The organism is Paracoccus maritimus, assembly GCF_025195095.1.
Lineage (GTDB): Bacteria > Pseudomonadota > Alphaproteobacteria > Rhodobacterales > Rhodobacteraceae > Paracoccus > Paracoccus maritimus.
Map to the genome: position 1 here is coordinate 1 of NZ_JANAVZ010000006.1, position 115343 is coordinate 115343.

Sequence of the window (115343 nt, forward strand, 5' to 3'; positions counted from 1 at the left end):
GCGCGGACCGCGAGCACGATCAGACTTCTCCCACGGCTTGCCGCCGCTTGCCGGACGGTCTGCACCGGGCTTGCCGCCAAAGCTGCGGCGCGGACGGTCCGATTGCTCGCCCTCGGTGCGCGGACCGCGAGGACGGTCCGAGTTTTCCCATGGCCTGTCGGAACGTGCCGGTCGGTCCTTGCTGTTCCAGCGCGGCTTGTCACCGGACCCGGTATCGCCCTGACCGTCGCGCGATCCGTGCTTGGGACCGCTGCGGAAGCTGCGCGGCGCGTCGTCATGATCGCGACGTGGGCGGTCATCGCCGAATCGCCGCGCCGGACGATCCTCTGAGTCACCGGCACCGCGAACGCTGCGCCGCGGGCCATCCGGACGCGGGCCGGGCTTGCCGAAACCCGCGCGGGCACCCTCGGCGCCGCGCGGACGCATCTCGCGCTCTTTCTCGGTGGCGTCGCCGGTCAGCAAGCCGCCCAACTGGTCGCGCAGCACCTTGCGCTTGACCTCACTGACCTGGTTCTTCTCAAGCCCGGTCAGCTTGAACGGGCCATAGCCGATCCGGATCAGCCGGTTCACCTGCAACCCGACATGTGCCATCGCACGACGGATCTCGCGGTTCTTGCCCTCGCGGATGCCCACGGTCAGCCACGCATTCGCGCCTTGCTGACTGTCAAGCTTGATCTCCATCGGTGCGAATTCCTCGCCTTCGATGGTGGCGCCGCGGCGCAATGGCGCGAAGGTCAGATCGCTGGGGGTGCCGTTGACCCGCACGCGATACCGGCGCAGCCACCCGGTCGAGGGCAGTTCCAGCCGGCGCTTCAGATCCCCGTCATTGGTCAGCAGCAAAAGCCCTTCGGAATTCAGGTCCAGCCGCCCGACGGTCATTACCCGTGGCAGGTCGCGCGGCAGCGCATCGAACACGGTCTGGCGACCCTTTTCATCGGCTTCCGAGGTAATCAGCCCGATCGGCTTGTAGTAAAGCCACAGCCGTGTGTCCTGTTTTTCATCCAGCTTCTTGCCGTCCACGGTGATCCGGTCGCCGGGCATCACGTCCAGCGCCGGGCTGTCGATCTTTTGCCCGTTCACGGTCACGCGGCCTTCGACGATCATCCGTTCGGCCTCGCGGCGGCTTGCGACACCGGCGCGGGCGATCACCTTGGCGATCCGGTCGGCATCTGCGGGCTTTTCGGTGTTTTCTGGGGTTTCGGTCATGCGACATTCTCCTTCGCATCGCTGCGGTGGCAAAGGCGGTTTACTACGCCTTCATACCGCACGGGGAAAGGATTCTTTTGACAGCTTGCGCGGCTTTCGCAGCCTTGCGACAACCGGGCATGAATTTCACCTCGCATATGCCGCTGGCGCTGGCAGAGGCGCGCGCCGCCGCCGATCGCGGCGAGGTGCCGGTGGGTGCGGTGCTGGTCGCACCTGGCGGAGAGGTCGTGGCCTCGGCCGGCAATCGGACGCGCGAATACCGCGATCCCACCGCCCATGCCGAGATCCTGGCGATTCGTGCCGCCTGCATCGCGGCCGGGTCGGAACGACTGCCGGGCCATGCGCTGTGGGTCACGCTGGAGCCCTGCCCGATGTGCGCCGCTGCAATCTCGGCGGCGCGAATCGAGGTGCTGTATTACGGGGCATCCGATCCGCGCATGGGCGGCGTGTCGCATGGCGCGCGCGTGTTCGATCATCCCCAATGCCATCATCGCCCGCAGATCTATGAGGGCATCGACGCGGAAGCTGCGCGGCGGCTGCTGCAATCTTTCTTCCAGGATCGCCGGTGACGCAGGTTCCGGTCCTCCGGGATTTCGTTGCGCGCTTGCGGGCAGGAACATCGCACCGGACGTCTTGCACCCCAAGGCTGGCCCGCATATACGGGGGGTGTGCGGGTGTAGCTCAATGGTAGAGCAGCAGCCTTCCAAGCTGAATACGTGGGTTCGATTCCCATCACCCGCTCCAAAACCTCCCTTTCTGACGCACATCCCGCGGCTTCGGCACCAGACCGATCTGCGACCAACGGTCGATGACGGTGCCTCTTGCACCCGTTCTCGCCTCGGTGCATGTCCGGGTCAGGATGACCGAACCAGACGATATCATCGACATGCCGGCCTTGCGCGCACATATCGACGCGCTGGACGCCGAGCTGATCGCCCTGTTCGCACGCCGCCGCGATCTGATCGATCGGGCGGCACAGATCAAGGCCGCCCAGAGCCTGCCCGCACGCATCGACTGGCGCGTGGACGAGGTCGTGCAGAACGCCCGACGCAACGCCGCCGCAGCCGGGCTGGATGAAGACCTGTTCGCGGATATCTGGCGACGCCTGGTCGAAGCGGCCATCGCACAGGAAGACCGCCACCTGAAGGGAGATCGCCAATGACCGCCACCCTAATCGACGGCAAGGCGTTCGCAGCCGGACTGCGCCAGCGCATCGCCGCCGAGGTTGCCGCGATGCGGGATCGCGGGATCACGCCAGGTCTTGCCGTCGTGCTGGTCGGCGAGGATCCGGCCAGTCAGGTCTATGTCCGGTCCAAGGGCAAGCAGACCGTCGAAGTCGGCATGAACTCTTATGAACACAAGCTGCCGGCCGACACCGCAGAAGCGGATCTTCTGGCGCTGATCAAGCGGCTGAACGGCGATCCCGACGTGAACGGGATACTGGTGCAGTTGCCGCTGCCGGGTCATATGGACGAAGCTGCGGTCATCAACGCGATCGACCCCGCCAAGGACGTGGACGGGTTTCACATCCTGAATGTCGGCCTGCTGGCCACCGGGCAGAAATCCATGGTCCCCTGCACCCCGCTTGGGTGCCTGATGATGCTGCGGGACCATCTGGGCAGCCTGTCCGGCAAGCGTGCGGTGGTCGTCGGCAGATCGAACATCGTGGGCAAGCCGATGGCACAGCTTCTGCTGCGCGACAGCGCCACCGTGACGATCGCACATTCCCGGACCCAGGATCTGCCCGCGCTGTGCCGCGAGGCCGATATTCTGGTCGCCGCCGTCGGGCGGCCGCATTTCGTCAAGGGCGATTGGATCAAACCGGGCGCCACGGTCATCGATGTCGGCATCAACCGAACCGAGGACGGTCTGGTCGGCGACGTGGACTTCGCCGCAGCGCGAGAGGTTGCGGGCGCGATCACGCCTGTGCCCGGGGGCGTGGGACCGATGACGATCGCCTGCCTGCTGGCCAACACGCTGACCGCGACGGCCCGTGTGAACGGGCTGCCCGATCCCGAAGGCCTGACCCCCTGACTGGGAGATCTGCGCAAGCCTTCTGAAGGCACTGGGGCTGCTTCTTTGCGAAACTGCCCGGGCGCGGCGACGTCTCACTAGCGGTTGGGATCTTAGCCCTCGAACAGCCCGGCCTGACGCATCGCCACCGGCGCTGCCAGTCCCAGATGGGTCCACGCGCGCGCCGCCAGCTGCCGCCCCCTGGGCGTCCGTGCGATCAGGCCCTGCTGCAACAGATAGGGCTCGATCACCTCTTCGATGGCATCACGGCTTTCCGACAGGGCCGCTGAAAGGGTTTCCACCCCGACCGGGCCGCCGCCATAATGTTCGGCCATCAGGGACAGATAGCGCCGGTCGGCACCGTCAAGGCCCAGATCATCCACGCCCAGCCTCGTCAGTGCCGAATCGGCGATCTGGCGGGTCAAGCGACCATCGCCCTCGACCAGCGCGAAATCGATCACCCGGCGCAGCAGCCTGCCCGCGATCCGGGGGGTGCCACGGGCACGGCGCGCGATTTCGCGCGTGCCGTCCGGGTCGGCCTCGATCCCCATCATGCGTGCGCCCCGCTGCACGATCAGGTCAAGCTCGGGGATCTCGTAGAACTGCAGCCGGGTGGGGATTCCGAAACGATCCCGCAGCGGCGTGGTCAGCAGTCCAAGCCGGGTGGTCGCGCCGACCAGTGTGAAAGGCTGCAATTCGATCCGGACGGTCCGCGCGGCCGGCCCCTCGCCGATCACCAGATCCAGTTCGAAATCCTCCATCGCGGGATAAAGCACCTCTTCGACCGCCGGGTTCATCCGGTGGATCTCGTCGATGAACAGCACATCGCGGGCGTCGAGATTGGTCAGGATCGCAGCCAGATCGCCGGCCCGCGCCAGAACCGGCCCCGAGGTCATGCGGAAATTGACGGCAAGCTCGCGCGCCATGATCTGCGCCAGCGTGGTCTTGCCCAACCCCGGCGGGCCGAAGAACAGCGTATGATCCATCGCCTTGCCGCGCATCTTCGCGCTGTCGATGAAGACCCGCAGATTGGCGCGCGCCTCGGCCTGACCGACGAAATCCGTCAACGCCTGGGGCCGCAGGGCACGGTCCTCGACCTCGCCCTCCATCGGCTCGGGCCGCAGGGTGGGATCTGGCTGCGTCATTCGCGGCCCCATGGTCCGGGTCGTGCGCCCCCCGCCATTCCCTGCAACCGGGCGATCCGCTCTTCGGTCGGCGGATGGGTTGCGAAAAGGCTGTCCATGCGCATGCCGTGCAGGGGATTGATGATGAACAGGGCAGCCGAGGCCGGATTGCGCTCGGCCGGCACGTTCATGCTGCGACCGGCCATCTGAGCGATCCGGTTCAGCGCCGAAGCCAGCGCCAGCGGCTGTCCGCAGATCTCTGCGCCTTCGCGGTCGGCCTCGTATTCGCGCGTGCGCGAGATCGCCATCTGCACCATCATCGCCGCAATCGGCGCAAGCACCATCGCGATGATACCACCCAGCATCCCGCCGCGTCCCTCGCGACCGCCCGTGAACAACAACATGTTGCCCATCATGGCGATCGCGCCTGCCATGGTCGCGGTGATCGTCATGGTCAGCGTGTCGCGATTCTTGATATGGGCCAGCTCATGGGCGATCACGCCCGCAAGTTCGTCGCGGTTCAGGCCGCGCAGCAATCCCTGCGTCACTGCGACGGCGGCGTTCTGCGGATTGCGCCCCGTCGCGAAGGCGTTGGGCTGTTCGGTCGGCAGCAGATACACCCGCGGCATCGGCAGGCCTGCGCGTTCGGCAAGCTCGGCCACAAGTCCATGCAATTCCGCACCCTGATGGGGCGTCAGCTCGGTCGCGCCCTGCTGGCGCAGCACCATCTTGTCGCTGTTCCAGAACGCGAACAGGTTTCCCGCGCCCGCAAACAGGAAGGCAAGGATCATCCCGCCGCGTCCGCCCATCATCCAGCCAAGCGCCATCACAAGCGCGGTCATTGCCGCCATCAACAGAAAGGTTCGCGCGTTCCCAGCCATCACCCTAATCCTTCGGAGCCAGCGATCTTAGTGCCGCGCGGATCAAACCGGCGGTCGCCGCCTCGGGTTCCCGCGCCTGCGCCTCGGCGACGGCAGCGGCGGCTTCCGAGGTTGCATAGCCCAGATTCGCCAATGCAGACAGTGCCTCGGCGGCGGCGCGCGCGGTTGGCGCGGCGGCAGAGGCAGGGCGCGCATCGGCCCCGGCACCCTTGGCCGGCGCCGAAGCGGCGGGCGTGCCGGGTTCGATGCCCGGCTCGTCCGCCCCCCCCGCATCGACGGTCAGATCGCCGCCAAGCGCCATGATCGCAGGGGCCTTGTCCTTCAGTTCCAGCACCACCCGCTGCGCCAGCTTCGGCCCGACACCCTGCGCCTTGCGCACCGCCGACCAGTCACCCAAGGCGATGGCCCGGCCCAGCCCCTCGGCCCCCAGCGTACCCAGAACGGCAAGCGAGACCTTTGCCCCCACCCCTTGAACGCTGGTCAGAAGCCGGTGCCATTCCTTCTCCAGCAGCGTGGAAAACCCGAAAAGCTGCAGCAGATCCTCGCGCACCAGAAGATCGGTATAAAGTGCCACGGCCTGCCCCGCAGGCGGCAGCCCTGCGGCCGTGCGTTCGCTGACATGAACGATATAGCCCACGCCGCGCACATCGATCAGCACGTGATCGCGCGCGCGGTGCAGGATCACCCCTGCGATGCGGCCGATCATGCGACACCTTGCCGCGGGCGGGCCTCTCGCAGGGTCCGGCCCTGCAGATGCCGCGCGTGACAGATGGCGATGGCCAGCGCGTCGGCCGCGTCGGCCCCATCAATGACGACCCCGGGCAGTTGCACGCGCACCATGTGCTGCACCTGTTCCTTCCCGGCATGTCCGACGCCCACGACGGTCTTCTTGACCGCGTTCGGCGCGTATTCTCCCACCTCAAGCCCCGCTTCCGCGGGCGCAAGCAGTGCAATGCCGCGTGCCTGCCCCAGCTTCAGCGTACCCGAGGCATCCTTGTTGACGAATGTCTGTTCCACCGCCGCGGCATCAGGCCGATGTTCCGCGATCACCGCGCAAAGACCGCGAAACAGCTGCGAAAGCCGCGCGGCCAGGTCACGCCCGTCCCCGGCGGCGGTGGAATGGATCACCCCGTTCGCGACGTGGCGCATCCGCGATCCATCGACCGCGATCACGCCCCAACCCATGTTTCTCAGACCTGGATCAATCCCCAGAACCCGCATGACTGCCCCTTCTCTTTTGTTTCAGAGCTAGCACGAAAGGCGAACATCGACTAGGGAAAACACGCTTTGGGGGGCATCTGCTTGACTCCCCCTGCCCGATTGGAAACACAAAGGGAAACAACGAACAAAAAAATTGTGAACAGGATCGAGGACCCATGTCGCCAGCCCTCATCGCCATGTTGCCCTTCATCGGCGCGCTGTTGCCGGGACTGCTGATCCGTTCGGGACGCAGCGTCGCCGCCACGGCCTGCGGAACAACCACATTCGTTGCACTTTTGGGCTTGCTGCTGCATGTGCCCGCGATCATGCGCGGCGAGGTCATCACCGCCCGGTTCGAATGGTTGCCGCTGATCCAGTTGAACGCGAATTTCCGGATCGACGGGCTGTCCCTGCTGTTCGGGATCCTGATCCTCGGGATCGGCCTTCTGATCATCACCTATGCACGGTTCTACCTGTCGCGGCATGACTCGATCGGCAAGTTCTACACCTATCTGATGCTGTTTCAGGGAGCGATGGTCGGTATCGTTCTGTCCGACAACATCCTGCTTCTGCTGGTTTTCTGGGAACTTACATCGCTGTCGTCATTCCTGCTGATCGGCTATTGGCGGCATCTGCCAGCTGGCCGTCAGGGCGCACGGATGGCGCTGACGGTGACCGGGATGGGCGGTCTGGCGATGATCGCGGGCATGCTGATCCTTGGGCAGATCGCAGGCAGCTATGACATCAGCGACATCCTGAACGCCAAAGAAGCGATCCAGGCCAGCCCGCACTATACCACGGCACTGATCCTGATCCTGATCGGCGCCTTCACGAAATCCGCGCAGTTCCCGTTCCACTTCTGGCTGCCGCACGCGATGGCGGCCCCCACGCCGGTCAGCGCCTATCTGCACAGCGCCACCATGGTGAAGGCGGGTCTGTTCCTGATGGCGCGGCTGTGGCCGGTGCTGTCGGGCACAGCGGAATGGTTCTGGATCGTGTCGATCATCGGTCTGATCACGATGACGCTTGGCGCGCTGATCGCGGTCTTCAAGGACGATCTCAAGGCGCTGCTGGCGTTCTCGACGGTCAGTCACCTTGGCCTGATCACGATGCTTCTGGGCTTTGGCACCAAGGATGCGGCGATCGCTGCCGTGTTCCACATCATCAACCACGCGACCTTCAAGGCCGCGCTGTTCATGACCGCCGGGATCATCGACCATGAGACCGGCACAAGGTCGATTGCGCGTCTGGGCGGGCTTCGAAAGCTGATGCCGGTGACATTCCTGATCGGCACCGTTGCCGCCTTGTCGATGGCCGGCATACCGCCCCTGAACGGATTCCTGTCGAAAGAGATGATGCTTTACGAGGCCAGCCATCTGGAGATGGCGCGACAGGTGTTCATGGTTGTCGCCACCATCGCGGCGCTGTTCTCGGTCTGCTATTCGCTGCGCTTCATCGTGCAGGTGTTTCTGGGCAACGAACGCGACGACTATCCCTACCACCCGCATGATCCGGGTTTCGGGATGTGGGCAGGACCGGCGCTGTTGGTGGTGCTGGTCGTCCTGATCGGGCTGTTCCCCAATACCATGGCCGGCTGGCTGGTCGATGCTTCGGCCAGTGCCGTGACCGGCGAAGTTGCGCATGCCCATATCTCGTTGTGGCACGGCGTGAACGCCGCCCTGATCATGTCGCTGATCGCGATTGCCGGCGGAGCGTTCCTGCTGGGTCTGCATCGCCCGCTGCTGGCCGCGTGGGACGCCGCGCCGCGTCCCGAGGCGAAGGCGATCTTCGACTGGTTCGTGCTGCGCTGCGTGTTTGTCGGTCGTGCCATCACCGCCGGGCTGACGAACGGCTCGATGCCCCGCGCACTGGCCTTCTTCACGCTGACCGTTCTGGGGGCTGCCGGTGTCGCATGGTTGACCGGCGAGGCAGGGCCGGTCACGCGACCGATGCTGCCGGTCGAGCCGGTGCCGTTCGTCGGTTGGCTGATGGCCATCGTCGCGACGGGCTGCATGGTCTTCTTCCATCGCATCCGCGTGCTGGCGCTGGTTCTGGTCGGCATCGTCGGGCTTATCACCTCGATCTTCTTTGCCTACTTCTCGGCCCCTGACCTTGCGCTGACGCAGATCTCGGTCGAGGTGGTCACGGTGATCCTGCTTCTGCTGGCGCTGAACTTCCTGCCCAAGCGGACGGCGACCGAAACATCTTCCGTCCATCGCGGCTGGGATGCCTTCATCGCGACGCTGGCGGGACTGGGTTTCGGCGCCCTGACCTATGCCATGCTGCGGCGCGATTTCGCGTTTCCCAGCATTTCCAGCTACATGCTCGAAAACAGCTACAAGCTGGGCGGCGGCGACAACGTCGTGAACGTGATCCTGGTGGACTTCCGCGGCTATGATACGTTCGGCGAGATCACGGTGCTTGGCATCGCCGCGCTGGCGATCTTTGCGCTGACTCAGACCCTGCTGCAGGGCCGTTCGGCCAAGCGGCTGACGAACTGGGTCCACGATCAACGCCGCGCGGGCGACCGCCATCCGCTGATGCTTGTCATCGCGACGCGGGTGATCCTGCCGATCTCGCTGGTGGTGGGTATCTATATCTTCCTGCGCGGTCACAACCAGCCCGGCGGCGGTTTCATCGCGGGTCTTGTCGTCGCGATCGCGCTGCTGATGCAGTACATGGCTTCGGGCTATGCCTGGGCGCAGGACCGTCAGGGACTGCCATATCACGCACTGATCGGGGCCGGTGTCGTGGCCGCCGGCGTCACCGGCATCGGCGCGTGGTTCAACGGCCGGCCGTTCCTGACCTCGGCCTACGGATATTTCAAGCTTCCCTTCCTTGAAGAGTTCGAGCTTGCAACCGCGATGGGCTTCGATCTTGGCGTGTTCCTGTGCGTCGTCGGCGCGGTGATGCTGGCGCTGAACTCTCTGTCGCGGATCGCGCGCAAGACCGGCGAGACCGTGAACAAGAAACCGATGGACATCGATCTGAGCGACGAGCAGCCGAAGGAGGCGAACTGATGGAATTTCTTGTCGCTTCGGCCATCGGCGCGACCACGGCAGCCGGTATCTACCTGATCCTGCGCCTGCGCACCTTCGCCGTCGTGCTGGGCATGACCATGCTGACCTATGCAATCAACGCCTTCCTGTTCACGACGGGGCGGCTGGTCGTGAACATGCCGCCGATCCTGCACGGCCATGGCGAGGTCAACGTCGCCGACTATACCGATCCGCTGCCGCAGGCACTGGTGCTGACCGCGATCGTGATCTCGTTCGGGATGACGGCGGTGGTGGTGATGATGGCTTTGGGCGCATTCATCGAAGGCGGGGATGACCACATCAACATGCCGGAAAACGACCGCATCATGCCACCGCTGAAGACCATCGACGACCCCAAACAGACCGAGGACGAGACCGCATGAACCATCTGCTGATCGCCCCGGTCCTTATTCCCGCCATCCTCGGGCCGCTGATGATCCTGTGGATGCGCCACGACCTGCTGCAACAGCGCGTCTTCGGCGTCATCGGCAGCCTGCTGACCCTGGCCGTGGCCGTCAAGCTAAGCGCGATGGCGGCGGGCGGCGATGTGTATGTGTATCGCCTTGGCAACTGGTCCGCCCCCTTCGGCATCGTCCTGATGCTGGATCGCCTGTCCGCGCTGATGCTGCTGCTGACATCGGTGCTGGCCGTCATCGTCCAGCTTTACGGCATCGGCTCGGGCTGGGACCGCAAGGGCTGGCATTTTCATTCGCTTTGGCTGTTTCAGCTGATGGGGCTGAACGGCGCCTTCCTGACCGGCGACGCCTTCAACCTGTTCGTGTTCTTCGAGGTGCTGCTGATCGCCAGCTACGGTCTGATGATCCATGGCGGCGGCCCGATGCGGCTGCGCGCGGGCGTTCAGTATATCAGCTACAATCTCGCCGGATCGGCGCTGTTTCTTGCCGCGCTGGGGACGCTGTATGCCGTGACCGGCACGCTGAACATGGCGGACATGGCCGAACGCGTGGCCCAGATGCCGACCGAAGATACCGCCCTGCTGCGAACCGGCGCAGTGCTGCTGCTGCTGGTCTTCGCGATCAAGGCCGCGATCGTGCCACTGCATTTCTGGCTGCCTTCGACCTATGCGAACGCGCCCGGCCCGGTCGCCGCGTTGTTCGCCATCATGTCGAAGGTCGGCGTTTATGCGATCATCCGTTTCTTCACGCTGGTCTTCCCGCAGGATTCGGTGATCGAGACCATCGCGACCGACCTGATCCTGCCCGCCGCACTGATCACGCTGACACTGGGACAGATCGGGGTGCTTGGCACCCGAAGCCTGGCGCGTCTGGCGGCGTTCGCGGCCATCGCCTCGATCGGGACGCTGATGATCTCGGTTGCGCGGTTCGACGCGCAGGGGCTGACCGCGGGCCTTTACTACATGATTCATTCGACACTGGCAGGCGCGGCATTGTTTCTGGTCGTCGACCTGATCGCGGCACGACGCGGCGGCGATTTCTGGCTGCGGCTTCGTCCTGCGATCCGCAACACCGGACTGGTGTCGGCGCTTTTCTTCGTCGCCGGCATTGCCGTTGTCGGACTGCCGCCGCTGTCGGGGTTTCTGGGCAAGCTGATGATCCTTGATGCGACGCGGGACGATCCGTGGATGGCCGCGATCTGGGCCACGATCCTGATCACCTCGCTGATCGCGCTTGTGGGCTTCGGTCGTGCCGGATCGATCCTGTTCTGGAAATCGCACGAAATGGACCCTGAACCCGGCAACGACACGGACGAAGGGCAGCGGCCGCAACCCGGACCGATCCCGACCAAGCTGGAAACGGACGAGCCGATTCAGGACGTGGATGATTCCGCCGCGCCATGGCTTTCGTTCACGGCGACAGGGATGCTGCTGGCAGGTACCGTGGCGCTGGCGCTGTTTGCGGGGCCGCTGACGCGATATCTTCAGGACACCGCCGATCAGCTGACCAATCCGCAGCTTTACTATGAGTCGGTTCTGCGCCAGCAGGAGGGTTCGCGATGATCCGCCGTCTGTTTCCCCATCCCTACCTGTCGGCACTGCTGGTGCTGGTGTGGATGCTGCTTGTCAATCGCTTTGCCTGGGGGTCGCTGGTCTTCGCGATCCTGCTCAGCATCGCGATCCCGGCGCTGACCGAACCCTACTGGCCCGACCGCGCGCGGCTGCGCCATCCCGGCAAGATCATCGCCTATGTGCTTCTGGTGATTCGGGATATCGTGGTGGCGAATGTGCAGGTCGCGATGATCGTGCTGTTCAAGCCGAACAGCCGGCTGCAGCCCGCATGGATCACCATTCCCCTTGATCTGCGCTCGCCCGAGGCGATCACGGTGCTGGCCGCGACCATCACGCTGACACCCGGCACGGTCAGTTCCGATTTGTCACAGGACGGTCATGCGCTGTTGGTCCATTGCCTTCACGCACCCGAGCCGGAATCCGTCATCCTTGACATCAAGAACCGCTACGAGGCCCGGCTGCAGGAGATCTTCGAATGATCGGATACGCGCTATATTTTGCCTTCGCCTGTTTCGGGATCGGCCAGTTGTTCTGTCTTTACCGGGTGGTGATCGCGCCCGGTGTCGGCGACCGGGTTCTCGCGCTGGACACGATGTCGATCAACATGATCGCGCTGATCGCATTGTTCGGCATCCTGCATGACACCGCGATGTATTTCGAGATCATGCTGCTGTTCGCGATGGTCGGCTTTGTCTCGACTGTCGCCTACGCGAAGTTCCTGCTGCGCGGCGACGTGATCGAATAGAAAGGACCGGACATGGAATATTTTGCGGAAATCCTGATCACCGCCCTTCTGGTGCTGGGCGGCATCTTCGGTCTTGTCGGCTCTTTCGGGCTTGTGAAACTGCCTGACCAGATGACCCGGCTGCACGCACCGACCAAGGCCGCCACGTTGGGCGTCGGCGGTATCCTGATGGCATCGCTTTGCTGGTTCTTCTTTTTCAGCGACCATTCAAGCTGGCACGAATTGCTGATCACCCTGTTCCTGTTCCTGACGGCACCGGTCACCGGGCTGATGATCGCCAAGACCAACATGCACCTGACATGGCGACCCGAGGAATTGCCCGATCCGGGCGAGGATCGGAACTGGGCGACATTCGGGCAATCCGCGGATCGCAGCCTGATGGATGCGGTTCCCGAGGTGGACAAGGCCGTCCGCGACCATCGCGAGTGACCGCAGCGGCTGCGATGTCGCCAATGCCACGCGGTCGCCCGCGCCCTGTTATTCCTCGATGACGTCCAGAACGCCCGGAACGGCACGCAGCGCCTGCCGCGCCGGGGTGGTCAGAGGGGCATCGTTCGCGACTTCGATCTCGATCAGTTCGTCACCTTCGCGCAGTCGCAGCAATACGGGGCCGCGGCTGCGCGCGGAAACGCTGAACTCGGCCTGAATCCGGCCCAGCACTTCGGCCAGGCGCGGGATCGTATCAGCCCCCTGCATCTCGACCGCAAGCGAGCCTGCCCCGGCATCGGCCACCGCATCTTCAAGCCGTGCAACCGAATTCGCCAGCATCTTGACCTGGTCGCCCGAGGGCTCGACCTTGACCTGCAGCACGACGTTTTCGCCCGGTTCCAGCCGGTCGCGGGATGCGGTCAAAAGGTCCGAGAAGACGGTGACTTCATACAACCCGGTCGGATCGGACAGGCTGACAAAGGCGTATTGCGTGCCCTTGGCGGATTTGCGTTCCATCCGCGCGGCGACGGTTCCAGCGATCGAGGTAACCAACGGCCCGCCGGCGGCCTCGGCGCTGATCTCGGCCAGCGTCTGGACCTTCTTGCGCTTCAGCGCCGGCAGGTAGTCGTCCAGCGGATGCCCGGACAGGTAGAAGCCGACAGCCCGGTGTTCCTCGCCCAGCTTCTCGGCAGGCAACCAGACCTGCGCAAGGGCCGCGCGCGGCGGCGGCAGATCCTCTCCACCGCCGAACAGCGACGACTGGCTGGATGCCGCCTGTTCCTGAACCGCCGCCGACCACGCCACCAGCGCATCAAGCGACTTCAGCACCCGTGCCCGATTGTCGTCCAGCGCGTCGAAGGCCCCTGCCCGCGCAAGCATTTCCAAGGGCCGTTTGCCCACGCGCTTCATGTCCACGCGCCGTGCGAAATCGTGGATATCGCGGAACACCGTCTCGCCCCGCGCTTCTTCGATCAGCCGCATCGCGTCGATTCCGACACCCTTCAAGGCACCCAGCGCATAGTGAATTCGCCCGTCCCTGACGGTGAATTTCGGGGCGGACCGGTTCACGCAAGGCGGGACGATCTCGATGCCCATCCGGTCGCATTCGCGTTTGTAGATCGCCAGCTTGTCGGTCAGGTGAATATCGCAGTTCATCACCGCGGCCATGAATTCGACTGGGTGGTTCGCCTTGAGCCACGCGGTCTGATAGCTGACCACCGCATAGGCCGCCGCGTGCGATTTGTTGAAGCCGTAATTGGCGAACTTCTCCAGCAGGTCGAAAACCTCGCCCGCCTTCTTTTCCGACACGCCGTTCTCGACGCTGCCTTTGATGAATTTCGGGCGCTCCTTCGCCATTTCGGCGGCGATCTTCTTGCCCATCGCGCGGCGCAGAAGGTCGGCGCCGCCAAGGCTGTAGCCAGCCATGACCTGCGCGATCTGCATCACCTGTTCCTGATAGACGATGATGCCCTGCGTCTCGGCCAGAATATGATCGATGCTGGGATGGATCGATTCCAGATCGCGAACGCCGTTCTTGACCTCGCAATAGGTCGGGATGTTCTCCATCGGGCCGGGACGATACAGCGCCACAAGCGCCACGATGTCCTCGATGCAGGTGGGACGCATCCGCCGCAGCGCGTCCATCATGCCAGAACTTTCGACCTGGAACACCGCGACGGTCCGGGCGCTGGCGAACAGATCGTAGCTGGCCTTGTCCTCCAAAGGGATCGCGTTAATCTGGTTCTCGGCGCCCTCGGGCGGATCGTACAGCCTGCGTCCGTCGGCCGCGACATGCAAAGGCCGCCCGCCCCCATTGATCAGATCGACGGCGTTCTGGATGACGGTCAGCGTCTTCAGGCCCAGAAAGTCGAATTTTACCAACCCAGCCTGTTCAACCCATTTCATGTTGAACTGGGTGGCCGGCATATCCGAACCCGGATCGCGATACAGCGGCACCAGTTGATCCAGCGGCCGGTCGCCGATCACCACCCCCGCTGCATGGGTCGATGCGTTGCGATACAGCCCCTCGATCTTTTCGGCGTAATCCAGCAGGCGGGCCACCACCTCTTCCTTCGCGGCCTCGCGCAGGCGGGGTTCTTCGGCACGGGCCTTGGTGACGCTGACCGGCTTCACGCCCTCGACCGGGATCATCTTGGACAGACGGTCCACCTGCCCGAAGGGCAGCTGCAACACGCGGCCCACGTCGCGCACGGCGGCCTTGGACAGCAGCGCACCGAATGTGATGATCTGGCCGACCTTTTCCTTGCCGTACTTGTCCTGAACATAGCGGATCACCTCTTCGCGGCGGTCCATGCAGAAATCGATGTCGAAATCCGGCATCGACACCCGTTCCGGGTTCAGGAAGCGTTCGAACAGCAGGCTGTAGCGCAGCGGATCAAGGTCGGTAATGGTCAGCGCATAGGCGACCAGCGACCCCGCCCCCGAACCGCGCCCCGGGCCGACCGGTATCTTGTGATCCTTGGCCCATTGGATGAAGTCCGCGACGATCAGGAAATAGCCGGGAAACCCCATCTGTTCGATGATGCCCAGTTCGAATTCCAGCCGCTTCTGATATTCCTCGACCGGTACTGCATGCGGGATCACCTTGAGCCGCGCGGCAAGCCCCTCTTTCGCTTGACGGCGCAGTTCCGTGACTTCGTCATCGGCGAATCTGGGCAGGATCGGCTTGTGCTTGCTGACGGCAAAGGCACAGCGCCGCGCGATCTCGACGGTGTTTTCCAGCGCCTCGGGCAGATCGGCGAACAGCACCGCCATTTCCTCGGGCGACTTGAAATAATGCTGCGGGGTCAGGCGGCGGCGGGGTTGTGCCTGATCCACATAGGCCTTTTCCGCAATGCAGATCAGTGCGTCATGCGCCTCGTAAAGGTCGGGTTTGGGGAAATACACGTCATTGGTGGCGACCAGCGGCAACTCGCGCCGATAGGCCAGATCGATCAGCCCGGATTCCGACGCGGCTTCCGCCGCCATCAATTGCCCGTTCTCGCCCGGATGACGCTGCAATTCGACATATAACCGGCTCGGAAACGCTGCGGCCAGCCGGTCGGCAAGCGCCGCCGCCTTTTCGGTCTGCCCCTGCACGATCAACAGTCCCAGCGGGCCGGTCGCGCCGCCTGTCAGACAGATCAGCCCCTCGGAATGCGCACATAATTCGTCCAGCGTGACATGCGGCAAGCTGCCGTCCGTTCGCAGATAGAGGCACGAGGACAACGCCATCAGGTTCAGCCAGCCCGTCTGGCTCTGCGCCAGCAGCACCACCGGGCCGGTTGCCTCGGCGGCCAGTGTCATCTGGCAGCCGATGATCGGCTGGACGCCCTTGTCCATTGCCTTCACGCTGAATTCCAGCGCCGCGAACATCGCATTGGTGTCGGTCAGCGCGACCGCGGGCATTCCCGCATCGGCGGCAAGCGAGGGCAGCTTGCCGACAGGAATCGCACCCTCCAGCAGAGAATGCTCGGAATGGGTGCGCAGGTGAATGAATCGGGGGGATGCCGTCGCCATGGCGCGACGTTATCGCAGCCTGAGGAACCTGCGCAATCGTTCAAAGCCCCTTGTCGGCACTTGCGCGCGGCGTGCAGTCCATCAGCCCATCCGTTCAGATACATAGCTGCCGGGCGAGGCCGGGAAAACCACGGTTTTCGGGCCGTTCAGGAACACCCGGCCATGAATATGGGCGTGGATCGCACGCGACAGGACCTGGCTTTCGACGTCGCGACCAAGGCTGACATAATCGCCGGGCGACTGCGCATGGGTGACGCGCACCGTGTCCTGTTCGATGATCGGCCCTTCGTCCAGATCGGCGGTGACATAATGGCTGGTCGCCCCGATCAGCTTGACGCCCTTTTCATAGGCCTGCTTGTAGGGGTTCGCGCCCTTGAATGACGGCAGGAAGGAATGGTGGATATTGATGATCCGGCCCGACATCTTCTTGCACATCTGGTCCGACAGAACCTGCATATAGCGCGCCAGCACGATCAGTTCAGCCCCGGTTTCCTCGATGATCTCCATCTGCCGCGCCTCGGCCTCGGGCTTGTTCGCGGGGGTGACGCGGATCATGTGGAAGGGAATGTCGTGATTGACGACGACTTTCTGATATTCGTGGTGGTTCGAGATGACGCCGACGATGTCGATGGGCAGCGCGCCGATCTGCCAGCGATACAGCAGGTCGTTCAGACAGTGACCGAAGCGGCTGACCATGATCAGCACCTTCTTCTTCACCGAATCGTCGCCGATCTCGACCTGCATGCCGAACTTCTCGGCGATGGGCGCGAAATCGGTTCGCAACTGCTGCAGGCTCACCCCCCCCTCGGACCGGAAGCTCATGCGCATGAAGAAGCGGCCGGTTTCGATGTCATCAAACTGTGCGCTGTCGGTGATGTTGCAGTCCTTGGCGGCAAGAAAGCCCGAAATCGCCGCGACGATGCCACGGGTCGAGGCGCAGGTAACGCGCAGGGTATAGCTGTTCATGGTCGGGCTCCGTTGCATATTCAGGGCCGCCCGTGATGGACGGCCCGGTCTGGTTCGCATTTCGGACGAATGGCGCGGAACCTCCATCGCGATTCCGACACAGCCGGGCGTTCATGCGACATTGCGCGATCGCCCGACCGAACGATCAGGCGGCCGGAAGGCGGCTTTCGATCATGCCGGCATACCAGCTTGAACCGGCCGGGATCGCGTCGTCGTTGAAATTATAGGCGGGGTGATGAACCATCGCCGTGTCGCCGTTGCCGACAAAGATGTAGGCGCCCTGACGTTCGTTCAGCATATAGCTGAAATCCTCGCCGCCCATCATCGGCTGCATGTCCATGTTCACGTCGCCGGCGATCTGGCGTGCGACCTCGGCCGCCCATTCGGTCGCCTGATCGTCGTTCATCGTCACTGGGTAGCCGCGATCATACTGCACCTCGGCGGTCGCGCCCATCGCGGCAGCGATATTCGTCGCGACGCGGATGATGCCTTCCTCCAACTGATCGCGGACACCGGGATCAAGGCTGCGGGCGGTGCCCTTCAGTTTGACGACATGCGGGATCACATTATGCGCCGTGGAATCGGTCGAGACGACGCAGACCGAGATGACCGCGTTCTGCAGCGGATCGATATTGCGCGACACGATGGATTGCAGCGCCACGATGATCTGCGCGGCGGTCAATGTGGTATCGATGCAGTCGTGCGGCTTGGCGGCGTGACCGCCCTTGCCGGTCACGGTGATGTCGAACTGGTCCGCCGCCGCCATCATCGCGCCGGGCTTGATCGCAAATGTGCCCGTCGGCACGCCGGGCATGTTGTGCATCCCGTAGACCTCGTCGATTTTCCAACGTTCGATCAGGCCATCCTTGACCATTGCATCGCCGCCGCCGCCGCCTTCTTCGGCGGGCTGGAAGATCACGACGGCGGTGCCGTCGAAATTGCGCGTCTCGGCCAGGTATTTCGCGGCCCCCAGCAGCATCGCGGTATGGCCGTCATGACCGCAGGCATGCATCTTGCCCGGCGTCTTCGAGGCGTATTCGACGCCGGTCTGTTCGTTGATTGGCAGCGCATCCATATCGGCGCGCAGGCCGATCACCCGGCCCTTGCTGTCGGTCTTGCCGCGGATGACGCCGACGACGCCGGTGCGGCCGACGCCCTCGGTCACCTCGTCGCAGCCGAATTCGCGCAGCAGATCGGCGACCTTGCCGGCGGTTCGATGGACGTCATACAGAAGTTCGGGATGTTCGTGGAAATCGCGCCGCCAGGCGGTGATTTCGGGCAGCAGTTCGGCAAAGCGGTTCTTGACGGGCATGATCGGTCTCCTTCATCCGACAGGATGAGGGCTTCGTGCAGAGTGTGCAAGTGGGCCGATGCGTTCTGCCCGGCAGCTCACCTGAACCAGGCGGCGGGGCAGACAGATTTGCCTACCCCGCGGGCCACCGCCGGTCGGTTCGATCAGATGTCGAAATTGCTGGGCAGCACGATCATGTCGCGGATGGTGACGTTGCGCGGGCGGGTCAGCATGAACATCAGGGCGTCCGATACTTCTTGCGGTTCGATCAGCGCCCCGGCGTCCTTCATGCGCTGCAACCGCTCGGGCTCCCAATCGGACAGCAGGGCCGAGATCACCGGGCCGGGCGAGACCTGACCGACGCGAATCCCGTGCCCCATCAACTGCCGGCGCATGGTCTGGACAAAGCAGGTCACCGCCCATTTCGACGCGGAATAGACCGGTTCGACATGGATCGGGGCGTGTCCGGCAATCGAGCACGTCACCAGAATATCGCCGGTGCCGCGTTCGATCATGTGGGGCGCCACGGCGTGCACGTTCTTCATCACCGCGTTGACGTTCAGGTTCAGCATTCGGTCGATGGCGGCCGGGTTCGTCTCGACCAGATCGCCGCCGACATAGCTGCCGGCATTGCACACGATGATGTCGATCTGTCCGGTCTTCTCAAGGATCTCGGGGACCATCGCGTTGCAACTGTCGGCATCCAGCAGATCCGTAACCTGCGAAACGGTGTCGCCGCCCAGGCTGGCGGTCAGTTCGGCCAGCGCATCGCTGTTGCGATCGACCATGACAACGCGCGCGCCGGCGCCAAGCAGCGCCTTGGTGGTGGACAGTCCTATGCCCGACGCGGCGCCGGTAACGACGGCTGTCCTGCCGGTGAGATCCTTGGTCATGCGATGTCTCCTTCGTTCGGCGGGCATGTCCCGCACATCCTGTGGTTGTTTTGCGGGCGGCTCAGGGATCAGACGGCCAGAAAGCCGCCGTCCAGCGGAAGCACGGCGCCGGTGATCATCGCGGCGTCGGGTGACAGCAGCAGGGCGATGCTTTTCGCGACATCCTCGGCCTCGGCAAAGCGGCCCAAAGGGTGGCGCGCCATCATCGGATCGCGCTTTCCCGGATCGCTCCATGCTTCGGCGGCAAGTTCGGTCATTGTCACGGTCGGCGCCAGGGCTGTGACCCGGATACCATGCGGGCCCAGCTCCCTGGCCATCACACGGGTCGCGCCCTCCAACCCTGCCTTCGAGGCGGCATAGCAGACGTGATCGGCAAAGCCGCGATGACCTGCGATGCTGGTGACGTTGACGATTGCGCCGCCGCCCCCCGCCGCCACGCGGGCGCGGGCAAATTCCTGCGCGCAGATCAAGGCCGTCCGCAGATTGATCCCCATGACCGTCTCATAGCCCGCATCGGTCATTTCCAGCAGGCTTTCCAGCACGTTCGTGCCGGCGCAGTTAACCAGGAAATCGCAGGTTCCGGCGTCGGCCATCGCCCGGCGCGCGGCGGCGGGGTCGGCCAGATCCGCAACGACGCTGCGGGATCCCGTTTCGGCGGCCAGGCTGTCCAGATCGGCGCCGGTGCGGCTGATCGCCACGACCTGCGCGCCACGTTCGGCCAGCAAGCGTGCGGTGGCCCGCCCGATCCCCTTGCCGGCTCCGGTGATGATGACGGATTTTCCAGTGAATTCCATTGCAAGCCTCACAAGATGGTTCGGTTGGACGCGGCCCGATTTTCGGTGGGACGCCCGGATGTCATGTCAATATGGCCTCGGCGGTTTTCTGGCGGATTTCACGCGCCGTGCGCTGCAGCGTCAGGAACGCCTCAAACCGCGCATCCTGAAGCCGCCTGACCCGTCCCTGGACGGGGACATAGCGATCCTGCACACGCGTCATGACCGGCATCGCGCTGTGAATATCGTCGAAGCTTCCCGCCGCGACCGCGCCCAGGATGGCCGATCCCAGAAGGACAGGTTCCGCGCATTCCGTCGCCTCGACGGGCAGGCCGGTGGCGTCCGCAAGGATCTGGCGGATCAGCGGGTGCTGTCCCGCGCCGCCGCTGATCGCGATGCTGTCCACCGGCGCACCGTTCATGGCCTGTGTCTCGATGATCTGGCGAAGGCCGTAACCAAGGCCGCAGATCCCCGCGACATACAGCGCGATCAGCCCGTCCAAGCCGGTTTCGACATCCTGTCCGGCAATCACCGCCCGCGCCTGCGGATCGGCGAAGGGCGCACGGTTTCCAAGGAATTCCGGGACCACATGAACCTGCCCGGCCAGCATCACCGCGTCCGAGGCGGCCCCTGCCCGGTCAAGCGCGGTGTCGGCCAGCCATGCCGGCAGCGACATAGCCGCAGCCTCGGCGCGGGCCTTCGCCTCGGCATGGGCTGGATGCAAAGTCACAAGATGATCGATGGCAGCGCCGGCGACCGACTGGCCGCCTTCGTTCAGCCATGCGCCGGGCACCATGGCCGAGAAATAGGGCCCCCAGACGCCCGGCACGAAGGCAGGCTTGGTCGTGGTCGTCATGGTGCAGGACGAGGTGCCGAAGACATATCCCAGACAGCGTGTCGGATCGCCGCCGCCGCCCTGCGCGCCGACCGTTCCGATCCCGCCCGCATGCGCGTCGATCAGGCCCGCACCGACCGCGATGCCGGGGTCAAGCGCCATCTGCCGCGCCGCCTCCGGGGTCAGCCCCTTCCCCAGCGCGGTGCCGGGTTCGACGACCTCGGTGCCGATCCGGGCAAAACCGTCCAGTGCAAGATCGCCCAGCCCAATACCGTGGAAATATTCAGGGTCCCAGCGCCCTTCATGCGCCAGATAGGTCCATTTGCAGGTCACCGTGCAGGTCGAACGCGCAAGGCTGCCGGTCGCCTTCCATGTCAGGAAGTCGGTCAGGTCGAAGAAATGCCCCGCAGCATGATAGATGTCGGGCCGGTTTTCCTTCAGCCACAAGAGCTTGGGCGTCTCCATCTCGGGCGAGATGCGGCCGCCCACATACCGCAGCACGTCATGGCCCTGCGCGTTGATCCGTTCGGCCTGCTCGACAGCGCGGTGATCCATCCACACGATGATGTCGCGTTCGGGACGGTCCGGATCACCCACCGGCAGTGCCGTGCCATCGACGCCCCGCACGACCAGCGAACAGGTCGCGTCGAACCCGATGCCGCGCACGCTGTCCGGCCGGATGCCCGCCTGTGACACCGCCTGCCTGGTCGCGGCACAGACAGCGTCCCAAACCTGATCGCCGGATTGTTCTGCGATGACGCCCGCGCGGTGCATGTCGATGTCGCGCCTGGCGGTGGCAAGCAAATTGCCGGTCCGGTCGAAAACCCCGGCGCGGGCCGAGCCGGTGCCGACATCGATGCCAATGAAATGATCGCTCATCCGCTGAACTCCGGTTGCAAGAAATTCGGGGGCGGCAGGGAGGGGGCCGCCCCCACGGCGACTAGCGCCATTCGCGGCCGATATAGATGGCCAGAAGGATGATGAATCCCTTGATCACGTCCTGCAGATACGGGTTGATGCCCATCAGGTTCAGCCCGTTGTTGATGATCCCCAACAGCACCGCGCCGATCAGCGTGCCGATGATCAGGCCGCGTCCGCCCGAAATGGCGGCGCCGCCCAGAACCACCATCGCGATGGCATCCAGTTCGAACGCGACACCTGCACCGGGCTGGCCGCTCATCAGGCGGCCTGTCAGGACGATGGCCGCCATGGCCGAGGTGAAGCCCGAGATCATGAAGACATACAGCTTGACCCGCTTGGTGTTCACGCCCGACAGGTTCGCTGCCGTCTCGTTCCCGCCGATCGCATAGACGTGGCGCCCGAACGAGGTGCGCTGCAACAGCACCCAGGCCGCGGCGTAAAGCAACACCATGATGATGATCGGCACCGGCACCCCCGCGATGCGGCCAACGCCGAACCACGAGACCCATCCCGGCACCCCGCTGATCGGGTAACCGCCGGAATAGACAAGGCCGAATCCGCGCGCGATCAGCATGGTTGCCAGCGTCACGATGATCGCGGGCATCTGTCCCCACGCGACCAGCACGCCGTTGAAGACCCCGAACAGCACGCCGACCACGATCATGGCCAGCAACCCGGCAACGCCCGGCATGCCCATGTTCACCATGACCCCGGCCCCAAGCGTACCGCACAGCGCCATGACCGCGCCGACCGACAGGTCGATCCCGCCGGTCAGGATCACGAAGGTCATGCCGATCGCCAGGATGCCGATGATCGACTGCTGCCGCAGGACATTGACGATGTTGTCCACGCTGAAGAAATTGTCGCTGGCGAATGCCATGACGGTCGAGACGGCGATCAGGCCGACCAGCGGCAGGATCAGGGGCGAGTGCTTGAGCCCGCCAAGGATGGATTGCCACGCCGATGGCGGCGCTTCGGGTGAGGATTCATGCGACATATCTGACTTTCCCCGTGGTAGCGTGGGTCATGATTTCTTCGGAATTGATGGCATCGCCCTGGACGGTCGCGACGATCGCGCCGCTGCGGAACACGCAGACACGATCCGACATGCCGATCACCTCGGGCAGTTCGGACGAGATCATGATGATCGAGTATCCGTCCTCGGTCAGGTTGCGCATCAGCTGATAGATCTCTGCCTTGGCGCCGACGTCGATGCCGCGTGTCGGCTCGTCGAAAATCAGGATCGGCGTGTTGTGGTTCAGCCAACGGGCGATGACGACCTTCTGCTGGTTGCCGCCCGACAGCGTGTCCACGGCGACATTCGGACCCGGAGCCTTGACCTGCACGTCTTTCATCACGCTTCTGGTCGCTTCCAACTCTTTCTTCAGGTCGAGGAAGTACTTCATCGCCCGATACTTGCCGTAATTGTTCACCGACACGTTCTGCATGATCGAGAACGAGGTGATCAGCCCCTGATCCTTGCGGCTTTCGGGCAAAAGACCGATGCCGCGTTCCAGCGCCTCTTTCGGGTTGGCGGGGCGTTTCGGGTCGCCGTTGATCTCGACCTCGACTGCGGCGGCCGGATAGGCGCCCATGATCGACAGCGCGGTCTCGGTCCGTCCGGAACCGACCAGACCGGCGAATCCCAGAATTTCGCCCTGATGCAGTTGGAACGAACTGACGGGACCGTTCTTCCGCAGCTGGATATTTTTCGCGTCAATGACCACGCGCCGGTCGGGCAAAGCCGTGGGCTTGGGCGGGAAATTGTTCTCGATCCTGCGTCCGACCATCATTTCGACCAGCCGGTCGGTGTCGATCGCGCTGACCTCGCACGTGCCGACATATTCGCCATCGCGCAGCACCGTGATCCGGTCACAGATCTCGAAGATCTCGTCCAGATGGTGCGAAATAAACACCATCGCGACGCCCTGCTGCCGCAGATCGGCCATCACCTTGAACAGATGTTCGACCTCGCCGGGCGTCAGCGTCGCGGTCGGTTCATCCAGAACCAGAATGCGCGCATCCAGCGACAGAGCCTTGGCGATCTCGACGAATTGCTGTTCGGCCACGCTGAGATCGGCCACCGGCACGTCAAGCGGCACATCGACGCCCAGCTTGCCCAGAACTTCCCTTGCGCGGGTCCGCATGGCCCTGCGGTTCAGCAGGCCGAAGCTGGTGGTCTTCTCGCGTCCCAGGAAGATGTTCTCGACCGCGGTCAGATAGGGGATGAGGCTGAATTCCTGAAAGACGATCCCGACCCCCGCGGCGATGGCGTCATCGTAATGGGCGAAATCCTGTTCCCTGCCGTCGATGCGGATGGTGCCCTCATCGGCCTTCAGGATGCCGCACAGGATCTTCATCATCGTCGATTTTCCGGCACCGTTCTCGCCCAGAAGGGCGTGCACCTCTCCGGCGCGGACTTCCAGATCGACGCCGTGCAGCACCTTGACCGGCCCGAAGGCCTTTCTGATGCCCCTCATCTCTAGCATGTCACGTCCTCCCATTTCAGCCCGCGCCCGGAATGCCCGGGCGCGGTCGGTCGCAGATTACCAGGAGAAGCCTTCGGCGTTCTCGGCATCGACAACCTTCACGTCGATCGGCACCTCTGCCGGCACGACCTGGGCGCCCCAGTGCTTGGCCAGCGCCATGGCCAGACCGATGCGAACCTGATCGCGCGGGAACTGGGCAGTGGTCTCGATGAACGCCGTGCCCTTGGCGATCGCCTCGACCGCCTCGGGCGCACCATCGACCGAGGTCAGCTTGATGTCCTTGCCCGATCCCTGGATCGCGGCCAGCGCGCCCATCGCGCCGCCGTCATTGACCGAGAAGATGCCAGCAAGGTCCGGATGCGACTGGATCATGTTCTCGACCACGCCAAGCGCAACCGAACGGTCCTGACGGCCGTTCTGGGTATCGACCAGCGTGATGCCTTCGGCTTCTTCCAGCGCGGCCTTGCAGCCTTCGACACGTTCAAGGATCGGCACGACCGGGATGCCGTCGAGTATCGCGACTTCGCCTTCGCCCCCCAGCGCCTCGGCCAGATACTTGCAGGACTGGTACCCCGCGTCTCGGTTCTTGGAGCCCACGAAGCTGTCGACCGGACCGTTGGCGTTGGCGTCCACCGCAACGACGATCGCCCCCGCATCCTTGGCCATCCTGACGGCGGTTTCGATGCCCGCGCTGTCGGTCGGGTTGACCAGCAGGATGTCGATGCCCTGCTGCAGCATGTCCTCGACGTCGGAAATCTGCTTGGCGACGTCGTGCCCCGCATCGGTCACGACCACCTCGGCGCCCAGTTGGGCGGCGGCTTCGTTCAGCGCCTCTTGCATGCTGACGAAATAGGGGTTGTTCATTTCCTGGAACGTCATGCCGATTTTCAGCGGTCCGTCGTCCTGCGCGGCGGCCAATCCGGCCGACGTGGCAAGCGCGATGGTCGCGATGGATGCGGTTTTCAAGAATGTCTTCATGGGTTCCTCCCGTTGATGAAGATGGCACGTCTTTTCCGCACGCTGCCGACATGCTGCCTGCAACGATGGAAAACTGGGAAAGGGTGAATGGTCGTCCTAGCTGGCCATGCGCACCGTGTTGTTGGCCGCGAATGTTGCCCTGAATTCGGACGGCGACATGTTCTTCAGCTTCAGGAAATGCCGGTTGAAGTTCGACAGGTTCGAGAAGCCGACCTCGAAGCAGATGTCCGCCACCTTGGTGTCGGGGTCGGACAGCAGCATGTGACAGGCCAGATCGATCCGAAGCTGGTTGCGATAGCGGACCAGCGTCGTGCCGGTATGGCGCTTGAATGACCGCGAGAAGGCGCTTTGGCTCTGGCCGGTCAATTCGGCAAGCTCGGCCTCGCTCAGCGGTTCGTTCAGGTTATCGCGCAGATGGGCGATGGCGCGGTTCATGTCCGATTCCTCGGCCTTTTCCAGATCCAGGACGAAGCTGAGACTGGCCAGCGTCTGCGCCTGCGGTGCGTTCACCATCAGATCGAGGATCTCGAAGAAAAGCCCAAGGCGTCGCGTGCCGCGCGCGTCGATCAGGCGGCGGATCAGGGGACGTACCGCTTGCGCGGTATCGTCGCCGAAAAGGACCCCACGCCGGCTGCGGTCCAGCAGATGTCTCGCGGCGTCCAGCTCGGGAAAGGTCGCAAGCGCCCCATCGATGAAACTCTCGGGGAACTGGATGACCTGGGTGCGTTGTGGAACGATCTCGCCGGGGCGGATATCGCTGATCCAGTTCTGCGGCAGGTTCGGTCCCGTCATGATCAGTTGGCCGGGCGCGAATTCGCCGACATGGTCACCGATGTAGAACTTGCCCGACGTGGCGACGACCTGATGGATTTCGTATTCGGGATGATAGTGCCAGCGCACCGTCCGGAAGGGATAGCCATGCTTCCACGCGGCGAAGGATTCGCCTTTCCTGATGTGAACCAGCTCCAGATCGGGCTGCATGATCTCCTCCTTCCCGCGCCGGATCCTGTTCTTGTAAGAACGGTCCTCCTCGTGGCGCCGATTCCCGTTCTAGCACTTGCAACGGCTGTGCCTCCACGACACCAGCCGGAAATTTCTGATACTTTTTTGACACGAACCGCCTGTATTTCATCAACGCCCTTCAGCAATTTGCAGATCACGCACTTGCCGCAGCGCAGAATAAAGTTGCAAGGGCGGACCCGAATGGGCGCATTTCGGGCAGGATTTCGGAACTTAGCCGACGAAGAGGCGCGTAGATTGTCAGGATAAGCCGCATGTTCGCCTATACTTTTTCTTCATATCAAGTCACGACCGGATGGCAGCGCAAAACCAAGGGCCCCGGCGTCGGCACGCCGGGGCCAGTCACATAGTTCCATGATACGAGGGTTTGCGGCCTGTCAGGCCTCGGGCATTCTGATCTGGATCTTCACGTCCGTTTCGCGGGCCTCGACGGCCCTATCGAAAGCCGCGACGCTGTCCGAGAAAGGCAGCGTGGCCGATATCAGCGGCTTCAGATCGACCTTCCCAGCCCCGATCAGCGCGATGGCCCGATCATAGATATTGGCATAGCGGAACACAGTCTCGACCCGCAATTCCTTGGCCTGCAGGCCCACGATATCGACCGGGACCGGATCGACCGGCATGCCGACCAGCACGATTGCGCCACCGGGGCGCGCAAGTGCCGGCAGACCAAGGACCGCGGGGGCCGCGCCGGAACATTCGAACACCACATCGGCCCCCCAGCCGTCGGTGGCCTCGGCAATCGCCTCGGCAGCCGGCTGCTGACGAATATTGATGGTCTCGATGCCGTCATATGCTCCGATGATGTCCAGCTTGGGTTGTGCCAGATCGGCCACATAGACCTTGGCGCAGCCCCCCGCCAGCGCCGCCAGCGCCGTCATCATGCCGATCGGACCGGCACCTGTCACAAGCCCGACGTCACCCGGCTGGATGCGGGCCCGCAGCGCGCTTTGCATGCCGATGGCGAAGGGCTCGACCATCGCCCCTTCGGCGAAGGACATGGTGTCCGGCAGCTTGAAGGTGAAGGCCGCCGGATGGATCACATGCGGCGTCAGGCAGCCATGCACCGGCGGCGTCGCCCAGAAGGTCACCGCCGGGTCGACGTTGTAGATCCCGAGGCGCGAGGCCCGCGAGGTCGGATCAGGGATGCCTGGCTCCATGCAGACCCGGTCGCCCACCTTCAGATGCTGCACATCCGCCCCGGTCTGGACAACGGTGCCCGACGCCTCGTGACCCAGGATCATGGGTTCCTTCACGACGAAGGGGCCGATCTTGCCATGCGTGTAGAAATGCACGTCCGAGCCACAGACCCCGACGGTGTGCACGGCAATGCGCACGTCCTGCGGACCCAGTTGATCCGGCAAAGCGATGTCGCGCAGCGCCAACTCCCCCTTGCGTTCAAGAACAAGTGCCTCGGCCATTTCAGTTCCTCCCATTCGCGGCGCGTGGTCCGACGGGGTCGGGCCGCCAAAACTGCACGCAGCATCGTTGACGCCGGAAAGCCTGTCGCGTCGCGCACGAGCTGTAAATCCCCCTCACCCGCGTTCGAGGCGGAATTTCGCGGGAACGGAAAAAATCTATCAGCCCCGGCCACGATCCGCCTGTCGGTCTAGACCGAGAAGACCAACTGGCTTTCGAAGGATGCATCCTCGGCGCCGACACGCCAGTATTTCGGCGTCTGTTCGGGCGGCATGCGCGACGCGATCCGGTCCATAAGCGCCTTGTATCCATAGATCTGCGGCGAAGCCCCCAGGACCTCCAGCATGGTATCTGTAAAACGGCCGTGCCCGAGGCTTTCGGTCGCCAGTTGATTGGACTGGCAGGCAGAAAGCTGCACCACGCAAGCCGCCACCGGATAGTCCAGTTCGCGATTGACGATTGCCGGATCGGGTGCCGCGCCGACGCCCGGCAGACCGCGATAAAAGGCCTCGTTCTTACGAAAAACCCTTGATGCAGCCCCCAGCGTCATCCGCCGCGCGGTGACTGTCGGTCCTGCGTCCAGCGTCGCGGGCGCCCGGACGACGCTGCCCGAATGGCAGCTGTCGAAGACGGCCAGAACGCGCACGCCTTCGCGGAACTGCGACCACAGCGCGAACAACTCGTCATCGACGAACTGCCCGTCGAACAGGCACAGCGTCTCGTCCAGCCGGTCCATGTCTGGACCGCCCATTTCATCACCGTTGAAATCCGGCAGTTGCCCGCCGTGCCCCGCATAGGTGAACATGAAGGTCTCGCCGGGTTGCAGGTCCGTCGCGGCCTTGGCCATCGCCTCTTTCAGGGCATCCCGTGTCGCGGCCGCATCCGTCAGCAAGATCGGCGCAAAGCCCCGGCTTCCCGCCAGTTCGGCCATGGCTTCGGCGTCCGCGATGCAGAATTCCAGCGGCGAAAGCTCGGCCCCGTAATGCGCCGGATCGGCGTTGTTCAGCCCCAGATGCAACGACATCGCGCGCGGGCGATCGGACCGTGAAGCACCGCGGCTTCGTGGGCGCGACAACCTGTCGATCTGCGCCGCGAAGATATCGCCGACACGACGATAGCCGGCATTCTTCGGATGCAGTTCGTCGGACCAGCCCTGCCGTCCCACAACCCCACGCAGATCCAGAAAATGCACATGCGCATGGCTACGCGCCAATCGTGCAAGAGAGATGTTGAATCGATCCATCATTACCTTGGCGATGGACACCTGCAATTGCGGATCGACGATCCCGCGCGTGGCCATGGGCTGTCCCAGCCAGCGGCCCTTGTCGGGAATCGGATAGTCATAGCCGTGGCAGACCACCTGAACCTGCGGGAAACGCTGCGCGACATCGCGAAAGATCATGTCATAAAGCGCCATGGTCCTGCCGATCAACTGGTCGAAACTGCTCAGCAGATATTCGGCCGGTTGCAGCCCTGCATCGAAAGCCCGCAGATGCGTCGCCAGATTCCCGTTCGCAACCAGATCGTTGCCACCTGCGGACAGCAGCAGGATCGAGGCCTGAGAGGATTGCAGCGCCTTTCGATACTCGGCCCTGCGAACCATGTTCTCCAGCGTGTCCCCGCCCGCACTCAGCGACAGGACGGCATATTTCTCCATCAGCACGTCGATCACGTCCCACAGCTTGAAAGGATACTGGAACCAGCTGTCGCCCTCTTCGACGATTACCGGGCCTGTGTAGGTCCCCTTGGACAGAAGGCGATAGAACCGGCTTTGCCTGCCATTCCGTTCCAGCCAGTTCGCACCGTTCAGGATCAGCGCGCTGCGCGAACGGCCCTCGGCGGTGTCGGGGACATGGACCGTATCGGTATTGATCTCGACCACGGGATCGAAGGCCGCGCCCTGATCCTCGGCGACGCGGAAATAGGGTTCCAGATCGCCGGGCGCGGTGGCCGGATCGGCGACCATCTCGGCCAGTTGCTCCAGCGTCAGCCTGCCGTCCGGGCCGCCGGCAGCAGCCTCACGAGGCTTGTCGTTCGAGGGTTTCTTCGCGCGCGCCATGGCGTTGTCCTTTCACTGCTGCGCGCCGGCCTCACCGATCCTTGCAAGATGGCGCAGGATCATCGTGTGACAGGCAAGGTTGATACTGACTTCGTGATATTCATAGCGCCGCCGTCCGGGCACACGCGGGCGGATCGGCCCGATGCGCAATCCCTGCAGCGCGCCGCCGGGACCACATAACTGCGCAATGCCAGATCGCTGGCGCGACATGCCGACAAGCCGGGCATCGCGCGACCGCCCCTGAAAACTGTACAGGACAAGATCCAGCATCGAACCCGCATAGTGGTCTATGGACAGCCGTTCCTCGAAGGGCCGTGTTGGAACCCACAGCGTCGCGCGTCCCGGTTTGCGGACCGACAGCCCACGGATCAGAGGTCCGAACGCCGACTGGAAACGCGGGGCTTCCATCACGGGCGCAATCAAATCGATCGAGGCGACGGCTGCATGGAACCGTTCGGCCAGTTTCTTACGGCGGCGGTTTTCGGCGGCGTTGCCGGTGTCCGAATTCAACGACTCGAGATATTCTGCGATCAGCAGGGCGCCGGCACCTTCGATCACCAGATGCAGCGGCGTGCGGGCTGCGGCGAAACGGTCGAATATTTCGGCCGCCGCGCCATCTGTTCCCTTTGTGACATGGCGACCGGCGGTTCTTGCGGCACGCTCGATTTCGCGCCAGAACGCGCGGCCGATCCCGGCGGTGACCTTTTCGATCTCGGCGTTCAGGCGGTCGCTGTGCGGTCCGACCCGCTGCACCGCAGTCGAGAACAGATGGGTCAGCACCGGTGTCGCGCTTTCGATCAGATCGTTGCACCACAGGACGGCATAGGGATACATGCCGCAGATATCCTCGACGCATTGGCGCCGACGCGCCTCGAAGTCGAAAGCGTCCTTCATTCCCATCAGCGAGCCGCTGACCGACAGCAGCACCGGCTTGCGATCGCGTTTACTACGCTTGCGCAATCGGTCGGTCGTCTGGGCGACATAGTCGCGAGAGGTCGCGTAGCTGCCGCGTTCGACATGCACACCGTCGTCAAGATGGGCGAAATGGCCCAGCAACTGATGGCAGGCGGTGGACCCCGCGCGGATATCGGCGCCACCGAAACTGATGCCCTGGTCGCCCACGGAATACTGGAACGCCTCGGGCGCCGGGACGCCCAGTCGCAGCACCCAGGCATCCATCACGTTGCGCGCCCAGTCCTCGTATTTCCAAAGCGCGATCCCCGGGCGGTCGCGAAACCCGCCCCAATCGGCGCCCCATGAATTCAGCACCAGGAATCCCTCGGAGGTGTAACCGAGGATCACGAAGGCATGCGCGCCAAGGCCGCGGGATGACACCGGAATACGGCCGCGCCGGTCGGCGGATGCGGCGGCGAACCCAGACACTGCGCCGTCGCGCCAACCATCGTGGATCTCGGCCGAGACAAGAATGCCGTCCGCCTCGACGAGGGCGTTGTGATAATCGTTGAGGATCGGCCGAACGCGGTAATACGCCCCCAGTGTCACCCCCCGCGCGGCCTTGTACCTTTCGATTTCGGACGGCAGATCACCGGCGGCGGCCTGCGCGACCGGGTCCGGCCACATCCTGTCCGGGCAGCAGCCGAAATGATAGAATCCCTTGACCGCCGAACGCAGCGACTGAACGCCGGTGTCGGCGCTGGTCTCGCGCCCCTCGATCCGCCGCGCCATCAGATACAGCATCTGCGGCGATACCGGGTCCGCATTCGCAACATTTGCGCGTCGGCGGTGAATGTCGATCAGGTTGGCAAGGGCCTGCCCCACACAGGTGCCCGCATCGCCCTGATTGCGGATCGGATAGGATGGGCAACCGTCGGCGGGACACGCGGCGGCGGCGAACCCGCCCGGATCGGCCTCGGGCGACAGAAGACGCAGAGTCGGGGTATAGATCTGATCGCGCAAATCGGACGGATCGCGGGACAATCCGCTGTGCCAGCCAGCGGTGCGTCCGCCGGCCCCGTGACCGGCGGGCTGCCCTGTCGATCCGATCAGCGCCCCATCATTCATCTGCCCCCCCCCCTGCATCCGGTCACGGCCCGTAAAGGCTCCAGAAAAACAGGCGCAGCTTGTCGCTGCGCCGATAGCCTTCGAAGTTCGCCTTGAATGCCTCGTCCAGCAGCGATGGCTGCGACAGGACAAGTTCGGACAGCACCCGCGAAAAGGTCATCAGCAGCCGCGCCTTGTCGATGCCGACGCTGTCGGCATTGCGCATGAACAAAACATATCGATCATCGCTGTAGGTCGTGGTCGCGGGCTCGGGCTTGCAGTCAGGATCGCCGTAGATCAGCAGGGCGCGGTTCACGATTTCCAGGTCGCCGACATAGTACTGAAGCGGGTTGGAATCGCCCGATGGTGCCGCGCAGAAAGCCTCGACCGCGGCCTTGTGGGTCGGCGAAAGGCGGACCTTCTCGTTGCCGTCCGTGGCCGCACCGGGATTGTACAGATAGCTTAGCAGGTCATCGCGAAAGCTTGGCCATTCACCCGCGTCCAGAATCCGCCGGATCCCGTGATCGATGGCCGTGGTGCTGCCGACGACGTTGATGCGGAAGTTTCCGGATCCGGTGTTCTGGTTTCTTTCCCGCTTTCTTGCGGCATAGCCGACCCCCGAAAGATACAGCGGCAGCGAGGCGGTGTGGTCACGCAGCCGTTCGCGTGTTGCCGTGGCGGGATCGCATAGAAGGTCGATCGAAGGATCGCCGCCGCCGGGTATCTCTCGCAGCATCTGGAAACGGGATCCCGCCGTCACCTCGACCGGCACGACGTTGAAGGCCGGCTGGTCGTTCCGGTCGCGCATCACTTCCAGCACCCGATCACAGATATAGACGATATAGCCTGAATATCCCGCGTCCCCCAGCGGACCGGTGCCCTTGCCGGATGACACAAGCATCTGATCGGGCCGGTATGAAAAAGGCGGCGCATCGGCCCGAACTCCGACATACAGAGTCGGCAATTCCGGCTGCGCAGTGTCGTCGGCGGGTTGCGCGCAGGCGGGCGCCGCGATCAGCGCCAGGATCGCAAGGGCGGCCCTCATCCCTCACCTGCCACGGCGGCCGCCGCCAGATGCTTGCGCTTTTCCGACATCTCAAGAAGACCGGCGTAAGAGATCAGGAAGATCGCCAGCGGCATCAACAGGAACAGCGCCTCGCGCAGATACCAGATGGCCCACGCCCATCCCTCCTGCGCCGAGGTGAAATTCGGAACTGCGATCAGCACACAGATCAATGCCAACACCACCGCGGGCACCAGCGCGGCCAGCGTCACAAGGATGGTGCGGCTGGCAATCAAATTGTCATGCTGATCGGTGGCGATCAGAACACCCAGCGACACACAGGCACCAAGCGGCGCAAAGAACAGCAGATAGCGCCACTTGTCCTGAAGAAAGTCGCGCATCTGATCCATCGTGGCGACATAGCCGAAGGCAAGATCCTGCAGCAGCAGCGCCAGTCCGACGAAGGCCATGCCGACGACGCCGGGCAGCACCACCGTCCCGACAAGACGCGAAACCGGTGGAAATCGCGGGTTCCACGCGGCCCATTTGCCCTGTTCGCGCCGAATGTCGCGGATCAGCAGCGCGAAGAACCCGCTGAAGAAACTCAAGGCGGCGCCGGTGATCGCAAGTCCGATCGACTGCGTGACAATGGACTTCAGGACATCCGGCGGGAATACCCCAAGGCCCAGGACAAAGCGCACGAAAAGCCAGTAGATGAACGATGCCGCAAGGAAGGATCCCATTGCACAGGCCAGCGTCGCCCCTAGCAATGCGTCGGCATTCGCTTCTTCGTTGCTGCGCAGATGACCGTTCAGACGCCCGTAAAGCCGGTCGCGCGGGTTGTTGGGCTGGGCGGGCAGTGCCGTCAGTGACCTGCCGTTCCGAATGAACTGAACCGCGAAGATCGCCTTCATGTTCTCGCACAGATCGACCGCGGCCTGGTAGAATCTGGTCTGTGCCTCGGGGCTGTCCGTCTTCAAACCGTCCAGATCCTCGCACAGTTTCTCGTAGGATTTGACCAGAAGATCGTGCACGTCGGAAAGCGATTCGGTGGTCGCGGTGCTGAAAAAACGGTACCGGCCAGCGCCGATCACCGCCGCATGCAGCACATCGATCTGCTTCAGAAAACCGCGCAGATCCTGTCGGTCCGACGGCGTGTTCCAACCGGCGCCGTCGGGAAAGCGATGGTCGAAGCCCGACAACAACCGGAACCTGTCACGCGCCGGCGCCGCGGAATCCAGGTAATCGGGAAATTCGAACCGGTCCAGATCCTCGACAATTCGGAAAACACCATTCGGGATATTGGCAGCGCGATGCGCGACGCTGCGAATGAATCTTTCCAACGGGGCCAGAACCCCCGATACCATCGCCACCATGATGAGCGTCGCGATATAGAACGGCTTGCCAAAGTTCAGCCCGTTCACGGTCAGCGAATTATCCGGCAGGAAGCTGCTGCCGGTCGGACCCGCATGCTCGCCCGAAAGCGCGACGAACATCTGAAGCAGCTGTTCGGATCCAAGCAGACCAGCATAGATCAGCAGATAGATGCCCACATAGAATGCCGCGCCCCGGACCCGTTCCCCCAGCGTGCACAGCGCGCCGATCTCGACCCCGCGCAGGATCGAGAAGCGATCGAAAGCAACGCTTTTGCCGGGTTTGCGAAACTGTTGAACCGACTCGACCGTCAACACGATCGCTCCGGCCAGACAAGCTGCCAGATATGCGGGGTTCATGGTTTCTGTCTCAGATGCAGGTCTGCACTTCGGGATTGCATGGCCCCGCACCGATCCGCGCCTGAGACGGTTGCGGCGGAACGGTCAGGACGACGAAAACGAAGACCAACGGGATCAGGTAAAACATTTGCATGGCAGCACCTTTTAAAGACCAAATCATATTATAATAGAAAATGGTTTATTTACAGACTTATTGCGCGACGTCGAATCAATATATCGGATGAAAAATATATTGCATCGCAATATCTCGGCGCGTCCGAAACACCTGCCGACTTCGATCGATATCCTGGAATGATGCAACCCGTGCGCGATTCGCGTCGCCGCAGGTCGTCCCGCATGCACGGCGTCGCACAAGGCCCTCCTCGCGCAGCCCTGTATTTATACTTGTAATTTTTACATTACACTTGTATCAGATTGCCCGTGCGGCGCGCCACGTCGATGCCGCCAACAGGAGGAGCGCCCTGACCGGGCGCATGTATCTGGGAGGAATATCCATGAGGAAACTGGCCACCATGCTGGCCGGTGTGGCCATCGCCATGCCCTTGGCCGCCGCCGCGCAAGACGCCGCAGGTACCGCCAAGAAGGACAGCTATCGCTTTCTGATCGTGCCGAAGGTCGTCCATCCGTGGTTCGACAAGGTGAATGATGGCGCCCAGATGGCCGCCGAGGCGCTGCAGGCGCAGACCGGCGCCGATATCGAGATCGTCTATTCCGCGCCGCAGACCGCTGATGTCGTGCAGCAGGTGCAGATCGTGGAAAGCGCGATCTCGACCCGTCCGGACGGCATCGCCATCGACCTTCTGGATCCGTCCGGCAATCGCGGTTCGCTGGAAGCCGCGCAGGGTCAGGACATTCCACTGGTCATCTTCGATTCAGTGCCGCCCGAGGGAATGGACATTCCCTATATCGGGTCGGATTTCTGCGAGCAGGCCAAGATCGCCTCGCGTCGCCTGGTCGAGGTTCTGGGCGGCGAAGGCGAGGTCGCGATCATGATGGGCGTGCCGACGGCACCGAACCATTCGATCCGCGCCGAATGCCACCGCGAGGTGTTTGCCGAACACGAGGGCATCACCGTCGTGGCCGAAGGCATCGACAATGACAGCATCGAGATCGCCCAACAGCAGGCCGCTGCGATCATGCAGGCCAATCCCGACCTGAAGGGCTGGGTCGCATCGGACGCCGCCGGTCCCATCGGCATCGGGCAGGCGATCGTCGAGGCTGGCAAGGAAGATCAGGTCACGCTGGTCGGGTTGGACAACCTGCCCGAGATGCTGGACATGATCCGTTCCGGCGTAGCCGACAGTTCGTCGGCCTCGCAGCCCGAATTGCAGGGCTACTGGTCGGTGATGCTGCTTTGGGCACAGGCCACCGGTGCGCCGGTTCCGGATTACCTGGACACCGGCAATGCGTTCCTGACCAAGGACAACGTGGACGGCTGAACGATCCCGTCGCGGCCGGCGCAGACCCGGCCGCGGCCAACAGCCGTGGGAGGAAACATGGCCTATCTGGAGGCACGCGGCCTTGGCCGGGATTTTCCCGGCGTGACCGCGCTGGACGAGGTCGATCTTTCGGTCGAACTTGGACGGACCCATATTCTGGCCGGCGAGAATGGCGCCGGTAAATCGACGCTGGTCAAGATCCTGACCGGATCCGACCGCGCGACACGTGGCAGCATCGCGATCGACGGGCAGGACCCGCTGGACCATCCCGATCTGTTTCGCAACATCGCCTATGTGCCGCAGGAATTGTCGCTGTTCGCCGATGTCAGCGTGGCCGAAAACCTGTTCATGCCCTTTGACCGCACAGGCCATGGCGGCATCGTCAATCGCCGCCGCATGGAGGCCGAGGCACAGACTTATCTTGACCGTTTCGGAATCGACGCGAAGCCATCCGATCTGGTTCGCCATATCTCGGTCCCTGATCAGCAATTGCTGCAGATTGCGCGGGCTTCCACGAATCACGACATGAAGGTGCTGATCCTTGACGAGCCGACCTCGGCCCTGACCGCACTAGAGGTTCAGCGCGTCTTCAAGGTGATCCGCGGATTTCTGGATCGCGATCACGCCATCGTCTTCATCTCGCACAAGATGGAAGAGGTGTTCGAGATCGGCGACGATTACACGGTTCTGCGCAACGGCAAGAAGGTCGATGCGGGGCGTGTCGCCGAGATCGACGAGCCGGGGCTGATCCGCGCCATGTCAGGCCGCGAGGTGGCGATAGATCAACATTTCCGTCCCGCCTGCCCCGTCACCGACACGATCATGACGGTCGAGAACCTGTCCGGGCACATGTTCGACGATGTCAGCTTCGATCTGAAACGCGGCGAGATCCTTGGATTTGCCGGGCTTGTCGGGGCGGGACGGTCGGAGCTAATGCAAAGCATTTTCGGCTTTCGCAAGGCGACCGCGGGCCGGGTGCAGGTCGAGGGGCGCGACTGGCGCCTGCATGACACCGCATCGTCGGTCGCGGGCGGGATGCTGTATCTGTCCGAGGAACGCAAGCAACACGGGATCTTCCCGCTGCTGTCGCTGCGCGAGAATATCGGGTTGTCGGTGCTGTCTCTGACCTCGGGCGCGGCAGGCATCGATTTCGGCAAAGAGCGCGGCATTGTCCGACAAGTGATCGACGACTACGGAATCAAGGCCTCAGGTCCCCGTCAGCGCATCTCGAACCTTTCTGGCGGCAATCAGCAAAAGGCGATCATCGGCCGGGCCATGGCCACGACGCCGCGCATCCTGATCTTCGACGAGCCGACCAAGGGCATCGACATCCGCACAAAGGCCGAGATCTACCGGATCATGAAGCAATTGGCCGAAGACGGGGTGGGCATCATCCTGATCTCATCGGAAATGACCGAGCTGCGCCGCTGTGCCAGCCGTATCCTGACCATGCATGGTGGGCGCATCACCGGCGATTTCGACGCCGCGTCCACCGATACCGAAACTCTGGTCGGGGCGATCTTCGCCACCGGCACCGGGTCCGAACAGGCCCGCGAAGACGCAGAGGCTTCCCATGCCCACTGATACAACCGCACAGGCGCGCGCACCCTCGGCGCTGTCTATTCTGATCCGCAACCCGCTGGCCGGTGTCTTCGTGGCGCTGACGGTGATCTTTGCGATCTCGGCGCTGATCTCTCCCTACTTCCTGACCGGATACAACATGTCGGTCATTGCCCGCGGACTGGCGTTCGTCGGGCTTGTGACCATCGCGCAGTCATCGCTGATGATCCTGGGCGAACTGGACCTTTCGCTTGGAACCATCGGCGGACTGTGTGGTGTCGTGTCGGGAATGCTGATGGTTCAGGCCGGACTGCCCTGGGGCGTCGCCCTGGTTCTGGCGCTGATGCTGGGAATGGCTCTTGGCTTCGTGAACGGCTTTCTGGTCACCTCGCTGGGGCTGCATTCGCTGGTCCTGACCATCGGCACGGCCGGAATCTATGGCGGCGCCATTCTGGTGCTGACCAAGGGCGTGGCGATCACCGGCATTCCGCAGGGCATCCAGTTCCTGGGCCGTGGCGACGTGCTGGGCCTGCCGGTACCGTTCCTGATCATGCTGGTGGTTCTGGCCATCGCCCTGTTCCTGACCCTGAAGACACCGATGGGCCGCTATATGTATGCCATCGGCAACAACGCGGCGGCGGCGCGGATGCTGGGCATCCGCGTGGACCGGATCCGTTTGCTGGTGTTCACCTTCGCCGGGATGCTGTCGGCGCTGGCGGGGCTGTTGATGGTGGCGCGGCTGGGAACCGCCCAACCCTCGATCGGGCAGACCTGGGTGCTTGCGCCCATCGCTGCCGCCGTGATCGGCGGGGTTGCCACGACCGGTGGCATCGGCTCGCCCCTTGGTGCGATCTTCGGCGCGGGCATCATCGCCATCATCGAGAACATCATCGTGCTGTTCGGCGTCTCTCCCTATTGGCAGGGCGTCGTATCCGGTGCGATCGTCGTTCTGGCGATCTCGTTCGACGCGCTGTCGCGCCGCTATCTTCGCCGTGACGGCGCCTGACCTGACGAAGTGGAATTTCCCATGACCAAGACAAAGAAACTGATCAACGCGCCCGAGGACATCATCCCGCAACTGATCCGCGGCATGGTCGCCGCGCATCCCGACATGCTGACGGTGGAAGGTGGTACCGGCCGTGCCATTGTCGCGGTGGACGGGCCGCGCGACGGCAAGGTCGGCATCGTCATCGGCGGCGGTTCGGGACATGAACCCGCCTTCGCAGGCTATGTCGGACGGGGACTTGCCGATGCGGCGGCGGTCGGCAACATCTTTGCCTCGCCTTCGCCCGAACAGATCCTTGACGCCGCGCGCGCATCCGATGGCGGTGCCGGCGTCCTGTTCCTTTACGGGAACTACACCGGCGACGTGATGAACTTCACCATGGCCGCCGAGGAATTGGAGGCCGCAGGAACCCGCGTCCGTCAGGTGCAGGTCGCCGATGACGTGGCCTCGGCCCCAAGGGATCGCCGCAGCGAACGTCGCGGGATCGCCGGCGATTTCTTCGTCTTCAAGATCGCCGGTGCCGCCGCCGATCTGGGCGAGCCGCTGGCGCGGGTCGAGGCGCTGGCACAGAAGGCCAATGATGCGACCCTGTCAATGGGGGTGGCACTGGGCGCCTGTTCTTTGCCCCAGACCGGCAAGCCGAATTTCGAAATCGGCGATGACGAAATGGAAATCGGCATGGGCCTGCACGGTGAACCCGGCATCCGCCGCGAGAAGCTGGCCCCCGCCGATCAGGTTACCGACGAATTGCTGGATGCGATCCTGACTGAGATGGCTCCGGCCACGGGCGACCGGGTGGCCGTTCTGGTCAATGGGTTGGGATCGACATCGCTTGTCGAACTTTACATCATCTTCGACCGACTGAAGCAGGTGCTGGACCAGCGCGGCGTCGAGATCCACCATTCATGGGTCGGCGAATACGCAACCTCGTTGGAAATGGCGGGCGCTTCGATCACGCTGATGAAGCTGGACGACGAACTGACGCAGCTTCTTGACCATCCCTGCCGGACGCCGGCGCTGACCGTGGGCGCCGTCGAGGGCGCGGCTGCGGGCAGTGCGCGATCCGCACGCAAGACAGCACAGGCCACCGATGCGCCGACCAAGGCGCAGGCCATGACCGACCTCAAGCGTGACGGCGCGATTACCCCGGCGATATTCCGGGCCATGATGCATCGCGCCGGGGATGACATCATCGCGGAACGTGACTGGCTGTCGGAACTGGACGGCGTCATCGGCGACGGCGACCATGGCGTGACCATGGAAATCGGCTGGAAGGCAGTTCAGGGCGCGCTGTCCAACGCCCCCGACAACGAAACCATCGAAGGCAACTGCAAACGTATGGCCAAGGCGTTTCTGGATGCCGTGGGCGCCTCGTCGGGGCCGCTTTATGCGACCGCTTTCTTGCGCGCGGGCGCAGCGGTCAGCGACCGGTTGAACCTTGACCCGCCTGCGTTGGCCGCGTGGCTGGCGGCGGCCCTGCAGGGTGTTCGTGACCGGGGTCGGGCCGAGCCGGGCGACAAGACCATGATCGACGCCTGGGCCCCGGCGGTCGATCGTGCGCAGCAGGCAGCCCTGTCGGGATCCGAGCGTGACGTGATCATGGCCGCCCGCGACGGCGCCGAACAGGGAATGAAAGCCACCGCCGAGCTGGAATCGCGGCGGGGCCGGTCGGCCAAGCTGGGCGCGCGTTCGATCGGGCATATCGATCCGGGCGCGGCCTCGACATGGGTCATCCTGCGGGCAATGGCTGCCGCGCTGGAAGAAGCAAAGACGACGGTCTGATCCTTACCGTGGCCCCGCCATCAGGGCGCGGGCCACGGATTCGTTGGTGACCAGTCTGTTCACATATCCCGCGCGCAGTATGGCGCGGATGATCTGCACCTTCTCGATCCCGCCAGAAACCAGTATCGACATCGGCTTCAGCTTCAGTTTGTCGGGGCTGAGCGCGATGATCGACTCGTTCAGGAAATGATCCACCGGCCGACCATGCGAGTCCAGAAAGCAGCCCAGGAACTCGCCCACAGCGCCACGTCTGACCACATCGTCCAGATGATCCTTGACCACCCTGATCTGGGTCAGCGTCGTGTCTTCGGCCAAAGGTCCGCACGAGGTGATGCCCAGATCGGCGATCTCGGTACGGGCCAGCACATCGGTCAACTCGTCGATCAGCAGCAGCGTTTCCCGGCTTTCGGGCGAGGCGCAATACAGCGGCGCAGTCAGATAGTGGCATTCGACGCCCAGCTTGCGCGCGAAGCTGGTCGCGACCTCGAATGTGTTCGTCCCCGATGACCGTGTGACCCCGCCGGTCAGCCCGACCACCCAACTGTCCGCATGCGGTCGTGCATTCAGCCTGCGGACAGCGAAGCTGAGCGTTCGGCCCGTCGCGATGCCGATGCCCAGATCACGCCCCTCGATCAGCGCGGCGGCCATCGCCCCCGCCGCCTCGCCGATGACCCGCTTCTGTTCCAGATAGTCCGGAACATCGGGCACCACCAGGACGTCGGCCAGGCCATAGCGCGCGGCGACCGCCTCGGCCAAGGCGATGCAATCGCTCAGCGGCAGCGTGACCTCGATCCGCACCGCGCCATCCTCGCGCACCTGGCCGATGATCTTGTTCACCCGCAGGCGGGTCATGTTCATCCGCTCGGCGATCTGCTGCTGGGTCAGTCCGCCGACAAAATAGAACCAGGCCACACGGGCGCGCTCCAACTGTTCCGGCAGGGCTTCGATCGGGTCGTCCATGGTCGCTTCATCTGCATGGCCGGAACGAAGGTCCGGCGGTTCTGATCTAGCGACTACAGGTCGGCGCATGTCCCGTAAAGCACGCCGCGACCGATGTCGGGGTCAGCATACCGGCGGCCTCGCTCAGTCCGCGCTGGACGGGCGGATGATCAATTCCGGCTCGGGCGCGACAAAGGCGCTGTCGCGACCTTCGATCCGGGCAAAGATGGTTTCGACCGCCAGTTCGGCAACACGATCCAGATGCAGGTTGACAGCGGTCAGTTGCGGCTGCGCCAACTGCGCGCGCATCCCGTCATAGCGCGTCGCCAGACGCATGTCCGCGGGCACGTTCATACCCAGTCGGCTCAGCGCGGTCAGCGTGCCGGTCGCCAGCGCATCAACCGTGACCAACAGCCCGTCGAGGCCGGGCGATTGGCGGATCAGTCGCGCGGCCTCGATCTCGGCAAGGGCCTCGCCGCCACTTTCGTCAAGGCGGAGTGTGACAGGCCTCATATCGTGAGTCGCGGCGAAATCGGCATAGGCATCCTCGGTTTCCTCATACGAGGTGCGGCGCTGTGCGCCGGTGATCAGCCCGATACGACGGCTGCCGGCCTGCCACAGATGATCCAGCAGCATGCATGCCGTCCGCCGGGAATGCAGGTCGATCGCGGGGATGTCGGGCCGCCCAGGGACCTTGCCGATTGACACGACGGGCGTGTGACGGGATTCGAAATAGCCAATCAGCGCGTCATCCCGCGCGGGTTCGACGACGATCACGCCGTCGAAACCCAGACCGTCCAAGTTTCCGCCGGGTGCCAGTGGCGGGATCAGGCAAAGTGCCATGTTCCGCCCAAGTGCGGTCATCGCCGCGGATGCGGCAATTTCCATCAGGAAGCCCAGGCGCGACGGGCCCGCTGCAACCGCGAACGGCATCGAGGACGCCAGCCCGATCGTGCCGGTCCGTCCGCTGCGCAGGCGCTGCGCGGCCTGATTGGGCCGATATCCCATCTGTTCGGCAAGGGCGACGATCCTTTCGCGGGTCTCGGGATCGACCTTCCGGCGGCCGCTGAAGGCATGGGATATCGTCGTGGGCGACACCCCCGCCGCCTTCGCAAGATCGATGATCGTAGGTTTGCGCACGCCGCCCCCGCAACTTTTCCGCACCACAGAACCCGCAGTTGCCCGGAAAAGCAACACTTGGGCAAACAAGATCACAAAACGTTTTGCACGAATCGCGAGCCATGCTAATGAGCGTTTATGCAAAACGATTTGCATCAATAAGAATCAGTCTGGATCAGCAACAGGGAACACTTCGCATGTCCTTCACCGAAACCCCGCACTATGACGGCGACCCCGTCGATCAGGTTCTGCCGATGCGCAGTCTGATCCTTTACGGCCTGCAGCATGTGCTGGTCATGGCCGCCTCACCGATCACCGCCGTCTTTCTGGTCGCCCAGACCCTGGGCTTCGACACGGCACTGACCGTCAGCGTCATCAGCGCCACTTTCCTGGTCTGCGGGCTGGGCTCGATCCTGCAAAGTTTCGGGCCGCGCGGCTTTGGCGCGCGCTTGCCGTTCATCATGGTTCCTGGCGGCGCCCCGATCGCGATCTTCCTTGCCATCGCGCTGCAGACCGACGTGCAGACCGCCGTCGGCGCGGTGCTGATGACTTCGGTCTTCTATTTCGTGGCCTTGCCGGTGTTCCGGCGCCTGTTGCGGTATTTCCCGCCCATCGTCGTTGGCACGATGCTGCTGCTGGTCTCGGTCAATCTTGTCCGCATCTACGGCAGCACGATCACCGGCAAGCCCGGCAGCGACAATTTCGCCGATCCGCTGAACGTGGGGCTGGCGCTGGCGACCATTGCACTGACGGTCGTCTTCGCCTGGGGCTTTACCGGCACGATGCGCCGCATCTCGGTGATGCTGGGGCTCGTGGCAGGCACGGTGCTGGCCGCAATCTTTGGCCAGATCGACCTGTCCGGCGTCGCCGGTGGGCCGCTGATCGCCGTGCCGCACCTGTTTCCGTTCGGCATGCCCAAGTTCGACATCATCGCCGCACTGCCGCTGATCGTGTTCTCGATCATCTCGATGGCCGAGGCGACCGGGCAGACCATCGCCACCGCCGAAATCGTCGGCCGGCGCGAGGATGCGCGGGGAATCGTGCCCCGCACCATCCGTGGCGACGCGGTCATGTCGCTGGTCGGCGGGTTGTTCGGCACGTCACTTATCATCACCTCGGGCGAGAATGTGGGCATTGTCCGCGCCACCAATGTCAAATCGCGCTATGTCACCGCGATGGCGGGGGTGATCCTGGTCCTGATCGCGTTGTTCGCGCCTGTGTCGCGGCTGGCATCGGCGCTGCCCGGCCCGGTGATCGGCGGGACCGCCGTGATCGTCTTCGCAATCATCGGCGTGATCGGCATCGACCTGCTGCGCCGCACAGATCTGCGTGAACACGGCGCGATGTTCACGCTGGCCTCGGGGCTGTCGATGGGACTGATGCCGATCCTTGTGCCGGGCATCTACAGCCAGTTTCCGCAATGGTCGCAAATGATCATCGGCAACGGGCTGGCCGCAGGAACCATCACCGCAGTGATCGTCAACGCCCTGTTCCAGCATGTGCGCCCGGTGGCCGAACCCAGCCTGCAGGAGAGTAACTGATGAGGGATCTTCCCGACAACCTGCTTGACCGTACCGAAATGCTTCTGGTCCCCGGCCGGATGCTGCTGGAGGACGGTCCCGCCACCGGCATGGCGGCCCTGGTCCGCGATGGCCGCTTTGCCGAGATCGCGCCAGTGGCGGAACTGACCGCCCGGCATCCCGGCCTGACGCCCGTCGCGCTGCCCGATCACCTGATGATGCCCGGCTTCATCGACAGCCACACGCATCTGACCCAGTCGCTTGGAAAGTCGCTGGTCTTCGGCGAGCCGTCAGAGATATTCCGTCGCATCTGGGTTCCGCTGGAGGGCAGTCTGGACCAGCGCATGGTCTATCTGTCCTCGAAGCTGGCGGCACTGGAATGTCTGCGCGGCGGTTTCACCTGCGCCGTTGATGCGGGCACCCGCTCGGCCGGGCAGCTTGATGCGCTGACGCGGGCCGCGCAGGAAACCGGCATGCGTTCGGTCATCGGACTGATCTGCAACGATCTGGGGGGTGCGGCCGACGTGCCGCCGCCCGACCGGATCGTCGCCCGCGCCGAAGCGCATCTTGAACGTTATGCCGACGATCCTCTGGTCCATTCGTCCCTGGCGATCTCGATCCCCGAGGTGGGAAGTGACCAAATGCTGGTGCGGATATCCGGCATGGCCGGCAAGGCCGGTGCGATCTTCCAGACCCATGTGAACGAACATCTGGTGGCGGTCGAACGCTCGCTTGTCGCCAATGGCCGCCGGCCGCTGGAGCATCTGGCGCATATCGGCGCGCTGGGGCCGCATGTCCTGATCGCCCATTCGACGCTGGTGACACCTTCCGAACTGAATATCCTTCGCGATACCGGCACGGCGGTTGCCTATAACCCCGTCGCCTCGGTCTGGAAGGGCAATGCCATCGCGCCGGCCCTGCAGATGGCCGCGCTGGGGATCCGGTTCGGGCTGGGAACAGACGGCACACGCGCGGACGGGTTCCGCCTGATGGACGCCGCCGAAACCTTGCAGCGTGCGGGCTATGGCCTTGCATCGGGCGACAGTTCTTGCGGCGGCGGCTGGCTGTGGCTGGATGCCGCGACCCGCATGGCCGCCGACGCCAGCGGGCTTGGAGCAGTGACGGGCCGCATCGCACCGGGCCTAGCCGCCGATTTCCTGCTGGTCGATCTGGATCGGCCGGAATTCACCCCATCGCACGATCTGACATGGGAACTGGTGCGCTATGGAAATCGCGACCAAATCGACGCGGTGTTCACGCAGGGAAGGTTGCGCCTGTGGCAGGGCTGGCCGGTTGACTGGGACGCCCGCGCCCTGCTGGCCGAGATCCGGGAAACCGCCGCGCACGCGATCGCCGGTGCGCCGATCACCCGCATCCACCCCACCGCCGACAAGCACCGCGTCGAGGCCATTGCGTGACCCTGTTCCTGATCCTTTCGGCGACGGTCTTCGTCGCCGCGTTCGTCCAGGGTGCCATCGGCATCGGTTTCGCCCTGATCGTCGCGCCGGTCTTCGGCATCCTTGCGCCAGAATATCTGCCGGTGACCCTGCTGATCTTGATGCTGCCGCTGAATTTCCACGTCGCCTGGCGCGAACGCGGCGATATCGACCGGCCCGGCGCCGGCTGGATCACGCTGGGGCGGTTCTTCGGAACCTTCGCCGGGCTGTGGATGCTGGCCGCCCTCAGCGGAAGCCAGCTGGGACTGGCGGTCGGCTGGTTCACCGTCATCGCCGCAGCCGTCGCATTGCTGGCACCCCGCTTCGACCCGAACCGACCTGCAGCATTGGGGGTGGGGCTGTTCACCGGCGTCACCGAGACCGCGACGGGGATCGGCGGCCCGCCGCTGGCGCTGCTGTATCAGCATGCCGCAGGCCCCGTCCTGCGATCGACCGTGGCGACCTGTTTTTTCGTGGGCGAGCTGATCTCGCTGGTCGTGCTTGCCGTGATGGGAATGCTGCAACTGTCGCAGGCCAGCGCCGCCCTGATCCTGATGCCCGCGGTTCTGGCCGGCAGTGCGCTGTCGCGGCTGACGCATGCCCATATCAGCGGCAAGGCGCTGCGGTACGGAGTGCTGATCTTCGCGGTGGTCAGCGGCTGTTTCCTGATCCTGAAATCCTGATCACATGATTGTGGCAGGCTTGGCATCGGCCCGCCCTGCTGCCGCGCCTCCCACCTTGGCGCAGCGCCTGACCGGTCATGTGCCACAAAAGCCGCTGCGATGAAGCACCGGCCCGACCCCACAGCCCTTGCCAAGGCCATCAGTGGCGTTGCCCACCCCCGGAAATCGTGGCAATAAGCTGGTCAAAACAGGTCGCAGAGGTTTCCGACATGACCGATTTCGCGCAGCGGCGCACCGTGATGGTGGATACGCAGGTCCGTCCCAGTGACGTGACCAAATTCCCCGTGATCCAGGCCATGCTGACCATTCCGCGAGAGGAGTTCGTTCCTCCGGCCAAGCGCGCGGTCGCCTATTCCGGCGAGAATCTGGACATCGGTCATGGCCGGGTCCTGCTGGAACCGCGCACCTTGGCCAAGATGGTCGATGCCTTGGATATCCAGCCACAGGACCTGGTTCTTGATCTGGCCTGTGGCTATGGATATTCGTCGGCCGTCATCTCGCGCATGGCGGAAGCCGTCGTCGCGATCGAGGATCACGAGGAAATGTCGGCCGAGGCTGAACGCCGTCTGGCCGAGGCCGGCGTGTTCAACGTCGCCGTCTTGAACGCGCCGCTGGCCGAGGGTGCGCCGAAGCAGGGACCATATGACGCGATCCTGATCGGCGGCGCCGTCGAAGAGGTGCCCGGCGCGATCATCGATCAGTTGAAGGAAGGTGGTCGTATCGCCGCCCTGTTTTCGGAAGGAAGACTGGGCGTGGTGCGGATCGGGCACCGCCTGAATGGCCGGGTGAACTGGCGCTATGCATTCAACGCGCATGCGCCGGTACTGGCCGGTTTTGCAAAGGAACGGGGGTTCAGCCTGTGACATTCGGGACATCGCTCCGCAGGCTGGCGGCAGGCGCCACGATGATGCTGTCGGCGGCATTGCCGGCCAACGCCGAAACGCTGGCCGATACGATGGTCGCGGCCTATCGCCATTCAGCCCTGATCGAGCAGAACCGGGCCGTGCTGCGCGCAGCCGACGAGGATGTCGCAAGCGCAGTCGCGCAGTTGCGGCCGGTGGTTCAGTGGGTGCTGGATCATTCGATCCAGCACAACGAAAGCAGACCCACCACGCGGTCAACCTCGCTGTCCCTGGGTGCCGAGCTGACGCTTTATGATTGGGGTCGTTCGCAGCTTGCCATCGACTCCGCCAAGGAACAGGTTCTGGCAACGCGCCAGGCGCTGCTGGGGGTCGAACAGGACATTCTGCTTGCCGCCGCACTGGCCTATTTCGATGTCTGGGAAGCCAAGGAACAGGTGGCCCTGCAACAAAACTCGGTCGAGGTTCTGTCCCGCGAACGTCAGGCCGCGCAGGATCGTTTCGATGTCGGTGAGATCACCGTGACCGACGTCGCGCTGGCCGATGCGCAACTGGCCGCCACTCAGGCGGCACTTGCAGCCGCCCAGGGGCAGCTGGAGGTGGCGCGCGAAGCCTATGTCGCCGCGACCGGACGTCGTCCTCAAAGCATCAACCGGCCGTCATCGTTGCCTGCCCTGCCGGGTTCCGTGGACGCGGCGCGTGGGATCGCCCAGAAAACCCACCCCGCCATTCTTCAGGCACAGCGGCAGGCCGCCGCGGCCGAGCTTGGCGTGGCTGCGGCCGCCGCCGAACGCCGCCCGTCCCTGTCGGCAAACGCCGGGGTCGGCCTGACCCGCGGCCCCGACCAGCTGAACAACTATGACAACCGACTGGGCGCATCGGTCGGGCTGGAACTGAGCCAGACCCTGTATTCCGGTGGCAGGCTGCCTTCGGCGCAGCGCAAGTCGATGGCAGCGCGCGATCAGGCCAGGGCAGCACTGCTGAACACCTCGCGGCAGGTCAGCCAGCAGGTCGGCGAGTTCTGGGCGAATATCGGCGTCGCGCGGGCGCAGATCCGGGCCATCGATCAGCAGATCTCAGCCGCGCAGCAAGCCTATGACGGCGTCCGCGAAGAGGCGCTTCTGGGCGCGCGCACCACGCTGGACGTTCTGGATGCCGAACAGTCCCTGCTTGAGGCGCGGGCCGACAAGATCACGGCTGAGGTCAATCTCCAGTTAGCACATTATCAACTTTTGGCTGCTATGGGTCGTCTTACGGTAGAACACCTGAACCTGGGGATTCCGACCTATGACCCATCCCAATACTACAACGCGGTGCGCAACGCGCCCAACACCACAAGCAAGCAGGGCGAAAGCCTGGATCGCGTTCTGCGCGCCATCGGCAAAGGAAACTGATCGGCGCGTGAAAGGCGGGCGTCATGTCTGATGCCCGCCTTCCGCAGGACGCGGCCCGCCTGTCCGAAGATATCGGGGACGTTCTGTCGGCAATCCGCCGACTGATTGCCGAGGACGAAGCCTTGTCCCTGGCCCGCGACCGGATCGGCGCTGGCCACGCCGACGCAAGGCGAGCGATCGACGAGGATGCGGCAGAATTTCTTGCCCGCAGACATGGTGGAAACGCGGCTCTTGCCCGCCGGATGGCCACAGGATCGGAACCCCAGAACGGCTACGATCGTCCGGCGGATCTGGCCAAAGCCATCTCGCCCGACGACGACATGGCCGTCAACCAGCCGACCGAAAATGGCGACCTTGCCTGGCCGCTTGGCGATGCCGCAAACGCGCCCGGCGCCGCGCGCCCCCGCCCCGTCGTTCCCGAAACACCGATCCTCGACACCCCGCAGCCACCGCAGCGCATCAGGAGGCATCTGGCCGCCGATACGCAGATTCCGGAACCCGGACGCGGTGATCTTCCCGAGGCGCGCAACGATCTGGTGCGCACGCTGTCACGTGCGCAGCACCAACATGACGGCGCAGAAAATTCGGGACGGTTTTCGCCCCCGCGGCTGAACATCGTGCCGCGTCGCGCGACAGAGGCCGCGCCTGCAACGTCGCCACTGCGGCTGGACAATACCCGGCGCGTCGCGGATGAGACGATGTCCCCGGTGCGCGAAGCGACCTCGGGGTGGCGCGGCTGGCTGCGCGCACGACCGCAGACAGAGACTGTAGAACAGGCTGACGATCAGCAAGACCCGACCCTGACAGCAATCGACGCACAGGATGAGGACGCCTTTGCCGAGGCATTCGACTGGAAAAGCCGGATGCGTCCGGAGTTGCCCGATGCCGCCCATTTCGCAAGCCGTCCCGGCGACGCTGAGGCCGCGACTTCGGATGCGGACGTCGTTGAAAGGGCCGTCCACCACCGTCAACGCGTGTCGGGTGGGGTGTCACTTCCCGACAATCTTGATGCCGGCGAGGCCCAGCACGTCGCCCGCCCCGCTGCCGGGACCGGCGAGGCGGCATTCTCGGACATGCTGGACGCGATGGCGAGCGACGACGCAGACGCGACGGCGTGCAAGAACGACGTCGCACCCCACGCCATCGCCCCCCAAAAGATCGCATCGGTCATGCCCGATGCGTCACATGGCAAGCAAGGCGATGATATGGGAAAGCTGGCTGGCGACGCTTCTTCGAGCCCGGCGTTCAGCGCTGCTGCGGAATCGCGCTATGACACGGTGACCGGCCTTTCGCCCGAGGACGAGGAACAAAGCATCCGCGACCTTCTACGCGACATGATCCAGGAAGAACTGCATGGCGAGCTGGGGCAGCGTTTCGCACGAAATCTGCGGGCCGTGATCCGGCGCGAAGTCGCTGCGGCGATTGACGATCAGATCGATCGTTTCTGATTTCGACAGGCGTAAGGCGGATCGAGCCCGTGCGACGCAGCCCGGTCCGGGAACGCCATCATCCCGCTTGCCGGCATGGACAGCACCCAAATCACGCCGGCCAGAAGACGTCCGGCCGGCGTCTTCGCCTCATGAAAAGGAACTGGCAGGCGCCGACCCGGCGATCAGCCCAGGTAATCTTCAGGATCAACGCTTTCAAAGCCCCGACGGACCTCGAAATGGACAAAGCCGCCGTCACCCGCGGTGCCCAGTGACTGTCCTGAAGACAACTGATCGCCCTTCGCGACATTCAGCGACGCCAGACCGGTATAGACCGTCATCAGCCCATCGCCATGACGCACGACCACGATCGGCACCCCTGCGGTATCGCGGGTGATCGCAGCGACCGTACCGCTGCCGGCGGCCTTGACCGAGGTTCCGGCAGGCGCGGCGATGTCGATGCCGTCATTCTTGCCCTTTTCATAGACCCGGATGATCGCCCCTGATACGGGCATCGCGAAACGCCCGCCGTCCGAAGCAGCAGTCCGGTCCGCGCCCATGTTCGTGGCAGGCGCATCGGGAACCGGTGCGGCAGCGGGTCTGGTATCCTGTTTGGGCAGCGCCTCGGCGGAGGATGGCGGTTTGGGGGTCGGACTGCCGGTGCCGGGCGCGGTTGTCACCTGCGCCGGATCGGGCGGTTTCTGACCAGCGACGGGGATCATCAACCGCTGACCGACGCGCACGTTCATGGATGAGGGCAGGCCGTTCCAGCTGGCCAGATCCTGAACGCTGACGCCGTATTTGCGCGAGATAGACCATGCCGTTTCCCCCGCCGATACGACGTGCTGTCCCGGCTGCGCGGTTGCGGCTGCGGGTGGGGTGCCACCACCGGATGGGGCATTACTGCGACCAGGAACGTCACGCTGGCGGACCCCCTGCCCGGCGAAAGGATCAGTCACAAGGCCGGTCGTGCTGGTGCCGCTCGCGGGCGACCCGGCGGCCACGCGGCGCGGCAGCACCAGTGTCGCGCCTTCCTCCAACGTGGCATCGATGGGCAAGGCGTTGTGACGCGCCAGTTCATCCGCCGTCAGACCAAGCCGCGATGCGATGCTGGCGGGCGTATCGCCGCTGCGTGCGATGGCAACCTGATAGTCCGGAAAGGAAATCACGCCTCGGCTGTCCGGCTGGGGCCTTGGCGCTGCCCGTGCCGCAGCATCCGCCGTATTCAGGGCACCGGGCATCCAGCGCCGCAGATCGGGATCGAAGCTGGCATTCGGCCCGCAAGAGGCCAGCAGCGCAAGCACGGCGCACCCGCCGGCAGCCAACAATGGTGTTCTGCTCATCCTGTATGTCCTCAAACTGCCTCTTGGCGGCGATGCGCGCCCTTGCCGGCGGGGGTCATGTCTGTCCCAACCCCTCGACCAGCGGAACAAACCGCACCTGCCGCAACTCGTCATATTCGAACCCGGCATCCGTCCGGGTCACCCGGATCAGTGTCTGAACCGCATCCGACTGCCCGACCGGCACGACCATGATACCGCCGATCTTCAATTGTGCCAACAGCGGGCCGGGCGGGTCTTCGGCCGCCGCAGTGACCAGAATCCGATCGAACGGAGCCTGATCCGGCAGCCCGCGCGATCCATCGGCGATCTGCGCGGTGATGTTGGGCAGGTCAAGCTGCCGGAAGATCACCTCGGCCTCTTGGACAAGCCGACGATGCCGGTCCACGGTATAGACGCGCCGGCACAGTCTGGACAGCACCGCAGCCTGATAGCCCGAGCCCGTGCCAATCTCCAGAACCGTATCGCGCAACCCTGGGGACAGCGCCTGTGTCATCAGCCCGACGACGGATGGTTGGCTGATGGTCTGGCCGCACGGAATCGGCAGCGGCGTGTCCTCGTAGGCCCGGTCCGCGAACTGTCCGCGAACGAACAGGCCGCGGTCGATCCGTTCCATCGCCTCAAGCACGCGGGGGTCAGTGACCCCGCGCGAACGCAGCTGGAACAGGAAACGCATCTTGCGTTCCGCGGTGCTGCCTTCGCCCTCGTCTTCAGGATCACTCATGACGCTTCGCTGGCCTCCGTTTCGCGGTCCAGCACCGTGGCGAGCCGGTCAAGCGAGGCGTGGCAGGTCAGATCTGCCCGCATCGGGGTAACCGACATGAAACCCGCCATGTTCTGCGCCACATCGCTGCCTTTGCGGGCGGATGCCTGCTGCGCCCCGCCCGAGACCCACATGAACCGGCGGCCATTCGGCGCGGTATAGGGCACAACGCTGAATCCGGTTCCCTGACGACGCCCCTGCGGTGCAACCCGCGTTCCGCGTACATCTGCCGCCGGAACCGGTGGAAAGTTCACGCTGTAGAACAGCCGGAAATCCTGGTCCGAACGCCAGTCGGCGTTATCCAGCAAATGCCTCACCAAACCTGCGCCGTGGCGTCGCGCGGCTTCGAACGGATCGGCAAGATTGGCCGTTTCAGGCCCCAGGTACTGCGACAAGGCAATCGCCGGCAGGCCCTGCAGCGCGGCCTCCATCGCGCCGCCGATCGTGCCGGAATACATCGCGTTCTCGCCCGCATTGTTGCCACGATTGACGCCAGACAGCACAAGATCCGGTGGCGTTGACGACATGATATCGGAAATCGCGGCCAGCACACAGTCGGCCGGGCTGCCCTCGGCCGCATAGCGACGGTCGGAAAGCCGGGCAACCATGGTGGGGTGGGAATAGCTGATGGAATGGGCCACGCCCGATTGTTCGAATGCCGGTGCGACCGTCCAGACCTCTCCATGCGGTCCGGCAAGATCGGATGCGATCTCGGTCAGAACCTCAAGGCCCGGCGCGTTGATGCCGTCATCGTTGGTGATAAGTATGCGCATTGCGGCCCCGCGCCTTTTGGATATGCGCCGGGATCCGGCACCCGGCGTCACTTCGTATTGCTTACCGGCGCGGGGGGCGCGCATCAACCCGCTGATCGGTGGGCAGAAAGCGGTTTGACGCGCCGCGCCGGGCGTTGCATCCTCTGCCCACGGAAATTGGCGCGCGCAACATGCAAATCTTTCTTCCCATCGCCGAAGTCTCGGTCAATGCCTTTACCTTGATCGGGCTTGGCGGGCTGGTCGGACTGATGAGCGGCCTGTTCGGCGTCGGCGGCGGCTTCCTGATCACGCCGCTTCTGTTCTTCATCGGCATTCCGCCCCCGATCGCGGTGGCCACCGGCGCCAACCAGGTTGTGGCCTCGTCGGTCAGCGGCGTCCTGGCACATGTCAAGCGCAGGACCGTCGATTTCCGAATGGGTGGCGTGCTGTTGGCTGGCGGTCTGGTCGGATCATGGATGGGCGTCTGGGTCTTCACAATCTTGCAGAATCTGGGCCAGGTCGATCTGGTGGTTCAGCTTTGCTATGTCATCTTCCTTGGCCTGATCGGTGGGATGATGCTGCAAGAAAGCATCCGCAGCATGCGGAGGTCGCGCAATCCGACCTATCGCAAGCGACTTCACCAGCATAACTGGGTTCATCGCTGGCCGTTGAAGATGAAGTTCCGCACCTCTGGGCTGTATATCAGCGCGATCCCCGTGCTGCTGGTCGGCGTCGCGGTCGGTGTTCTGGCCGCGATCATGGGTGTCGGCGGCGGCTTCATCATGGTTCCGGCCATGATCTACCTGCTGGGTATGCCGACCAAGGTCGTGGTCGGAACCTCGCTGTTCCAGATCACCTTCGTCACCGCCTTCACCACGCTGATGCATGCCATCAGCTACAATACCGTCGATATCATGCTTGCGGTCCTGCTGATCGTCGGCGGCGTGGTCGGCGCGCAGATTGGCACCACGCTTGGCGCGCGCCTGCGGGCCGAGCAATTGCGCATCCTGCTGGCGCTACTGGTGCTGATGGTCTGCGGCAAGCTGGCGCTGGACCTGTTCCTGCGCCCGGACGAATTGTTCTCGATCACGACGGGGACACATTGATGCGCGCGTTTCTGGGTCTTGCGGCAGGGATCTGGCTGGCGGCCGGGGCCGTTTGGGGACAGGATGCCCCGCCACGACAGGCGCCGGGATCGACGGTTCCGCTGTCGCCACCGCAGCAGGGCTATCCGCTCTATCCCGACCCCGGCATGCCCCGCGCCGGATTGCCAGAGCAGCAGGACGCCCCGACCGAACAGGTGGTCGCGGGGCTGTCGCGCAATTCCGTTGCGATCACGGCCAGCTTTGACGGGTCCGATATCCTGATCTACGGTGCCATCAAGCGCGAGACGCCGATTCCTCCGGGTCCGCCGCTGGAAGTCGTCGTCACGCTCGAGGCTCCGACGCAGGCGCTGACGGTTTGGCAAAAGGAACGCAAGCTGGGAATCTGGCTGAACGCCGAAAGCGTCGAGGTGGGGGCCGCGCCCGGCTTCTACGCAGTCGCCACCAGCGGACCGCTGGACCAGATCCTGAGCCCCGAATGGGACAGCCGCTATCGCATATCTTTGCCGCTTGCGCTGCGGGCGTTCGGCGGCGGCCTGAATGTCGAAGACGCGGTGCCCTATACCGAAGCGCTGATCCGCATCCGCGAGGCGAACGGGCTGTATCGGCTGGACGAAGGCAGCGTGAAGCTGGTCGATCAGACACTGTTCCGCGCCGACATCCGCCTGCCCGCCAATCTGATCGAAGGCGACTACAAGACACGCATCTTCCTGCTGCGCGACGGCGAAGTGGTTGACGTCTATCGCGCGCCCATCGAGGTGCGAAAGGTCGGGCTTGAACGCTGGCTGTACCGTCTCGCCTTCGATCAGCCGCTGCTTTACGGGCTGATGTCGCTGGCTGTGGCGGTGGCGGCGGGCTGGGGCGCATCGGCTGCGTTCCGGCGGCTGAGGCGGGCCTGAATCTCGCCTGTGCCGCGGCTGCCGGGCGACGGCGATCAGGGCGTAACGCCGCAAGCTGTGTCCTGATCGGCAATGAAGCAACAGGCCCCGCGGTTAGCCACGGGGCCTGCGCCCTCCCACATCGCGGGCCGTCCCCCTCCACTGGTCCGGCGCCGCTTGTGTGTCCTTACGATCCGGCGATCAGTTCGGCCTGACGCACAATCACCTCGGCCTGCTTGATCGAGGCTATATCGACCAGACGGCCCTTGTACACCGTGGCCCCCGCACCGGTCTTCTTGGCCTCTTCCATGGCCGCCAGGATCTCGCGCGCCTCGGTCACCGCGTCGTCCGAGGGCGAGAACACCTCGTTGGCCAATGCGATCTGGCTGGGATGGATCGCCCATTTGCCGACCATGCCAAGCGTGGCGGACCGGCGGGCCTGCGCGACGAAGCCGTCCTTGTCCGAGAAATCGCCGAACGGGCCGTCCACCGGCAGCAGTCCATGGGTGCGGCACGCAGCGACAATGGCAGTCTGCGCCCAGTGCCATGGATCTGGCCAGTATTTTTGGCCCTCGCGGATCATGTAGTAATTTTCCTGGGTGCCGCCGATGCCCGTCGTGGCCATCCCCATCGAGGCCGCGAAATCCGCGGCGCCAAGACTCATCGCCTGCATCCGGGGTGATCCCGCCGCAATCTCCTCGGCATGGCATATCCCGGCGGCGCTTTCGATGATGACCTCGAAGGCAATGGCCTTGCGGCGGTTCCGGGCACGCTCGATCGCCGTGACCAGCGCGTCCACGGCATAGATGTCGGCGGCATTTCCGACCTTGGGGATCATGATCTGGTCCAGCCGGTCGCCCGCCTGCTCCAGCAGATCCACCACGTCGCGATACCAGAAAGGCGTGTCCAGCCCGTTGATCCGCACCGACAGGGTCTTGTCACCCCAGTCGATGTCGCCGATCGCCTGAATTGTCTGGCGCCGGGCGGTTTCCTTGTCGTCGGGCGCGACCGAATCCTCGAGATCGATGTTGATCACGTCGGCCGCGGATTTCGCCATCTTCTCGAACAGGGCCGTGCGCGACCCGGGACCGAACAACTGGCAGCGGTTCAGTCGGGCTGGCGGAAGGGGCTGAAGGCGAAAGCTCATTGCGGCTCCGTGTCATCAGGCGAAATTTAATTGCGGCACCATTAGCGCGCCGCGCGGGCGCTTTCAACCCCGTTGCGCACCGTCGCATACCGCCCGGGGCAAGCCAATGTCCGACTTGACCCGCGTGCGCTTTGGGCGCAGGAGCGCAGCCGAGGACGCTGATACGGAGAGAGGATGCGATGACGCGGACAGTCTATGTGAACGGCGAGTATCTGCCAGAGGATCAGGCAAGCGTATCGATCTTTGATCGCGGCTTCCTGATGGCCGACGGCGTTTACGAGGTGGTCAGCGTGCTGAACGGCAAGCTGCTGGATTTTGACGGCCACATGGCGCGGCTGCAGCGCTCGCTTGCTGCGCTGGAGATCGCCAATCCGCTGGCCGAGAACGAATATCTGGATGCTCATCGCGCGCTTGTGGACCGCAACGCGATCAGCGACGGGCTGGTCTATCTGCAGGTGACGCGCGGCAATCCGGGTGATCGCGATTTCGCCTATCCGTCGGAAGACACCCCGCCGACAGTAGTGATGTTTACACAGGCGAAACCCGGACTGGCCGACGCGCCGGCGGCGACGACCGGCTGGAAGATCGTCAGCGTCGAGGATCTGCGCTGGGGCCGTCGCGATATCAAGACGGTGCAGCTACTTTATCCCTCGATGGCCAAGATGGAGGCCAAGTCGCGCGGCGCGGACGATGCCTGGCTGACCGAGGACGGATTCGTGACCGAGGGAACCTCGAACAACGCCTATATCGTCAAGGACGGGGTGATCGTCACGCGAGAACTGTCCCACGACATCCTGCACGGCATCACCCGCGCGGCGGTGCTGCGTTTCGCGGCCGAGGCGCAGATGAAGGTCGAGGAACGCAGCTTCACCATCGCCGAGGCGCAAGAGGCCGACGAGGCCTTCGTGACTTCGGCATCGGCCTTCGTGATGCCGGTGGTCGAGATCGACGGAAAACCCGTCGGCACCGGAAAGGTCGGCGCCATCGCGACGCGCCTGCGCGAGATTTATCTTGAGGAAAGCCGCAAGGCGGCGGTCTGACCAGACCGCGGGCGCCGCGGGAAACCCGCGGCGCTTTCTGCGTCCCGCGATGGCCGGGGGGCGAGCCCCCCGGACCCCCGTGCGGACCGTCGGCGACGATCAGCAACGCTGCCCGATTTGGGCAAGGGCCCTGCCTTGCCCTACGGGAACTCGCGCAGGACGCTCAGGTTGACTTTCGCGCACGAGACCACAACTTGGGTGTCTGTCGCACGAGGCACAGCGGGGAAATGGATGGGTCACAACAACACCAATGCGCCGGTCTCGCGGTTTCCCGAAGTCTCTCGCCCCAAGCTGGAGGGCGGCAGGCGTTTCGTGATGCACAGTGAGTTTCGCCCGGCTGGCGACCAGCCGAGGGCGATCGAAGAACTGTCGCACGGCGTGAACGATGGTGAACGCGATCAGGTACTGCTGGGGGCGACGGGCACCGGCAAGACCTACACCATGGCCAAGGTGATCGAGGAGACGCAGCGCCCGGCCATCATTCTTGCTCCGAACAAGACGCTGGCAGCTCAGCTTTATGGCGAATTCAAGGGCTTTTTCCCCGAAAATTCGGTCGAGTATTTCGTCAGCTATTACGACTACTACCAACCCGAAGCCTATGTGCCGCGCAGCGATACCTATATCGAGAAGGAAAGCCAGATCAACGAGGCGATCGACCGGATGCGCCACAGTGCGACGCGCGCATTGCTGGAACGCGATGACGTGATCATCGTGGCCTCGGTCAGCTGCATCTATGGCATCGGCTCGGTCGAGACCTATTCGGCAATGACCCAGGACATGATCGTCGGCGAAAGCTATGATCAGCGCGAATTCCTGGGTCAGTTGGTGGCGCAGCAGTACAAGCGGCTGGACGCGGCCTTCCAGCGCGGCGGGTTCCGGGTGCGCGGCGATGTGGTCGAGGTCTGGCCCGCACACCTTGAAGATCGCGCATGGCGGTTCGATTTCTTCGGCAACGAGCTTGAGGCAATCACCGAATTCGATCCGCTGACCGGTGCGAAATCCGATAATTTCAAGCAGATCCGCATCTATGCCAACAGCCACTATGTGACCCCGCGCCCGACGATGCAGCAGGCCGTGAAGGGCATCAAGAGGGAACTGGCCGAACGGCTGAAGCAGTTGCAGGAGGAAGGCAAGCTGCTGGAAGCGCAACGGCTGGAACAGCGGACCAATTTCGATATCGAGATGCTGGAGGCGACCGGCGTCTGCAACGGGATCGAGAACTATTCCCGCTACCTGACCGGCCGCGCGCCAGGCGAACCGCCGCCCACCCTGTTCGAGTTCATCCCCGACAATGCCATCGTCTTCGCTGATGAATCCCATGTCAGCGTGCCCCAGATCGGCGGCATGTACCGGGGCGACTTCCGGCGCAAGTTCACGCTGGCCGAGCATGGCTTCCGCCTGCCCAGTTGCATGGACAACCGCCCGCTGAAATTCGAGGAATGGGACGCGATGCGACCGCAATCGGTCTTCGTCAGCGCCACCCCCGCGTCATGGGAAATGGACCAGACCGGCGGGGTCTTCACAGAACAGATCATCCGTCCCACAGGCCTGCTGGATCCCCAGATCGAAATCCGACCGGTCGAGATGCAGGTCGATGACCTGCTGGACGAGGTGCGCAGGGTCACCGCCAAGGGGTATCGCACCCTGTGCACGACCCTGACCAAGCGCATGGCCGAGGACCTGACCGAATATCTGCACGAACAGGGCATCAAGGTCCGCTACATGCACAGCGATATCGACACGATCGAGCGGATCGAGATCCTGCGTGACCTGCGGCTGGGGGCCTTCGACGTGCTGATCGGTATCAACCTGCTGCGCGAGGGACTGGACATCCCCGAATGCGGGCTGGTGGCGATCCTTGACGCCGACAAGGAAGGGTTCCTGCGGTCCGAAACCTCGTTGATCCAGACCATCGGCCGCGCCGCGCGAAACGTTGACGGACGCGTCATCATGTATGCCGACCGCATCACCGGCAGCATGGAACGCGCCATGGCCGAGACCGAGCGGCGGCGCCAGAAGCAGATGGCCTATAACGAGGAACATGGCATCACACCGCAGACCGTCCGCAAGAATGTCGAGGACGTTCTGGCCGGGCTGTGGCAGGGCGATACCGATCAGTCGCGCGTCACCACCAAGGTCGAAAAGCCCCTGATCGGTGCCAATCTGCAAGCCCATCTTGACGCGATGCGGGCGCAAATGCGCAAGGCGGCCGAGAACCTGGAATTCGAAGAGGCCGCCCGCCTGCGCGACGAGGTCAAGCGGCTGGAAGCCGTCGACCTCGCGATCTCAGATGATCCGCTGGCCCGGCAATCGGCTATCGAGGATGCGGTCGCGGCAAATAGCAGTGGGTCAGGAAGATCGACCGCAGGCCGCGCGGGCCAGCGCGGCGGCAACAAGCGATCAAAGCGCCGCCGCTGATCGGTGCGTCATGCGCGTTGGAATTTCGGCAAATGTCAATCTGCCGAAATCGCCAGTCAGAAACCGCTTTGTTTTTGTCAGGGAATCGGTTTCTATTTGCAATATATGTGTCAGCTTTAGGAGTTTGTAATGCCGGTTCTTGCGATGGATCCCAAAACGCTTCAGCTCGATCCCGAAATCGCGAAGGCTGCCGGCAAGGCCGCGTCCGAGTCGTATCGCAGCAAGTCACCATATCCCTATGGCAGTTTCGAAGAGTTTCTGCCGCCCGAGGTGTTGGACAATGTCCGCGAAGAGCTGAAGGCCCTGCCGGAGGCGGAAACCAGCTTCGATCGCCCGCAGGAAAAGCTGAAAACCAGCTATGTGCCGGAACGCCTGCCGCCCTATACGCGCAATCTGTTCTATATCCTGAATTCCCGCCCGTTCGTTCAGTTTCTGGAGAACCTGACCGGCATCAAGGGGCTTATTCCCGATCCCTATTTCGCGGGTGGCGGCATCCACGTCGTCGGAAACGGCGGCCATCTGGATATTCATGCGGATTTCAACCACAACGCCATTCTGAATCTTGAACGGCGACTGAATGTCCTGATCTATCTGAACAAGGACTGGAAAAAGGAATATGGCGGGTCGTTCGAAATCTGGAATGATGACATGACCGAGATGGTGGACAGTTTCGTGCCCCTGTTCAACCGCATGGTCTGCTTCAACACCGGATCAACGACCTGGCACGGCAATCCGACGCCGGTCAACCACCCCGACGGCGAGCCGCGCATGTCGATGGCGCTGTATTACTATACCGCGACCTGGGACGGCACCAAGAAGGCGCACACGACACTTTTCAAACCGCGTCCGGGAACCGCCGATCAGGCTGACCGCGAGACGCGCCGGAATGAGGTGCTTCAGGACGTCCTGCCACCGGTCATGTATCGCCGGGTGATCGGCCCGCTGCGGCGCCTGGGCTTCTAGCCCGCTCGCTCGGGACTAGCCGCAGCTGACGCGGGCGATCCAACCCTTCGGGTCCACGAAGATGTTCAGACGGTTGGGGTTGACGTCATCGCTCAGAGTCGCGTCGGGGATGACGACCCGCTGCGGCAACTCTGACGGCAGCGTCACGGCACCGATATTGCGCCCGACCAACGCCTGATGCCGCGCCGGATCGCAGCGCGCGGCGCTTACGGTCAGGCCGGATTGCTGCTGGCACGCGGACAGGACGACAGGGCTGCAGATCATCGCTGCAAGGCCCGTGCTGCGGAAAATGCGATACATGGCGGCTCCTCTCTATCTTGTGTCAGAACCCGGGTGGACACCGGAACGTTCCCTTGCCTAGGCCAGAGCAGTTCAAGGAGTAAGCCCATATGACGCGACCATGGATTCAGGCTGCGACGGTTTGCCTGCTGGCGTCGGGACCGACGCTCGCATCGACCGATGAGGCTTGGGAAGAGTTTCGAGCCTCAGTCGAAGAAGCGTGCAGCGACCTTGTCCAATCGTCGGATGGCGCGTTGGTCAGTCTGGACATGGCACCGTTCGGATCCGAATCCTACGGCGCCGCATTGCTGTCAATCAAGCCGTCCGGCGGTGAGGCAGAGCGCGTGATCTGCATCTACGACAAGAAGACCCGGACCGCCGAGTTGACCGGCAGCTTTTAGAATTCCTGTTCAGGTCGGCTGCTCTCAAGCGGGCTGTGCCCTGACCCGCCACATGACAGAAAGCGTTCGGGGCTTGATCCGGCGCCCCGCTTTGGCGATAAACCTGCGAAGCCAGTGCAAGAGGTTCACCCATGCGAGTCCGCATCTTCCAGCCCGCCCGTAACGCGATGCAGTCCGGAACGGCCCGCAGCAAGGGCTGGGTGCTGGAATTTCCGGCGGCTGACGCCCGCGAAATCGATCCTTTGATGGGATGGACCAGCAGCGACGACACCCAAAGCCAAGTCCGCCTGCGCTTTGACACGCGCAAGCAGGCCGAGGACTATGCGCGCGATCATGGTCTTGAATACGTCGTTCAGGAGCCTCACAAGCGTGCGGTCAATGTTCGCCCCCGCGGATATGGCGAGAATTTCGCGACCGACCGTCGCGCACCCTGGACTCACTGAGCAGTGTGAACCTGACCAACGTTCGCAGAGGCTAGCCGAAAGTCTTGCGGGGTCGATACGCGCAGCTAGCGCCGCCCTGCGCGCTGCGCCGCCCGGTCGATGGCTGCCAGAACGGCATCGGGCGCGGCATGATGCGGCATATGGCCGATGCCCGGCAGGATCGTCAAATGGGCGTTCGGCAACTGATCGTCCATCTTGCGCGAATGATACTGGATGCCCACGGTGGTATCGCGCGCGCCGTGGACGATCTCGATCGGCAGCGTCAGTTCGGAATACAGCGGCGCCATCCGGGCCAGATAGGGCTTCAAATTGTTCACCTGCCGCGCGTTCGCCAGAAAGCTGTCCTGACGCAGGGTGAGGCCGGCCCCCACATATTCCATATATCCCTTGGGTACCGGATTAGGTGCGAAAATACCGGCAATGGCGTCTTCGATCCGGGATTCCGGAACAAAGGCCGAAATCAGCGGCACCGCCGCGGACCGTCCCACCGCGCTGGTAATGAACGGGTAGAACGGACCCAGATCCGCCTCGTCGGGCCAAGGATGGGTCGCCCCCGCAAGCAGCACCACCGCAGCCGTGTCCTGCGGGTCGCGCAGTGCCCACGCCATCGCAACCGCGCCACCATAGCTGTGTCCCAGCACGATGGGCCGCGTGACCCCAAGCTGATCGGCGGCCTTGCGCAACAACTCGGCCTGCGCGATGGGATTGTCATTCTGCGCGCCGATATTGTCGGTCCAGCCCAAGCCAGGCCTGTCGAAGGCGATGACGCGGTAATCGTCGCTCAGCCGTCCGACCAGATCGAAGGTGAAGTCGCGCGTGTTGCCGCTGGCGCCGTGGATCAGGACCAGATCGGGGCCAGCGCCTTCGACATGGGCGTGCACACGATGCCCATCCACCTCGATCAGCCGCCCGGTGGGGGGATAGGCAGCCTCGGCAGCATCCTCGCGCGTTGCTGCCCGATCCTCAACGAACGCCGCGCAGCCCGCAAGACTTGCCGCCACGATGGTCAGCACCAACAATCCAGGTCTAAGTCTTGGCATCGCGCGGCCTTCCCTGTTGCGTTCCTATCCGAACAGTCACGCAACGCGGTGGGTTCCGGGTGCAGGCCGGAAAGCGCGCCTCGCGCGATTGTCATTCGGCATGACCACGCCTGCGGCCCCGATCCGCGCATCCGGGGGTTTGCGTTGACGCATTGCTGGGCTTATCTGGCCCCCAAGGTTCCTGAAAGGCCCTGCTTCGTGCTCGTGCAAGCCCGCGCCCTGATCCTGTCGGCCCTGCTGGCCCTGCCGCCCCTCGCGGCGGCGGCGCATCCGCATGTCTATATCGATTCCAAGCTGGAGCTGATTTACGACGAGACGGGGCGGCTTAGCGCGGTCGCCGTGGAATGGAGCTATGACGAGCTGTATTCGTTGCTGATCGTTACCGATCTTGGCCTTGACCCCGATGGTGACGGCGTCCTGGACTACGACGAACGGACCCGGCTTCAGGGGTTCGATGCGGATTGGGAACCGGATTTCGACGGTCGGCTGTATCTGACAACGGATCAGGGTCCGGTGGAATTGCTGGGGCCGCGCAGCTTCGAAGCCGATTATCGTGACGGCCGGATCGTGTCGCGGCATCTGCGGCCGCTGTCCTCGCCGCTACCAGCCGACGCAGCGCTGCAGCTGCAAACCTACGATCCCGAATTCTATGTCGATTTCACGCTGCACGGTCCGCCCCGGTTCCTGGGTCGCGACGATTGCCGGGCGGCGCTGGACCAGGGTAACCCGGATGCGGCGCGTGCGGCCTATCGCGCGGCGCTGGATGCCGCCCTGCTGGAGGCGACAGACGATGCCGAGGCGGAACTGGTGACGGTTGATATCGGCGGCGCGGGGGCGGGCGCGTTGAATGTCATTTGCGGCAGCGCGACGACAGGATGAGCGACACCGCACATCCTCGTCGCGGCGCGACACATATCCTGGCGATCGCCGGACTCGGGGTCGGGCTGCTTCTGCTGGTCCTGTGGTCCAGCGGTGCATTGGCGGGGATCGAGGCCTGGGCGGCCGACCGGCAGCGCGAGGCACAGACCCTGATGGCCGGCGCGCTGCGTCAGTTGCGCGCCGGCCAGCCGGGTGCGACCGGGACGCTGCTGGCGATCTGCTTTGGCTATGGGCTCGTCCATGCCGTCGGTCCCGGACATGGCAAGATCCTGATTGGCGGCTATGGCTATGGCACGCAGGTTCCGATGGGACGGCTGGCGATGCTGGCCCTGCTGTCTTCGTTGGCGCAGGCCGGTACGGCGGTGGCGCTGGTCTGGGGCGGCATCGCGCTGCTGGACCTGTCGCGCGAGGCGCTGACCGGGCTGACCGAGGATTCGATGGCCGACATCAGTGCTCTGATGATCGCGCTGGTCGGGCTGTGGCTAGCCTTTCGCGGCGCCCGCCTGATCCTGCGGACAGCACAAGGCGGTCAACATCACGATCTTCACATGCATGATCATGAACACGGGCATGATCACCAGCATGCTGCGGATTGCGGCTGCCGCCATGCGCACGGCCCGACCGCCGAAGAGGTTATGGCGACCCGTTCGCTGCGCGACGCGGTCATGCTGATCGCGGGCATCGCCGCGCGGCCCTGCACGGGGGCGCTGTTCCTGCTGATCCTGACCTGGCGGATGGATGTCTTCACGATCGGGGTCGCGGGCGCGATGGCGATGGGCTTGGGCACAGCTTCGGTGACGCTGCTGGTCGCGGCGATGTCGGTGTGGGCCCGGCGCGGCAGCCTTGCGCTGCTGCCCGCGTCGGGGCCACTGGCCGCGCTGGGGCGCTGGCTTCCCGGCGCGATGCAACTGGCTGCCGGTTGCCTGATCGCGGTCGCCGCCATCGCCCTTGTCCTCTGACCGCCGCTGCGCGACCGGCAAGCCCAATAAATTCGTCATTTTGCATATCTACTGCACGCGCCGTTTGACGCAGGTCAAGGCGTGACGTCGCCCGCCGCCCTATCAGCAGGGTGCGAAACAGGAGCGATATCCCCATGTCCACATCACGGATGGACCCGCCCGGCCTCTACGCGGCACGCGAGCCGATCTTCCCCAAACGTGTCAGGGGCCGGTTCCGGAACCTGAAATGGATCATCATGGCGGTAACGCTGGCGATCTATTACGTCACGCCGTGGATCCGGTGGGATCGTGGGCCGAACATGCCCGATCAGGCGGTTCTGGTCGATCTGGCCAATCGCCGCTTCTTCTTTTTCTGGATCGAGATCTGGCCGCACGAGTTCTATTTCGTTGCCGGGCTTCTGGTCATGGCGGGGCTGGGCCTGTTCCTGTTCACGTCGGCGCTGGGACGGGTCTGGTGCGGCTATTCCTGTCCGCAGACCGTTTGGACCGACCTGTTCATCCTGGTCGAACGGTGGATCGAAGGGGATCGCAACAACCGCATCCGCCTGCACCGGCAGAAATGGAACGGGCAGAAGATCCGCCTGCGCGCAATCAAGTTCGCGGCATGGCTGCTGATCGCGCTGCTGACCGGCGGGGCGTGGGTGTTCTATTTCACCGATGCGCCGACGCTGCTGGTTGATCTGCTGTCCGGTCAGGCGCACGCTGTGGCCTATCTGACCATCGCGCTGCTGACCGCGACGACCTTCGTCTTCGGCGGCTTCGCACGCGAACAGATCTGCATCTATGCCTGCCCGTGGCCGCGAATTCAGGCGGCGATGATGGACGAAGACACGCTGACCGTCGCCTATCGCGACTGGCGAGGCGAGCCGCGCGGCAAATCCGGACATGACCGCAGGCAGCCGGCGGGTCAAGGCGCGGCCGGCGTCGTGGGCGATCCGTCGGTCGCGGCACCCGGCGCGGCGGTCGCGCAGGCTCCACGTCTGACGTCTCCCGCCCCCGAGGATGCCGTGCGGGGCGACTGCATCGACTGCATGGCCTGCGTCAATGTCTGTCCAATGGGGATCGACATCCGCGATGGCCAGCAACTGGAGTGCATCACCTGTGCGCTCTGCATCGACGCCTGCGACGAGATCATGGAAAAGATCGGCAAGCCGCGCGGCCTGATCGATTACATGGCACTGCGCGACGAGACGGCCGAGCGTGCCGGCGGGGCGCCCAAGCCGCTGCTGAAACATGTGCTGCGCCCGCGCACGCTGCTGTACTTCACATTGTGGTCGGGAATCGGCGTGCTGTTGCTGGTCGCGCTGATGATGCGATCCTCGGTCGATCTGAACGTCTCGCCGGTGCGCAACCCATTGTTCGTGACCATGTCGGACGGCGCGATCCGCAACACTTACGAGGTTCGTCTGCGCAACAAGCAGCACGATACCAGCGTCTACAGCTTCAGCGTGGCGGGCGGCGATACACAGGGCCTGACCCTGACCATCGAGGGGTCTGCGGGAGATACGGTCCAGGTCGCCGCCGACCAGACGCTTGCCGCCCGGCTGTATCTGACCGCACCGGCGGGATCGCCGCTGACACAGACCGAGAACACGCCGATCGAACTGGTCGTGACCCAGCGGGGCGGCGATGCCAGCAACTCGGTTGAGACCGTCTTTCATGGAAGGAGCCAGTAGATGCGCCGCGAACTGACAGGCCGCCACGTGCTGACGATCACGGTCGCGGCCTTTTCCGTCATCATCGGGGTCAACGTGGTCATGGCGATCAAGGCGGTGGGCAGCTTTCCGGGGCTTGAGGTCGCCAATTCCTACGTGGCGTCGCAAACATTCGATGACGACCGCGCGGCCCAAAGCGCCCTGGGCTGGACCGTCACACCGTCCTATGACGGCAAGGAACTGACGCTGGCTGTGACCGATCGCGACGGCCTGCCGGCCAGGGTCGCAGCCTTGTCCGCAACAGTGGGAAGAACGACCCATCAACGCGCCGACCGCACGCCGGTCCTGACCTACGAGGGCGGTGTATATCGCGCCCCGCTGACGCTGGAACCCGGCGCATGGACGATCCATGTCGTCGCCACGTCGGCCGGTGGAACGCAGTTTCGCCAGCGGCTGGATCATTATGCGGGCGCGGTGGTGAAATGAGCGGCGGTGACTTGATATGAGCGATCTGTCCGCGATCCGGCTGAGTGCCTGCCCGGCCTGTGACGCCGCGCCGATGGCGCGGCATCTGGCCGACCGGGCTGGCGGCGCGGCGACGGCGGCGGGCGATGGCACGCTGATCCTGTCCCTGCCCCGGATCCATTGCGCGGTCTGTATCGGCGACGTCGAACGCGCGCTGCACGCGGTGCCGGGCGTGCGCCTCGCCCGGGTGAACCTGACGCTGCGGCGGGTGACGGTTGACGCCCCGGGGCTGACGGCTGCCGATCTGATCCCGGTGCTGGGCCGTATCGGCTACGAAGCGCATGAGTTGGACCCCGATGCGCTGTCCAGCGGCGCCGCCGACCGGCAGGGGCGCGATCTGCTGATGCGCATCGGCGTCGCGGGATTTGCGATGATGAACGTCATGATCCTGTCCGTGGCGGTCTGGTCGGGTGCGCAGGACGCGACGCGCGACCTGTTTCACTGGATCAGCGCCGCCATCGCCTTGCCCACTGTCGCCTTTGCCGGTCAGCCTTTCTTTTCCAGCGCCTGGACCGCGATCAGGGCGCGGCGTCTGGGAATGGACGTGCCGATCTCGCTTGCGCTGATCCTGGCCACCGCGATCTCGGTCTACGAAACGGTCCTGTCTGGCCATCACGCCTATTTCGACGCGGCAGTGATGTTGTGCTTCTTTCTGCTGATCGGGCGATATCTGGACCATCGCACACGTGCCATCGCGCGATCCGCAGCGGCCGAGTTGACCGCGCTTGAGGTGCCGCGCGCCACATTGCTGAGCGCGACGGGGGAACGTATCGTTTCGGCCGTCAGCCTTGCCGTGGGCGACCTGATTCGCGTGCGTCCCGGTGGCCGCATCCCCGCCGATGGACGCATCGTCGAGGGCCGGTCCGAGATCGACCGCGCCCTGCTGACCGGAGAGACGCTGCCGGTTGCCGCCGGGCCCGGGCTGGATCTGTCGGCGGGAGAGCTGAACCTGACGGGCCCGCTGGTGATGCGGGTGACGGCCGCAGGGCGCGACACCACCCTTGCGCGGCTGACCGCGCTGGTCGAGGCGGCGGAGTCCGCGCGCGGCCGCTATACCTCGCTGGCCGAACGCGCCTCGCGCGCCTATGCGCCGATGGTGCATCTGCTGGCCGCGACCAGTTTCGCGGGCTGGTTCTGGACGACGCGCGATCTGCGACTGTCGGTCAATATCGCCGCGGCGGTGCTGATCATCACCTGTCCCTGCGCGCTTGGGCTTGCGGTGCCTGCGGTGGCGACAGCGGCGTCGGGCCGGCTGTTCCGGCGCGGATTGCTGATCAAGGACGGCACCGCGCTGGAACGGCTGGCGCAGGTCGATACGGTCGTGTTCGACAAGACCGGAACGCTGACCATGGGCCAGCCAAGCCTGCTGTCCGCAGATGCGCTGCCAGAGGGGTTGCGGCCCGTGACGCTGGCGTTGGCGCAGGGCTCGGCGCATCCGCTGTCGCGTGCGCTGGCCGAGGCCCTGGCCGGGACAACGCCCGCCGAACTTAACGATCTGTGCGAGGAACCCGGCCATGGCGTCCGCGCGATATGGCAGGGAGCCGAGGTCAGGCTGGGGCGCGCGGACTGGTTGGGCGTCGCCGACGACGATGCCCAACGTCCCGGCAGCGCCACATGGTTGTCGGTCGCGGGCCGCGCGCCGATCCGGCTGGATTTCACCGACCAGATGCGTCCGGGTGCCAAGGACTGCGTCGCCCGGCTGGAAGCGGATGGCCAGCGGGTCATCCTGATCTCGGGCGACCGGCCGGCAGCAGTGGCGGATCTGGCCGCCCGATTGGGAATCGCTGAATGGCACGCGGGCACCGACCCAATGGGCAAGGCCGCCGCAATCGAGGCGCTGGCGGCGAAGGGCGCGCACGTGCTGATGCTCGGGGACGGGCTGAACGACACGGCGGCGCTGGCGCGCGCCCATGCCTCGATCTCGCCCGCCTCGGCCCTGGACGCCGCGCGCGTCGCCAGCGACATGGTCCTGACCGGGCAGGATCTGTTGCCCGTCGCCGACGCGCTGTTGACCGCGCGGCGCGCCACCGCCCGCATCCGCGAGAATTTCGCGATCTCGATCCTTTACAATGTCATCGCGGTGCCGGTGGCGATTGCCGGTCTTGCCACGCCGCTGCTTGCCGCGCTTGCGATGTCGGCAAGCTCGATCACCGTGACGCTGAACGCGCTGCGTTTGCGCCGCTGAAAGGAAGTGCCATGGAAATCCTGACCATCCTGATCCCGGTATCGCTTGGGCTGGGTGTCGTCGGTCTGGCGGCGTTCATCTGGACGCTGCGCGCGCGCCAATACGACGATCCCAAGGGCGACGCCGAACGCATCCTCAGCGATGAATGGGATGACCGCCCGCGCCCTGACTGAACGGCCCCGAATGCCGGTAGGCACGATGCCCCTCGACCCGCCGACCTGCTTTCCGGGTCATCATACGCCGTCCAGCCGAGCCATCTGGCCACGGTGGAAATCGGGACGGGTCGCGGCTTGCGCAGATGTCGCGCACTGTCATATCAATGCCTTGTGCGCATCAGGGCGGTATCGGTCCTGGCATCATCGCACGCCTCGCCGTCCTTGTCCGGCGGCTTTTACCTGCGGCGGATCACGGACGTGCCAGACTATCCCGACCTCTATCTCATGCGGCATGGCGAGACCGCCTGGAACGCCGAGGGGCGGATTCAGGGCAGGCTGGATTCACCGCTGACGTCTTCGGGCAGGCAGCAGGCACATGGGCTGGCACGGCTGGTCGCCCCTGTCGAAGATGCGCTGCGTGTTGCCAGTCCGCAGGGGCGCGCCGTTGAAACGGCCAGGATCGTCTTTGGTTCGCAAGCCTTTGAAACCGACACAAGGCTGGCCGAGATCGACACCGGCAACTTCTCGGGTCGGCTACTGGTCGAATTGCGCGATCAGCACCCCGAGGTGTTTCGCGAAGGTTCGCTGGACTGGTATGACAGGACGCCCGATGGTGAACGCCTTGCCTGCCTGCGGACGCGCGTCACAAGCTTTCTGGGCGGCCTGACCCGCCCCACGCTGATCGTCACCCATGGAATCACGCTGCGGATGATCCGCCTGGTCGCCATGGGCCTGCCCCCCGATCGACTGGGCGACATGCCGGTCGTGCAGGGGGCGGTCCACGTCGTCTGCCGCCAAGGTCACCAGATCTGGCAGACCTAGATCGCGAAACCCTCGTCACCGGCGCTGGGGGTGAGTGCGGTTTCGACAGCTTTCTGAACCAATCGGGAACCGTTCATCGGCCTCGTTTACACCGAAGATATTCTGGGCTATCTGGCAGCACGGTATCAGCGAGTCCAAGACTTGCCGGGGATCTTCAAGACCCTGTTGCCAACGGGGCGGTAGCTCAGCGGTAGAGCGACACGTTTACACCGTGTTGGTCGGGGGTTCGATCCCCTCCCGCCCCACCATATGGTTCGGGCAAAGCCGACCACATCCTGATCGTCACAGCCAGAACGGGAAGTCAGCGGCACTTTGTTCTTGCGGCAACGTCTGCCGAAGTGAACTGATGGCACCGCCCGCCGCGATATTTTCCGCCTAAGGCCGGCAATATTTCTTTGCGGCATCACAACCTGAACTGGTTTCGTTCACGCCGCTTTCACGCACCATTTGTCACTGTCGAGATGCAACCAATATCTGACTACTCAGTTTCTTCGCCAACAGGCAATGACAGCAAGAACGAGCAACACCATGATGAACAACGCATTTCGACCGAAAATTTCTGATGACGAATGGCAGTTGATCCTGTCCGCACTGAAGCCTTATCGCCATAATGTTCAGTATCGCGAACTTCTGGAACGCCTGGAATATCAAGCCGAAGCACTATGCGCGCATCACCTGCATGCGCGCGCCGCCTGACCGGCCAGAAGACCAACCGCCGGGAATGTTCTCGTCGGTCGCGATGCAGTTTAGCGGCCGACAGTTTTTCAAAGACAAGGCACCATGGTCATCAAGACCGCAGGCAAGAACCGCGATGATCGTCGCCGCTGGATTGACCTTGTAGAAATCCGACGATTTCGCGCATTGAGACCCGCTAGGACGACTTCCGGGCGCATCAGGGATCGCCTGCCCTTTCGAACTACAGCGCGATTGCGGAAATCAGCCTTCCGTAATCCGCCTGCCCTTCGTGCGTGGCGCGGCGATAGCTGAAGAACCGCTGCGGGTCCGAATAAGTGCAATGGCGCGACCATTCGGCCTCGACGCCTTCGGCCCGCAGTCGCGAAAGTCCGAATGACGGCAGATCGAACATCGGGCGGCCGTTCGGGCCACCACTGAAAAAGCGATGATAGTCGGGGTCTTCGATCAGGAAATCTTCCATGAAATCCTCGCCGACTTCGTAGGCACGCTGACTGATCGTGGGGCCGATCACAGCCCGGATCCGTGTCGCACCCAACGCCCGCATCGCCGCCACGGTCGTTTCGATGACCCCGGCCAGGGCACCTTTCCACCCCGCATGGCATGCGCCAATCACGCCCGCCTCGCGGTCGGCCAGCAGCACCGGCTGACAATCCGCCGTCAGCACCGCCAGCGCCACCCCCTGCCGGTCGGTCACGATGCCGTCCGCCTGCGTGTCGCGGATCTTTTCAATGTCGTCCTGCGCGGTCAGTGTCACCACGTCGGCGGAATGGACCTGCTTGACCGTCGCCAGCTTGTCCGGTTCGACGCCCATCGCCTGCGCCACCCTTGCACGATTCACCGCAACCATGTCGGTCTGATCGCTGGATCTGCGTCCGCAGTTCAATCCGGCGAACAGGCCTGACGACGCGCCGCCTTTTCGCGTAAAGAAACCGTGCCTGACATCGTTCAGCAGCGGGTGGGTCAGGATCTCAAGCGTCGTCTGCATGAAGCCTCAGAGCGTCGAATCCGGGCACCGGCGGCGCCCCTTGGGGCCAGATGGCCATCGCCTTGAACAGGTGACCCATTTTGTCTGCATCGGTCAAGCGGTCTAACGCCGCCATCGCACCGCCATCGCCCGCCTGGGTCAACCGCTCGGCCCGCTGGCGGGCCCCCAGCGACAGCAGCCAGTCGCCCTGATGGATCGGTCGCGACACCGTGGCCCCTGCCCTGATCGCCGCCGCCGCAAGCGGCGCAAAATCGACATGCGCCGTCAGATCCGCCTCGCCGGGTCGGGCCAGCGGGTCTTCGGGTCGATGCCCCGCCAATGCCTGAAACGTATCGCCATAGCCGTTCCAGCCGCCGTAATCGACAATGATCGCCGCCCCGCCATGCGCCGCGATCCGACTGCTGATGGCCGTCATCATCGCCGGCGCGGCCGGACAATCCTCGATCACATCCCCTGCGCGTCCCTGTCGCGGCAAATCAACCGGCGGCGCCAGCCCCAGGCGCAGTCCACCGTTCTCGTCCAGCCCGACGACACGCTCGGCCCAACCATCATCGACATGCTGGAACTGCCGGATCGGCAAGGCGTCAAAGAATTCATTCGCGATCAGGAACAGCGGCTGGTTTGGCAGGTCGTCCAGGCTGTCCAGATGCCGGACATCGCCCAGCCTGTCGCGCTGCACATCGCGCAGATGCGGCGATGCCTCGATCAGGGCAATCCGAGACGCGTCGATCAATCCCGGCACGGCCCGGATCGCGCGCAGCATGTCGGCCATCAACGTGCCGCGGCCCGGCCCCGGTTCGGCAAGCGTGAAGGGCGCCGGACGGCCCTGATCCATCCATGCCTGTGCAAGGGCCAGCCCGCAAAGCTCTCCGAAAATCTGCGAAATTTCGGGCGCGGTCACGAAATCGCCGGCCTGACCAAACGGATCACGCGTCGCGTAGTAGCCGTGCTGCGGGTGCAGCAGGCACAGTTCCATGTAATCGGCCAGCGAGATTGGTCCGGTTGCGTTGATGCGCCGGGCAATGATCTGTGCCAGTGGCGTCATGCAGTAGCCGGCACCGGCGCGCGGCGCCACGCCCGAAGGATGAAGACCACGCCCAGCACCACCATGGGAAGGGAAAGAACCTGTCCCATCGTCAGACCGATCACGGGGCCACCGACGACATGTCCCAGCGGATTGTCGGGCGTGATGAACTGCGCGTCGGCGACCCGGAACAACTCGACGAACATCCGCGCCAGACCGTAACCTGCAAGAAAGATCCCGAAGGCCAGCCCGGGCCGGCGCAGCCCGCCCGCGCGAACCACGGCCAAGAGAACAAGCCCCAGCAGCAGACCTTCCAGCCCCGCCTCGTAAAGCTGGCTGGGATGGCGGGCGCACAGCCCGTCAATCCCCGGACAGTTCTGTGCCGCCTCGCCCGGAAAGATCACCCCCCAAGGCAGATCCGTGGGCCGTCCCCAAAGTTCGGCATTGATGAAATTCGCGATGCGGCCAAAGAAAAGCCCGATCGGGGCCACGACCGCCATCGCATCAGCAAGACGCAGCGGCGCGATGCCGCGCGCGCGGCAGAACAGCCACGCGGCGACGATGACGCCCGCGAAGCCGCCGTGAAAGCTCATTCCGCCCTGCCAGACCTGCAGGATCTGACCGGGATTGGCCAGGTAATATCCGGGTTCGTAGAACAACACGAACCCCAGCCTTCCGCCCACAATCACGCCCAGAATGACCCAGGTCAGCAGATCGTCAACCGCGTCGCCCGCCATGGGCGCACGGTCGCCCCAGAGACGGTCGCGGCGCATCATCGCCACCATGATCTGCCAGCCGATCAGCAGCCCGGCCAGATAGGCCAGCGCATACCACCGCAAGGACAGCGTCAGACCACCCAGATGGATGGTAAATATCTCGGGCGCGATATTGGGAAAGGGGATCATTCGGCCTCTCGGGTTTCGTCGCGCAAGCTAGACACGCAGCACCGGAAGTCAACATAGGCCCCGCCCTGCGGACCGATCACGTTCCCGATGGCAGCCCCCGTCGCAGCCCACGCGCCATAAGGCCGCAGCTTGCCCTAGCGACCGATGAATCCCGGTTTGCGCTTTTCCAGAAATGCCGCCACGCCCTCGCGGAAATCGGCGCTGCGGCCAGCCTCGCCCTGCAGGCGCGCCTCCAGCCGAAGCTGTTCGTCAAGATCGTTGTCGAAGGACGCCGCCACGGCGTTGCGGACGGCAAGGTAGGCGGCGGTCGGCCCCTGCGCCAGATGGCGCGCCCGGTCGGTGACCCCTTGGGCGAATTCGTCGTCGGGCAACGCCTGCCAGATCAATCCCCAATCCGCAGCCTGCCGGGCCGGTATGGCATCCGCGAACAGCATCATTCCAATCGCGCGGGCAGCACCGACCGCGCGCGGTATCGCCCAGGTTCCGCCGGCGTCCGGGATCAATCCGATCCGCGTGAACGCCTGAACGAAGCTGGCGCTTTCAGCCGCGATCACCACGTCGGCGACCAGCGCCAGATTGGCGCCCGCGCCGGCCGCGACGCCGTTGACTGCCGCGATCACCGGTGCCGGGCAATCCCGGATCGCCCGCAACATCGGCTCGTATTCGTCGCGCAGCGTCGCCTCGAGGTCCAGTGCCCCGCTTGCATCGGTCAGATCCTGACCCGAACAGAACGCCTTGCCAGATCCCGTCAGCACGACGCAGCGCACGTCTTCGGTCAGGTTGGTCAGGGCTTGCGTGATCTCGGCCCGCATCTGACGGTTCAGCGCGTTCATCACCTGCGGACGGTTCAGGATCAGCGTCGCGATGCCGTCTTTGACGGCGAACTGGATGGTCTCGAAACTCATGGAAGTCCCCCTCTGGTCTGGGGGCATGATGCCTGAATCGGCGCGCGGGGAAAGCCGGACCCCGCGTCAGTCGCGCATGATTTCCTGCAGCCTCGTCCGTTCGGACTCAGACAGGTCTTCGACGCGCGCGGTCGATGCGGCACGAGCGCGCACGAAACGCCACGCGACCAAGAGCGCGATCAGCGCCATGAAAGGACCGGCCAGCCACAGCACAAGATTGCCGCCACGGGCGCGCGGCTCGAACAGGACGAACTCTCCGAACCGGTCCACAACGGCGTCGATCACCTGATCGTCGCTATCCCCGGCGACCAGTCTTTCGCGCACATACAGCCGCAGGTCGCGGCTGATGGCGGCATTTGATTCGTCGATATTCTCGCCCTGGCAGACCGGGCAGCGAAGCTTTTGTGACAGCTGGCGGGCCCGCGTCTCCAGCGCGGGGTTGTCCAGGACTTCGTCAGGTTGGACTGCCAGCGCGGCGATGGGCAAAGTCAGCAACAGCGTCAGGATCATCAGAAACCGTCTCATTCCGCAGCCACCGCGTTGGCGTGCGCGCGCCGCGCCCCGGCAGCGACGCGATAGCGGCGGTCGGACAGGCTGATCAGTCCGCCAAGCGCCATCAGGATCGAGCCCGCCCAGATCCAGTTGGCGAAAGGCTTGATATAGCTGCGAACGGCCCAGCCACCGTCAGCCTGCGCATCGCCGATGACCAGATAGATGTCGCGGAAGATACCGTTGTCGATCGCGGCCTCGGTCGTCGGCATCGCCTGCACCGGATAGACGCGCTTTTCGGGGTGCATGGTCGCGACCTGCCTGCCGTCGCGTGCCACCTGCATCGTGGCCATGGTCGAGACATAATTCGGCCCCTGAACCTCGTCCACGGCGGTCAGAGTGATCTGATATCCGGACAGTTCGAACGGTTCGCCGATCTGCGCCACACGAATATCCTCGGTCTGCCAAGCGGTCAGCAGACCGACACCGATGAATGTCACGCCCAGGCCTGAATGCGCCACCGCCTTGCCCCAGTCTGCGCGCGGCAGCCGGACAAGCCGCGACAGGCCAGACTTTCCGGTGCGATGGATCAGTTCCGCCGCCGCGCCCGCGATCAACCAGGCGCCAAGCCCGGCGCCGATCACCGCAATCGCGCTGCGCCCGGTCGAGACAGACCAGACCAGCACCATCACTGCGATTGAAAGGATCAGCGCCGCACGCAGCGGCTTGGCCGACCGCATCAGCGTGGCCCGTTTCCATGGCATGATCGCACCCAGAGGCAGCACGATGGCCAGCACGATCATGAAGGGCGTGAACGCCTGGTTGAAGAACGGCGCGCCGACCGACAATTTGCGATCCCACATCATTTCCGCGAACAGGGGCCACATGGTTCCGATGAACACGACGAAGGCCGACACCGCCAGAAGCACATTGTTCAGGATCAGCGCCCCCTCGCGCGAGACGGGGGAAAACACGCCCTTGGCGGTCATCTCACCCGCGCGTGCCGCATACAGCGTCAGGCCACCGCCCATGAACACCGCCAGAATGGCAAGGATGAAAACTCCGCGCGCCGGATCGCTGGCAAAGCTGTGGACCGAGGTGATGACGCCGGACCGAACGATGAAGGTGCCGATCATGGAAAAGCCGAAGGCCATGATCGCCAGAAGGATCGTCCAGCTTTTCAGCGCCTCGCGCTTTTCCACGACGATGGCCGAATGCAGCAGCGCGGCGGCCAGAAGCCACGGCATGAAGCTGGCGTTCTCCACCGGATCCCAGAACCAGAAACCACCCCAGCCCAGTTCGTAATAGGCCCACCACGACCCCAGCGCGATGCCTACGGTCAGGAACATCCAGGCCGCCAGCGTCCAGGGCCGCACCCAGCGTGCCCATGCGGCATCGACCCGGCCTTCGATCAGCGCCGCGATGGCAAAGCTGAACGCCATCGAAAGCCCGACATAGCCCAGATACAGAAACGGCGGGTGAAAGGCCAAACCGGGATCCTGCAGCAAGGGGTTCAGGTCGCGCCCGTCGAAGGGCGGGTTGGCCAGGCGCAGAAACGGGTTCGAGGTGAACAGGATGAAGGCATAGAACGCCGCGCCGATCGACGCCTGAACGCCCAGCACCCGCGCCCTGAGACTGGGCGGCAGGTTGCTACCGAACGCCGCCGCAGCGGCACCGAAAAGCGACAGGATCAGCACCCACAGCAACATGCTGCCTTCGTGGTTCCCCCAGACGCCGCTGATCTTGTAGATCATCGGCTTGGCAGTATGCGAATTCTCATAGACCAGCTTCAACGAGAAATCCGAGGTGACGAACGCCACCGTCAGCGCCGCGAACGAAAGGCCAGTCAGCAGGAACTGGGCCATGGCGGCCGGTCGGGCGCTGTCCATCCAGCCCTGCCAGCCCTTGGCCGCGCCGATCATCGGCACAATCATCTGATACAGCGCCACCGCGAAGGCAAGCGTCAGGGCGAAATGGCCAAATTCTGCGATCATGCGGGCGTTCCTCCGTTGGCGCCAGCATAGGGATACGCAAAAAGGGGGGAAAGTCCCCCCTTGGTCGCCGCGCTTCAGTTTTCCGTGCGACCTATTCGCGCAACCCGGCCGCCCAATCGCGCAAGGCGGCGTTATCTGCAAAATCATCGTCGGGCCGCAAGGCGTCGGTCAGCGCGGCGCCTTCCTGAGGGCGGTCGGGTCCGGGACCGGTTCCTTCCGCTTGCGCCACAGGCCAGACCCGGTGCCGGAAATAATGTGCTTCGCGCGCGCCGAAATAGAAGCCGACGATCGCGCCAAGCAACCACCACAGCGGTTCCGGCACCTGTTGCAGCCCCTGCATCCGCAGGCCGAAACCCGACGGCTCGACCATCGCATAGACAAACAGCGCCATCGTGCCCAACGCCAGCAAGGGGCGCGGCAGGCGGTTCAGCCCGTTCACGAGACTGTCGAAGAACCCCGGCCGGGCGATCTGAAACTCTTGTCCAAGCTGGGTGATCGCGCGGGCATAGGCCTGTTCTTCCAGTTCCATCTTGCGCGTCGCGTTCTGGGTAAACACCTCGGCCATGCCCGTCGCGGCGCTGCCAAGCGCGGTCACACCCTGGCCGAAACCAAGGAAACGGTCGATCATGCCCATCTGGCGGTCCTTTCACGGTGCTCGGCTTCGGTCAGGTGATAGCGCGGCGATACGAAGGTTTCGGCCCGGGTGATCCAGCCGCCTTTTCCGCCCGCGCGAGTGCGCGCGTATTTGCGGCTTGCCGGGCGCTGATCGGCCAGTGCGTAGTAATAATTGCGCCGGGCGATCCCGTAGGCATCGGCGATATGGGCAGGCGCGGCCTCGGCAGCATCTGCGACCGCGGCGATCGTCCTGGGGCCGATCACGCCATCCGCAGTTGCCGGAAATCCCATGCGCGAAACCAGTTTCTGCAGGATCTTCACGGCGTTTGCGCCGGCATTCACATACATGTCGAAGACGCTGGCCTGCACCGGATCGGGCAATTCGGCCAGACGCGGCTTGCGGAAGTAATGTTCGACGAAGATCTGTTCCGCCTGCGCCCGCGTCAGGGCGCGGACATCCGCTGCATCGACCTTGCCATCGCCGGTCAGGTCCAGCCCCAGCGACCGCATCGTGCCGATCGTGACCCCGAAATTCGTGGCGCCGCCGGGATCGTCGGGGTCGTTCACATAGCCGCCCTCGCGGGCGACGATCTCTCGCGCGATGTCAGTGACACTTGGCATCTGAATCCCCCTGAAGCCTGCCGCCCGAAACGGCGAACGGCTCTAGGGTCGATGGGTCAGGTTAACCCATCGTTAACCATGCGTGCGTTGCTGGACTCGGCCTCAGGAATTGGGATCCTGATAGACGCCGCTTTCCTTAAGCGTATCGACGACTTCGCGTGGCATGTAGGTTTCGTCGTGCTTGGCCAGCAGGCTTTCCGCCTCGAAGCGGCCGCCGCGATAATATCCCTTGGCAATCGTGCCCTGCCCTTCCTTGAACAGGTCCGGACGCGGATCGCGCCCGATATAGCTGACCGGGATTTCAGCCGCGCCATCGGTAATGACGAAATCGAAGGCGACCCCGTCGCGGTTGACGATCGAGCCGTCCTTGACCAATCCGCCAAGCTGGAAATATTCATCAGCGCCAGGGGCTTGTGCGCTGACCTGGGTCGGCGAACGGTAAAGGTTGATGCCGTCCCGAAAGCCGTAGCCGATCAACCCCACCGCGATCAGCAGCGCGACGGAAGCCGCGATCAGGACCTGCGCGCGACGGCGTTTCTTCAGCGATTTCAGACCGGCCATTCTTTCCTCCTCAAGCAGCCTCGAAACGGATCGAACGGCGCAGGAATTGCGTCGCCTTGCCGGACACGCGGACCGGATCGCCCGTGGTCAGGTATTTCGACGCAGTGCCTTCGCCCAGAAACTCGGGCCTGCGTTGAAGATAGTCCGCAAGGCTTTCTGCGACCAGCCCTGCCTGACTGTAAACCCGGACCTTGGTGCCCAGGGCGCGCTGAAACGCGGCCTCGACCAGAGGATAATGGGTGCAGCCAAGGATCGCGGCTTCGGGCTGCGGCATGCGACGCAGCAGCGCCTCGACATGGCTGGTCACCAGCGCCTCGGCCAGAATTTCGTCCCCCATTTCAATGGCATCCACGACGCCGCCGCAAGGCTGCGCCTCGACATCGACGCCCACGGCGCGAAATGCCAGTTCGCGCTGAAAGGCTCTGCTGGCAACGGTGGCGGGGGTCGCGAACAGCGCCACCTGATTGACCGCGACGTGGCGGGGCGGCGAATTGTCGCCCCATTGGCGTTCGGTCAGTGCCTCGATCATCGGCACGAACACCCCTAGGACCCGCTTGTCCTTGGGCAGCCAGGTTTCCTGCATGCGGCGCAGCGCGGCGGCGCTGGCGGTGTTGCAGGCCAGGATGACCAGATCGCAGCCCTCGTCCCACAACCGGCTGACACCCGCGCAGGTCAGATCGAAGATGTCATCCGGCGTGCGCACCCCATAGGGCGCATGCGCATTGTCGCCAAGATAGACCAACGGCAGATCCGGCAACCGCGCGGCGATGGCGCTATGAACCGTCAGCCCGCCCAGACCCGAATCGAACACGCCAACCGCCATCTTGCCACTCCTTCTGCCGCGCGCCGTTTTAGGACGCCGCGCGACGTTTGGAAATGACTCTGTTCATTCAGCGGCTTCACGCATCGGTGCGCCACCGGACCTGAACTGTGCCAGCAACTCCTTGCGCCGGATCGCGGCCTCGTCTGCGGCCTTGTCCTTGACCGGACCATAACCCCGCACGCTGAGCGGCAGTTCGGCAAGTTCGATGGCGATGGGCAGCGTCGAGTCGTCCACATTCGCCAGCACCTCGCGCATGTCCGCCTCGAAATCACGGATCATGGCGCGTTCGCGCCTGCGTTCGGCGCCATAGCCGAACGGATCGAACGGCGTGCCGCGCAGCCCCTTCATGGCCGACAGAACCCGGAACGCCTTCAGCATCCATGGCCCGAACTGCCGCTTCCTGGGGCGCCCGTTGGCATCGGTGCCCGACAACATCGGCGGTGCAAGATTGAAGAACAGCGTCGTGCCCCCCTCCCACTGTTCCGCGACCTGTTCGGCGGTGGTCAGGTGAAGCCGCGCAACCTCGTATTCGTCCTTGTAGGCCAGCAGCTTGTAGTAGCCGCGCGCGACGCTTTCGCGCATTCCGTCCGGCGCCAGATCAACCAGCTTGCGGAATTTCCTGGCCAGCCTCTTGCCCTGATAGTCAACCAGCCGAGCCTCGCGATAGGACACGGGATCGACCGGCAGTTCCGGGATCTCGGCCGGCTTTTTCATCAGATCCGGGAACGCCATCGCGCAGCGGCCGATCTGGAAGGCGCGAAGGTTGTCATCGACCTTGGCACCGTTCAGTCGGATCGCGTCGTGGATCGCCGCCTCGGTCAGCGGAAGCAGCCCCTGCTGCCAGCACGCGCCCAGGACCAGCATGTTGGAATAAATCGAATCCCCCAACATCCGCAGCGCCAGATCATTGGCGTCAAAGAACGCCACCCGGTCACCCAACCGCGCCTGCAGCGACATCTTCAGCCGATCGGCGGGCACCTGAAAATCGCGGAACCGGGTGAAATCACCGGTGATGATCTCGTGATCGTTGACGACCGCGCCGGTGCGATCATTCGTCATCAGCCCGATCGTCCTGGCGCCGGCCGTCACGACCAGATCACCGCCGATCACGCAGTCGGCTTCACCGGTTGCCACGCGGATCGCGCTGATATCCTCGGGGCGCTCGGCCAGTCGCAGATGGATATGGACTGCGCCACCCTTCTGGGCCAGCCCGGCCATCTCCATCATGCCGGCACCCTTGCCGTCGATCTGCGCGGCCTGGGCCAGCACGGCCCCGATGGTGACCACGCCGGTGCCCCCGACCCCGGTGATGACCACGTTATGCGTCCCGCTGATTGCGGGCAGCGCGGGCTGCGGCAGGTCGGGGATAGTGAACGCCTCGGCCTTGGGTTTGCGCAACTTGCCGCCCTTGACGGTCACGAAGCTGGGGCAGAAGCCCTTCAGGCAGGAATAGTCCTTGTTGCAGCTGGACTGGTCGATCTGACGCTTGCGGCCAAGTTCGGTGTCCAGCGGCACGATCGACACGCAGTTCGACTGAACCGAGCAGTCGCCGCAGCCCTCGCATACCTCGGGGTTGATCCAGACGCGCCGGTCAGGGTCCGGGAACTGCCCCTTCTTGCGGCGACGGCGCTTTTCAGCCGCGCAGGTCTGGATATACAGGATCGCGCTGACGCCCTTGGCATCTTCCAGTTCGCGCTGAACATTCATCATCTCGGCGCGTTCCTCGAACCGCATTCCCTGCGGAAACTGCTTGCGGTCCACGTCTTCTTTTTCGTCATAGACCACGATCACCGGATCGACCCCCATCGCGGTCAGCTCGCGCGCGATCTGGGGCGCGGTCAGATCGCCCTCGTTCGGCTGCCCGCCGGTCATCGCCACAGCGTCGTTATACAGGATCTTGTAGGTGATGGTGGTCTTGGCCGCGATCGCGGCACGGATCGCCAGAGAGCCGGAATGATTATAGGTTCCGTCGCCAAGATTCTGAAAAACATGACCCCTTGTGCTGAATGGCGCCTCACCGATCCAGTTCGCGCCCTCGCCGCCCATATGAGTGAAGCCTTCCGTCTCGCGCCCCATCCACTGCACCATGTAGTGACATCCGATGCCGGCATAGGCTCGGCTGCCTTCGGGCAGGCGGGTCGAGGTATTGTGCGGGCAACCCGAACAGAACCAGGGGGTTCTGGTTGCAATCTCGGGTGCGTTGTCATTGCGGCGAACCTCGGTCAGGCGGTTCAGACCGGCGCGGATATGTTCGGTCCCGCGGCCTTCCTCGATCAGGATGCCGCCGATCTTTTGGGCGATCATGACCGGGTCCAGCGCATAGCGCGTGGGGAACAGTTCCTCGCCGGTCTTGTCGTGCTTCCATCCATGCACGCGACGCCCGTGGCGATTGTCGAAAATCGCCTCTTTCAACTGCACTTCGATCAGCTTTCGCTTTTCTTCAACGCAGACGATAAGTTCCAGATTTTCAGACCATTCCTGGAAGGACTTCATGTCCAGCGGCCATGTCTGACCGACCTTGTAGGTGGTCAGTCCCAGACGCTCGGCCTCGGCCTCGTCGATGCCCAGCAAGGACAGAGCATGAACCAGATCCAGCCAGTTCTTGCCCGCCGCGACGAAGCCGATCTTGGCGCCCGGCCTGCCCCAGTGCTTGCGATCGATCCGGTTGGCACGGCTGAACGCCTCGGCCGCCCACCGCTTGAAGTCGATCATCCGCGCTTCCTGCGTGACAGGGGTATCGCCCAAGCGGATATTCAGCCCGCCCTCGGGCATCTGAAAATCGGGGATGACGAATTTCAAACGGTCCGGGTCGCCGTTGACGACGGCGGTCGCCTCGACGGTATCCTTCATCGTCTTCAACCCGGTCCAGACGCCCGCAAACCGCGACAGCGCAAATCCATACAGGCCATAGTCCAGGATTTCCTGCACACCGGCCGGGGACAGGACCGGAATATAGGCGTCGATCATCGCCCAGTCCGACTGATGCAGCACGGTCGAGCTTTCACCAGTGTGATCGTCGCCCATCGCCATGACGACACCGCCATGTTTCGAACTGCCGGCCATGTTGGCGTGGCGCATCACGTCGCCGGTGCGGTCCACGCCCGGCCCCTTGCCATACCACAGTGCATAGACGCCGTCGTATTTGCCTTCGCCGCGCAGTTCGGCCTGCTGGCTGCCCCAGATGGCGGTTGCGGCGAGGTCTTCGTTCAGGCCGGGCTGAAACAGCACATTGGCCTCGGACAGGCGCTTGCCCTCGCGCATCATCTGCAGATCGACGCCCCCCAACGGCGACCCGCGATAGCCGGTAACATAGCCGGCCGTGTTCAGCCCCGCGGCTTTGTCACGTGCCGCTTGCATAAGCATCAGGCGAACAAGGGCCTGCGTGCCGTTCAACAATACGTGTGACTTCGACAGATCAAAGCGGTCGGCTAGCGTGAATTCCTGCTTGCTCATCCTGCGTCTCCTCCAATGCCGGTGGGCTTCACGATCATTATAGGTCAGAATTGCTGACCGATGAAGGAAAAAATCGATGCTTGACGCAGCCGTGAGGGACAGGCAGGGGAAGAAGAGATTTGCAAAAAACGCATGGCTGACCAAGCAGGATTGTAACAGCTATGGACTGGGACAAACTAAGAATATTTCACGCGGTTGCCGATGCCGGCAGCCTGACCCATGCTGGCGACACGCTGCATCTGTCGCAATCAGCCGTCAGCCGGCAGATCCGCGCGCTGGAAGAGACGCTGGGAACGACGCTTTTCCACCGGCATGCACGCGGACTGATTCTTACCGAACAGGGCGAGTTGCTGTTCGAGGCGACCTCCGCCATGGCGCGCAAGCTGGACGGCGCCTCGGCCCGCATCCGCGACAGCGAGGAAAATGTTCTTGGCGAACTGAAGGTGACGACAACGGTCGGCTTCGGCACGCTGTGGCTGGCCCCGCGCCTGGTCAAGCTTTACGAGAAATATCCCGACCTGAAGATCGACCTGATGCTGGAGGAGCGGGTGCTTGACCTGCCCATGCGCGAAGCCGATGTCGCGATCCGCATGAAGGAACCCAGCCAATCAGACCTGATCCGTCGGCGCCTGCTGAATATCCGCATGCGGCTTTATGCCACGCAGGAATATCTGGATCACGCCGGCACCCCAGGCAGCCTGGACGACCTGTCCACCCATCGGCTGATCTGTCAGAAAACCGATCAGCCGCAGGTCGCGGCCGGCGCGCGGCTGGTTCAGGAAATCATGTCCCGGAACATCACCTCGATGTTAACCGTGAACAATTATTTCGGCGTGCTTCAGGGCGTTCTGGCCAATGTTGGCGTCGGCGTTCTGCCCGACTACCTGGCCGTGGATCACCAGGGCCTTGTGCGCGTCCTGCCCGAGATCGAGTCGGGCGAGGTCCCGGTCTTCCTGGCCTACCCCGAAGAACTGCGCCAGACGCGGCGCGTTGCCGCATTCCGCGATTTTGTCTTGGAAGAGATTCAGGCCTATCGGCGGCAGAAAAGCGAAGTCGTGCCTGAATAGTGCGCTAAACCTGCCGAATCCTGACAAATCCAACTGCAATTTTGCCGCGACTCGGGGTTGATCTACAACTTTCGCGTGTAGCTATTCAGCAACTGCATGGCGGCTATGCTGCGGGTGCAGCATCATTTTCCTTGAACCATTCGCATCCTGCCCATAAATCAGGCTGCGAAGGCGGTGGTCAGCTTAACCGCGCATCACCTTCTACCTCCCTGTTGGACTTAGGCCGGGCCTCGTGCCCGGCTTTTTTTTGTCCGCACGGGCGCGGTTCGCCGCGCAACCCTTCCCATGGCGGGCGTCTCACCATAAAAGGCGCCAGACCACACGGGGCAGGAAGGGCCGGATATGCAGGAACCGTCGATCACCGTCGATCTGATCGCCGCGCACGGGCTGAAGCCCGACGAATATGACCGCATCCTGAAGATCATCGGCCGCGAACCGACCTTCACCGAACTGGGCATCTTCAGCGCGATGTGGAACGAACATTGTTCCTACAAATCGTCCAAGAAATGGCTGCGCACCCTGCCGACGGAAGGGCCGCAAGTCATCTGCGGGCCGGGAGAGAACGCGGGCGTCGTCGATATCGGCGACGGCCAGGCCGTGGTCTTCAAGATGGAAAGCCACAACCACCCTTCCTACATCGAACCGCATCAGGGCGCGGCGACCGGTGTGGGCGGCATCCTGCGCGATGTCTTCACGATGGGCGCACGGCCCATCGCGGCCATGGATTCGCTGTCCTTCGGGCGGCCCGAACATCCCAAGACGGCACATCTGGTCAAGGGCGTGGTCGAAGGGATCGGCGCTTATGGCAATTGCTTCGGCGTGCCGAATGTCGGCGGCGAGGTGCGGTTCCACCGCAGCTATGACGGAAACTGCCTTGTGAACGCCTTCGCGGCGGGCCTGGCGGATACCGACAAGATCTTCTATTCGGCCGCATCCGGCGTCGGCATGCCGGTAGTCTATCTGGGCGCAAAGACCGGTCGCGACGGCGTCGGCGGCGCCACGATGGCCAGCGCCGAGTTCGATGACACGATCGAGGAAAAGCGGCCCACCGTTCAGGTCGGCGACCCCTTTACCGAAAAATGCCTGCTGGAAGCCTGCCTGGAATTGATGGCCTCGGGTTCGGTGATCTCGATTCAGGACATGGGCGCGGCAGGGCTGACCTGTTCCGCGGTCGAGATGGGCGACAAGGGCGGACTGGGCATCAAGCTGCATCTGGACGCCGTCCCGCAGCGTGAAACCAACATGACCGCCTATGAAATGATGCTGTCGGAATCCCAGGAACGGATGCTGATGGTGCTGAAGCCCGAGAAAGAGGCCGAAGCGCGTGCGATCTTCGAGAAATGGGACCTCGATTTCGCCATTGTCGGCGAAACCATTGCCGAAGACCGATTCCTGATACTGCATGGCAACGACGTCAAGGCGGATCTGCCGCTGTCCAAACTGTCCTCCAGCGCGCCTGAATATGATCGCCCGTGGGTCGAGACGCCGGCCGCAGACGCCGCCCCCACCCTGCCCCCGATCCGCCCGATCGCGGCGCTGCGCGCCCTGATCGGCAGCCCCAACCATGCCCACAAATCATGGGTCTGGGAACAATACGACACGCAGGTCGGTGCCGATACGATCCGCCGTCCGGGGCTGGGTGCGGGCGTCGTGCGGGTGCATGGCACGAACAAGGCGCTGGCCTTCACCAGCGACGTCACCCCCCGCTATGTCAAGGCGAACCCGTTCGAGGGCGGCAAGCAGGCCGTTGCCGAGGCGTATCGCAATCTCTGCGCTGTCGGCGCGACGCCGCTGGCCACCACCGACAACCTGAATTTCGGCAACCCCGAAAAGCCAGAGATCATGGGTCAGTTCGTCGGCGCGATCAAAGGCATCGGCGAAGCATGTCGCGCACTGGACTTCCCGATCGTGTCGGGCAACGTGTCGCTTTACAACGAGACCGACGGCAAGGGGATCCTGCCGACGCCGACCATCGGCGGTGTCGGTCTGATCGACAACATCTCGCACCTGATCGCGGGTCTGCCGTCGGAAGGCGATCTGGCGCTGGTGATCGGCCGGACCGACGGACATCTTGCCCAATCGGCCCTGGCGCACGAGGCGTTCGGGATCGAAACCGGCGATGCCCCCCATGTCGATCTTGATGCCGAACGCAGGCACGGCGAATTCCTGCGGACGCACCGCCGGCATCTGAAAGCCGCGACTGACCTGTCGGATGGCGGGCTTGCGCTGGCCGCGTTCGAGATGGCCGAGGCGGCGGGCATCGGCCTGCATCTGGACAGCAGCGATATCGGTCAGCTGTTCGGAGAGGATCAGGCCCGCTATCTGGTCGCCTGCAATGGCGAAAGCGCTGATGCCATCCAGAAGGCGGCCGAACTGGCCGGAATTCCTGTGGCGCAGGTCGGCAGGTTCGGCGGGACGATGGTCGAACTGGGCGATGACGCCGAAGATCTGGACGAACTGGCGCCGCTGTACCGCACGGCATTCAAGGTCGCGATCAAGGGCGACATGCCCGATCACGCATGACCTTGCGCGCGCCCGCCGGTTTCGCCGTCATCGTCACGGCGGCGGGTCGTGGCAGCCGCGCGGGCGGCGACGCGCCCAAGCAATGGCGCAGCCTTGCGGGGCGTTCGGTGCTGGCCCGGGCACTGGCCGCCTTCTCGGGTTTTGATCGCGTGGTGCTGGTCGTGCATCCCGACGACATGGGTAATGCGATCAGGGAATTCTCGGGCGCCGTCACAATCGTCTCGGGGGGCGAGACCCGCGCGTCCAGTGTCCGCAACGGCCTGCTGTCCCTGCGCGGCAGTGGCATCAGCCATGTGTTGATCCATGACGGCGCGCGCCCTCTGGTCGGCGACGACGTCATCGGCGGCGTCATAGAGGCTTTGACGGCGGGCGCATTGGCGGCGGCGCCCGCGCTGCCGGTCAGCGATGCGCTGTGGCGCGGCGATCAGGGCATGGTCACCGGAACCGCCGCGCGCGACGGGCTGTATCGCGCCCAGACCCCGCAAGGATTTTCCTTCGACCACATCCTGACGGCCCATCTGGAACATTCGCACGACGCCGCCGATGATGTCGAACTGGCGCGTATGGCGGGATTGCAGGTCGCAATCACAACAGGCAGTGAAGACAATCTGAAGATCACCTATCCTGCGGATTTCGCGCGGGCCGAACGGATTCTGGGAACGGCAATGGATATACGGCTTGGCAACGGTTACGACGTTCACGCCTTCGGGCCGGGCGATCATGTCTGGCTGTGCGGCGTGCAGATCCCGCACGAGGCCGGGCTGGTCGGCCATTCTGATGCCGATGTCGGCATGCACGCCCTGACCGACGCCATCTATGGCGCGCTGGCCCAGGGCGATATCGGTCGGCATTTTCCACCTTCCGACCCGCAATGGAAAGGTGCGGACAGCGCGATCTTTCTGCGCCATGCGGCAGAGCTTGCCCGCAGCCACGGGTTTTCATTCGGCAATTGCGATGTCACGCTGATCTGCGAGGCCCCGAAGATCGGACCGCACGCCGCCGCGATGCAGCTGCGCCTGTCCGAAATCACGGGGATCGACGCAGACCGGATCAGCGTCAAGGCGACCACCTCGGAACGCCTTGGATTTACCGGCCGACGCGAAGGGATCGCGGCCATCGCAACCGCCGCGCTGATGAAAGGATAAATGATGGACCGCCTGCTGTGTATCTGGTTCGGTGCCGGGCTGTTGAAGCCAGCCCCCGGCACCTGGGGATCGGCAGTTGCCGTCGCTCTGGGGCTGCTGATCCACAGGATCGGGCATTTTCCCCTGCTGGCCATCGCCACGGTTGCCGTCACCATCGCAGGGTTCTGGGCCGTTCGCCGCCATACCGCCGGCATGGAAGACCCAGACCGCAGCGAGATCGTCATTGACGAGGTCGCGGGCCAGTGGCTGGCACTGTGTTTTCCTTCGGCGGGGTTCTTCTTTGCGGGGCTGCCCGCAAGCAGCTTTCCCTATCCCGGCTGGATCGCGGCATTCCTGTTCTTTCGCCTGTTCGACATCTGGAAGCCATGGCTTGTCGGACGCGCCGACCGGCAAGGAGGGGTCGATGGCGTGATGGTGGATGATCTCTGGGCGGGTCTCTTCGCGGGCATCGCCACGATGATCGCCGCAGCCATAGCCCACGGGGTGCTGATGTGAGCCTAGCGGCCGAGGTGCTGGGCGCCGCCCGTGCACGGGGCGTCCTGATCGCCACCGCCGAAAGCTGCACCGGCGGGCTGATTGCGGCTGCACTGACCGAGGTTCCGGGTTCGTCCGATGTCGTGGACAGGGGCTTCGTGACCTATTCAAACGCCGCGAAACGCCAGATGCTGGGCGTCAACCCCGCAGCGCTTGACGCATTCGGCGCCGTCAGCGAACAGGTCGCGGCCGAGATGGCCAGCGGCGCCTTGGCGCATTCGGATGCAAACCTTGCGGTCGCGGTCACCGGGATAGCGGGCCCTGGCGGATCTGACCACAAACCCGAGGGACGGGTCTGTTTCGGTGTTGCGACTGCGTCAGGGGTGACGACGCCCGAAGTGGCAACCGAGACGATCGATTTCGGCCCAATCGGCCGCCACCGGGTGCGCGCCGCAACGGTCGATCACGCGCTGCGGCTGTTGCTGCAGCATCTCGGTCAGCACCGCGTCGGGGAAACCGACAGCTGACCTAGGTCTGCTGCCCCGCCAGCGCCGCAAGGAACCGTTCGATATCCGCGTGGGGCGTGTTCCACGACGTCACCAGACGGATCGGCACGGGATCCAGCCCCTCGGCCGACTTGTCGGGCCACAGATGATAGATCGCCCCGGCCTCTTGAGCGCGCCCATGCGCCGCGGCGGGAATGGTCGCAAAGACGGCGTTTGACTGGACCGGCACCAGCAGCGAACCGCCGGCCTCCAGCACCCCCTCGGCCAGCCGTGCAGCCAGACCATTCGCGTGGCGGGCAAGGTCCAGCCACAGGCCGTCTTCGGCCAGCGCCAGCATCTGCGCCGACAGAAATCGCTGCTTCGAGAAGACATGCCCGGACTGCTTGCGGCGATAGTCGAACCCTTCGGCCAGTGCAGGATCGAAGAATACCACGGCTTCGGCCGCCATCGCGCCGTTCTTGGTGCCGCCAAGGCACAGCACATCAACGCCGGCACGCCAGGTCAGATCGGCGGCGGAACCTTCCAAGGCCGCGACAGCATTGGCAAAGCGCGCGCCATCCATGTGCAGCGGCAGCCCCGCCCGATGCGCGGTTTCCGCCAGTGCCGCGACATCATCGATGCTGTAGACCGTGCCCCATTCGGTCGCGTTGGTGATCGACACCATCGCGTTGCGGCCACCGTTCAGCCCCCCACCGGCGCCGATGCGCAGGGCGTCGGCCAGAACATGCGGCGCGATCTTGCCACCCTCGCCCGGCAGCGTCACCAGCTTGCCGCCGTGGGTAAAGAACTCGGGCGCGCCGCATTCGCTGGTTTCGATATGCGCGTCCTCGTGACAATAGATGCGACCACCCGCCGGACAAAGCTGCGCACAGACCAGCGCATTGGCCGCCGTTCCCGTCGCCACAAAGCGGATGACGGCATCGGGTGCCTGCAACAGGTCGCGCAGCGCCGCTTCGGCACGCGCGGTCACCGGATCGTCGCCATAGCCCATCATCGCACCATCGTTGCACTCGGCAAGCGCACGCACGACCGCCGGATGCGCGCCATATGCGTTGTCCGATGCAAAATTCACGACAGATCCTCGATGATATGTTGGTCCCAGTCTTCCTCGTCGATCTCGGCCTCGCTGACGGTCCAGCCGCGCACGCTGACACCGGCGCGGTGAACCGCTTCGGGATCGCCCGAGATCAGGTGATGCCAATCATAAAGCGGCTTGCCTTCGGCCCGCAGGCGATAGGCGCAGGTGGCGGGCAGCCACCATGCGATATCCTTCAGCCGCGCCGGTGTCAGCACCACGCATTCGGGAACATAGTCATGCCGGTTGGCATAGGAACTGCACCGACAGGCGTGCCCGTCCAGCAGCTTGCAGGCGACGCGGGTGAACGCCAGTTCCTGCGTATCCTCGTATTCGATCTTGTTCAGGCAGCACTTGCCGCAGCCATCGCACAGCGCCTCCCACTCATCGCGGGTCAGCCGGTCCAGCCGCATTTCCCAGAACCGTTCGCGCATCACGCGCCCGACAGAACCGCGCGCGCCTGTCCGGCGTCGGCGGCGATCTGGTCGATCAGCGTCTCGACATCGTCGAACTTCGCCTCGTCGCGCAGGAACTCGACCAGCGCGACCGACAGATGTTCGCCGTATAGGTCGCCGTCAAAGTCGAACAGATGCACTTCAAGATTGGGTTCGTTCCGACCGAACATCGGGCGCACGCCCAGGCTGGCGACACCTTGGCAGGACAGCCGATCCGGTCCGGTCAGCACATCGACCAGCACCGCATAGACGCCCAGTCGCGGCAGGTGCAGCCCCTCAAGGCGCATATTCGCGGTCGGCCAGCCGAAGTCGCGGCCGCGCTTGTCGCCATGCACGACTTCGCCCTCGATCCGATGCCAGTGACCCAGCATCCGTTCGGCATCGCGCACCCGCCCCTCGCTCAGCGCGGTGCGGATCGCGGTGGAACTGTAGTCCTGCCCGCCGGTGCCGACCAGCGGCACCGCCGTCACGCCAAAGCCGAACCGGCGACCCAGATCGGCCAGGGTCTGAACATCGCCCGCGCGTTTCTTGCCAAAGCGGAAATCGGCGCCGACGGTGACGTGCCGGACGCCCAGACCTTCGGCAAGCACGTCCTGTGCGAAGGCTTCGGGCGTCAGGCCGGCCAAAACCGGACCGAACGGCAATTCGTATAGATGTTCGACCCCCAGCCTTGCCAGTCGGTTGGCGCGCGATTCAGCGTTCATCAGCCTGAAGGCGGCGGCATCGGGCGCAAAATACTGTCGCGGATGCGGCTCGAAGGTCAGGATCCCAAGCGGGGCGTCGGCTGCGCGGGACGCGGTCTCGATCACCACCCGGTGTCCCAGATGGACGCCGTCGAAATTGCCCATCGCCACGGTCGCCCCACGGGCGCTGGCAGGCAATCCGTTCCAGTCGTGATGGATATGCAACGGGCCCCCAGTCGGGGCGCCTGCCGCCCCGTCAGTCGAACTTGCGGCTTGGGGCCAGTACGACCGCCTCGCCTTTCAGCACGACCGTATCGCCCACCAGACAGCGGGTTGCAAGCGTCACCCGGCGTTTCGCGTGGTCGATCGTATCCACCGTGACCTCGGCGCGGACCATGTCGCCAGGACGCACCGGAGCCATGAATTTCAGGGTCTGCCCCAGATAGACGGTGCCATGTCCCGGCAATTGTTCTCCGATCACCGCCGAGATCAGTCCCGCGGTCAGCATACCGTGGGCGATCCGTCCCTCGAAAATCGTGTCCTGTGCATAATCATCATCCAGGTGCACCGGATTGCGGTCGGTCGAAACCTGGGCGAACAATTCGATATCGTGGTCGGTCACCTGCTTTTGCAGATAGCGGGTCATGCCGACTTCCAGATCCTCAATGACGATCGTGCCGCGGGGAAGATTGTCGAACATGCTGTCATCCATCTCTTGCGCCGGTTTTCTGAACGTGATGCTGCGTAGCAGCAATTTTACCCTCGCGCAACAAACTATCACATAAATGGTATAAAAGTATAATAATGTTGCACGTTGGCCGCCACCCAAACTGATTGCCACAAAAAGAAAACCCGCACCGATGGGTGCGGGTTGAGCGATGGACAGCGCGCGATCAAGCTTCAGCGAAGGCGGCCTATCGCGTATTGCGGCTGCTGCTGATGATGCGCCAGCCATTCGCGCAGCAATTCGGGATCGGGGTTCTCGACATCGTCGCCGAAGGCCGCCGCGGCAAGCCCACCGGTCACGAACAGCGCATCGATACCCTCTTGCTGCGCACCGCGGATATCGGTGTTGATCCCGTCGCCGATGGCCAGCACCCGCGACGAATCGGTCAGTGACAGAAGACGCCGCGCACGTTCGTAGATCGGCGGATGAGGCTTGCCGAAATAGAAAGATACCCCGCCCAGATCCTCGTAGAACTCGGCCAGGGCACCCGCGCAATAGATCCGCGTCTCGCCCATATCGACCACCACATCGGGATTGGCGCACAGCATCTTCAGCCCGCGCTGCCGCGCCAGCATCAGACGGGCGCGATAATCCTCGGGCGCCTCGTTCACCTCGTCGAAGGGGCCTGTGCAGACAATGCCCTCGGCCTCTTCCAGCGACACCCTGACCACCGCAGGTGCATCGGCCCATTCGGCCGGAATGTCGTTGAAGAAGCCGTCATCCTTTTCGGTGCCGATATGCCAGACCTTGCGGCCCACGGCACCCTCGAACATCGCGTCCTGCGCTGCGTCCCCGGAACTGATCACCATGTCCCAGGCGTCGCGCGGCACACCCATCCGGTCAAGCTGCGCGATGACATACTGGTTCGGACGCGGCGCGTTCGTCATCAGCACGACACGCCCGCCACCGCGGCGATAATCCTGAAGGGCCGCCACCGCCGCCTGATAGGGGCGTTTGCCGTTATGCAGACAGCCCCACAGATCGCAGAACAGCGCGTCATATTGCGTGCCGATCTGCGACAGGCTTTCGATGATGCGGGTCATCAGACGGCCAGGGCGGGGATGATCTGCTTCTTGCGGCTCATGATCCCCGGCAGAACGACCGTATCGCCGGTGACCGTCGCGCCAAAGCTTTTCGCGGCGACCTCGCGCACGAAATCATCGGGCACCAGCAACGTGGCCTCTTCTCGCAGGATGTCGATGATGAACAGCAGAACATGATCGGCACCGTCCGCCGCCGCGACGCCAGGCATGGCCGCGACCAGCGCATTCTTGCGATCCAGCAGCACCTGCGGCGCCGTCGTTTCCAGTACCGAGATGCGCAGCTGCTTGCCGCCCAGTTCGTATTCCTTGCTGTCCATCCGCAGCAGCGCCTCATCGCTGAAGGCGCTGACATCGGATTTGGCCGCGAACATCTCGTTGGCGTAATCGGTGATGTTCAGCCCCAGTTCCGCTGCCAGCTTTTCGGCCACCGCGCGGTCATGCGGGGTCGTCGTGGGGCTGCGGAATTCCAGCGTGTCGGACAGGATGCAGGTCAGCATCGCGCCCTTCACCGCCTCGGGGGCGCGAGCCAGATCGTCGCCGATCAGGTCATGCATGATCGTGGCGGTGCAGGCCAGGGGACGGATGGTGATGTTGATCGGCGTCTTGGTCTTCACGCCGCCTGCCAGCATGTGGTGATCGATGATCTCGATCACATCCGCATCGTTGATGCCTGCGGGCAGTTCGGCAGGATTGTTCGTGTCCACCACGACGCATTTTTCGCCCTTCTCGACATCCGAGATGATCTCGGGCTTGTCGAGGTTCCAGCGGGTCAGCATCCAGGCGGCCTCGGTGTTTGGCTCGCCCTGCAGAACCGCCTTGGCGGGGGTCTTGCGGACCTCGCTCAGATACCACGCCCAGATGATGGGCGAGCCGGTCGAGTCGGTGTCGGGGGAGGTGTGGCCGAATACCTTGATCATGATGCGCCTCTGCGGGTTCGAATGTCGCGCGCCTTATAGGCGGCATGCAGGGTGATGTCCACGCGGGCGGCACCGCGCCGACGGCGTCTGTCAGTCCGAATAGATCATCCTGCGCGTCATGCCGCCATCGACGACAAAGTGCTGTCCGGTGATGAACCCAGCCTTGTCGGACGCCAGATAGGCGACCAGCGTCGCGACATCCTGCGGCACGCCGACTCGTCCGGCAGGGTGTTGGGCCAGATCGGTGGCAGAGTGGTCCGGCTCTCTGCGTTCGGACCGCTTTTGCCACGGCCCTGTCTCGATCCAGCCCGGCAGGATCGCGTTCACCCGCACAGAAGGCCCAAGACTGATGGCCAGCGCGTGCGTCAGGGACAGCAGCGCGCCCTTGGCCGCCGCATAGGCCTCGCAATCGGGTTCGGATTGCAGCGCGCGGGTCGAGGCAACGGTCACGATCGCGCCATGCGCCCGACGCAGCAGCGGAACCGCAGCACGCACGCAAAGAAACGCCCCGGTCACATGGCTGTCCTGCCAGCGCCGCCAATCTGCCAAGGACAGCGCCTCGATCGGTCCGCTGACAGGGTCCGCGATGCCGGCGTTCGAGACCAGCAGATCCAGACCTGCGCCATCCAGCCAATCTTCAACTTGCCTGAAGCCGTCGGTCACAGACGTCTCGTCGCCGACATGCGCGTGGATCAACAGAATTTCATGATCTTCGGCGCCCAGATCGCTCAGCGCCTGAGTATCTCGGTCGAAAATGGCAACGCGCCAGCCTTCCGCGCGAAGATGCACCGCGATCCCCTTGCCGATCCCTTGCGCGCCGCCGGTAATCAGTGCCGATCGCATGCTGCCCTCGTCAGTTGCCGCATTCACGCAACAACGGGACCTCGGCGAGGGTTCCCCGCGTCAGCCGCGGCTGGTCAGCCGACGGGAGTTGGCGCGCGTGCGCTTGCCATAAGGCCGCAAGGCGGCCGACATCATGCGGTCGGCGCTGGCGCCGCGGCTGGCGGCCTGCGCGACGGCGAACATCGACTCGGACGCGGCGGCCTGCTTTTCGGCAACCATGCGAAACGGCTCGCCAGGGGACTGGGCCATCATGCCCATCATCCCGGCGACGCGATATCCGATCACCATCTGGGAATCCATTGCGATCCGCGCCATCTGCGCCCAGACCCGATACGGGGCACCGACAGCCGACATCAGATTAATTCTTTGGGTCATTCTTATATCCTTCGTGTCATCGGCAAAGCCGGACGGGTCATTCTGTCGCTATCGAAGATATGAATACAAGTGCCACTTTTGAACAGGTGAGCCAGATTCAGGCATTGCCCGGCTTGGCAAGCACGGGCCGCCATGTATAGAGGCAGGCCATGATCGACAGCATCACACTCCGCCGCCCCGACGACTGGCACCTGCATTTGCGCGATGGCGCGATGCTGGTGGCCGTGGCCCCGCTTTCCGCCGGTTTCGGCCGCGCGATCATCATGCCGAACCTGGTCCCGCCGGTGGTAACGGGTGCCCAGGCGGCCGCCTATCGCAACAGGATCCTTGCGGCGCTGCCGGAAAACGCCCCGCTGAAGCCACAGATGACGCTGTATCTGACGGACGGCACCGATCCGGCCGATGTCGTCGCAGCGCACAAGGACGGCATCATCCGCGCGGTCAAGCTGTATCCGGCCGGCGCGACCACCAACTCGGCCAGCGGCGTGACCGATGTCGAACGCGTGCGCCCGGTGCTGGCGGCGATGGCCGAGGCGGGCATTCCCCTGTGCGTTCACGGCGAGGTCACGGATCCCTCGGTGGACATCTTTGATCGCGAGGCCGTGTTCATCGACCGGGTACTGGATCCGCTGCGCCGCGCCACGCCCGGTCTGCGCGTGGTGATGGAACATATCACGACCTCGGATGGCGTGGCCTATGCACGGTCCGGCGGCGATGATCTGGCGGCGACGATCACGACCCATCACCTGGTCATCAACCGCAACGCCATCCTGGCGGGCGGAATTCGTCCCCACTACTACTGCCTGCCGGTGGCCAAGCGCGAAACCCATCGCCTGGCCCTGCGCGAGGCGGCGACCAGCGGCGAGGCACGCTTTTTCCTGGGCACCGACAGCGCGCCTCACACCGACAGCGCCAAGCTGCAACCCTGCGGCTGCGCGGGCTGCTTTACCGCACCCAACACCATGTCGATCCTGGCCCATGTGTTCGAAGAGGACGGCGCGCTGGACCGCCTGGAATCGTTCACCAGCCTGAACGGCGCCGCCTTCTACGGCATGGAGCCGAACGAGGACCGCATCCGCCTGGCACGGCGCGACGTGGCGGCCGATTATCCGGCCTCGATCTCGGTCGGCGATCAGACCGTGACGGTCTTTGATCCAGGATTTCCGCTTTACTGGCATCTGGAGGACGCATGAGCCTGCCCTACCCCGCGCGCGAGGAAATCGCCCGCCTGACCGCCCGCATGCTGCTGGAAATCAAGGCGGTGGACTTCAACGCCGAGACGCCCTTTACCTATGCCTCGGGCCTGAAGGGGCCGACCTATGTCGATTGCCGCCGGATCATCAGCTTCCCGCGCGTGCGCCAGACCCTGATGGATTTTCTGGCCGCCACGGTCGCGCGCGACGCCGGGTTCGAAGCGTTCGATAACGTGGCCGGCGGTGAAACGGCGGGCATCCCGTTCGGCGCGATGGTTGCCGAGCGGCTGGGACTGCCGATGACCTATGTGCGGAAAAAGCCGAAGGGTTACGGTCGCAACGCCCGGATCGAGGGCGTGATGACCGAAGGCCAGCGCGTTCTGCTGGTCGAGGATCTGACCACCGATGGCGGCAGCAAGCTGTCCTTCGTGGATGCGATCCGTGACACCGGGGCGACCTGCGCCCATACCGCCGTGATCTTCTATTACGGCATCTTTCCGGAAACGACCCAGCGTCTGGCAGATCACGGCGTGCGACTGCACCACCTCTGCACCTGGTGGGACGTCTTGGAAGAGGCGCGGGCGCAAGAAGCCTTTGACGAAGACACCCTGACCGAGGTTCGGACCTTCCTGACAGATCCGCGCGGCTGGCAGGCGGCAAACGGCTGAACGCCGTTTATCCACAGCCTGTCCACAGAACGGCACACCGTTTTCCGGCCGCGCGGGATTTCCCGCCGCCGCCGCTTGGGGTAGAACGGTCGGATAACCACGAAAACGGGGCATGGGGCAGATGAGCGGCTTGCGCGCGATCATTCCGGGGCAGGAAGATCAGGACGACGAGAAGCAGGCGGTACCCTTCTCGCTTGAGGCCGAGCAGCAATTGCTGGGCGCATTGCTGACCAATAACGACGTGTTCGACCGAGTCAGCCAAGTCATCAAGTCCGAACATTTCTATCATCCGGTCCACGCCCGCATCTTCGAGATCTGTGCCGAACGGATTCGCAAGAACGCACTGGCAAGCCCGGTGACCATCAAGGCCTTCATGGAAAATGACGAGGGCCTGAAGGAACTGGGCGGCGCGCCCTATCTGGCGCGGCTGGCCGCGGCCGCGATCTCGGCCTATGCGGCGCGCGACTATGCGCAGATGATCCGCGAATTCGCGCTGCGCCGCGAACTGATCGGGTTGGGTCAGGACATCTCGGCCCGCGCGGCCAGCGTCGAGGTCGGAGACGACGCCGAAGAACAGATCAAGGCCGCCGAACAGACCCTCTACAAGCTGGGCGAACAGGGCGTGGCCGAGCGCGGCTTCCAGTCATTCCTGAAGGCGGTGACGGGCGCGGTGCAGGCTGCGAATGCCGCCTATCAGCGCGACGGCAAGCTGTCGGGCATTTCGACCGGACTGGTGGATCTGGACGGCAAGATGGGCGGGCTGAACAATTCCGACCTGATCATCCTTGCCGGCCGCCCGTCGATGGGCAAGACATCCTTGGCCACCAACATCGCCTTCAACATCGCCAAGGCGCACAAGACGGGCGAGCGCCCCGACGGCACGCAAGGTTCGATCGAGGGCGGCGTGGTCGGATTCTTCAGTCTGGAAATGTCGGCCGAGCAGCTGGCCGCGCGGATCCTCTCCGAAGCCGCCGAGGTTCCCAGCGAACGGATCCGCAGCGGCAACATGGACGAAAGCGAATTCCGCCGCTTTGTCGAGGCCGCGCACGCCTTGCAGAACTGCCCGCTTTACATCGACGACACGCCCGCCTTGCCGATCAACCAGCTTGCCGCCCGTGCGCGCAAGCTGAAGCGCACGCACGGCCTTGATGTGCTGATGGTGGACTATCTTCAACTGCTGAAGGCCGCCAGCGCCAAGGACAGCCGTGTGAACGAGGTCAGCGAGATCACCCAGGGTCTGAAGGCGGTTGCCAAGGAACTGAACATTCCGGTCATCGCGCTGTCGCAGCTGTCGCGTCAGGTCGAGAACCGCGAGGACAAGCGCCCGCAACTGTCGGACCTGCGCGAATCCGGGTCGATCGAACAGGACGCCGACATCGTGATGTTCGTGTTCCGCGAGGAATACTACAAGGAACGCGAAAAGCCCTCGGATGCCGATCTGGACGCGATGGCCAAGTGGCAGCAGATCATGGAACAGGTCCACGGCAAAGCCGAGGTCATCCTTGGCAAGCAGCGTCACGGCCCGATCGGCACGGTCGAACTGTCCTTCGAGGGACAGTTCACCCGCTTTGGCAACCTTGCAAAGGATCGCCAAACCCAATGGGATTAAGCCTGCCCGTCCCGGTCATCACGATCGGGTTGCTGATTGCCTCGAACGTCTTCATGACCGTCGCATGGTATGGTCATCTGAAGTTCAAGACCGCCCCCCTGATCGTGGTGATCCTGGTAAGCTGGGGCATCGCCTTCTTCGAATATCTGATGCAGGTCCCCGCGAACCGGATCGGATACGGGCATTTCAGCGCCGCACAGCTGAAGACCATTCAGGAGGTCATCAGCCTTTCCGTCTTCGCCATTTTCTCGTGGGTCTATCTGGGCGAACGGGTCGGCTGGCAGCACGGCGTAGGCTTTGCCCTGATCTGCCTGGGCGCTTGGTTCGTCTTCCATGACTGGAGCTAGGACCCCTCCGCATCCGATGACCCTGGTGGCGCTGTCGGGGATGGGCGCGCTGTCGATGAACATCTTCTTGCCGTCGCTGCCGGGCATGGCGCGGGATTTCGACGTGGACTACGCGATCATGCAGCTGTCGGTGTCGGCCTATATCGGCGCCAGCGCGGTGATCCAGCTGCTGGCCGGCCCGGTCAGCGACCGGTTCGGCCGCAGGCCGGTCGCGCTGGTCGGACTGGTGATCTTTGCGCTGGCGACGGTCGGCACGCTGATTGCGCCCAACGCCACGATGTTCCTGCTGTTCCGACTGATCCAGGCGATGGTCTCGGTCTGCCTGCTGCTGTCGCGGGCTGCGGTGCGCGACATCTATGACGACGCGCGGGCGGCATCGATGATCGGCTATGTCACCATGGGCATGGCGGTGGTGCCGATGCTGGCGCCGGTGATCGGCGGTGTGCTGGACGAGGCGTTCGGATGGCGCGCGAATTTCGCAATGATGGGAATTCTGGGTCTGATGACGCTGGCGCTGGTCTGGCAGGACATGGGCGAAACGGTCAGCGGCGGCGGGCTGCCCATGCGCCAGCAGATCGCGAATTACCCGATCCTCGCCCGGTCACACCGGTTCTGGGGCTATTGCCTTGCCGCCACGCTGTCCTCGGGCTGCTTCTTTGCCTATCTGGGCGGCGCGCCGTTCGTGGGCGAGCGGGTCTTCGGCCTGACCCCGGCGCAGGTCGGTTATTTCTTCGCTGCCCCTTCGGTCGGGTATCTGGCCGGAAATTTCATGTCCGGGCGGTTCACCGCGCAGGTCGGGCTGAACCGGATGATCCTGTTCGGGGCCCTGATCTGCCTTGTGGCACTGGGCGTGTCGTTGCTGGCGACGCTGGCGGGCATGATCAGCCCGCTGGTTTTCTTCGGCGCCATCGCCTGCATGGGGTTGGGCAATGGGCTTGTCATGCCCAACACCAATATCGGCATGATGAGCGTGCGTCCCGAACTGGCCGGCACCGCCAGCGGTCTGGGTGGCGCGCTGGCGGTGGCGGGCGGGGCAGTTCTTTCGGCACTGGCCGGGGCGCTGCTGCAACCCGGCTCGGGCGCCACCCCGCTGCAGGTGATCATGTTCGCATCGGCAGCCGGATCGCTGGTCTCGGTGCTGTGGGTGCTGCGGCGGGAACGGCGACTGGCGCGGGTCGGCTAGGGCCGCCGGACCGGCAAACCTTATCTTAAGCCTTTTGGGACATGCTGCAGCCCATGTCCCTTGCAACCGCCCTCAACCGTCGCGCGCCAATCCCCCACCATAACACGGCAGGGCTTGCCCGATGCGCTTTGCAAACGATACATCCGAATTTGCAAATGACGGGGGACAGCATGGCGACTCAGAAGATCTACGCGGGCACATCGCTGCGCGAAACGCGGGCGCGCGCAAGTTTGACCCAGCGGCTTTTTGCCGAACGACTGGGTGTCTCCTTGCCCTATCTGTCGCAGATGGAAAACAATCACCGCCCCATCTCGGCCGGTGTCCTGCTGCGACTTGCGCAGGAATTCGGCGTCGACCTGACGACGCTGGCGGCGGGCGATGCCGACCGCATGGTAATCGACATGCAAGAGGCGCTGGCCGACCCGCTTTTCGATGCCGCTCCGCCGTTGGCCGATCTGCGGCTGGCCGCCACCAACACCCCGATCCTTGCCCGCGCCTTTCTGGATCTGTATCGCGCCCACAGGCAGGGCCAGGAGCGACTGGCCGCGCTGGACGAAGCGATCGGAGCGGCAGGCCAGAACGCCCTGTCGACGCCTTGGGAAGAGGTTCGCGACTTCTTTCACTATTGCGACAACTATATCGACGCGGTGGACCGCGCCGCCGAACGCTTTGCCTGCCCCGCCGGGCAACGCACCGATCTGTGGCAATCGGCGGTGAAGACCCTGGCCGACAAGGGAATTCGTGTCACCCTGATGGAGTTGCCTGCAAACTCCGTCTTTCGCCGCAAGGACAACGAATTGCAGGTGAATGCCGCGGCCGAGGCACCGACGCGACTGTTCCAGCTGCTGCATCTGGTGGCGCAGGAACGGCAATCCGACCTGCTGGATGCGACGCTTGATCTGGCCCGCTTCCGCAGCGACACGGCACGGCAGATCGCGCGTCTGGGTCTGGCGAACTACTTCGCCGGCGCCGCCATGATGCCCTATCGCCCGTTTCTTGCCGCCGCACAGGCCGAAAGGCACGATCTGGAACGTCTGGCCCATCTGTTCGATGCCTCGCTGGAACAGGTCGCCCACCGTCTGTCCACCATGCAGCGCCCCGGTGCCAAGGGGGTGCCGTTCTTCTTCGTGCGGGTCGATCAGGCCGGCACAATCACCAAGCGCCATTCCGCCACCCGCCTGCAATTCGCGCGGTTCGGCGGCGCCTGCCCGCTGTGGAATGTCCATCAGGCATTCGAACAGCCGGGCCGGTTCCTGCGGCAATTGGCCGAGACGCCGGACGGGATGCGGTATCTGCTTCTGTCGCGGGACGTGTCGAAACATGCCGGGGTCTTCAATGCCCCGGTCCGCCGCTTCGCGATCGGGCTGGGCTGCGAGGTCGCGCATGCCGAAGGCTTGGTCTATGCTGACGGTCTTGATCTGACAAAACCCCGCGCGTTCGAGCCGATCGGCATCTCGTGCCGCATCTGCCCGCGCCCCGATTGTCACCAGCGCTCGGTGCCGCCGATCGACCGGCCGCTGCGCGTTCCCCCTGACCGAAACGGACCCCTGCCCTATGAGATTGCGTGAAGACGTCTCGCACCGCGGCCCTGCTTCGGCGGAAAATCGCCCGAAAAGGCGTGTATCCGCCCATCTGGCCCGTGCCCGGCAGTTGGTGTGTTGCCATGAAGGCACAGCTACTGTTTACCGCATGACCAACGGAACCAACGCAACCTGCACGCGACAGGTATGTGTCACCGGGGGACAGGACTTGGCGCTGAACGTGATGAACCGACTGAACAGCTCGCTCGAGCGTTTTCTTCCCGAACAGCGACTTTTCCTGCGATCCGACGACGCCACGCGCTTCGTCAGGCTTCGTCCGGTGACGCAGCTTCTGGGAATCAGCGGCATCACACTGGGCTTCGGCTGGATGCTGGTCGCCAGTTCCATCCTCGTGATCGATGCGGTCAGTTCGGGCAGTTCACGCGACCAGATCATCCGCACCCAAAGCGCCTTCGAAGAACGGCTGGACCAGCTTTCTGCCGAACGCGACGCCCGCGCGGCCGAGGCTGTTGCCGCCCAGAACCGCTTTGCCGTGGCGCTGGACCAGGTCTCGCAGATGCAGTCCAAGCTGCTGGCATCCGAAGAACGGCGGCGCGAGCTTGAGACCGGGCTGAACGTGGTGCAATCGACCTTGCGCGATGCCATCACCGAACGCGACGACGCGATCCGCCTGACCGATGGCGAAGACGCGGCCGCAACGGATGCGGACCGCAGCAACGAGGTTTCGGTTGCGCTGGACATCCTGTCCGGAGAGCTTCGCAGCGCCGCCGAGGAACGCAGCGAAGCCCTGCAACAGGCCGAGCAGGCGCGCAGCGCCGCCGCTGATCTTGAAAGCCAGCGCGATCAGATCATCGCCCGCAACGACGAGATCCTGACGCGGCTTGAAGATGCCGTGACGGTTTCGGTCAAACCGCTGGACGAGGTATTCCGCTCGGTCGGGATGAACCCCGAGGACGTCCTGCGGACGATCCGGCAGGGATATTCCGGTCAGGGCGGCCCGCTGACGCCACTGTCCTATTCGACCCGCGGCGATGCCGCGCTGACGCAGGGCGAAACCAAGGCGAACCAGATCATCGTCACCCTGGACCAGATGAACACCTATCGCATCGCGATCGAGAAACTGCCCTTGGCGATGCCGGTCAAATCCGCGTTCCGCTATACCTCGGGCTTCGGCCGCCGCTGGGGCCGGATGCATGAGGGTGTGGACATGGCCGGCCCCGTAGGCACACCGATCTATGCGACCGGCGACGGCGTCGTGATATTCGCAGGCCGCCAAAGCGGCTATGGAAACCTGATCAAGATCCAGCACGAATTGGGCGTCGAGACGCGCTTCGGTCATCTGTCGCGAATTGGCGTGAAGAAGGGCCAAAGGGTGTCGCAAGGCGAGCGGATCGGTGATATGGGCAATACCGGACGCTCGACCGGGCCGCATCTGCATTACGAGGTGCGCATGAAAGGCCGGGCGGTGGACCCGATGAGCTTCATCAAGGCAGCAAGCAATGTTCAGTAAGACCCGCGTGACAGAAAACCGTCCCCAGCAAACCTCGTCGTCGTCGCAGGCCTCCGCCGCCGCGACGGATCAAGGTGCCGCGCCCGCAGCGTCGTCGACGCAGCCCGAACGCAGCGAACCCGCGCCCAGCCCGGCAAAACGCGCTGTGCCGTCGGTGCTGTCGTCCGACCTGACCGTGACCGGCAACATCCAGACCGATGGCGACATCCAGATCGAGGGCAATGTCGAGGGCGACATCCGCGCCCATCAGCTGGTCATCGGCGACAGCGCCACCATCAAGGGCGAGATCGTCGGCGACGAGGTCGTGGTCCATGGCCGCGTGATCGGCCGGGTGCGCGGCCTGAAAGTCCGCCTGACCGCGACTGCGCGGGTCGAGGGCGACATCATCCACAAGACGATCGCGATCGAATCGGGCGCCCATTTCGAAGGCTCGGTCCAGCGCCAGGAAGACCCGCTGGCCGGTGGCAACACCAAGAAACTTGCCCCTCCGCACGCCGGTTGAACCTGCGTTCCCGACCTTGTCACAGGTTCACAGCCCGCGTCGTCGCGGGCTGTTTGCGTTTCGGTCCCCTGCACCGCGCCCCAATCCTATTCCCCCGGGGCGCTGAATACAGCATCTGCCGATCCGGCAAAGCGCATCGGCCGCTTTCGCGTTAGGCTGCCCGCGACGCATGGTGGCGCCGCAGGTTCGCGGGGCGGCCAACTATCATCTCTGAGGAGGGAAGATGAAGCTACTTCGTTACGGCGCAAAAGGCGCAGAGCGCCCCGGACTTCTGGACGCGTCCGGAAAGATTCGCGATCTTTCGGAACACGTCACGGACATCGCCGCAGATGCGCTTATGCCGGACAGCCTGCAGCGGCTTGCCGCACTTGATCCCCAAACCCTGCCGCTTGTGGACGGGGTGCCGCAGCAGGATCTGCGGCTTGGTCCCTGTGTCGGTCAGGTCGGAAAGTTCCTGGCTATCGGCCTGAACTATGCCGACCACGCCGCCGAGGCGGGAATGGATCTGCCGTCCGAACCGATCATCTTCACCAAGTGGAACAGCTCGATCGCCGGGCCCGACGACGACCTGACCCTGCCCGCCGGATCCGCCGCAACCGACTGGGAGGTCGAACTGGGCATCGTGATCGGTGCGGGCGGCCGCGACATCCCCGAATCCGAGGCTCTGGACCGTGTTGCGGGCTACTGCATCGTCAACGACATCAGCGAACGCGACTGGCAACTGCGGCGCGGCGGCACATGGGACAAGGGCAAGGGCTATGACGGGTTCGGCCCTATCGGTCCCTGGCTGGTCACGCCGGACGAGGTCGGCGATCTTGCGGCGATGCGCCTGTGGCTGGATCTGGACGGCGCCCGCCAGCAGGACGGCACGACGGCGACCATGGTCTTCGGACCCGCCCAGCTTGTCGCCTATTGTTCGCGCTTCACCACGCTGGCCCCGGGCGACGTCATCACAACCGGCACGCCACCGGGCGTCGGCATGGGTCAGAAACCGCCGAAATATCTGCGCCCCGGCCAGACCATGCGGCTTGGCATCGACGGGCTGGGCGTGCAAACCCAATATGTCATCGCCTAGCTGAAACGGGGTTCGCATGCCGTCAATCGCCATTACCGGAGCAGGCAGCGGCATCGGTCGCGCCACCGCGCGGTGCTTCATCAAGGCGGGCTGGCGCGTTGCGCTGATCGGACGGCGCGAGCCCCCGTTGCGCGACACGGCGGCGGGTCAGGCGGCGTTGGTGCTGCCCTGCGACGTGACCGATGCCGCATCGGTCGATGCGGTTTTTGACCGGATGGCGCAGGAATGGGGCCGGCTGGACGTTCTGTTCAACAATGCCGGACGCGGTGCCGCGCCGGTCACCCCCGACCTGATGTCGCCCGAGGAATTCCGCGCGGTGATCGACGTGAACGTGACCGGAATGTTCCTGTGCGCCCGCGCGGCATTCCGGGTCATGCGTGCCCAAGATCCGCAGGGCGGCAGGATCATCAACAACGGATCGATCTCGGCCCATGTTCCGCGCGCGGGATCAATCGCCTATACCGCCTCGAAGCACGCGGTGACGGGCATGACGCGCAGCCTGTCGCTGGATGGCCGTCCCTTCGACATCGCCTGCGGCCAGATCGATATCGGCAATGCCGGGACCGAGCTTCTGACCCAGGTCAGCCGTCAGGCCGCGAACCCTGAACCGCTGATGGATGTGTCGGTGGTGGCCGACGCCGTGCTGCACATGGCAACCCTGCCGCACGGCGCGAACGTGCAGTTCATGACTGTCATGGCCACCAACATGCCCTATATCGGCAGGGGTTAGGCCAGGTCCTGCCCGTCGGGCATCAAGCGTCGATAGACATGCCAGCTTGCATGGCCCAGCACCGGCAGCGCGATGAACAGGCCCAGAAAGAACGGCACCATTCCCACCGCCAGCAGCGCCGCGATGATCGCGGCCCAGGCGACCATCACGACCGGATTCGCAGCCACCGCGCGGATCGAGGCAATGATCGCGGTGATGAAATCCACCTCGCGTTCCAGCAGGACCGGCAGGCCCACGACGGTGAAGGCGAACAGCACCGCCGCGAAGCCGCCACCGATCAGCGTGCCGATCAGCAACATCAGCAAGCCGCGCCCGGTCAGCAGGATTTCTGCCGAACTGGTCACGTTCGTCAGCGCGGACACGCCCATGAACAGGGCGAAAATGGTATGGGCCACGAATACCCAGAACATGAACAGCAACAGGATCACCATTGCCATCGACGGCACCTGCCGGTCCTTCTGGGCGAAAACCACGCCGATCACGGCGGGCCAGTCCAGCGGTTCTTCGGCCTCGATCCTGCGGCTGACCTCGTACAACCCGACCGCCGCGAAGGGGGCGATCAGCGGAAACCCCAGCACAAATGGGATAAGCCACCATTCGCGGCCGGACGCCAGGGCAACGGCGGCAATCGCCATGCCGCCCAGGACGTAGAAAGCCGAGAACAGCAGCCCGAAGGCCGGCGCGCGGCGAAAATCGCGCCATCCTGCCGACAAGGCGTCACTGATATCACGCATCCCGATCTTCACGGGCGCGGGCAGTTCATCGGGAAGGTCAGGTCCAGTATCGGCAACTGGCGGCACGGGCCTTGACGTCTCGGACCCGGATTCGGTCGCGTCTGGTGTGGTCAAGTCATCCTCCCATCACACGCGCGCCCGGATCGATGCTAGGTCCGAATCACCAAGCTTGCAACGAAAACAGATGTCTCAGCCAAGCCGTTCGCGCAGCGCCTGCGCGACATCGGGGGTAACGAAGCGGGACACGTCCCCGCCAAGCCGTGCGATTTCCTTGACCAGTTTCGAGGCGATCGCCTGTCGTCGCGCATCGGCCATCAGGAACACCGTCTCGATGCTGGCATCCAGCGCCCGGTTCATGCCGACCATCTGGAACTCGTATTCGAAATCGGCCACCGCGCGCAGCCCGCGCACGATCACCGAGGCGCCGACATCGCGCGCGCAATCGATCAGCAGGTTGTCGAACGGGTGCACCAGGATCTCGCCGCCGGTGCGGGCGGCGATCTCGTCGCATTCCCGGCGCACCATCTCGACCCGCTGGTCAAGATCGAACAAGGGCGACTTGTCACGATTGATCGCAACACCGATCACCAGCCGATCGACCAGCGCCATTGCCCGCTGGATGATATCGACATGACCCAAGGTGATCGGATCGAAGGTGCCGGGATAGAGGCCAATGCGCATCATGAGGCGTCCTTGTGCATCGTCGCCTCAGCAGGGAAAGCCGATTTGGCCACCGATTGCAAGCGTTTGGCCCGATTTGATCCGGGCTCAGTTACCCATGATCATGCCGGTCAGCGCCTCTTTCTCGGCGGCAAGCTCTTGCAGGCGTCCGCTGACCGCGTCCCCGATCGACACGACGCCCAGCATCTCGCCCTGATCGTCCACGACCGGCAGGTGGCGGAATCGGCCCTCGGTCATGCGCTGCAGCACGGTCAGCGCATCTTCGCCGGTCGTGCATGTCTGAACATCGCGCGTCATCACGTCGGACACCGGGTTCGACAACACATCGGCACCCCGCTCGGCAAGTTGCCGCACGATGTCGCGTTCGGAAAGAATGCCGGCAGGCTGGCGCCCGTCCGTTGACACCACCACGGCGCCGATACGCTGTTCGGCCAGCAGCTTCGCGGCTTCAGCAAGGGTCGCATCGGGCTTGATCGTCACGATCGTGGCGGCTTGGAGCCCCGGCTTTCCCGCGCCCTGTTTCATGGACAGCAACTGTCTGACCAGCATCGATCTACTCCTTCACGCCGTGGTTGATTTCATCATTTTCGCGGAATCCCCCGCCGTCAAGCCCGACGATCAGTCGGGGCGAAGACTTGCTGTTCCAGCCGCGCGATCTCGTTGCGGATGCCGTGGGCCAATGCGTCGGCCAGAATGCCGAGGCGTCGCGAATCGCGGTCATCGGCATGGCGCAACAGCCAGAAGCTGCGGGTCAGCGAAATGCGCTCGGGCAGGATCACCTGCAAACCCTCGACGAAGGGGATCGCGAAGTCATGGACGATCCCAAGCCCCGCTCCCGCGCGAATCGCCTGCATCTGAACCGATACCGCGTTCGAGGTGATTGCGGCGGTGTGGACGCCCGTCTCGGACAGGTAATCCAGTTCCCGGTCGAAGATCATGTCGGGGATGTAGCCGATCATCCTGTGCGCCTTCAGGTCGCCCAGACCGGTGATCGGCGGATGGCGATCCAGATAGTCGCGATGCCCCGCAAGATGCAGGCGGTAATCGGACAGCCGCTGCACGGTCAGCCGCCCGGTGTCGGGGGGCGAGACCGCGATCGCCATGTCGGCCTCTCGCTTGGACAGGTTGACCACGCGCGGCAGGGCGACAATCTGTATTTCAAGCCGCGGATGCGCCTCGGCCAGGTTCCGCGCGACCTGGGGCATCAGGTAATTGGCGCATCCGTCCGGCACGCCCACGCGCAACTGCCCGCCGATTCCTTCTTCGCGCCGTGTCGATTCGACCACCGCCACGGCCGCCTTTTCCGCCGCCTCGGCCGGTGCGACCAGACGCCCGCCCTCGGCCGTCAGCCTGTAGCCCTGCGGTGTCTTTGCGAACAGGCTGGCGCCCACGGCTTGTTCCAGCCGCATGATGCGCCGCCCCACCGTCGAGGCATCCATCCCCAGCCTGCGCCCCGCGCCCGACAGGCTTTCCGCCCGCGCGACAGCCAGAAAAATGCGAAGATCATCCCAGTCCAACCCGGCCACCTTTGCAAAATTGCAAAACGCTTTTGCCATCCTGCCTCTTTCCGCAGCATTTCCGCAAGCCTATGGTTGCCCGAACATGATATGGAGGAAGCGATGCAAGAGATTGCGCACTGGATCGACGGCAAAGAGGTCTCCGGCACGTCTGGCCGGTTCAGCGACATCTACAATCCCGCGACGGGCGAGGTGCAGGCTCGGGTCGCTCTGGCCAGCCAGGACGAACTGGACGCCGCCATCGCCAGCGCCGAAAAGGCGCAGGTCGGATGGGCCGCGACCAACCCGCAGCGCCGCGCGCGGGTGATGATGAAGTTCGGCCAGCTGATCAACCAGAACATGGACATGCTGGCGGAACTGGTCAGCAAGGAACACGGCAAGACCCTGCCCGACGCGCGTGGCGACGTGCAGCGCGGTCTTGAGGTGATCGAGGTGTGCATGGGCGCACCGGCAATGCTGAAGGGCGAATTCACCGACAATGCCGGCTCCGGCATCGACCTCTACTCGATGCGCCAGCCGCTTGGCGTCGTGGCGGGCATCACCCCGTTCAACTTCCCGGCGATGATCCCGCTGTGGAAGATGGGGCCGGCCCTGGCAGCCGGCAACGCGATGATCCTGAAACCTTCGGAACGCTGCCCCTCGACCTCGATGGCGCTGGCAAAGCTGGCGCAAGAGGCCGGGCTGCCCGACGGGGTTCTGCAGGTCGTCAACGGCGACAAGGAAGTCGTGGACGGCATTCTTGACAACCCGACCATCCAGGCGGTGGGCTTTGTCGGCTCGACCCCGATCGCGCAGTATATCTACGGTCGCGCGGCCACGAACGGCAAGCGCGCGCAGTGCTTCGGCGGCGCCAAGAACCACATGCTGATCATGCCCGACGCCGATCTGGACAAGGCAGCGGACGCTCTGATCGGAGCGGGCTTCGGCGCGGCGGGCGAACGCTGCATGGCGATCTCGGTGGCGGTGCCGGTCGGTGAGAAGACCGCCGACGAGCTGATCGAGCGGCTTGTGCCGAAGATCGAAAAGCTGAAGGTCGGCCCCTATACCGCTGGCGACGATGTGGATTTCGGCCCGGTCATCACCAAGGCCGCGCAGGACCGCATCAACCGCCTGATCGCCTCGGGCGTCGAGGCCGGTGCCGATCTGGTCGTCGATGGCCGCGACCTGAAGATCCAGGGCTACGAGAACGGCTTCTTCTGCGGACCCTCGCTGTTCGACCGCGTCACGCCCGACATGGACATCTACAAGGAAGAAATCTTCGGCCCGGTCCTGACCACCGTCCGCGCGCAAAGCTATGACGAGGCGCTGCAGCTGGTGATGGACAACGATTACGGCAACGGCACCTCGATCTTCACCGCCGACGGCGACACCGCGCGGGACTATGCCAGCCGGGTCAATGTCGGCATGGTCGGCGTGAACTTCCCGATCCCGGTGCCGCTCAGCTACTACACGTTCGGCGGCTGGAAGAAATCGGCCTTCGGCGACCTGAACCAGTACGGCCCCGACGCGTTCCGCTTTTATACCAAGACCAAGACCGTCACGACGCGCTGGTTCTCGGGCATCAAGGACGAAGGTGCCAGCCTGAACTTCAAGGCGCTGGACTGACCCCTTCTTCTTTGTCCAAATACCCTGGGTGTCCGGGGGGCAGCGCCCCCCGGTCATCGCGGGACGCCGCGACGCGCGCCTGACGAAGAAGGGGCAAGAAGATGAGTGCGGAACCTGACTTCACGCTTGGCATCGAAGAGGAATATCTGCTCGTCGATGCCAAAACCGGTGATCTCGCCGAGGCGCCGGGCGCGCTGATGCAAGACTGCAAGGCCCGGCTGAAGGATCAGGTCAGCCCGGAATTCCTGCGCTGCCAGATCGAAGTCGGAACCCCGGTCGCCCGCGACATCGCCGAGGCGCGCGACCAACTGCAGCATCTGCGCGGCACCATCGCGCAGATCGCCGGCGACTACGGGCTGGCACCGATCTCCGCCTCGTGTCACCCCTTCGCGAACTGGCGCGATCAGCATCACACCGACAAGGAACGCTACAACGTCCTGTCACGCGACATGGCGGCGGTGGCGCGGCGCATGCTGATCTGCGGGATGCATGTGCATGTCGGCCTGCCGGATTCGGACATGCGCATCGACCTGATGAACCAGGTCTCGTATTTCCTGCCGCATCTTCTGGCGCTGTCGGCCTCCAGCCCGTTCTGGCAGGCCGAGGATACCGGGCTTTCCTCGTATCGCACGACGGTGTTCGGCGACATGCCGCGCACCGGCCTGCCGCCGAAACTGGGCAGCTGGGGCGAATTCGAACGCTCGGTCGGGGCGCTGGCCGAACTGGACATCATCGAGGACGCCAGCAAGATCTGGTGGGATCTGCGCCCCTCGGCGAAGTTTCCGACCCTGGAAACCCGGATCTGCGACGCCTGCCCACGGCTGGAAGACACCATCACCCTCGCCGCGCTGATCCAGGCAACGACGCGTATGCTGTGGCGCCTGTCCCGGCAGAACACGCGCTGGCGCGAATACGACAATTTCCTGCTCGGGGAAAACCGCTGGCGCGCGGTCCGCTATGGGACATCCGAAGGGTTGATCGATTTCGGCGACCACAGGATCCTGCCCTTCGCGGAACTGGCCGAAGACTGGATCGCGCTGATCGCCGCCGATGCCGATGCGCTGAACAGCCAGCACGCCATCGCCCGGCTGCGCGACATGGTCGACGCCGGCACCTCGGCCGATCGGCAGCGTGCCGTCTTGTCGGGCGCGCTGTCTGCCGGTGCGACGCAAGATCAGGCGATGCGCGCGGTCGTCATGCACCTGATCGAGGAGTTTCGCCGCGACCTGTAGGGGTGCGATCCGCGCTTGCAACACTGTCGCAAGATTTGGCAATTAAACACATGTTCAATTCACGACAGCCACAGGGGGAGGACGTCAGGTGGATTTCGCATTGTCCGAGGAACAGCAGGCCATCTTCGACATGGCCAGGGATTTCGGCCAGACCCGGATCGCGCCGCATGCACGCGACTGGGAAGCCTCTGGCACGATCCCCAGGGAATTGTGGTCCGAGATCGCCGGCCTTGGCTTCGGCGGTCTCTATGTGTCCGAGGAATATGGCGGCTCGGGCCTCAGCCGGCTGGACGCGGCGCTGGTCTTCGAGGCGCTGGCGATGGCCGATCCTGCGGTCGGGTCGTTCCTGTCGATCCACAATATGTGCGGCGGCATGATCGACAAGTTCGGCACGCCCGAAGACAAGGCGCGCTGGCTGCCCGACCTGTGCAGCATGACCAGGGTCTTCAGCTATTGCCTGACCGAACCGGGCAGCGGCTCGGACGCGGCGGCGCTGCGGACCCGCGCGGAACGCACGGATGACGGCTGGCGGCTGAACGGGACAAAGGCGTTCATCTCGGGCGGCAGCTATTCGGATGTCTATATCGCCATGGTCCGGACCGGCGAGGACGGGCCGAAAGGGATCAGCACCGTGATCGTCGAGGACGGTACGCCCGGACTCAGCTTCGGCGCGCTGGAAGACAAGATGGGCTGGCGCGCCCAGCCCACCACGCAGGTGCAGTTCGACGACTGCGTGATCCCGGACCGGAACCTTCTGGGCCAGGAAGGGCGCGGCTTTTCCTATGCCATGGCGGGGCTGGACGGGGGCCGGCTGAACATCTCGGCCGGGGCGCTTGGCGGCGCGCAGGCCGCGCTTGACGCGACGCTGGCCTATATGGGCGAACGCCACGCCTTCGGCAAAAGCCTCGATCAGTTCCAGGCCCTGCAGTTCAGGCTGGCCGAGATGGAAACAGCGTTGCAATCCGCCCGGATCTTCCTGCGGCAAGCCGCATGGAAGCTTGACACCGGCGCCCCGGATGCGACCAAGTTCTGTGCAATGGCCAAACTTTATGTGACCGACCGCGCCTTCGAGGTCGCCAACCAGTGCCTGCAACTGCACGGCGGCTATGGCTATCTTGCCGATTACGGCATCGAAAAGATCGTGCGCGACCTGCGGGTTCACCAGATCCTTGAAGGCACGAACGAAATCATGCGGCTGATCGTCGGCCGCGCCCTGCTGGCCGAACGCGGCTGAACCATTGAAGGAGACGGCATGGACGACCTGAACATCCGCAAATCGGGCCGCGCCGGGCGCATCACCTTCACCCGGACGAAGGCGTTGAACGCGCTGACCCACGACATGGCCAACGCGATCCGCACCGCTCTGGTCGGCTGGCGCGACGATCCCGATGTGGATCTGGTCATCATCGACGCCGAAGGCGACCGCGCCTTCTGTTCGGGTGGCGACATCGCCGCGGTCTATCGCGCGGGCCTTGCCGGCGATCATCAGGTCGGACGCGACTTCTTTCGCGACGAATACCTGATGAATGCCGCCATCGCCGACTACCCCAAGCCGGTGGTCGCGTTCATGCAGGGCTTCGTGATGGGCGGCGGCGTCGGCGTGGGCGGCCATGCCGGGCATCGCGTCGTCGGCGACACCACCCGGATCGCCATGCCCGAATCCGGCATCGGTCTGATCCCCGATGTCGGCGGCACATGGCTTCTGGCGCGCGCGCCGGGCCGGATCGGGGAATATCTGGCGCTGACCGGCGCGCGGATGGGGCCCGGTGACGCGATCCATGCGGGCTTTGCCGACAGCTACCTGCCCGAGGCGGAATGGCCCGCCGTGATCGCCGACCTGGAAAGGACGGGCGACGCCACCCGCATCATGGGCATCACGCCGCCGCCCGCGCCGCTGGCCTCGCGCGACCTGTCGGCCTTTGGCGGACGCGACGTGGCCCAGATCGTCGAGGCGCTGGAACAGGCGGGCGACGATGACGCGCTGAAACCGATCCGCCGCAACTCGCCCCTGTCGATGGCCGCCGGTCTGGCGCTGGTTCGCGCCGCGCGCGGCGACCGGCGGATGCAGGAATCGCTGGCCCGCGAATACCATTTTACCTGGCGCGCCACCGAACAGGCCGATTTCATCGAAGGCGTGCGCGCGCAGCTGATCGACAAGGACCGCAACCCGAACTGGACCGCCGACGCCTCACCCGAACAGGTCGAGGCGCTGCTGGCCCCGCTTGGCGAACACGAACTGCACTGGGAGGAACAGGCATGAAGATCGGTTTCATCGGATTGGGCAACATGGGCGCGCCGATGGCCGCCAATCTGGCCGAGGCCGGGCATCAGGTGCTGGGCTATGACACCGCCGCGCCCGAACCCGATGGCGTCAGCGCCGCAGCCAGCGCGGCCGAGGCGGCGGCGGATGCCGACGTGGTCATCACCATGCTGCCGAACGGCAAGATCCTGCGTTCCGTCGCCGATCAGGTGATCCCGGCAATGCGCGCCGGCGCGGTGTTCTGCGACTGTTCGACCGTCGATGTGGACAGCGCGCGGGCGGTGGCCGAACAGGCCCGCAACGCCGGTCTGGGCGCGCTGGACGCGCCGGTGTCGGGCGGCATCGGCGGGGCGCAAGGCGGCACGCTGACCTTCATGGTGGGCGGCGACGACGCGGCCTTTGCCACGGTGAAGCCGCTTTTCGACATCATGGGCCAGAAGGCCGTGCATTGCGGCGCCGCGGGCGCGGGACAGGCGGCCAAGATCTGCAACAACATGATCCTGGGTGTGACCATGATCGCCACCTGCGAGGCCTTCGCGCTGGCCGACAAGCTGGGGCTGGACCGACAGAAGATGTTCGACGTGGTCTCGACCAGCTCGGGCTATAGTTGGTCGATGAACGCCTATTGCCCGGCACCCGGCGTCGGCCCGACCTCGCCCGCCGACAACGATTACCGCCCCGGATTCGCGGCCGAACTGATGCTCAAGGATCTGCGCCTGGCCCAGGCCGCCGCCGAGGGCGCGGACGCCGACACACCGATGGGCGCGCTGGCGATGCAGCTTTACCGCAGCTTCGTCGAGGAAGAGGGCGGCACAGGCCGCGACTTCTCGGCCATGCTGCCGCGCTTTGCCGAGAAATCGCGCGGCTGACGACGCAGCAGTTGGACGGCGCGGGTCCCGGCCTGTCAGAGCAAGTCGGAGACGCGCCGTTCAACGCACGGGGCGGACGTTGTGGGGTGCTCTAGACGCTATTGGTGCGATCAAGGGCAACTTCTGATCAGCAATCACCCATCCATCTTCAGCGCCTGAATGAACGCCGTCTGCGGGATTTCGACCTTGCCGAACTGGCGCATCTTCTTCTTGCCGGCCTTCTGCTTCTCCAGCAGCTTCTTTTTCCGCGTCGCATCGCCGCCATAGCATTTGGCGGTCACGTCCTTGCGCATGGCGGACAGCGTCTCGCGCGCGATCACGCGGCTGCCGATGGCGGCCTGGATCGGGATCTTGAACATGTGCCGCGGGATCAGTTCCTTCAGCTTCTCGACCATCACCCTGCCCCGGCTTTCGGCCCGGTCGCGATGGACCATGATCGACAGCGCGTCCACCGGTTCGTCGTTCACCAGGATCGACATCTTGACCAGGAAATCCTCGCGGTATTCGCTGATCTGGTAATCGAAGCTGGCATAGCCCTTGGTCACCGATTTCAGCCGGTCGTAGAAGTCGAACACGACCTCGGCCAGCGGCAGGTCATAGACGACCATCGCGCGGCTGCCCGCATAGGTCAGGTCCAGCTGGATGCCGCGCCGGTCCTGGCACAGCTTCAGCACGTCGCCCAGATACTCGTCGGGGACCATGATCGTGGCCTTGATGCGCGGCTCCTCGATGTGATCGACAAGTGTCAGGTCGGGCATGTCGGCGGGGTTGTGCAACTCTTTCACCTCGCCGTCGCGCATATGCAGGCGGAACACCACGCTGGGGGCGGTGGTGATCAGGTCCAGATCGTATTCGCGTTCCAGCCGGTCGCGAATCACCTCAAGATGCAGCAGCCCCAGGAACCCGCAGCGGAACCCGAAGCCAAGCGCGGCCGAGGTTTCCATCTCGTAGCTGAAGCTGGCGTCGTTCAGGGCCAGTTTCTCGATCGCGTCACGCAGGGCCTCGAAATCATTGGCATCGACCGGGAACAACCCGCAGAACACCACCGGCTGCGCCGGCTTGAAGCCCGGCAGCGGGCGTTCGCAGGGCTTCTTCTCATGGGTGATCGTGTCGCCGACGCGGGTGTCGCGGACCTGCTTGATGGATGCGGTGAAGACGCCGATCTCGCCCGGTCCCAGTTCGGCGATGTCCTTCATCGCCGGGGTCAGCACGGCCAGCTTGTCCAGCCGATAGGTCGCGCCGGTCTGCATCATCTTGACCTGATCGCCCTTGCGGATCACCCCGTCCATGACGCGGATCATCACCACGACGCCCAGATAGCTGTCATACCAGCTGTCAACCAGCATCGCCTTCAGCGGTGCATCGCGCTCGCCCTGCGGGGCGGGCAGGCGCTGGACGATGGCTTCCAGCACGTCGGGAATGCCAAGCCCGGTCTTGGCGCTGATCGGGATGGCCTGGGACGCATCGATGCCGATCACGTCCTCGATCTGCGCCTTGACGCGGTCGGGTTCGGCGGCGGGCAGGTCGATCTTGTTCAGCACCGGGACGATCTCGTGATCGGCGTCGATGGCCTGATAGACATTGGCCAGGGTTTGCGCCTCGACCCCCTGGGTGGCATCAACGACCAGCAGGCTGCCCTCGACCGCGCGCATGGACCGGCTGACCTCATAGGCGAAATCGACGTGACCCGGCGTGTCGATCAGGTTCAGCACATAGGTCTGCCCGTCCTGCGCCGGATAGGCGATGCG

The 115343-nt window shown here is 64.2% G+C and carries 107 protein-coding genes and 2 tRNA genes (1 of these 109 running past the window's edge); 56 read left to right on the forward strand and 53 right to left on the reverse strand.

Annotated elements, in window-relative coordinates:
• The coding region (locus MU516_RS11315; RefSeq protein WP_260277320.1) for a pseudouridine synthase at positions 1-1206 on the reverse strand (1206 nt) is incomplete at its 3' end.
• Between the two features lie 119 nt (positions 1207-1325).
• Here MU516_RS11315 and MU516_RS11320 point away from each other — a divergent pair.
• The 4 genes from MU516_RS11320 to folD all read left to right on the forward strand — a co-directional run bounded on the left by MU516_RS11320 (position 1326) and on the right by folD (position 3240).
• A complete protein-coding gene (locus MU516_RS11320; protein WP_260277321.1) occupies positions 1326-1775 on the forward strand; it encodes a nucleoside deaminase in 450 nt (149 codons plus the stop codon).
• A 101-nt stretch (positions 1776-1876) separates the two neighbouring features.
• Positions 1877-1950 (forward strand) — tRNA-Gly (locus MU516_RS11325).
• Positions 1951-2020: 70 nt separating this feature from the next.
• Positions 2021-2368 (forward strand): chorismate mutase, encoded by a 348-nt coding sequence (locus tag MU516_RS11330; protein WP_425606850.1) that lies wholly within the window; start codon positions 2021-2023, stop codon positions 2366-2368.
• Positions 2365-3240 (forward strand): bifunctional methylenetetrahydrofolate dehydrogenase/methenyltetrahydrofolate cyclohydrolase FolD, encoded by an 876-nt coding sequence (gene folD, locus MU516_RS11335; protein WP_260277322.1) that lies wholly within the window; start codon positions 2365-2367, stop codon positions 3238-3240. Before MU516_RS11330 ends, folD begins: the two co-directional genes overlap by 4 nt.
• A 92-nt stretch (positions 3241-3332) precedes the next feature.
• Here folD and ruvB read toward each other — a convergent pair whose 3' ends face one another.
• Genes ruvB through ruvC form a run of 4 tightly spaced genes read right to left on the reverse strand, consistent with a single transcriptional unit; the run spans position 3333 to position 6445 of the window.
• Positions 3333-4364: a Holliday junction branch migration DNA helicase RuvB gene (gene ruvB / locus MU516_RS11340; protein ID WP_260277324.1), complete on the reverse strand. Its 1032-nt coding sequence runs from the start codon at positions 4362-4364 to the stop codon at positions 3333-3335.
• Positions 4361-5224 (reverse strand): zinc metalloprotease HtpX, encoded by an 864-nt coding sequence (gene htpX, locus MU516_RS11345; protein WP_260277325.1) that lies wholly within the window; start codon positions 5222-5224, stop codon positions 4361-4363. Before htpX ends, ruvB begins: the two co-directional genes overlap by 4 nt.
• Before the next feature lie 4 nt (positions 5225-5228).
• Positions 5229-5930 carry a Holliday junction branch migration protein RuvA gene (ruvA, locus tag MU516_RS11350; protein WP_260277326.1) on the reverse strand — a complete coding sequence of 234 codons (702 nt, stop codon included), beginning with the start codon at positions 5928-5930 and terminating at the stop codon, positions 5229-5231.
• Positions 5927-6445, reverse strand: a complete 519-nt coding sequence (ruvC, locus tag MU516_RS11355) for a crossover junction endodeoxyribonuclease RuvC (protein WP_260277327.1) — start codon at positions 6443-6445, stop codon at positions 5927-5929. The genes ruvA and ruvC overlap by 4 nt, the downstream gene beginning before the upstream one ends.
• Positions 6446-6600: 155 nt before the next feature.
• Here ruvC and MU516_RS11360 point away from each other — a divergent pair, with 155 nt between their 5' ends.
• From MU516_RS11360 to MU516_RS11385, 6 genes are read left to right on the forward strand one after another with little or no spacing between them, the layout of a single operon-like run.
• Positions 6601-9444, forward strand: coding sequence for a monovalent cation/H+ antiporter subunit A (locus MU516_RS11360; RefSeq protein ID WP_260277328.1), 2844 nt, complete (start codon positions 6601-6603; stop codon positions 9442-9444).
• A complete protein-coding gene (locus tag MU516_RS11365; protein WP_209055979.1) occupies positions 9444-9845 on the forward strand; it encodes a Na+/H+ antiporter subunit C in 402 nt (133 codons plus the stop codon). The genes MU516_RS11360 and MU516_RS11365 overlap by 1 nt, the downstream gene beginning before the upstream one ends.
• Positions 9842-11440 carry a monovalent cation/H+ antiporter subunit D gene (locus MU516_RS11370; protein ID WP_260277329.1) on the forward strand — a complete coding sequence of 533 codons (1599 nt, stop codon included), beginning with the start codon at positions 9842-9844 and terminating at the stop codon, positions 11438-11440. The genes MU516_RS11365 and MU516_RS11370 overlap by 4 nt, the downstream gene beginning before the upstream one ends.
• Positions 11437-11928: a Na+/H+ antiporter subunit E gene (locus MU516_RS11375; RefSeq protein WP_260277330.1), complete on the forward strand. Its 492-nt coding sequence runs from the start codon at positions 11437-11439 to the stop codon at positions 11926-11928. The genes MU516_RS11370 and MU516_RS11375 overlap by 4 nt, the downstream gene beginning before the upstream one ends.
• The gene (locus MU516_RS11380; RefSeq protein WP_209055976.1) at positions 11925-12194 is read left to right on the forward strand and encodes a K+/H+ antiporter subunit F; all 270 of its coding nucleotides are present in this window, start codon (positions 11925-11927) and stop codon (positions 12192-12194) included. Before MU516_RS11375 ends, MU516_RS11380 begins: the two co-directional genes overlap by 4 nt.
• 12 nt (positions 12195-12206) lie before the next feature.
• Complete coding sequence (locus MU516_RS11385; RefSeq protein ID WP_260277331.1) at positions 12207-12623, forward strand: Na+/H+ antiporter subunit G; 417 nt, start codon at positions 12207-12209, stop codon at positions 12621-12623.
• 48 nt (positions 12624-12671) lie between these two features.
• Here the strand turns inward: MU516_RS11385 and dnaE are convergent, their stop codons facing one another.
• The 16 genes from dnaE to MU516_RS11465 form a co-directional block, all read right to left on the reverse strand.
• On the reverse strand, positions 12672-16142 hold the full coding sequence (dnaE, locus tag MU516_RS11390) for a DNA polymerase III subunit alpha (RefSeq protein WP_260277332.1): 3471 nt from the start codon (positions 16140-16142) through the stop codon (positions 12672-12674).
• Between the two features lie 81 nt (positions 16143-16223).
• Positions 16224-17108 carry a formyltetrahydrofolate deformylase gene (gene purU, locus MU516_RS11395; RefSeq protein WP_209055973.1) on the reverse strand — a complete coding sequence of 295 codons (885 nt, stop codon included), beginning with the start codon at positions 17106-17108 and terminating at the stop codon, positions 16224-16226.
• 145 nt (positions 17109-17253) lie between these two features.
• Positions 17254-18420, reverse strand: a complete 1167-nt coding sequence (locus MU516_RS11400; RefSeq protein WP_260277333.1) for a M20 aminoacylase family protein — start codon at positions 18418-18420, stop codon at positions 17254-17256.
• A gap of 143 nt (positions 18421-18563) precedes the next feature.
• Positions 18564-19292: an SDR family oxidoreductase gene (locus MU516_RS11405; RefSeq protein WP_260277334.1), complete on the reverse strand. Its 729-nt coding sequence runs from the start codon at positions 19290-19292 to the stop codon at positions 18564-18566.
• Positions 19293-19360: 68 nt separating this feature from the next.
• Positions 19361-20086, reverse strand: a complete 726-nt coding sequence (locus tag MU516_RS11410; RefSeq protein ID WP_260277335.1) for an SDR family oxidoreductase — start codon at positions 20084-20086, stop codon at positions 19361-19363.
• A gap of 61 nt (positions 20087-20147) precedes the next feature.
• Entirely contained in the window at positions 20148-21779 is a 1632-nt protein-coding gene (locus MU516_RS11415; RefSeq protein WP_260277336.1) for an FGGY-family carbohydrate kinase, read from the reverse strand.
• A gap of 61 nt (positions 21780-21840) precedes the next feature.
• Positions 21841-22818, reverse strand: coding sequence for an ABC transporter permease (locus MU516_RS11420; protein WP_260277337.1), 978 nt, complete (start codon positions 22816-22818; stop codon positions 21841-21843).
• On the reverse strand, positions 22808-24310 hold the full coding sequence (locus tag MU516_RS11425; RefSeq protein ID WP_260277338.1) for a sugar ABC transporter ATP-binding protein: 1503 nt from the start codon (positions 24308-24310) through the stop codon (positions 22808-22810). Before MU516_RS11425 ends, MU516_RS11420 begins: the two co-directional genes overlap by 11 nt.
• Before the next feature lie 57 nt (positions 24311-24367).
• A complete protein-coding gene (locus tag MU516_RS11430; RefSeq protein WP_260277339.1) occupies positions 24368-25288 on the reverse strand; it encodes an ABC transporter substrate-binding protein in 921 nt (306 codons plus the stop codon).
• A 96-nt stretch (positions 25289-25384) separates the two neighbouring features.
• Positions 25385-26269, reverse strand: a complete 885-nt coding sequence (locus MU516_RS11435) for a helix-turn-helix domain-containing protein (RefSeq protein WP_209055965.1) — start codon at positions 26267-26269, stop codon at positions 25385-25387.
• A 416-nt stretch (positions 26270-26685) separates the two neighbouring features.
• Positions 26686-27729, reverse strand: a complete 1044-nt coding sequence (locus tag MU516_RS11440; RefSeq protein WP_260277340.1) for an NAD(P)-dependent alcohol dehydrogenase — start codon at positions 27727-27729, stop codon at positions 26686-26688.
• A 188-nt stretch (positions 27730-27917) separates the two neighbouring features.
• Positions 27918-29786 (reverse strand): caspase family protein, encoded by a 1869-nt coding sequence (locus MU516_RS11445; RefSeq protein WP_260277341.1) that lies wholly within the window; start codon positions 29784-29786, stop codon positions 27918-27920.
• 12 nt (positions 29787-29798) lie between these two features.
• The gene (locus tag MU516_RS11450) at positions 29799-31808 is read right to left on the reverse strand and encodes a C1 family peptidase (RefSeq protein ID WP_260277342.1); all 2010 of its coding nucleotides are present in this window, start codon (positions 31806-31808) and stop codon (positions 29799-29801) included.
• Between the two features lie 22 nt (positions 31809-31830).
• A complete protein-coding gene (locus MU516_RS11455; RefSeq protein WP_260277343.1) occupies positions 31831-32832 on the reverse strand; it encodes a type 2 periplasmic-binding domain-containing protein in 1002 nt (333 codons plus the stop codon).
• Positions 32829-34523 (reverse strand): hypothetical protein, encoded by a 1695-nt coding sequence (locus MU516_RS11460; RefSeq protein WP_260277344.1) that lies wholly within the window; start codon positions 34521-34523, stop codon positions 32829-32831. The genes MU516_RS11455 and MU516_RS11460 overlap by 4 nt, the downstream gene beginning before the upstream one ends.
• A gap of 10 nt (positions 34524-34533) precedes the next feature.
• Positions 34534-34656, reverse strand: a complete 123-nt coding sequence (locus MU516_RS11465) for a hypothetical protein (RefSeq protein ID WP_260277345.1) — start codon at positions 34654-34656, stop codon at positions 34534-34536.
• A gap of 361 nt (positions 34657-35017) precedes the next feature.
• On the opposite strand from MU516_RS11465, the gene MU516_RS11470 reads away from it, so the two are divergent.
• From MU516_RS11470 to dhaL, 4 genes are read left to right on the forward strand one after another with little or no spacing between them, the layout of a single operon-like run.
• Positions 35018-35962, forward strand: coding sequence for a substrate-binding domain-containing protein (locus tag MU516_RS11470; RefSeq protein WP_260277346.1), 945 nt, complete (start codon positions 35018-35020; stop codon positions 35960-35962).
• A 57-nt stretch (positions 35963-36019) separates the two neighbouring features.
• Complete coding sequence (locus MU516_RS11475) at positions 36020-37546, forward strand: sugar ABC transporter ATP-binding protein (RefSeq protein ID WP_260277347.1); 1527 nt, start codon at positions 36020-36022, stop codon at positions 37544-37546.
• Positions 37536-38528: an ABC transporter permease gene (locus tag MU516_RS11480; RefSeq protein WP_260277348.1), complete on the forward strand. Its 993-nt coding sequence runs from the start codon at positions 37536-37538 to the stop codon at positions 38526-38528. Before MU516_RS11475 ends, MU516_RS11480 begins: the two co-directional genes overlap by 11 nt.
• A 21-nt stretch (positions 38529-38549) precedes the next feature.
• The gene (dhaL, locus tag MU516_RS11485; protein ID WP_260277349.1) at positions 38550-40310 is read left to right on the forward strand and encodes a dihydroxyacetone kinase subunit DhaL; all 1761 of its coding nucleotides are present in this window, start codon (positions 38550-38552) and stop codon (positions 40308-40310) included.
• 3 nt (positions 40311-40313) lie between these two features.
• On the opposite strand, the gene MU516_RS11490 is transcribed toward dhaL, so the two are convergent.
• Both MU516_RS11490 and MU516_RS11495 read right to left on the reverse strand, forming a co-directional pair.
• On the reverse strand, positions 40314-41270 hold the full coding sequence (locus tag MU516_RS11490; RefSeq protein ID WP_260277350.1) for a sugar-binding transcriptional regulator: 957 nt from the start codon (positions 41268-41270) through the stop codon (positions 40314-40316).
• Positions 41271-41393: 123 nt separating this feature from the next.
• Positions 41394-42389 carry a substrate-binding domain-containing protein gene (locus tag MU516_RS11495; protein WP_260277351.1) on the reverse strand — a complete coding sequence of 332 codons (996 nt, stop codon included), beginning with the start codon at positions 42387-42389 and terminating at the stop codon, positions 41394-41396.
• A 176-nt stretch (positions 42390-42565) separates the two neighbouring features.
• Between MU516_RS11495 and MU516_RS11500 the strand changes: the two genes are divergently transcribed.
• The 6 genes from MU516_RS11500 to MU516_RS11525 all read left to right on the forward strand — a co-directional run bounded on the left by MU516_RS11500 (position 42566) and on the right by MU516_RS11525 (position 49709).
• A complete protein-coding gene (locus MU516_RS11500) occupies positions 42566-43909 on the forward strand; it encodes a uracil-xanthine permease family protein (RefSeq protein ID WP_260277352.1) in 1344 nt (447 codons plus the stop codon).
• Positions 43909-45306 carry an amidohydrolase family protein gene (locus MU516_RS11505; RefSeq protein ID WP_260277353.1) on the forward strand — a complete coding sequence of 466 codons (1398 nt, stop codon included), beginning with the start codon at positions 43909-43911 and terminating at the stop codon, positions 45304-45306. The genes MU516_RS11500 and MU516_RS11505 overlap by 1 nt, the downstream gene beginning before the upstream one ends.
• Positions 45303-46007, forward strand: coding sequence for a sulfite exporter TauE/SafE family protein (locus MU516_RS11510; protein ID WP_260277354.1), 705 nt, complete (start codon positions 45303-45305; stop codon positions 46005-46007). The genes MU516_RS11505 and MU516_RS11510 overlap by 4 nt, the downstream gene beginning before the upstream one ends.
• A gap of 209 nt (positions 46008-46216) precedes the next feature.
• A complete protein-coding gene (locus MU516_RS11515; RefSeq protein ID WP_260277355.1) occupies positions 46217-46870 on the forward strand; it encodes a protein-L-isoaspartate O-methyltransferase family protein in 654 nt (217 codons plus the stop codon).
• A gap of 41 nt (positions 46871-46911) precedes the next feature.
• Complete coding sequence (locus tag MU516_RS11520) at positions 46912-48261, forward strand: TolC family outer membrane protein (RefSeq protein ID WP_260277582.1); 1350 nt, start codon at positions 46912-46914, stop codon at positions 48259-48261.
• Positions 48262-48284: 23 nt separating this feature from the next.
• Positions 48285-49709 carry a hypothetical protein gene (locus MU516_RS11525; RefSeq protein WP_260277356.1) on the forward strand — a complete coding sequence of 475 codons (1425 nt, stop codon included), beginning with the start codon at positions 48285-48287 and terminating at the stop codon, positions 49707-49709.
• A 164-nt stretch (positions 49710-49873) separates the two neighbouring features.
• On the opposite strand, the gene MU516_RS11530 is transcribed toward MU516_RS11525, so the two are convergent.
• Genes MU516_RS11530 through surE form a run of 3 tightly spaced genes read right to left on the reverse strand, consistent with a single transcriptional unit; the run spans position 49874 to position 52564 of the window.
• Entirely contained in the window at positions 49874-51031 is a 1158-nt protein-coding gene (locus MU516_RS11530) for a LysM peptidoglycan-binding domain-containing protein (protein WP_260277357.1), read from the reverse strand.
• Between the two features lie 55 nt (positions 51032-51086).
• Positions 51087-51752, reverse strand: a complete 666-nt coding sequence (locus tag MU516_RS11535) for a protein-L-isoaspartate(D-aspartate) O-methyltransferase (RefSeq protein ID WP_260277358.1) — start codon at positions 51750-51752, stop codon at positions 51087-51089.
• A complete protein-coding gene (surE, locus tag MU516_RS11540) occupies positions 51749-52564 on the reverse strand; it encodes a 5'/3'-nucleotidase SurE (RefSeq protein ID WP_260277359.1) in 816 nt (271 codons plus the stop codon). Before surE ends, MU516_RS11535 begins: the two co-directional genes overlap by 4 nt.
• A gap of 170 nt (positions 52565-52734) precedes the next feature.
• Here surE and MU516_RS11545 point away from each other — a divergent pair, with 170 nt between their 5' ends.
• Both MU516_RS11545 and MU516_RS11550 read left to right on the forward strand, forming a co-directional pair.
• The gene (locus MU516_RS11545; protein ID WP_260277360.1) at positions 52735-53649 is read left to right on the forward strand and encodes a sulfite exporter TauE/SafE family protein; all 915 of its coding nucleotides are present in this window, start codon (positions 52735-52737) and stop codon (positions 53647-53649) included.
• Positions 53649-54545: a TIGR02186 family protein gene (locus tag MU516_RS11550; RefSeq protein ID WP_311319107.1), complete on the forward strand. Its 897-nt coding sequence runs from the start codon at positions 53649-53651 to the stop codon at positions 54543-54545. The genes MU516_RS11545 and MU516_RS11550 overlap by 1 nt, the downstream gene beginning before the upstream one ends.
• Before the next feature lie 166 nt (positions 54546-54711).
• Here MU516_RS11550 and MU516_RS11555 read toward each other — a convergent pair whose 3' ends face one another.
• Positions 54712-55671 carry an HpcH/HpaI aldolase/citrate lyase family protein gene (locus MU516_RS11555; protein WP_209055945.1) on the reverse strand — a complete coding sequence of 320 codons (960 nt, stop codon included), beginning with the start codon at positions 55669-55671 and terminating at the stop codon, positions 54712-54714.
• A gap of 179 nt (positions 55672-55850) precedes the next feature.
• Here MU516_RS11555 and MU516_RS11560 point away from each other — a divergent pair, with 179 nt between their 5' ends.
• From MU516_RS11560 to MU516_RS11570, 3 genes are all read left to right on the forward strand, one after another.
• Complete coding sequence (locus MU516_RS11560; RefSeq protein ID WP_260277361.1) at positions 55851-56711, forward strand: D-amino-acid transaminase; 861 nt, start codon at positions 55851-55853, stop codon at positions 56709-56711.
• A gap of 231 nt (positions 56712-56942) precedes the next feature.
• The gene (uvrB, locus tag MU516_RS11565; protein ID WP_260277362.1) at positions 56943-59129 is read left to right on the forward strand and encodes an excinuclease ABC subunit UvrB; all 2187 of its coding nucleotides are present in this window, start codon (positions 56943-56945) and stop codon (positions 59127-59129) included.
• Positions 59130-59273: 144 nt separating this feature from the next.
• Entirely contained in the window at positions 59274-60092 is an 819-nt protein-coding gene (locus MU516_RS11570; RefSeq protein ID WP_260277363.1) for a 2OG-Fe(II) oxygenase, read from the forward strand.
• Positions 60093-60107: 15 nt separating this feature from the next.
• Here the strand turns inward: MU516_RS11570 and MU516_RS11575 are convergent, their stop codons facing one another.
• Positions 60108-60392: an I78 family peptidase inhibitor gene (locus MU516_RS11575; RefSeq protein ID WP_260277364.1), complete on the reverse strand. Its 285-nt coding sequence runs from the start codon at positions 60390-60392 to the stop codon at positions 60108-60110.
• Positions 60393-60481: 89 nt separating this feature from the next.
• On the opposite strand from MU516_RS11575, the gene MU516_RS11580 reads away from it, so the two are divergent.
• Both MU516_RS11580 and MU516_RS11585 read left to right on the forward strand, forming a co-directional pair.
• Positions 60482-60772 carry a hypothetical protein gene (locus MU516_RS11580; RefSeq protein ID WP_260277366.1) on the forward strand — a complete coding sequence of 97 codons (291 nt, stop codon included), beginning with the start codon at positions 60482-60484 and terminating at the stop codon, positions 60770-60772.
• Positions 60773-60903: 131 nt separating this feature from the next.
• On the forward strand, positions 60904-61215 hold the full coding sequence (locus MU516_RS11585; protein ID WP_260277367.1) for an ETC complex I subunit: 312 nt from the start codon (positions 60904-60906) through the stop codon (positions 61213-61215).
• Positions 61216-61280: 65 nt separating this feature from the next.
• On the opposite strand, the gene MU516_RS11590 is transcribed toward MU516_RS11585, so the two are convergent.
• Positions 61281-62255, reverse strand: coding sequence for an alpha/beta fold hydrolase (locus MU516_RS11590; protein WP_260277369.1), 975 nt, complete (start codon positions 62253-62255; stop codon positions 61281-61283).
• 198 nt (positions 62256-62453) lie between these two features.
• On the opposite strand from MU516_RS11590, the gene MU516_RS11595 reads away from it, so the two are divergent.
• From MU516_RS11595 to MU516_RS11635, 9 genes are all read left to right on the forward strand, one after another.
• Entirely contained in the window at positions 62454-63134 is a 681-nt protein-coding gene (locus MU516_RS11595; RefSeq protein ID WP_260277370.1) for a DUF1007 family protein, read from the forward strand.
• Entirely contained in the window at positions 63131-64093 is a 963-nt protein-coding gene (locus tag MU516_RS11600; protein WP_260277371.1) for a nickel/cobalt transporter, read from the forward strand. Before MU516_RS11595 ends, MU516_RS11600 begins: the two co-directional genes overlap by 4 nt.
• A gap of 134 nt (positions 64094-64227) precedes the next feature.
• On the forward strand, positions 64228-65769 hold the full coding sequence (gene ccoG / locus MU516_RS11605; RefSeq protein WP_260277372.1) for a cytochrome c oxidase accessory protein CcoG: 1542 nt from the start codon (positions 64228-64230) through the stop codon (positions 65767-65769).
• The gene (locus MU516_RS11610) at positions 65770-66234 is read left to right on the forward strand and encodes a FixH family protein (RefSeq protein WP_260277373.1); all 465 of its coding nucleotides are present in this window, start codon (positions 65770-65772) and stop codon (positions 66232-66234) included.
• Positions 66235-66250: 16 nt separating this feature from the next.
• Positions 66251-68458 (forward strand): heavy metal translocating P-type ATPase, encoded by a 2208-nt coding sequence (locus tag MU516_RS11615; protein ID WP_260277375.1) that lies wholly within the window; start codon positions 66251-66253, stop codon positions 68456-68458.
• 11 nt (positions 68459-68469) lie between these two features.
• Complete coding sequence (gene ccoS / locus MU516_RS11620; RefSeq protein WP_209055932.1) at positions 68470-68631, forward strand: cbb3-type cytochrome oxidase assembly protein CcoS; 162 nt, start codon at positions 68470-68472, stop codon at positions 68629-68631.
• A gap of 240 nt (positions 68632-68871) precedes the next feature.
• Positions 68872-69435, forward strand: coding sequence for a histidine phosphatase family protein (locus tag MU516_RS11625; RefSeq protein ID WP_260277377.1), 564 nt, complete (start codon positions 68872-68874; stop codon positions 69433-69435).
• Positions 69436-69608: 173 nt separating this feature from the next.
• Positions 69609-69683, forward strand: a tRNA-Val gene (locus tag MU516_RS11630).
• 280 nt (positions 69684-69963) lie between these two features.
• Positions 69964-70131, forward strand: a complete 168-nt coding sequence (locus MU516_RS11635) for a hypothetical protein (protein ID WP_209055931.1) — start codon at positions 69964-69966, stop codon at positions 70129-70131.
• 220 nt (positions 70132-70351) lie between these two features.
• Here MU516_RS11635 and pgeF read toward each other — a convergent pair whose 3' ends face one another.
• The 11 genes from pgeF to MU516_RS11690 all read right to left on the reverse strand — a co-directional run bounded on the left by pgeF (position 70352) and on the right by MU516_RS11690 (position 82506).
• The gene (gene pgeF / locus MU516_RS11640) at positions 70352-71116 is read right to left on the reverse strand and encodes a peptidoglycan editing factor PgeF (protein ID WP_260277379.1); all 765 of its coding nucleotides are present in this window, start codon (positions 71114-71116) and stop codon (positions 70352-70354) included.
• Positions 71100-72161, reverse strand: coding sequence for a class I SAM-dependent methyltransferase (locus tag MU516_RS11645; protein WP_260277381.1), 1062 nt, complete (start codon positions 72159-72161; stop codon positions 71100-71102). Before MU516_RS11645 ends, pgeF begins: the two co-directional genes overlap by 17 nt.
• Positions 72158-73045 (reverse strand): prolipoprotein diacylglyceryl transferase, encoded by an 888-nt coding sequence (gene lgt, locus MU516_RS11650; RefSeq protein ID WP_260277382.1) that lies wholly within the window; start codon positions 73043-73045, stop codon positions 72158-72160. The genes MU516_RS11645 and lgt overlap by 4 nt, the downstream gene beginning before the upstream one ends.
• A 134-nt stretch (positions 73046-73179) precedes the next feature.
• A complete protein-coding gene (locus tag MU516_RS11655) occupies positions 73180-73950 on the reverse strand; it encodes an enoyl-CoA hydratase-related protein (RefSeq protein WP_260277383.1) in 771 nt (256 codons plus the stop codon).
• A 66-nt stretch (positions 73951-74016) separates the two neighbouring features.
• Positions 74017-74475: a cytochrome c-type biogenesis protein gene (locus MU516_RS11660; protein WP_260277384.1), complete on the reverse strand. Its 459-nt coding sequence runs from the start codon at positions 74473-74475 to the stop codon at positions 74017-74019.
• Positions 74472-76433 (reverse strand): heme lyase CcmF/NrfE family subunit, encoded by a 1962-nt coding sequence (locus MU516_RS11665; RefSeq protein ID WP_260277385.1) that lies wholly within the window; start codon positions 76431-76433, stop codon positions 74472-74474. Before MU516_RS11665 ends, MU516_RS11660 begins: the two co-directional genes overlap by 4 nt.
• Before the next feature lie 91 nt (positions 76434-76524).
• Complete coding sequence (locus tag MU516_RS11670; RefSeq protein WP_260277386.1) at positions 76525-77067, reverse strand: holin family protein; 543 nt, start codon at positions 77065-77067, stop codon at positions 76525-76527.
• Positions 77058-77669, reverse strand: coding sequence for a holin-associated N-acetylmuramidase (locus tag MU516_RS11675; RefSeq protein ID WP_260277387.1), 612 nt, complete (start codon positions 77667-77669; stop codon positions 77058-77060). The genes MU516_RS11670 and MU516_RS11675 overlap by 10 nt, the downstream gene beginning before the upstream one ends.
• A 102-nt stretch (positions 77670-77771) precedes the next feature.
• Positions 77772-78221, reverse strand: a complete 450-nt coding sequence (ccmE, locus tag MU516_RS11680) for a cytochrome c maturation protein CcmE (protein WP_260277584.1) — start codon at positions 78219-78221, stop codon at positions 77772-77774.
• Between the two features lie 19 nt (positions 78222-78240).
• On the reverse strand, positions 78241-79053 hold the full coding sequence (locus tag MU516_RS11685; RefSeq protein ID WP_260277388.1) for a glutamate racemase: 813 nt from the start codon (positions 79051-79053) through the stop codon (positions 78241-78243).
• Between the two features lie 63 nt (positions 79054-79116).
• Positions 79117-82506 carry an indolepyruvate ferredoxin oxidoreductase family protein gene (locus MU516_RS11690; RefSeq protein WP_260277389.1) on the reverse strand — a complete coding sequence of 1130 codons (3390 nt, stop codon included), beginning with the start codon at positions 82504-82506 and terminating at the stop codon, positions 79117-79119.
• A gap of 161 nt (positions 82507-82667) precedes the next feature.
• Here MU516_RS11690 and MU516_RS11695 point away from each other — a divergent pair, with 161 nt between their 5' ends.
• From MU516_RS11695 to MU516_RS11715, 5 genes are all read left to right on the forward strand, one after another.
• Complete coding sequence (locus tag MU516_RS11695; protein WP_209055920.1) at positions 82668-83573, forward strand: LysR family transcriptional regulator; 906 nt, start codon at positions 82668-82670, stop codon at positions 83571-83573.
• A 342-nt stretch (positions 83574-83915) separates the two neighbouring features.
• Positions 83916-86096: a phosphoribosylformylglycinamidine synthase subunit PurL gene (purL, locus tag MU516_RS11700; RefSeq protein ID WP_260277390.1), complete on the forward strand. Its 2181-nt coding sequence runs from the start codon at positions 83916-83918 to the stop codon at positions 86094-86096.
• The gene (locus tag MU516_RS11705; protein ID WP_260277391.1) at positions 86093-87241 is read left to right on the forward strand and encodes a bifunctional 2-C-methyl-D-erythritol 4-phosphate cytidylyltransferase/2-C-methyl-D-erythritol 2,4-cyclodiphosphate synthase; all 1149 of its coding nucleotides are present in this window, start codon (positions 86093-86095) and stop codon (positions 87239-87241) included. The genes purL and MU516_RS11705 overlap by 4 nt, the downstream gene beginning before the upstream one ends.
• Positions 87242-87244: 3 nt before the next feature.
• On the forward strand, positions 87245-87736 hold the full coding sequence (locus tag MU516_RS11710) for a phosphatidylglycerophosphatase A family protein (protein ID WP_260277392.1): 492 nt from the start codon (positions 87245-87247) through the stop codon (positions 87734-87736).
• Positions 87733-88242 (forward strand): CinA family protein, encoded by a 510-nt coding sequence (locus tag MU516_RS11715; protein ID WP_260277393.1) that lies wholly within the window; start codon positions 87733-87735, stop codon positions 88240-88242. Before MU516_RS11710 ends, MU516_RS11715 begins: the two co-directional genes overlap by 4 nt.
• A 1-nt stretch (position 88243) precedes the next feature.
• On the opposite strand, the gene MU516_RS11720 is transcribed toward MU516_RS11715, so the two are convergent.
• From MU516_RS11720 to MU516_RS11755, 8 genes are all read right to left on the reverse strand, one after another.
• The gene (locus tag MU516_RS11720) at positions 88244-89293 is read right to left on the reverse strand and encodes a threonine aldolase family protein (RefSeq protein WP_260277395.1); all 1050 of its coding nucleotides are present in this window, start codon (positions 89291-89293) and stop codon (positions 88244-88246) included.
• Complete coding sequence (locus MU516_RS11725) at positions 89290-89730, reverse strand: YcgN family cysteine cluster protein (RefSeq protein ID WP_260277396.1); 441 nt, start codon at positions 89728-89730, stop codon at positions 89290-89292. The genes MU516_RS11720 and MU516_RS11725 overlap by 4 nt, the downstream gene beginning before the upstream one ends.
• Positions 89730-90659 (reverse strand): bifunctional riboflavin kinase/FAD synthetase, encoded by a 930-nt coding sequence (locus tag MU516_RS11730; protein WP_260277397.1) that lies wholly within the window; start codon positions 90657-90659, stop codon positions 89730-89732. Before MU516_RS11730 ends, MU516_RS11725 begins: the two co-directional genes overlap by 1 nt.
• Before the next feature lie 31 nt (positions 90660-90690).
• Positions 90691-91134, reverse strand: coding sequence for a MaoC family dehydratase (locus MU516_RS11735; RefSeq protein ID WP_209056052.1), 444 nt, complete (start codon positions 91132-91134; stop codon positions 90691-90693).
• 200 nt (positions 91135-91334) lie between these two features.
• Complete coding sequence (locus tag MU516_RS11740; protein WP_260277398.1) at positions 91335-92204, reverse strand: TIGR01459 family HAD-type hydrolase; 870 nt, start codon at positions 92202-92204, stop codon at positions 91335-91337.
• A complete protein-coding gene (locus MU516_RS11745) occupies positions 92204-93121 on the reverse strand; it encodes a manganese-dependent inorganic pyrophosphatase (RefSeq protein ID WP_260277399.1) in 918 nt (305 codons plus the stop codon). Before MU516_RS11745 ends, MU516_RS11740 begins: the two co-directional genes overlap by 1 nt.
• A 90-nt stretch (positions 93122-93211) precedes the next feature.
• On the reverse strand, positions 93212-93964 hold the full coding sequence (locus MU516_RS11750) for an SDR family oxidoreductase (RefSeq protein ID WP_260277400.1): 753 nt from the start codon (positions 93962-93964) through the stop codon (positions 93212-93214).
• 60 nt (positions 93965-94024) lie between these two features.
• Positions 94025-94339, reverse strand: a complete 315-nt coding sequence (locus MU516_RS11755; protein WP_209055909.1) for an antibiotic ABC transporter — start codon at positions 94337-94339, stop codon at positions 94025-94027.
• Positions 94340-94488: 149 nt separating this feature from the next.
• Between MU516_RS11755 and pyrC the strand changes: the two genes are divergently transcribed.
• From pyrC to MU516_RS11805, 10 genes are all read left to right on the forward strand, one after another.
• Positions 94489-95532 (forward strand): dihydroorotase, encoded by a 1044-nt coding sequence (gene pyrC / locus MU516_RS11760; protein WP_260277401.1) that lies wholly within the window; start codon positions 94489-94491, stop codon positions 95530-95532.
• Positions 95529-96200, forward strand: coding sequence for an orotate phosphoribosyltransferase (locus tag MU516_RS11765; protein ID WP_260277402.1), 672 nt, complete (start codon positions 95529-95531; stop codon positions 96198-96200). Before pyrC ends, MU516_RS11765 begins: the two co-directional genes overlap by 4 nt.
• Positions 96201-96321: 121 nt before the next feature.
• Entirely contained in the window at positions 96322-97809 is a 1488-nt protein-coding gene (locus tag MU516_RS11770) for a replicative DNA helicase (RefSeq protein ID WP_209055906.1), read from the forward strand.
• Complete coding sequence (locus tag MU516_RS11775; RefSeq protein WP_260277404.1) at positions 97800-98156, forward strand: DMT family protein; 357 nt, start codon at positions 97800-97802, stop codon at positions 98154-98156. Before MU516_RS11770 ends, MU516_RS11775 begins: the two co-directional genes overlap by 10 nt.
• A 16-nt stretch (positions 98157-98172) precedes the next feature.
• Positions 98173-99339, forward strand: coding sequence for a multidrug effflux MFS transporter (locus tag MU516_RS11780; protein ID WP_260277405.1), 1167 nt, complete (start codon positions 98173-98175; stop codon positions 99337-99339).
• A gap of 170 nt (positions 99340-99509) precedes the next feature.
• Complete coding sequence (locus tag MU516_RS11785; protein ID WP_260277406.1) at positions 99510-100907, forward strand: helix-turn-helix domain-containing protein; 1398 nt, start codon at positions 99510-99512, stop codon at positions 100905-100907.
• A 181-nt stretch (positions 100908-101088) separates the two neighbouring features.
• On the forward strand, positions 101089-102390 hold the full coding sequence (locus MU516_RS11790; protein ID WP_425606855.1) for a DUF5930 domain-containing protein: 1302 nt from the start codon (positions 101089-101091) through the stop codon (positions 102388-102390).
• The gene (locus MU516_RS11795; RefSeq protein WP_260277407.1) at positions 102380-102892 is read left to right on the forward strand and encodes a bactofilin family protein; all 513 of its coding nucleotides are present in this window, start codon (positions 102380-102382) and stop codon (positions 102890-102892) included. Before MU516_RS11790 ends, MU516_RS11795 begins: the two co-directional genes overlap by 11 nt.
• A gap of 223 nt (positions 102893-103115) precedes the next feature.
• Positions 103116-103967: a fumarylacetoacetate hydrolase family protein gene (locus MU516_RS11800; protein ID WP_260277408.1), complete on the forward strand. Its 852-nt coding sequence runs from the start codon at positions 103116-103118 to the stop codon at positions 103965-103967.
• A gap of 16 nt (positions 103968-103983) precedes the next feature.
• Positions 103984-104697, forward strand: a complete 714-nt coding sequence (locus MU516_RS11805; RefSeq protein WP_260277409.1) for an SDR family oxidoreductase — start codon at positions 103984-103986, stop codon at positions 104695-104697.
• Here MU516_RS11805 and MU516_RS11810 read toward each other — a convergent pair.
• The 4 genes from MU516_RS11810 to MU516_RS11825 all read right to left on the reverse strand — a co-directional run bounded on the left by MU516_RS11810 (position 104694) and on the right by MU516_RS11825 (position 107629).
• Positions 104694-105545, reverse strand: coding sequence for a DUF2189 domain-containing protein (locus tag MU516_RS11810; protein ID WP_260277410.1), 852 nt, complete (start codon positions 105543-105545; stop codon positions 104694-104696). The two genes, MU516_RS11805 and MU516_RS11810, sit on opposite strands and share 4 nt — an antisense overlap.
• Before the next feature lie 75 nt (positions 105546-105620).
• Entirely contained in the window at positions 105621-106112 is a 492-nt protein-coding gene (coaD, locus tag MU516_RS11815; protein WP_260277587.1) for a pantetheine-phosphate adenylyltransferase, read from the reverse strand.
• An 87-nt stretch (positions 106113-106199) separates the two neighbouring features.
• Positions 106200-106661, reverse strand: coding sequence for a CBS domain-containing protein (locus MU516_RS11820; protein WP_260277411.1), 462 nt, complete (start codon positions 106659-106661; stop codon positions 106200-106202).
• Between the two features lie 56 nt (positions 106662-106717).
• Complete coding sequence (locus tag MU516_RS11825) at positions 106718-107629, reverse strand: LysR family transcriptional regulator (protein WP_260277588.1); 912 nt, start codon at positions 107627-107629, stop codon at positions 106718-106720.
• A gap of 102 nt (positions 107630-107731) precedes the next feature.
• On the opposite strand from MU516_RS11825, the gene MU516_RS11830 reads away from it, so the two are divergent.
• From MU516_RS11830 to mmsB, 5 genes are all read left to right on the forward strand, one after another.
• A complete protein-coding gene (locus tag MU516_RS11830) occupies positions 107732-109234 on the forward strand; it encodes a CoA-acylating methylmalonate-semialdehyde dehydrogenase (protein ID WP_260277412.1) in 1503 nt (500 codons plus the stop codon).
• Between the two features lie 101 nt (positions 109235-109335).
• A complete protein-coding gene (locus MU516_RS11835) occupies positions 109336-110466 on the forward strand; it encodes a carboxylate-amine ligase (RefSeq protein ID WP_260277413.1) in 1131 nt (376 codons plus the stop codon).
• 88 nt (positions 110467-110554) lie between these two features.
• Entirely contained in the window at positions 110555-111700 is a 1146-nt protein-coding gene (locus MU516_RS11840) for an acyl-CoA dehydrogenase family protein (protein WP_260277414.1), read from the forward strand.
• Positions 111701-111718: 18 nt separating this feature from the next.
• Positions 111719-112726, forward strand: a complete 1008-nt coding sequence (locus tag MU516_RS11845; protein WP_260277415.1) for an enoyl-CoA hydratase/isomerase family protein — start codon at positions 111719-111721, stop codon at positions 112724-112726.
• A complete protein-coding gene (mmsB, locus tag MU516_RS11850; RefSeq protein ID WP_260277416.1) occupies positions 112723-113595 on the forward strand; it encodes a 3-hydroxyisobutyrate dehydrogenase in 873 nt (290 codons plus the stop codon). The genes MU516_RS11845 and mmsB overlap by 4 nt, the downstream gene beginning before the upstream one ends.
• 134 nt (positions 113596-113729) lie before the next feature.
• Here the strand turns inward: mmsB and lepA are convergent, their stop codons facing one another.
• A protein-coding gene (lepA, locus tag MU516_RS11855; protein WP_260277417.1) for a translation elongation factor 4 crosses the window boundary here: on the reverse strand, positions 113730-115343 show its 3' portion. 186 nt of this gene lie beyond the right edge of the window; the window shows 1614 of its 1800 coding nt (coding positions 187-1800); its start codon lies off the right edge, out of view; its stop codon occupies positions 113730-113732.

Excerpts from the sequence above, each read along its gene's own strand:
- MU516_RS11320 (WP_260277321.1), top strand. The coding sequence starts at position 1,326 with ATGAATTTCACCTCGCATATGCCGCTGGCGCTGGCAGAGGCGCGCGCC.
- folD (WP_260277322.1), top strand. The coding sequence starts at position 2,365 with ATGACCGCCACCCTAATCGACGGCAAGGCGTTCGCAGCCGGACTGCGC.
- ruvB (WP_260277324.1), bottom strand. The coding sequence starts at position 4,364 with ATGACGCAGCCAGATCCCACCCTGCGGCCCGAGCCGATGGAGGGCGAG.
- htpX (WP_260277325.1), bottom strand. The coding sequence starts at position 5,224 with ATGGCTGGGAACGCGCGAACCTTTCTGTTGATGGCGGCAATGACCGCG.
- ruvA (WP_260277326.1), bottom strand. The coding sequence starts at position 5,930 with ATGATCGGCCGCATCGCAGGGGTGATCCTGCACCGCGCGCGCGATCAC.
- ruvC (WP_260277327.1), bottom strand. The coding sequence starts at position 6,445 with ATGCGGGTTCTGGGGATTGATCCAGGTCTGAGAAACATGGGTTGGGGC.
- MU516_RS11360 (WP_260277328.1), top strand. The coding sequence starts at position 6,601 with ATGTCGCCAGCCCTCATCGCCATGTTGCCCTTCATCGGCGCGCTGTTG.
- MU516_RS11365 (WP_209055979.1), top strand. The coding sequence starts at position 9,444 with ATGGAATTTCTTGTCGCTTCGGCCATCGGCGCGACCACGGCAGCCGGT.
- MU516_RS11370 (WP_260277329.1), top strand. The coding sequence starts at position 9,842 with ATGAACCATCTGCTGATCGCCCCGGTCCTTATTCCCGCCATCCTCGGG.
- MU516_RS11375 (WP_260277330.1), top strand. The coding sequence starts at position 11,437 with ATGATCCGCCGTCTGTTTCCCCATCCCTACCTGTCGGCACTGCTGGTG.
- MU516_RS11380 (WP_209055976.1), top strand. The coding sequence starts at position 11,925 with ATGATCGGATACGCGCTATATTTTGCCTTCGCCTGTTTCGGGATCGGC.
- MU516_RS11385 (WP_260277331.1), top strand. The coding sequence starts at position 12,207 with ATGGAATATTTTGCGGAAATCCTGATCACCGCCCTTCTGGTGCTGGGC.
- dnaE (WP_260277332.1), bottom strand. The coding sequence starts at position 16,142 with ATGGCGACGGCATCCCCCCGATTCATTCACCTGCGCACCCATTCCGAG.
- purU (WP_209055973.1), bottom strand. The coding sequence starts at position 17,108 with ATGAACAGCTATACCCTGCGCGTTACCTGCGCCTCGACCCGTGGCATC.
- MU516_RS11400 (WP_260277333.1), bottom strand. The coding sequence starts at position 18,420 with ATGCCCGTCAAGAACCGCTTTGCCGAACTGCTGCCCGAAATCACCGCC.
- MU516_RS11405 (WP_260277334.1), bottom strand. The coding sequence starts at position 19,292 with ATGACCAAGGATCTCACCGGCAGGACAGCCGTCGTTACCGGCGCCGCG.
- MU516_RS11410 (WP_260277335.1), bottom strand. The coding sequence starts at position 20,086 with ATGGAATTCACTGGAAAATCCGTCATCATCACCGGAGCCGGCAAGGGG.
- MU516_RS11415 (WP_260277336.1), bottom strand. The coding sequence starts at position 21,779 with ATGAGCGATCATTTCATTGGCATCGATGTCGGCACCGGCTCGGCCCGC.
- MU516_RS11420 (WP_260277337.1), bottom strand. The coding sequence starts at position 22,818 with ATGTCGCATGAATCCTCACCCGAAGCGCCGCCATCGGCGTGGCAATCC.
- MU516_RS11425 (WP_260277338.1), bottom strand. The coding sequence starts at position 24,310 with ATGCTAGAGATGAGGGGCATCAGAAAGGCCTTCGGGCCGGTCAAGGTG.
- MU516_RS11430 (WP_260277339.1), bottom strand. The coding sequence starts at position 25,288 with ATGAAGACATTCTTGAAAACCGCATCCATCGCGACCATCGCGCTTGCC.
- MU516_RS11435 (WP_209055965.1), bottom strand. The coding sequence starts at position 26,269 with ATGCAGCCCGATCTGGAGCTGGTTCACATCAGGAAAGGCGAATCCTTC.
- MU516_RS11440 (WP_260277340.1), bottom strand. The coding sequence starts at position 27,729 with ATGGCCGAGGCACTTGTTCTTGAACGCAAGGGGGAGTTGGCGCTGCGC.
- MU516_RS11445 (WP_260277341.1), bottom strand. The coding sequence starts at position 29,786 with ATGGCGCGCGCGAAGAAACCCTCGAACGACAAGCCTCGTGAGGCTGCT.
- MU516_RS11450 (WP_260277342.1), bottom strand. The coding sequence starts at position 31,808 with ATGAATGATGGGGCGCTGATCGGATCGACAGGGCAGCCCGCCGGTCAC.
- MU516_RS11455 (WP_260277343.1), bottom strand. The coding sequence starts at position 32,832 with ATGAGGGCCGCCCTTGCGATCCTGGCGCTGATCGCGGCGCCCGCCTGC.
- MU516_RS11460 (WP_260277344.1), bottom strand. The coding sequence starts at position 34,523 with ATGAACCCCGCATATCTGGCAGCTTGTCTGGCCGGAGCGATCGTGTTG.
- MU516_RS11465 (WP_260277345.1), bottom strand. The coding sequence starts at position 34,656 with ATGCAAATGTTTTACCTGATCCCGTTGGTCTTCGTTTTCGTCGTCCTG.
- MU516_RS11470 (WP_260277346.1), top strand. The coding sequence starts at position 35,018 with ATGAGGAAACTGGCCACCATGCTGGCCGGTGTGGCCATCGCCATGCCC.
- MU516_RS11475 (WP_260277347.1), top strand. The coding sequence starts at position 36,020 with ATGGCCTATCTGGAGGCACGCGGCCTTGGCCGGGATTTTCCCGGCGTG.
- MU516_RS11480 (WP_260277348.1), top strand. The coding sequence starts at position 37,536 with ATGCCCACTGATACAACCGCACAGGCGCGCGCACCCTCGGCGCTGTCT.
- dhaL (WP_260277349.1), top strand. The coding sequence starts at position 38,550 with ATGACCAAGACAAAGAAACTGATCAACGCGCCCGAGGACATCATCCCG.
- MU516_RS11490 (WP_260277350.1), bottom strand. The coding sequence starts at position 41,270 with ATGGACGACCCGATCGAAGCCCTGCCGGAACAGTTGGAGCGCGCCCGT.
- MU516_RS11500 (WP_260277352.1), top strand. The coding sequence starts at position 42,566 with ATGTCCTTCACCGAAACCCCGCACTATGACGGCGACCCCGTCGATCAG.
- MU516_RS11505 (WP_260277353.1), top strand. The coding sequence starts at position 43,909 with ATGAGGGATCTTCCCGACAACCTGCTTGACCGTACCGAAATGCTTCTG.
- MU516_RS11515 (WP_260277355.1), top strand. The coding sequence starts at position 46,217 with ATGACCGATTTCGCGCAGCGGCGCACCGTGATGGTGGATACGCAGGTC.
- MU516_RS11520 (WP_260277582.1), top strand. The coding sequence starts at position 46,912 with ATGATGCTGTCGGCGGCATTGCCGGCCAACGCCGAAACGCTGGCCGAT.
- MU516_RS11525 (WP_260277356.1), top strand. The coding sequence starts at position 48,285 with ATGTCTGATGCCCGCCTTCCGCAGGACGCGGCCCGCCTGTCCGAAGAT.
- MU516_RS11530 (WP_260277357.1), bottom strand. The coding sequence starts at position 51,031 with ATGAGCAGAACACCATTGTTGGCTGCCGGCGGGTGCGCCGTGCTTGCG.
- MU516_RS11535 (WP_260277358.1), bottom strand. The coding sequence starts at position 51,752 with ATGAGTGATCCTGAAGACGAGGGCGAAGGCAGCACCGCGGAACGCAAG.
- surE (WP_260277359.1), bottom strand. The coding sequence starts at position 52,564 with ATGCGCATACTTATCACCAACGATGACGGCATCAACGCGCCGGGCCTT.
- MU516_RS11545 (WP_260277360.1), top strand. The coding sequence starts at position 52,735 with ATGCAAATCTTTCTTCCCATCGCCGAAGTCTCGGTCAATGCCTTTACC.
- MU516_RS11550 (WP_311319107.1), top strand. The coding sequence starts at position 53,649 with ATGCGCGCGTTTCTGGGTCTTGCGGCAGGGATCTGGCTGGCGGCCGGG.
- MU516_RS11555 (WP_209055945.1), bottom strand. The coding sequence starts at position 55,671 with ATGAGCTTTCGCCTTCAGCCCCTTCCGCCAGCCCGACTGAACCGCTGC.
- MU516_RS11560 (WP_260277361.1), top strand. The coding sequence starts at position 55,851 with ATGACGCGGACAGTCTATGTGAACGGCGAGTATCTGCCAGAGGATCAG.
- uvrB (WP_260277362.1), top strand. The coding sequence starts at position 56,943 with ATGGGTCACAACAACACCAATGCGCCGGTCTCGCGGTTTCCCGAAGTC.
- MU516_RS11570 (WP_260277363.1), top strand. The coding sequence starts at position 59,274 with ATGGATCCCAAAACGCTTCAGCTCGATCCCGAAATCGCGAAGGCTGCC.
- MU516_RS11575 (WP_260277364.1), bottom strand. The coding sequence starts at position 60,392 with ATGTATCGCATTTTCCGCAGCACGGGCCTTGCAGCGATGATCTGCAGC.
- MU516_RS11580 (WP_260277366.1), top strand. The coding sequence starts at position 60,482 with ATGACGCGACCATGGATTCAGGCTGCGACGGTTTGCCTGCTGGCGTCG.
- MU516_RS11585 (WP_260277367.1), top strand. The coding sequence starts at position 60,904 with ATGCGAGTCCGCATCTTCCAGCCCGCCCGTAACGCGATGCAGTCCGGA.
- MU516_RS11590 (WP_260277369.1), bottom strand. The coding sequence starts at position 62,255 with ATGCCAAGACTTAGACCTGGATTGTTGGTGCTGACCATCGTGGCGGCA.
- MU516_RS11600 (WP_260277371.1), top strand. The coding sequence starts at position 63,131 with ATGAGCGACACCGCACATCCTCGTCGCGGCGCGACACATATCCTGGCG.
- ccoG (WP_260277372.1), top strand. The coding sequence starts at position 64,228 with ATGTCCACATCACGGATGGACCCGCCCGGCCTCTACGCGGCACGCGAG.
- MU516_RS11610 (WP_260277373.1), top strand. The coding sequence starts at position 65,770 with ATGCGCCGCGAACTGACAGGCCGCCACGTGCTGACGATCACGGTCGCG.
- MU516_RS11615 (WP_260277375.1), top strand. The coding sequence starts at position 66,251 with ATGAGCGATCTGTCCGCGATCCGGCTGAGTGCCTGCCCGGCCTGTGAC.
- ccoS (WP_209055932.1), top strand. The coding sequence starts at position 68,470 with ATGGAAATCCTGACCATCCTGATCCCGGTATCGCTTGGGCTGGGTGTC.
- MU516_RS11635 (WP_209055931.1), top strand. The coding sequence starts at position 69,964 with ATGATGAACAACGCATTTCGACCGAAAATTTCTGATGACGAATGGCAG.
- pgeF (WP_260277379.1), bottom strand. The coding sequence starts at position 71,116 with ATGCAGACGACGCTTGAGATCCTGACCCACCCGCTGCTGAACGATGTC.
- MU516_RS11645 (WP_260277381.1), bottom strand. The coding sequence starts at position 72,161 with ATGACGCCACTGGCACAGATCATTGCCCGGCGCATCAACGCAACCGGA.
- lgt (WP_260277382.1), bottom strand. The coding sequence starts at position 73,045 with ATGATCCCCTTTCCCAATATCGCGCCCGAGATATTTACCATCCATCTG.
- MU516_RS11655 (WP_260277383.1), bottom strand. The coding sequence starts at position 73,950 with ATGAGTTTCGAGACCATCCAGTTCGCCGTCAAAGACGGCATCGCGACG.
- MU516_RS11660 (WP_260277384.1), bottom strand. The coding sequence starts at position 74,475 with ATGAGACGGTTTCTGATGATCCTGACGCTGTTGCTGACTTTGCCCATC.
- MU516_RS11665 (WP_260277385.1), bottom strand. The coding sequence starts at position 76,433 with ATGATCGCAGAATTTGGCCATTTCGCCCTGACGCTTGCCTTCGCGGTG.
- MU516_RS11670 (WP_260277386.1), bottom strand. The coding sequence starts at position 77,067 with ATGGGCATGATCGACCGTTTCCTTGGTTTCGGCCAGGGTGTGACCGCG.
- MU516_RS11675 (WP_260277387.1), bottom strand. The coding sequence starts at position 77,669 with ATGCCAAGTGTCACTGACATCGCGCGAGAGATCGTCGCCCGCGAGGGC.
- MU516_RS11685 (WP_260277388.1), bottom strand. The coding sequence starts at position 79,053 with ATGGCGGTTGGCGTGTTCGATTCGGGTCTGGGCGGGCTGACGGTTCAT.
- MU516_RS11690 (WP_260277389.1), bottom strand. The coding sequence starts at position 82,506 with ATGAGCAAGCAGGAATTCACGCTAGCCGACCGCTTTGATCTGTCGAAG.
- MU516_RS11695 (WP_209055920.1), top strand. The coding sequence starts at position 82,668 with ATGGACTGGGACAAACTAAGAATATTTCACGCGGTTGCCGATGCCGGC.
- purL (WP_260277390.1), top strand. The coding sequence starts at position 83,916 with ATGCAGGAACCGTCGATCACCGTCGATCTGATCGCCGCGCACGGGCTG.
- MU516_RS11705 (WP_260277391.1), top strand. The coding sequence starts at position 86,093 with ATGACCTTGCGCGCGCCCGCCGGTTTCGCCGTCATCGTCACGGCGGCG.
- MU516_RS11710 (WP_260277392.1), top strand. The coding sequence starts at position 87,245 with ATGGACCGCCTGCTGTGTATCTGGTTCGGTGCCGGGCTGTTGAAGCCA.
- MU516_RS11725 (WP_260277396.1), bottom strand. The coding sequence starts at position 89,730 with ATGCGCGAACGGTTCTGGGAAATGCGGCTGGACCGGCTGACCCGCGAT.
- MU516_RS11735 (WP_209056052.1), bottom strand. The coding sequence starts at position 91,134 with ATGTTCGACAATCTTCCCCGCGGCACGATCGTCATTGAGGATCTGGAA.
- MU516_RS11740 (WP_260277398.1), bottom strand. The coding sequence starts at position 92,204 with ATGACCCGCATCATCGAAAGCCTGTCGCAGATCGGCACGCAATATGAC.
- MU516_RS11745 (WP_260277399.1), bottom strand. The coding sequence starts at position 93,121 with ATGATCAAGGTATTCGGCCACACCTCCCCCGACACCGACTCGACCGGC.
- MU516_RS11750 (WP_260277400.1), bottom strand. The coding sequence starts at position 93,964 with ATGCGATCGGCACTGATTACCGGCGGCGCGCAAGGGATCGGCAAGGGG.
- MU516_RS11755 (WP_209055909.1), bottom strand. The coding sequence starts at position 94,339 with ATGACCCAAAGAATTAATCTGATGTCGGCTGTCGGTGCCCCGTATCGG.
- pyrC (WP_260277401.1), top strand. The coding sequence starts at position 94,489 with ATGATCGACAGCATCACACTCCGCCGCCCCGACGACTGGCACCTGCAT.
- MU516_RS11765 (WP_260277402.1), top strand. The coding sequence starts at position 95,529 with ATGAGCCTGCCCTACCCCGCGCGCGAGGAAATCGCCCGCCTGACCGCC.
- MU516_RS11770 (WP_209055906.1), top strand. The coding sequence starts at position 96,322 with ATGAGCGGCTTGCGCGCGATCATTCCGGGGCAGGAAGATCAGGACGAC.
- MU516_RS11775 (WP_260277404.1), top strand. The coding sequence starts at position 97,800 with ATGGGATTAAGCCTGCCCGTCCCGGTCATCACGATCGGGTTGCTGATT.
- MU516_RS11780 (WP_260277405.1), top strand. The coding sequence starts at position 98,173 with ATGACCCTGGTGGCGCTGTCGGGGATGGGCGCGCTGTCGATGAACATC.
- MU516_RS11785 (WP_260277406.1), top strand. The coding sequence starts at position 99,510 with ATGGCGACTCAGAAGATCTACGCGGGCACATCGCTGCGCGAAACGCGG.
- MU516_RS11795 (WP_260277407.1), top strand. The coding sequence starts at position 102,380 with ATGTTCAGTAAGACCCGCGTGACAGAAAACCGTCCCCAGCAAACCTCG.
- MU516_RS11800 (WP_260277408.1), top strand. The coding sequence starts at position 103,116 with ATGAAGCTACTTCGTTACGGCGCAAAAGGCGCAGAGCGCCCCGGACTT.
- MU516_RS11805 (WP_260277409.1), top strand. The coding sequence starts at position 103,984 with ATGCCGTCAATCGCCATTACCGGAGCAGGCAGCGGCATCGGTCGCGCC.
- coaD (WP_260277587.1), bottom strand. The coding sequence starts at position 106,112 with ATGCGCATTGGCCTCTATCCCGGCACCTTCGATCCGATCACCTTGGGT.
- MU516_RS11820 (WP_260277411.1), bottom strand. The coding sequence starts at position 106,661 with ATGCTGGTCAGACAGTTGCTGTCCATGAAACAGGGCGCGGGAAAGCCG.
- MU516_RS11830 (WP_260277412.1), top strand. The coding sequence starts at position 107,732 with ATGCAAGAGATTGCGCACTGGATCGACGGCAAAGAGGTCTCCGGCACG.
- MU516_RS11835 (WP_260277413.1), top strand. The coding sequence starts at position 109,336 with ATGAGTGCGGAACCTGACTTCACGCTTGGCATCGAAGAGGAATATCTG.
- MU516_RS11845 (WP_260277415.1), top strand. The coding sequence starts at position 111,719 with ATGGACGACCTGAACATCCGCAAATCGGGCCGCGCCGGGCGCATCACC.
- mmsB (WP_260277416.1), top strand. The coding sequence starts at position 112,723 with ATGAAGATCGGTTTCATCGGATTGGGCAACATGGGCGCGCCGATGGCC.